We start from the raw sequence: 115343 nt of genomic DNA on the forward strand, positions 1-115343 counted from the left end.
TGGAGTTAGTATAGTTTCATGGACACAATTTTATTAAGTCCTTACAATTATTTTTGAGAGGATGTGTCCGAATTGAAACGTAAACCTACAGGTAAAAAGTATAATGACGATTTTAAGAAAATCATTGTGGATTTATATCATGCTGGAAACTCGGTAAAAGAATTAAGTAGCGAATATGGCGTATCAGAAGTAACAATCTATAAATGGGTGAAAGAATTTACACCTATCAGTTCAGAAAAAGGCTCTCTGACATCGAAAGAGTTAGCTGAGATTCAGAAAGAAAACCTTCGGTTAAAACAAGAACTAGACATTCTAAAAAAGGCTATGGCCATATTCGCGAAAAAGTAACAGAAACAGAGTTAAACCATTTTATTGAAAAACACAAAGGTCAATACTCTGTCCAAAAAATGTGCGAAGTACTAACGATTCCAAGAAGTAGCTACTATAGCTTCTTTAAAAAGACAGTGTCAAAGCGTGAACAGGAAAATCAGGAACTGACGAAAGAAATCCAACGGATTTATCTGAAAAGTAAAGCGCGTTATGGTGCTCCGAAAATTCATAAGACCTTATTAAGCAATGGGTTTTATCTTAGTCTAAAACGTGTTCAACGCTTAATGAGAAAGGCTGGCATCCGTTCCATTACGAAGAAAAAGTATCGTCCCTATCCGTCAAAAGAAAAGGTTGTTCAGCTGAATAATCTTTTAAAGCGAGATTTCTCTACCCAGACAATTAATGAGAAATGGGTGGCAGATATTACGTATATTCCTACCGTAAAAGATGGCTGGTGCTATTTAGCATCCGTATTAGATTTACACTCCAAAAAAATCGTTGGTTATTCTTTTTCACATTCCATGACGTCGGAGCTTGTGATAGAAGCCCTTCAAAACGCTTGCTTTTCCCAAAAGCCCCGTCAGGGCTTAATTCTTCATACCGATCTTGGCTCACAATACACCAGCAGTGAGTTTACTCAGTATGTCCAAGAACACAAAATCAAGCAGTCTTTTAGCCAGAAAGGCTGCCCTTATGACAATGCCTGTATGGAGTCGTTTCATGCCATATTAAAGAAAGAAGAAGTATATCATACACAATACACAAACTATTCAGCTGCAAAGTTAGCCATGTTTCAGTTTATAGAAGGCTGGTATAACCGTAATCGAATCCATAGTAGCCTCGGCTATCAAACTCCTCAAGCTATTGAGGATCAAATTAGAAAAACAGCTTAAGACTTAACTTTTTTGTGTCCAAATTATTGACTCAAATCCAATACCTATTAAAAATCTTTAAGATAATAAGTTATTCGTATTTCTCATACCAAGTAGGGAAACATAAATTTATATTTTCACAAATGGAATCTTATTTGCAACTTTACTTATAACCAAAGTTGTAACCTGTTCTTTTATAAGAATTAGAGTCAAGAAATATACTATCGCCCCTACAATAGAGACAACTATAAAGGAGACATATAAATCATTAATAAAAGTTCTAATAGATAATATTATTATTCCCATAAATATAGATACAATTAAATATGAAATAGTAGACCTGTTAATAAAGTTTAAGCGATTATATCCTAGTGTCCTTCTTATAGTTATGTACCTAGTCACGAATACTACAATTTCCGCAAGAACTAAGGAGATACCTGCACCTATTACTCCTATGCTTGGGATTAGTAATAAGTTTAATATCAAACTAGTAATACTAGCAAAAATTGATGTGCGTAATGCGTAACCTTCATTTCCCGTTGGAACTAATACTTGATAATTCATATATGTTGATAAAGGAGATAAAATAATAGTCATTGATAATACTTTTAATAAGTTTGTTGCTTGTATAAATTCTTCTCCTCCAAGGATGTACATAATATCATATGATAAGATAAAAACTCCAAATGTAATAGGGATAGTGATCCACAAAATGAAATTAGGAACTATTGATAGTAAATTATTAAACTTTGCAATGTCTGTCTTGATATAGTGGGAAGCCCTAGGCATGGCAACATTAGAAATTGAAGTAGAAAATAATGTGGCGGCATCAATTATTGTTTTACCTCGAGTCATAAATGCTACTGCTGTGGGACCAACAATAAAACCTAATAAAGTTCTATCTAAATTAATATATATACTTATAACAATAGAAATTGTAAAAAATATTGAGAGCTTTTTAAGATGTCTAAATGGGGCAAACTCCCTTAATTTAAAAGTCACGAACTTTCTACTATGAATAAAATTAAGCACGCTATTTAAAGTAGTTCCTAACACAATTATTAAACCATAAAGAATGTAATGATCTTGTTCTCTTATGAGTAAAAATATAGAAAGTAGAGAGAGTAATTTTATAATAGCATTACGAATTGTAATAAAGCTATATTCCTCTAACCCCTGATAAAACCAATCAATGTTAAACATATTTAGTATAATATTTAGTGCGAAAATTAAAAGAAGTGTAGAATTTACAGATGTACTAGGGAGATTTAAGACTAACAGAATATAAACTACTGTCATTGCTAAAGATAGAAAACCATTTATAGTCATTAATTCAATAAAAACCTGGCTTCTTTTGTCTCTGTCCTCACGATTTCTAGCTATTTCTCTTACTCCATAAGTTGTGACACCAAAGCTTGCTAATAATAAAAACCAATTAACAATGGATTTTGTGAAATCTACTTGACCAAGGTTTGAAGCTCCTAGTACTCTCGAGACATAAGGCATTGTTATGAGCGGAAATAGTAAGTTTATCCCTGTGTATAAGACATTGTATATAGCATTTCTAATCATTGACTTTTGTTGCAAAATTGTACTTCTCCTTCATCTTATAAAATTTAGTAAATTTAAAGTTTTAGACTAACTATTAACTATATAGCTTCTCTATAATTTTATATCCCTCTAACAAATCAAAGATTTAAGAATAAACTTTACCTATTCATTTATAATATATTTAATAATCTCACACCTCACCAGACGTTCTAATTAGCTTTTCAGATAATCTACTACAGGATCAAAACAAATATCCATATCAAAATGCTCCTCAGCATACCTTCTTATTTCACCAATAACTTCTTTTTCTTCAAGTTGGTATATTTCATCATAGAATTTTATTATTTCTTCAATATTTATAGGAGTTTCATCTGCAGGAACTCTTAGATAGTACTCAAAATCTAATACATCATCTAATTCAGTTCTTACACCTGAGACAACAGGCAAACCCTTAGCTGCATACTCCTTTCCTTTTAGGCTACTATTATAATATACTCCGCTTCTATGTCTGCCCATGGAATCTAATGCCATATTACATTTATTATAGATTTGATCTAACTCTTCACCATGTCTTTTACCATGAAAAATCACTCTATCTTGTAGACTATACTTATTAATAATTTCTCTATACTTATTGAAAACTCCGTCTCCTTCCCCCACTATATGGAGAAAAATATTTCTCTTTCCCCCTTTCTCATAATACCGCCCCATGCCTTCTAAGAAACGGTCATATCCGTGCCAGAAAGAATGCATAGCAACTGCAATTAAATTAATATTGTTTTCTTTCCGTACGAGGGGAATTCTTTGTTTAATAAGTTCTGTATCTACTCCATTAGAAAGTCTTAGAGTTTTTATTCCAAATATCTCTTCATCATCGGAAAATGTAACAATTCTATCTACAAATTTAAATAATTTCTTTCGATTGTAACGGTCTTTAATGATACCTGGGACATGTATTAACTTTGAAATTTCATTATCATAAGGATATGTGGGAATTTCCAAAATAATTTTACATTCAGGGTTTCTCTTCTTTATATTCTTTAATAATCTTAAGAAAGAATAGTCAAATGCCATTTTTCTTATATATATGAAATCTACTGAATTTAATCTTTCATAATACTTATAACTAGATATAAAGAGATTATAAGGTAGTTGTCTCATAACTTTTCTAACTATATTTCTACTAGGTTGGAAACTATATAATTCTGTTGCAAGGCCCTTTTTATTAAGAGATGTAATATGAGATTTTATTTTCTTAGAAACACCTTCGTGCTCTTGGGCTAATACTTCATTAGGAATTGAAACTAAATATAAACCTTCCATTTTACTAGTTAGCTCCTCTGTTAAATTTAAAGTAATTTTCTTCTGATAAATGAGTAAATAGGTGTGAAATGATAACGGACGTTAAATAAATAATTGTAGACCATATTTATTAGAAAAGGACTTTTGGTCCTAATAAGTTTTACAAACAATTTAGAATAAAAATCACTTGGTCTAAAGTTATTCATCTGTTCTATAAACTTTTGATCCCTTAATATTGTATATAGAAAATGTCTCTTCTCCTTATTAGACCAATCACAATCAATATGATAATTATTATAAATACAAGTTTGTATCCCATGTATATAACCATCTGGTAAGTTAGCTGGGTATTCTTTAGACTCAATATTGTAGTATTTGAACAAACTATCAATTTGCTCACTTATTTCTCCAATTGTTTGATATAAATTTGGTGTAAAACCAGAACTTAATGACCCTTCCCCTCTTATACAATAATGATAGTAGGCTTTATTAGATATATGGACTGATTTAATTTTTCTATAAACTTCACATATAAATAATAAATCTTCCATATAGGTCACATCTTTATTAAATTTTAATTTTTCACTTTTTATAAGGTCTGTTCTATAAATTTTGTTTGCAGCATATCCAAATATTCTTGCCTTTTCTAGTAAGATAATACTCTCTCCTATGTCTCTTTTACTTGTAGCATTAATAGTCTCTGAAGATTTACGCACTTGAGAGTTATTTTCATTTAAGTATTCGAATATTATCCCCGTTATAAGAAGATCTGATTCTGTTTTTTCGAGTATCCTCACGTTTTCTTCTAACATGTTAGGTTCTATCCAATCATCAGAATCAACAAAGGTTAGGAACTTTCCAGTTACACAATCAATGCCTGTATTTCTAGCTACACTAACGCCTTCATTCTCCTTATGAATAACTCTAATTCTACTATCCTTCATAGCATATTCATCACAAATCTCACCACATCTATCTGGTGATCCATCATTTATGAGAATAATTTCAAAATCACTAAAGGTTTGATTAAGTATGGAATCAATACATTGATTTAAAAATAACTCAGCTTTGTACACCGGTATTACTATACTTATAGTAGGTCTTTGCATAATTTCCCACCCTTTTAACTATATTTCTTACTACTATCTAATTAAAAGTTAATCTATTGAAAAAAGAAGGAATATGGTGTTACTTGATACCATTCGGGCCTCAAAGTCAGTATTACAATATTATATATTAGTGATATTAATACAACCGCAATAGTTACTCTCATAGCTACCCGTTTATTATTAATATTTTGAATGACATTAGGGAGATAAACTACAGAAACTATAGTAAAATAATCGGCTAATCTTTCTAATATACTCATTCGAATAGATAATAAGGATAATATAACTGCCGTAAGTAAAGTGAATGTATATAACCTTCTGCTATGAATTTCTATAAAATCATTATTTTTTCTTATCGAGTTCACCTTACTGGTCATGGGCTCCCTTGAATTAGACATATTATTATAAGCAAATAATATACCTGTGAGAAATATTAAAAAGTAAACTCCTGTTTTTAATATATTACCAAGATTATTGCTACCAAAGTATCTTGAAATATACACTTGGTATTGTATAAATCTACCTGTTATTAAATCAATTAATGGAAACAAAAAATAGAAAAAAGCAACACTACAAAGACTGATTATTACAAGGCTTTTATAACTAACTTTTAATTTAGGAAATATATATACTATGATAAAAAATATAGCTGAAGTATGAATAAAGGAAGCTAATATAACAAGAATCAAAAAAGGCACTAATTTTCTTTTCACTACAAATCCTAAACTGCTAAGTACTATCGCCATAGCTAAGTACTGTCTCAGTACATTCATAGAATTATAATAAAACATAAGTGTAATAAAAAGGTAAACACTGAGCCATACATTTGCTGAGTGCCTATATATAAATAAAAATATTAGGCCTATAGTTATAAAGCTTGTTACTATCAATATAGCTTGGCTACTATCTGTGATTGAGCTAATTATTGTATTTAGAAAAATAAAACCTTTCTCATAATAAATATTTGCCTTCGTAAAATATAAAAAATCTTGGTGAGAAACTGAATTGAAAAGGTTCAAGTAAGAATGAGTATCATTTCCAATAAAAGGTCCTCTAAAAGCGGAAATAATAAATACAGGTAAAAACATCCATATTAGGTAAATTTTTTTATTTTTGTTATTAGTACCTTTGAAAAAAATAAATGAATTAAGAACTATAATAAATAATAATAATATATAGAAAAACATAAAAATGATTTATCCTTTCAATTCTCTTTTCATTTTCCTGCTATCATTCTGTAATTATCTAGAGATTTCTTAGCAATAGACTCCCAAGAAAAGTTTTCGTGTGACAATCTAATGGCATTCTTTGAATATAATGACCAATTGTCCTTTGAATCGTGGGCTTCTAGAATTTTCTTAGCAATACTTTCTGGTGAGAAATCTGCTTTCCAACCACTTTTATATTCACTTACCTCTTCAGCTATGTTAGTACCTGGAGTCAAGAGCGCTGGGATACCATAAGATAATGCCTCCATTACCGCTAATGGTTGACCTTCAAAACGAGACGTTAGGATAAAAACATCCGTATTGTTAAGAACTTCCTTTTTCTCTTCCTCATATACCGCTCCATGTACACTTACAAGATCATTAAGATTATACTTACTTATAAGAGAAAGCACCTTAATTTCTCCTCCATTATCATCAGGACCGTATATAGCTAATTTAATATCTCGTTTTCTCATTTCACTAGAAATAAGAGAACAAGCCTCTAATAAAATATCAATGCCTTTATGATATGGTTCCAGTCTTCCTATAAAAGTGAATTGACAACCACGATTGTTGGTAAAATCAGTTTCCTTTACCCTAGAGGGTTCTTTTGATATAGTCATACCATTTCCACAAACAAATGAAGAAGACCCCCATTTTGTTGACATTTGTTGTTCTTGACTTGTTAGATACTGTATAGCTGAGGAGCATTTGATAAAAGAATTAAAAAACAATGTATTACCAAGTAGTTTTTTAATATACTTCTTCTTCTGAGCATATGTTGTCAAACTGCCATGTGGAACTATCACGTATGGGACATTATTTTTAACCAAATGCCTAGTGACTTCAATAAAATAGTAATAATATATACCATGGAATATCACAATATCAGGATTATTAAATGGCGGGGGTAATTTTGATATATCCCCTCTAGAGATATCATCCGGTGAAAAGATTTCAAAACTTTTATTTGTTTTTTCTATATCTAGTTTAATGTTAGAACAGTTTAACAACGCTACTTCTTCAATATAACTCTGATTTTCTAAATGCTCTGGTACAACATTGGATACTCCATTTGCTTTATTATTGTCTAACCAGGCAATATGTAAAATTACCATTTTTTCACCTCTTTATATATTACCTTTCAAAATAAACAATCTAATAGAAATTCATCACAAAAGGCTATTAATAGTTCACCTTGCTAAGATGAATTTGAAAGGTGAAATTATTATTAATAGCCTTTGATTTAATCTTTATAAATTGTTATTATATACTCTTTTTTTTCATTAGGGAGATTCCTATTTTAAAAACTTCTGTAGGAGATGCCCATAATGCAGCTAATATGTTTTTTATACTAGACCCTATCTTTTTACCTTTTAAAGAAACATAGGCTAATACAGCATAATGCCTAAACTGAATATACTTAATCTCAGCTTTACTTAATTTATTGAAGTAGTTCTTTTTAAATTCATAAAGCATGTTCTCCCCCAGAACTTTATTATCCCCTGTAGATAATCCCTCTTGAAATCCATGAACATAGGCAATTGTATCATTGCTAGGAAGATATCCTATTTTCTCTCCACTATTAATAGTTTTAACCATTAAATAAAATTCATCACCTATGTCTATAGAGTCAAACCCACCGATAGCATGCAAAAACTCTCTTGTGTACATAAATGTATCGGTGCCTGTAATATGGTACATTAAGTGACATTTAAGTAAAGTTTCCCTATCATAACTAGTAAGATAATTTCTTTTCCTTATGTCAACAATTTTTCCCTCTTTGTTCTTCAAAACCAAATCTGTAAAACACATCTGTAGCTTATTATCTTCCATAAATCTTACCTGTTTCGCTATCTTTTCTGGTAGATATATATCGTCATCATCCAAGAAAGTTATATACTTACCTGTTGCTTTAAATATACCTCTATTTCGAGTTTTCGAAGAACCTAAATTCCTCTCATTCTTAATGTGTATTAATTCTTTATTACATTGAGAGTATTTAGAGATTATTTCCTTTACTTCTCTATCATAGTCTGAGGATTCACCATTATCATCAATTACTATAATTTCCACATTAGGATATGTCTGTTCCATTAAAGAATTAATAGCTCTATCTAATGAGACCTTCCGTTTATAAGTTGGTACTATCACACTTACTTTGCTATCCATATTATATTTCCTCACCATATTACAAATTTCTCTTCTCTGACTGTTCTACAGGTTCTCCCTCTCTAACGCCCTCACTTCTAAGAATACTAAATATTGTCTTAAAGAATACTTTACAATCGAACAGTAAACTCATTTTTTGTACATACTCACCATCTAATTTAGCTTTAACAAAAATAGGAAGTTCATCTCTACCATTTATCTGAGCCCAACCAGTTAACCCTGGATATATACTATGCACGTTATACTTATCCCTCTCATCAATCAGATCATATTGATTTTGCAAACTAGGTCTTGGTCCAATAAGGCTCATATCTCCTCTTAATATATTTATTAGCTGAGGAAGTTCATCAAGGCTTGTCTTCCTTAAAAACTTTCCAATTCGCGTTATAAATAGGGTTGAATCTTTTAGCATGTGTGTTGGTGTATTCTTAGGAGCATCAGTAACCATAGTTCGGAATTTTAATATATAAAAGACCTTTTTATCCTTGCCTACTCGCTCTTGTTTAAAAAGGATTGGCCCTCTTGAGTCAATTTTTATTAAAATAGCTAAGATTAAGAATAAAGGAGAAAGTATAACTACAGCAATACAAGAGAGTAAAAAATCTATAATTCGTTTAACTTGAAAATATGTTCTCATTTAAACACTCTTTCATTTTAGAATTTATTAATTAGGTAATATTTTTTTCTTACTTGATAGCCCAAAGTTACCTTATTGAATTAGATAGACTCTCAAGTTCCTCACTTTTTCTATTTATTTCTTTTCTTCCAATTGAGTAATACTCTATATCATTTTCTAATGCACCCTTTAAATCAAAGCAATTCCTTCCATCAACAACAATAGGCTGATTCATCAATTGCTTAAACAGTGATAGGTCTATTTCTTTAAATTCATCCCATTCAGTAAGAATAAGTACTGCATCACTCTTATATAAAGTTTCATCTACTGAAGTTGCATAATTCACTCCAGGTTCTAAGACCTTCTTAGCGCTCTCTATAGCTATAGGGTCATATACTTTGACTATAGCTCCCTTATTTAATAATTCTTTAATTATAACGATAGAGGGTGCCTCCCTCATATCATCTGTATTCGGTTTAAAAGCAAGACCTAGTACTCCTATTACCTTGTTTCCCAGTTCTCCAAATCTCTGTTCTAACTTTTCTATTAGTATCCTCTGTTGTTTTTGGTTTACCTTTACGACTCCCTTTAAAAGCTCAAATTCGTAATCAACATTCCCAGCTATTTGAATGAGTGCTTTTGTATCTTTTGGAAAACATGAGCCTCCATAACCAATCCCTGCATTCAAAAATTGGCTTCCTATTCTGTTGTCTAGCCCCATTCCTTGAGCTACTCCTTCAATGTCAGCTCCTAATCTTTCACATATATTTGAAATCTCATTTATAAAACTTATCTTTGTTGCCAAAAAAGCGTTTGATGCATATTTTATCATTTCTGCACTCTTAATATCTGTTTTAAATACCGGGATTCCATAGTTATTATTGACTTCCTCAATTATCTGGGCTGCCTTGTTATTATCTGCTCCTATAACAATTCTATCTCCATTAAAAGCATCGAAAACAGCAGACCCTTCGCGTAGGAATTCAGGGTTAGATACTATATCAAATTTAATATCATTAACTAAGTTTTGTTTAATAATTTTTTCTATATGATAATTAGTACCAACAGGGACTGTACTCTTAGTAACTACTATTACATTTCTATTAATATTTTGTGCAATATTTATTGCTACCTCTTCAATAAAGGAAAGATCTGCAGACCCATCTTTTTTTTCTGGAGTACCTACAGCTATATAGATAACCTCAGCATCCTTGAATCCTTCTCTATGATTAGTAGTAAAAAATAGATTATTTTCCCTAATATTTCTTTTCATTAACTCTTCTAAACCAGGCTCATATATAGGGGAAATCCCCTTTTTCATCTTCTCTACTTTTGTTTGATCAATATCAATACACGTAACACAATGACCAATTTCCGACAATGTAACTCCGGTAACCAAGCCTACATACCCTGTCCCTACAACAGCAATCTTCATTATTAACCTCTCCACCTATCTATTTCATACATTTAAATTAAAGATTCTTTCTTAATTATAGTTGAAATTCAGATTTAACCTTATTTAATGTTATTTATACGTCCTATATATTTAACCCAGTGTACGTTATGAAAAACTATTTCTTATAAGCCTATATTTTACCAATCATTTGTCTTCTTACTCTTCAATCACATAGAGCACGTTATACTAAAGTAACACTCTTAAGAGGAGAATCCATGCTATTATTAGCTAACGCTAATACATATTGACTTACATAAGTTGCTTCATAAACTTCAAAGTTATTAATTAATGTAGTAACGCGAGAAAAATCAACATCTACGGATTTCCCAATAAAAATCTTAGGAAAAATGGCTTCATCATGAACTTCCTCTTTTCCAAGAAGCTCCTCAAACATCTTCTCTCCAGGACGAATTCCTGCGTATTTAATCCCAATCTCTTCTTCTGTATAACCGGAAAGCTTGATTAAATTCTTTGCTAAATCAACAATCTTAACAGGTTCACCCATATCAAGCACAAAGATTTCTCCGCCATAAGCTAATGCTCCGGCCTGCATGACAAGTCGTGATGCTTCTGGAATTGTCATAAAATAACGTGTCATATCTGGATGTGTGACAGTGACTGGACCCCCAGCACGAATTTGCTTTTTGAAGAGTGGAATCACGCTGCCGCGACTTCCGAGCACATTACCAAAACGCACTGCAACAAACTTCGTTTCACTACGCTTATCAAGCTCTTGAATAACCATTTCAGCGATACGCTTTGTTGAACCCATTACATTTGTTGGATTGACTGCTTTATCCGATGAAATAAGTACGAATGTTTTTACACCAGCCATATCTGCAGATTCCGCTACGTTTTTTGTACCAATTACATTGTTTTTGACTGCTTCTTTAGGGTTATACTCCATCAAGGGAACATGTTTATGAGCCGCTGCATGATAGACAACATCTGGACAATGATCTTGCATCACTTGCATAATACGCTCACGATCTTGTATGTCGGCAATAACCGGAATAATGTCAAATTCTTTGTCGTGTTTATTTCGTAATTCCATATCAATTGCGTAAATGGAGTTCTCACCATGACCAAGAAGTAGAAGTTTTTTCGGTCCGAACTTAGAAACTTGTCTACAAATTTCTGAACCAATAGAGCCACCAGCACCAGTGACAAGAATCGTTCTACCTTTAATTTTTTTCGAAATACTATTAATATCAAGCTCAACAGGATCTCGTCCTAGTAAGTCCTCTACTTGGACATCACGGAACTGATTAACAGAGACTTTGCCTGTAATAATATCTTCAATCATTGGCATAACTTTTGTTTTGGCGTTTGTTTTGCTGCATTCTTGATATATCTTTTGAACCTTACTTTTCCCTAAAGAAGGAATCGCAAGAACAATATGTTTAATATCGTTTTTCTCAACAATTGCTGGAATATCTTCTGTTGTCCCTGCAACAGGCACTCCGTAAATATCTAGCTTTTGCTTTGCTAGATCATCATCAACAAAGGCAACTGGATGCAGTTCACTTTCTGAATTTTTTAACAATTGGCGAACAAGCATTGTCCCTGCTGCTCCTGCTCCAACGATTAGTGCCCTTTCCTGTAGTGCATTTGCTTTAATAAGACGATGTCTTGTAACGCGCCAAGAAAGTCGTGACCCCCCGATAAGACAAATATGTAATAACCACGTGATGAATAAAACACGAACATAAATATTTCCATTCACTACAAGCTGTACAACTGCTGCTGTTGCAACAGATAACGTTACAGATTTAAAAATTGTCATTACTTCTCCAATGCTCGCATATTCCCATACTTTATGATATAAGCGGTAAATAAAAGCAAAAACATGGTGACTAATGAGAAGTGCTAAAGAACTGACAAGTAATACTTTTAACGTAAAAATGCTAAAATAAGGATTTAAAATATAATAGCCAATGTAAATCGAAAACAACACAATTAAGGAATCTAATCCAATTAATAGCGCCAGTCTTTTTGAATAACTCAATGTATCCCCCTCTTTTCCTTTCATTCAACTAACTTTGTTTTTCTGCTAATCTCTTTTGAATCACATCATTGATCATTTTTTGAATTTCTACTAGTTTATCTACTGACGCGTCTTGATGGAGATAACGTATCGTTTTTTTTATTGTTTTTGGTAAACTATGAAAGTCTGACATCACTTTCCTCCATATCACTACAGTAATATTAGTATTAGAATAATCGTGAAAATTGTTCCCTAATTAACTTTCACACTTTCTCTCTCAACAACTTGCGTTAAATAATTTAATAATTCACTTCTTAAATCTTCATGCTGTAGAGCAAACTCAACTGACGTCTGAATAAACCCTAGTTTTTCTCCAACATCATATCGCTTTCCTTCAAAATCATACGCAAATACACGTTGAATAGCATTTAGCTTTTGAATTGCATCTGTTAACTGAATTTCTCCGCCTGCCCCAACCTCTTGTTCTTCTAAGAACTTAAAAATTTCAGGAGTAAATACATAACGTCCCATAATAGCTAAGTTAGAAGGAGCTGTACCTCGTGCTGGCTTCTCTACAAAATTATTAACTTCGTAACGTCTACCTTTATTGTGAGCTGGATCTACAATCCCATAACGATGAGTTTGATCATCTCTTACCGTCTGAACTCCGATTACTGAAGATAGTGTTTCTTCATATTGTTCAATTAGTTGGCGTAAAGAAGGGGTTTCAGCTTCCACAATGTCATCACCAAGTAATACCGCAAATGGCTCATTCCCAATAAAATTGCGCGCACACCACACAGCATGTCCTAAGCCTTTTGGTTCTTTTTGACGAATATAATGGATATCTACATTAGAGGATTGACGTACTTTATCAAGAATATCCATCTTTCCTTTTTCAAGCAGGTTTTGTTCTAACTCTGGTGCATAGTCAAAGTGGTCTTCAATAGCTCGTTTTCCTTTACCTGTTACAATAATAATGTCTTCGATGCCAGATGCTACTGCTTCTTCCACGATATATTGAATTGTTGGCTTATCAACGATAGGAAGCATTTCTTTTGGCATAGCTTTCGTTGCTGGTAAAAATCTTGTCCCTAATCCTGCTGCAGGAATAATAGCTTTTTTTATAGTTTTCATTAATTAACCCCTTTTCTTCTTATCCTCCAAACGTAATATATGAACGTTTTATATAGATCACTTAGATTTAAACTTTCTAGACAAGATATCTATAAATTTAAAAAAGCATGAACAACTTTTTCCCTGTATAAACGTTTATTCATTGTAGTGATATATAAATATAAAATGTAACTAGAAAGCTTTAAACCTAAATCATAAAAGATTTATCATTCAAAGAATCGAGAATAATTGTGCTTCTCCATATACTTCATATTCTAAAGTTAATAGATACTTTTCTTAAAATATCCCTAAAAACCTCTTTCTCTTAATCTCCCTCGGCTCATCCCCATACACGGTTTTCCCTTCTAATAAAAGCTCTGTATTTTCTCTAAAAAAATAAAGAAGGTCATGACTAAATTCCCTCTCAATCACATCTAGTGATTCTTGTAATCGGAAGGATCTTGTTGTTGTGTTATGGGCATCAGAAGCAATGAAGTGTGTTAAGTTTGCTTCTATTAAACTCTTAGAAAATTTCTGAATCTTTTTACCAAAATGACCTGTAATGCTTCCTGCTGTAACTTGGGTTAATGTACCCTTTTTCACAAGGTTATGTAATAAATTTGGGTTCTCGATGATCTCTGCATTCCGTTCTGGGTGAACAATAATCGGAGTAAAGCCTTTAACTTGAATATCAAATAATAACTTTTCCGTATACCGAGGAACATGACTAGATGGTAGTTCAATAAAAAGATATTTTCCTTCATTTAAAGGAAGAATCTCATCTTTTTCAATATCTTCAAGTATTTCACCATAAATGCGGGTTTCTTGTCCTGGTAAGATTATTAGAGGAACCTCTTCTTGTTGAAGTAAATGGTTTAGTTTCTTTACTTTTAAAAGTATGTCTTCTTTGTGATTATCATATCTTCCATTTTTGTGATGTGGAGTTGCGATGATTTTCGTGATGCCTTCACAAACGGCTTCTCGTGCCATTTCGAGTGATGCCGCTTCGCTTTCTGCTCCATCGTCAACGCCGTGTAAAATGTGACAATGAATATCTAACAATAATCTCACTCCTCTGGCGTTTTTTAACATAAAAAAGGAATTTTTATACCGTCATTTCCAACTTTAATCATTATAGCACTACAAAATCCCCAGATAAAGAGGGAATTTTTGTCGAAAATTCACCTCTTTTTCTGGAGTAGTTCTTTTAATCTATTCTATTTTTTAAAAAGATTTATTTCTCTTCTCTTTTATATAATTTTTATTAACTTTTATGTATAGCGCTTTCTTTTCCTATATAGATAGGGTTACAGACCTTTTTTGTTACTAAAAATAACTAGTGCATAATATGTCGAAAAACATTCGTATAGTTCTTATCGACTATAACCTTTCATTTTCCACAGACTTTTAAAACTTTTTTATTTTGTTTCACTTTTTTTAATTATAAATTTTAAAAGGTATCTTTTTTCTTATAGAAAGCGTACATTTCTTTTATAAAAGACTCATACTTTACTACTTTTAGTTTCAATCTATCTATAAAAAAAAGGAAGACTCTCTCCGAAGTCTTCCGTCACATTTTCTACTTTTATACACTATTCTACACTCACTTCATTCCTACTATGCTACACTTACTAAAAAGAACCGTTTTAAGGTGAAAAGTATCCAGAATCGTTCTCCCGTTCTGTGAAAAAGTTCAAACAGGTTTGTGCCCGCTCGAACTGCTGCCGAAGCACGATGTATGAATTTGGCACGGAAATGTAGACGCCGCTTTTTAACTGAATGGCTGGATGATTTGTTCCTTCATAATTGTTAATAATTTTAGCAATATGTAAAACCGAGAACCAGGAACAGTCCATAAATCGTTCAGGAGCTCCTGTTGGCATTAAGCATATTCTTCGGTGCGGACAAACAAGGATTGGTGTTTTGCGTTGATACCCTAACAATTTGGTTGCCGCGATTCTCCTCCCCGCATACGTTGATCCTGCAAAAAGACAGGCATCTTCAATAATCTTCTTCGGCGTATCATGACATTTATACGCTTCACCTCCTTCATATACGATAGACTGATACGACGAATTTGCGTAAGGCAGTATCGCTTGGGTATTTTGATTCACAAAACTATCAATCTTGTTAAAAACCATTCTTTAATTCCTCCTTTTAATTAACATTTCAAGGAAATTATACCTAATTAACTGGTAATTTAAAAGTTAAGTTTCCTCGGAGGATTTTTACAATACTTTAACAAGAATCTGTTGAAGTTACACGTTCCTTATGTTATTTATGGCTCTCTAAGAGATAGCCCCTTCCGTTAGAAAAAGTACGAGAGCAACGACAAGTCCGCCTCCATTTAATACTGCCCCGCTCACTACAGACGGCCACTTTTGCGAAAGAACAGCAAACACAAGACCAAGCACCGAAAGCGCTCCAAACATCCCCACAACAAGACCTATGTTTGCACCTGGACCGCGCAGTAGAAGAAATAATAAGATATTAAAAAGGGCGACGGCGATTGAAGCGACTCCAAGCTTATTCATCTTTTCCCCTCCTTTCTTTTTTTGCTTTACCCTTCTTTTCCCTTCACAGAAAGTTAACAATCGTCTTTTGGAAATTCCATTTTAAGAATTAGGTAAAATGGCGCATAGACATGTTGTTAATAAAAAAGAAGCTTTCACTCAACTAAGAGTAAAAGCTTCTTTTTTATTTAAGGAAGAGAAATACGAAGTTCGGTTTCCGCGTCAAAGAAATGGGCTTTGTTCATGTCTAGAGCTAATTTGATAGATTGCCCATGTTTCACTTCTGTCCGAGCATCAACACGCGCTACGAACTTTTGCTCATCGATGTGTGAATAGACCATTGTTTCCGCTCCCATCAATTCTGCTACTTCTACTGTGCTATGAACAACTGTACCTTGTGAGGATTCGATGAAGAGAGGCTCGTCATGAAAATCTTCTGGACGTACGCCTAAAATCATTTCCTTTCCAACATACCCTTTTTCACGCAACGTTTTCATTTTTCCTTCTGTTACTCCAATACGGGTTGTGCCAATCTGAAAGACGCTTTCTTCTAACATACCTGTAAAAAAGTTCATAGCAGGAGAACCGATAAATCCTCCTACAAAAACATTAGCGGGATTCTCGTATACTTCTTTCGGTGCCCCAACTTGCTGAATAATACCATCTTTCATTACAACAAGACGAGTTGCCATTGTCATTGCTTCCGTTTGATCATGTGTTACATAAATAGTTGTTGTTTGTAAGCGCTGATGCAGTTTAGCAATTTCAGAGCGCATTTGAACACGGAGCTTGGCATCTAAGTTTGATAACGGTTCGTCCATTAGAAAGACTTTAGCATCTCTCACAATTGCACGCCCTAACGCAACTCGCTGCCGCTGTCCTCCTGATAATGCTTTTGGTTTGCGGTCTAAGTATTCTTCTAATCCAAGAATGCGAGCTGCTTCCTTTACACGACGATCAATCTCTGTTTTGGAGAACTTACGCAGTTTTAAACCAAACGCCATATTGCCGTAAACACTCATATGTGGATATAAGGCATAGTTTTGGAAAACCATCGCAATATCACGGTCTTTTGGTGCTACGTCGTTGACACGCTTGCCATCAATATAAAAATCGCCTTTTGAAATTTCTTCAAGTCCTGCGATCATGCGAAGCGTTGTCGATTTCCCGCATCCCGATGGGCCAACAAAGACAATAAACTCTTTGTCTCCGATTTCAAGATTGAAGTCCTCTACTGCTGTAATGTTTTTATCGTACATTTTATAAATATGATTCAAACTTAACTTAGCCATACTTTTCTCCTTCCTAAATCAAGATCGTTCCTTTTACTTTACCGCTCCTCTTGTGACACCATTGATAATCCATTTTTGAGCAACTAAATAGACAATCAACATCGGCAAGAGCGCTAATAAATAGGAAGCAAAAGCTAAATTGTAATTTGTACTGAATTCAGACTGAAAGATATATTGAGCGAGAGGAAGTGTCGCATCGCTTGGGTCGGATAATATCACGAGCGGCAACATAAAATCGTTCCACGCCGCTAAACAAGTTAAAATCGCGACTGTGGCATTCATTGGCGCTAATAGGGGAAAAACGACTTTCCAAAAGACGCCCCATGAACTTGCTCCATCGATAATTGCTGCTTCTTCTAACGCAATCGGAATAGACTTGATATACCCAACATACAAGAAAACGTTGAATGAAAGCTGATAAACAATATAAAGAAAGATTAAACCAACTAAGTTATCCATATTCCAAAGCGCCGTTTGTCTTACAATCGGGAGCATGATGATTGGAAATGGAACAAACATCGCGCTAATAAAGTAATAGAAAAGCGCTTTGAAATACTTTTTATGCATGTTTCGGGCAATCGCATAAGAAACAAGTGAGTTTGTTAGAACTGTAAAAACGACAACGAAAAAGGTGACAAGAAAACTGTTTTTAAAGGCTTGAAAAAAGTTCGTTGCTTCTATAGCATCAGCGAAATTTTGAAATCGCCATTCTTGTGGCAGAGATAGTAATGGGTTAGACATCTCTCCTGGTGACTTCAAGGCAATATTAATTGTTAAATACAGAGGTAGAAAGATAGCAAATGTTCCCATAATAAGAAGTATCGTAACCAACACATTTTTCTTTTTCTTAATCACTACAAGTCAACCTCCCTTTTCTGAAGGACACGTAGTTGGAAAACAGATATTGCAACAATAATAATGAAGTAAATCACCGCATTTGCTGACTGATAGGCAAACTCGCCTCCGCCAAATCCCCCTTTGTATATAAGTAGCGATATCGATTCTGTTGATTGCCCAGGTCCTCCTCCTGTTAACGCGACAATATGATCAAACACCATTAGAAATCCTTTCATGGAAAGAACCATATTAATGGTAAAGAAAGGAGCGATTAATGGAAAAGTGATGCTAAAAAACCTTCTCCACGGACCTGTTCCATCAATTGCTGCTGCTTCATAAATATCGCCTGGTACCGTTTGTAAACCAGCTAGATATAAGATGGTATTAAAAGCTGTTGCTTGCCAAACAGCCATAAAGACAATCCCAAGCCATGCTGTAGTTGGATTTCCTAAGATGCTCTGTGATAGAGACTCGATTCCTGTAAACGTGGCAATCTGGGGTAAAAATTGTGTAAAGATAAACTTAAAGATAAAACCGACAATAAGAATGCTTAAAATGTTAGGAATAAAGTAGATGGCTCTAAGCGTTTTTTGAAAATACACATTTGCATTAAGACCTAGTGCAATAATGAGACTTAAGATATTCACTAAAATTGTACCCACAATAGCAAATTGAAAAGTGAAGCCGTAGGCGTGGAGGGCACGAAAGTCTTGGAAGACGTTGAAGTAATTTTTCAAACCAACAAACTCCCATTCTCCATATCCTCTCCAGTTTGTAAAGCTATAAAAGATTCCTTGAAGTGCTGGGTACGTATGGAATACGAAAAACAGTAGCACGGCTGGTATTGTCATAAAGTAAAAAATGCGGCCTCGATGGAGCATAACTCTCCCTCCCCCTTATCGTCTACGTTCAATTTTGTCCCATTCATCGTCCATTTTCTTTAGAAAGGCCTCGACATTTTTGCGGTAATAAAACTCCTGAATTAAATTCTCAGCACCCATTCCTACTGGATAATAGTGATCTGGGAAGCTTGTAATCTTTCCACTTTCAAAGTTTTCTCGAAAACCCTCTAGCATAGGATCGCTAGGATATAGTCCCTCGAGTACTGAAAAAGCAAATTGCTCTTCCATGTATTGTTTTGATTGAGCTTCTTCTGTCATAAATTCAAGGAACATCTCTGCTTCTTTCGAATGCTTTGAGTCTTTTAATGTTGAAAGAAGGACATCAACCCCTGAAACAAGTTCATTTTCTTCCGGATTGTTGCTTACTGGAAGAGGGAACACACCTAGATTTGCTTCGGGATTTACTTTGAGCAACTCAGGAATCGCCCAGTTCCCTTGCAGATAAAATAGACCTTGCTCATTTGCGAAAGCATTATTCCCCTCGTTATAAGCCATTCCGTACATGTGCTTATGGCCGTAGTTTAATAGTTGCTTCGTCTTCTGAGCTATTTCTTCATAATCGCTTTCAAAACTTACTTCTCCTTTAGACTTTTTCTCTGCGAAAGAATCAGGTTGTAAGTTTCCGCCAACAGCATTCCATGGAATTAACCCTGTCCACGCATCTTTTAACGTGAAGTAAATGGGGATTTCTCCCGCGTCTTGCGCTTTTTCTAACAGGGCGATAAATTCATCCCATGTTTCGGGCACTTCTGCACCTAGCTCTTTCATTTTATCCTTGTTATAAATAACCGCATTTGCGTTTGCCGCATATGGAATACCGTGAATTCCTTTTGTTTCTGATCCTTCCAACTCTTCTAGCATCTCAATGTAGGCTGGCTGAATTCCGTTTAGTAAAGAACTATTTTCATAGTTTGTCAAAATACCAGCTTGAGCTAATTCACTATAAAGAGCATTACCACCTAGAGAGACAATGTCTGGCAGATCATTTTTAACAAGACGCGTTCTCAAAACAGTCTCAGCCTCTGGGGGAGCATAAAGAGAGACATCAATATTCGGATGCTCCTTTTCAAACTTCTCAATCATCTCTTCATATGTACCAATGCTTTCTGATTTGTTTGAAAAGAACTCTAAGTGTACGACATCGTCTTCCTTCGCCCCACTACTGCCGCACCCTGCTAAAAGAAAGGTGCAAATCAAAGCTGACATTCCTACTAGAACTCGCTTCATCTGTCGTTCCTCCTTTCGCACTTTAATGGAGCCATAGGGGAATGTTCCCCTATGCCCACCACATTTCAGAAGGTGTTTCTTCAATCAAGACGCTTTGTAAGTTTGTAACAGCTCGTTTAAATCCTTCTTCAACAGACATAATCGGATCTTCATGTTCAATGCTCACAACATAATCATATCCATACGTCCGTAAGGCACTCATCATATCTGACCATTCTTTTACATCATGCCCACACCCAACAGATCTGAACGTCCAAGCTCGTGTCTGAACTTCACCATATGGCTGCATGTCTGTTAAGCCATACATATTGATGTTATCTTGATCTAAATACGTGTCTTTAGCGTGGAAATGGTGGATCGCATTTTCTTTTGCGAGAATTTTAATCGCCGCTATAGGATCAATTCCTTGCCACCAAAGGTGACTAGGATCCAAGTTGGCTCCAATCGCTTTGTTCGTTTCCTCACGTAACTTTAGTAATGTATATGGAGTATGAACTAAAAACCCGCCGTGAAGCTCTAAGCCAATTTTCACTCCATGTTCTTCAGCATATGCTCCAACTTCTTTCCAGTATGGAATCAGCTTGTTTTCCCATTGCCACTTTAAGACGTCTCCATATTCATTTGGCCAAGGCGTAACAGGCCAGTTCGGATATTTCGCTTCTTCATGGTCGCCCGCCGTTCCCGAAAAGCAGTTAACAACTGGAACATCTAGTAAAGATGCTAGTTTAATAGTTTTACGAAGCGTTTCATCGGACTCTTGTGCAAATTCTTTCTCTGGTGAAATCGGGTTGCCATGACAGCTGAACGCACTGATGATAAGATTACGCTCTCTTACTTTTTCAAGATAGTCTCTTCTTTTCGCTTCATCTTCGAGCAGTTCATCTAATGGACAATGATGATTTCCCGGATAATTTCCTGTTCCAATCTCAACAGCATGAAGTCCCGCTTCTTTTACTTTATCAAGCATCTCTTCGAATGAGAGATGAGCAAACAGTACCGTAAATACGCCAAGCTTCATGTTATCTTACCTCCACTGTGCTTTTTTGATAGATTTCATCAATAATCGCTGAGACTTGTAGAGCTTCTTCGGGTTTCACTACGAGCTCTGCTTCTCCCCTGCATGCCTCAATGAAATTTTTAGCCTGACTCAAGCTATGATCGTCTTCTCCTTGGATCCAAGGAGAAGTGCTGTTTAGTAACATTCCGTTTTTAGAGGTGTAGAGTTCAAATGGAAACACGTTTAATCCTCCATCAACCCCTGAGATGCTAACATGTTCTTCATCATTTTTAATATTTGCTGCCCATGACGCCTCTAAAAGCAGTGAAGCGCCGTTCTCAAACTTAAGGTAAGCTGTAACATGATCATCAACATCAAATGTTTGATGATCAAACGTTCCCCACTCATTTAGCCCATTTGGTGTTTTACTAAGCTCATTGTATACGCTTCCATTAACAGCCGTATGCTTTGGATTTCCCATAAGCCAAAGAGCTAAATCAAGTAGATGGCAGCCATAATCAATTAAGCTTCCTCCTCCTTGCAAGTCCTTGTTCGTAAATACGCCCCACCCTGGAACTTTGCGACGGCGCATTGCTCGGACGCGGGCTACAAGCGGAGTTCCTACTTCTGACATCATCTTCTTCGCTGCCTGCGCTTCTTTCATAAAGCGGTAATGATAAGCAATGGCAAGCTTCTTTCCTGACTTTTTGGATGCTCCGATCATGTCTTCACACTGTTTTTGAGAGAGAGCCATTGGCTTTTCACAAAGCACATGAACACCGCTATTTAATGCTTCAATCGCAAATTCGGCATGAAACTTATTTGGTGTACAAATACAGACAGCATCAACTTCTTTTAATAAATCTCTGTAATCGATAAAGACGTGAGGGATGTTATGCTCGTTTGCTACTTCTGTAGCTCTTTCACTGTTAATGTCAGTTAGTCCCCAAATTGTACATTTATCACCTAGCGCTTTAAATGCCGGAATATGCCTATTAACCGCAATTCCTCCTGCACCAATTATGCCTATTTTCAAACCCTTCACCTCTTATATCTCTGTAATCTTCTTTGTTCGACTTGATTTTAGGGCAGCGAGAACAACAGAAAGTGACTTTAATCCTTCTTCTCCTGGAACAGGTGATACCACATCTTCTACAATACAATGAATAAATTCGTCAATAACGCCAGTATTACGTTGGCCGCCTTCATCGTTTGTCTGGATTTTTCCTAACTGGTAATTGACAACTTCTCCATTTGCATATTGAACAATTAGGGAGTATGTTGGGTCTTCTTCTAGGCGTAGAATGGCTTTTTCACCGTAAATAATCGTTGAGTTGTCTTCTTTCCCCATGTAAGCCCAGCTTGCAGCGAGCGTGCCAATAATGCCGCTCTTTGTTTTTAATACACATACAGCATTATCATCTGTATCTCCATAGTCCTTTGCATTCTCTTCAACAAATGCTCCAACTTCTGTGAATTCTTCATCTAAAAGATAGCGAAGCAAATCTGTTTTATGAACGCCGAGATCACCCATCGCTCCAATGATAGCTTCCTCTTTTTTAAAGAACCAACTTTCTTTTCCCTCTACGCTCCATTGAGCTGGGCCACCGTGTCCAAATGTTGTTCGAAAACTATAAACGCGCCCAATTTCACCATTTTTAATAAGCTCGCGCGCTTTTTGATGAGAAGAAACAAAGCGCTGATTATGACCAATCATCAGTTTTTTACCGCTTCTTTTCCCTGCTTCGATCATTTCTTCTGCTTCTTCTACAGAAGTTGCCATCGGTTTTTCGCATAGAACATGAAGACCTTGATTTAAAGCATATATTGAGATTTCTGCGTGTAAATAGTTTGGTGTACAAACGCTTACAGCATCAACAGTTCCGCTTTCAATTAGCTCTTTGTAATCCGTATAGGATTTCGCTCCATATTCATTTGCAACTCTAACGGCACGCTCTTCATTTTTGTCACAGACAGCTACAATCTCTACTCTTTTGTTCATCCCATATTCAGGTAAATGACGGTGCTGAGCAATACTTCCACATCCGATAACGCCTACTCTTATTTTTTCCATAATTTTAGTCCCCTTTCATCTTCCTTATTTTTTGATTGCGATACGTTCAAGCGGTTTTGCGTTCCCATATACTGGTCTTTTTCGGTCAACTGGCTTTGCCCACTGGACAGCGTTTTTAATCACACGCTGAATTTCTTTATTGTAGTAAGTTGGGTATGTTTCGTGTCCTGGTCTAAAGTAAAACACTTTTCCATTCCCGCGTTTATATGTACATCCGCTTCTAAATACTTCTCCACCTTCAAACCAGCTTGTGAAAATAAGCTCATCTGGTGCTGGAATATCAAAATGTTCTCCATACATTTCTTCACGCTCGAGCTCAATAAATTCAGAGATTCCTTCTGCAATCGGATGGCTAGGCTCTACTACCCATAAGCGCTCTTTGTCATCCTCTTCACGCCATTTTAAGTCGCAGCTTGTGCCCATTAATGTTTTAAAGATTTTAGAGAAATGACCTGAATGGAGAACAATGAGTCCCATTCCATCTAGTACACGCTCTTTTACTTTTTCAACGATTTCATCTTTCACTTCATCATGTGCTAGATGTCCCCACCATACTAAAACATCCGTTTCCTGTAAGACTTCCTCTGTGAGACCGTGTTCCTCTTGGTCTAATGTTGCTGTTCTAGTAGGGAATCCCCCTTCTTCTAAAAACGCTGCAATTGTGCCATGAATTCCTTCAGGATAAATTTCCTTTACAACCGGATTTTTCTGTTCATGGCGATTTTCATTCCATACTGTAACTCTCACCATTACGACAACCCCTCTCTTATTGATTTGTCATTAGTATAAAAAAAATCAGCATAGAAAAATATGCTGAATCTGGCTCTCTTTATATTCAAAAGTGCTATTGTGTTTCTTTCCTCAATGGAATCTAACGTAAAATGGTTGTTCCATCCCTCTCCAAATGTGTTATATTCTAAAAAAGGAGGGGTTAGCGTGTCTCTAGTAAAAAGTAATGATGTTCAGGATTTAGAAGCGGTTAATGAGGAAGTTGTGTATCAAAATCCGCTGCTTTATTTAAAAATATGGGAAATTTATAATCGAACAAGAGATACGAGAACTTTAGAAGAGCACTGCTGGCATTATCATAAAGAAGTTGAACTGCTCGCTATTATAGAAGGCTATTTAGGCATTCAAAGTAAAGACCATTATACTGTGCTTGGTCCTGGGGATGTTAGAATTTTTGGAGCCTCTCAACTGCATCGCACCCACCAGCTTCATACTGATAAATTGCGTTACATCGTTTTCCAAATTGACCTACAGAAACACTTTGATCAAAGTACAATGCCTTATCTCTACTGCTTCTCTGAACTTACTCAGCCTTTAGATGTAATGAATTATATTTTTGAAGAAAAAGAGCTGGTAAAAGATGAGTTTCATACTTTAATAACGGAAATTTTCACAGAATCTCAGTCAAAGTTGGACGGTTATGAAATCGCTATCAGTTCAATGATTAAACAAATTATGCTCTTACTTCTTAGACATGATACACGCAATCTTTTAAGTTATACAGAAAAGGCTGCCTTACATCGCTTACAGCCTGTACTCTCCTATATAGATCACAACTTAGAAAACAAGATTACCGTGGAAGAAGCATGTTCACTATTAAACTTAAGCTATCACTATTTCATCAAGTACTTTAAGAAAACGATGGGAAAATCATTTATTGATTATGTAAATTACAAGCGCATTAAAAAAGCAGAACGTTTACTTATGACAAGTGATCTTAGCATTGAAAATATCGGCTATGACGTTGGTATTCCTAATATGGCTCAATTTTATAAATTGTTCAAAAGATACAATAACTGTTCACCGAAAGAGTTTAAAGAGAGAATGAGAAATGAAGGATAAAAGATTGTAAATACGTACAAGAACAGACAAATCTGCCTGTTCTCGTGCGTATTTAACATCTAATTTATTAACAGAAAAAGCCGCCGCCACCACAGCTGCCGCCGTAGCCACCACCGCCGTAGCCGCCGCCATTTCCACCCCCATAGCTACCGCCAACATAAGCAGTACCTACAATGATGAGTAGAATGAATAGAACAACAACTAAAGCAAAGCCTTTTCCAGATCCACCTGAGCTCATTACCTCCACCACCTTCTGTGTTAATCTATGATATCTTATGAAAGTACTAGTAAAAGTGGACTAGACGATGGCCTTTTCTACAGTTTATTTAATTTCAAAGAATAATATCTTTTAACAAAATAAAAAAAGCTGTCCTTGGACAGCTTAACCTTTTTTCTATGATATGTGATGCATTATAGAAATTGAAAATACCGTAGATGTAGGATTAATCGTTCAAAACAGCTTATGCTTAACTTTCTGTTGTCTTTAATCCGCGCTCTTTTAACGGTCCTTCGACTGCTTCAAAAATCTTATTCGCGATTACTTCCATTCCGTTATCATTTGGATAAAGATTGTCGCTAACTCCGTTATACGTTTGAACACCTTTTCTGCCTACATTTGAACTGTCTCCCCAAACTTCAGAAAGATCAACAACAGGAAAATCATGCTCTTCCCCGACTGTTTTTACAGCCTCATCAAAAGCTTGGCAGCGTTCTCCAGCACTCCATGTTGTCAGAAGTACAACTTGAGGTTTTGAAGTTCCTTCTCCTGTTAAATCATTAACAAGAAGGTCTAGCTGCTTTTGAAAAGTATCGAGGGGAATATTGTTTTTTGCACTGCAGTCGCTTGTCCCAAATTCGATTGAAACAAGATCAGGCTCTTGCTTATTAATCTCTGGAACAGCATCAAGCCCGTGCATAAGCAATGCTTCATGTGCACTATGTCCTTCTAGTGATACTTTGTAGTTCATCTCTTCTTGGATATAATTGCTTAACACACTTGCAAACTTTTTGTTTTCTTTTGAAGCATAGTAGCCTGCTGTTAAGCTAGAACCAAGCGGTGAGTATGTAAATTCTTCTCCTTTAAAATCCACTTTCTCATTTTTGTAAGGCTGCTCAGTTACGGTATCCTGACCTTGATCAGTGGCTACTGTCGTTACATTTTCAATTCTTGCTTGCCCATTGCGCTCACTTGTTTCTCTCAAGTCATTTTGTTCTTTCTTTTGTCCTGCTATCATTACTCCGATAAAAGCCAACAAAAGAACAAAAATTAAAAGATTTCCTTTTAATCTTTTCAACATAGCATCCTCCATTTTTCATAAAATTAAGTTTAATTATACACTATTTTCATAATAATGGATGTTTTTCTCTTATTTTGGAATGAGAGAATTTTAATATAGCAAGGATCATTCTAGCAATTGATATAGCAAGAAAATTAGTATAGTGGTAATATCTTACTTAGCATTCATGACCAAAAGAAAGTAAATAGAGAATTCATAGATTGGAGTGAAAAACAATAGTTGAAGATATAAAAGCAAAAAAACGAAACCGGTTCGTTTTCCCTCTACTTTTTATCATCGTTGCAGCACTACTGCTCGTTTTCTTATGGTATCAAGGGATCTTCATTCCTAACGCTCGTGGTGCAAAAGATTATCCTGTGAGGGGCGTTGATGTCTCCGCTTACCAAGGAGAGATCGACTGGAAGACATTAGCGAAGCAGGACGTGGACTTCGCTTTCATTAAGTCGACTGAAGGAAGCAGTCATGTTGATCAATATTTTGAAGATAATTGGAAAGAAGCGAAAGGAACATCATTACGAACTGGCGCTTACCACTTTTTCAGCTTTGACAGTCCTGGTGTAACCCAAGCTCAAAACTTTATTAAAACAGTTCCTCGTGAGGAAGGGCCCTTGCCTCCTGTTATTGATGTTGAGTTTTATGGGGACAAAAAAAAGAATCCTCCAAATCGCAGTAAAGTCGAAAAAGAACTTCAAACAATGGTAAAAAAACTCGAGGCGCATTATAAACAGCACGTTATTCTTTATACAACAAAAGAGGCTTATGATTTGTATATTAAGGGTAGTTTCAAACAGTGTGATATATGGATAAGAGATGTTTTTACAAAACCTTCGTTATCTGATAAGAGAACGTGGACGTTTTGGCAATATACAGATCGAGAAAAGTTAGAGGGATATGACGGGGAAGAAAAGTTTATTGATGTTAATGTTTTCAATGGTAGTGAAAAAGAGTTTGAGAAATACGGATTAATAAAATAAAAAAGGACACTGACGAATAAGTATCCTTTAATATTAGAAGCTTTATTTAGACAGCTGATTGATCTTCTCATGTAAATCTTGAATTTGCTTTTCTAACGCCTTTAACCGATCATCTTGTTGACCTGTTTCTTGTTGTTGTGTAACTTGGGCTTCTATTTCCTCGTCAATAGCAAGTTTGGCTGCATATGTGGCAAGTGCATCTCCTACAGTTACAAGGATACCTGCTAGTAATGTTATTTTAAGGCTAGAAGCTAGTTTAATTTCTTCCCCCTCTAGCGTAGAATTTTTAAACTGCTCATTATTTATCATACAAACCTACCCCATTTATAAATTATTAACGATTACTCCTAATGTATTCTAAATGAAGGCAATTGGTTAACTTTCACTTCTACTGGATAACTTACTCTTGTTCCCATAGAAAAAACACCTTTTCGCTATAGTTCGGTCATTTTTATCCAATTTTTAACGAAAAGGTGTTTTTTATTTATCTCACGTCATGGGGCCAAGTCCCACTCTTCATATCAAGGGGTTCTATTACTTAAGGCCAACCTTTAAAGCTTCATTCTCACTTACTTCTTCTGTTGAAACTTCTCTATTTGAAGTTTCCTATATTTCCCCTTATAAGATGAGATCTGCTCCTAAGTATTCACCTTCATAACCTAGCCAGCCATTTGCATCAGAACCGTACAAACAATATAAACTTTCCCTGTTTCATCAGTAATTGAAAAAATATACAATTTCATATGTTGTATCTATAAATAAAAATAGCATGTTAACCCATTACAGGGGACTCTCTTATAGGAATAGCGGAAAATTAGAGGAGGCAAAAATAACTTCACCCCCTTGGTTAATAAAGGAATGCAGATAGATTTGATATTAATCCAAGAAATCAGGCTGTTCCTTTTGAAGTTTCTCCCAAAGAGGTTGAAAGCTTAGCCATCCTTCATATTCGGTTCCCGTCTGTTCAGCGGTTAACGTTGCATGTTTTTTGTCAATGGGAATTGGTTTTCCAGCCGCTTCAGCCATTAACTGTGCCTGGCACGAACGTTCCATGGTAATAAACCACCAAGCAGCGGAGTCCACGGATTGTCCTACTGTTAATAATCCATGGTTACGCAAAATAACCGCTTTATAATGACCGAGAGCTTTTGCGATCCGTTGTCCCTCTTCAGTCGCATAAACTACACCCGTAAAATCATCGAATAACCCATGGTCATTATAAAATTGACAAGCATCCTGGGTAATCGGATCGAGTAATCGACCTAATGTAGACCATGTTTTTCCGTATACCGAATGAGCATGTGCCGCTGCCACTACATCCGGTCGAGCATTATGGATTTCTGAATGAATAGCAAAGGCAGCTCCATTAAGAGGCTGATCGCCTTCTACAATTTCTCCTTTATGGTTGACAAGCAAAAGGTCGGATACGCGAACTTGACTGAAATGTTTTCCGTACGGATTGACCCAGAAATGATCTGTATATTCTGGATCCCGTACCGTAATATGACCTGCTATCCCCTCATCGAAACTGAATTTGGAAAAGAGACGGAAAGCAGCAACCAGCCGTTCCTTGCGATGCCTGCGCTCTTCCGCTACTGTTTCAAACGTTGGGATCTTTAAATAAGTTGTATTATTCATTATTTTTCTCCTCCTAGAAATAAGTAAAATTTCCATTAGGTGAAGTGCCTGAAGGTTCGTTGAATCAATTGGGCGTTTACCGGTCGTTGGAACGGGATAGTTGACCAGTGGAATACTGCGATATTCCGTCCTGCTGTAAGTGCTCGTTTCTTTTCTTTAAAGCAATCAACGTAATCATTTCATAAATAATTGAAGATGCGGCAATAGCGGTAATTTCGCCGCTGTCGTAAGAAGGTAGAACTTCGACTAAATCAAAACCAACCAAGTTAAGGCCATCTAACCCTCTTACAAACTCTAATCCTTCATAACTAGTAGGACCTCCAACTTCCGGTGTCCCCGTACCCGGAGCATAAGCGGGGTCGAGAAAATCAATATCGTATGAGACAAACACCGGTTTGTCCCCTACCCTTTCGTGAATTCGCTTCATCACATTGTCGAAACCGATTTTCCTTACTTCTTTCATCGTAATCACTTCAAATCCAAGATCTTTTGCATCTTCAATGTCTTCTGGTCCATAAAGAGGTCCCCGCATCCCTACCTGGATCGAATGAGCTACATCAAGCAGTCCTTCTTCAACAGCTCTGCGAAACGGCGTCCCGTGCATATATTTTTCCCCATAATAGTTGTCCCACGTATCACCATGAGAATCAAAGTGAACAAGGGCAACAGGGCCATACTTTTTAGCAAATGCTCTCAAATGACCGAGCGATATTGAATGATCGCCGCCCATTAAAATTGGTGTAATCCTTTTTTCAAGAATTTTGTCTAGTTCCGATTCAATGTTTTCATAGGTTCTATGAATATTGCCAGGAATGACATCAATATCACCGTAGTCGACTCCCGAACAATAATCGAAGATATTGATATCCTGATCAGGATTGTACGGGCGTAGCAATACTGAAAAATTTCGGATATGCTGCGGTCCAAGACGCTGACCAGTCCTATTAGAGGCTGCGGTATCGAATGGTACTCCCGCAACAATAAAATCAACATCTTCAGTTGTTCTTATTGGTTCTAATCTCATAAATGTACGTGTGCCACAAAAACGCGGTGATTTAGATGAATCTTTAGGTTTATACATGGTTGTCCTCCTTATGAATATAATTGACTATTAATCATGCATGTTCTGTAACAATATCTGTGTTTCACCTTGAACTAAAAATTTGTAGAGCATCATTTATTTACTTGCTGATAAGATTTTTTATTCACTGTCACAAATGTAAAGCCAACAATTACGATAATGCTGCTAACCATGCCATATATAATCGGGTTTTTAGATGAAAGACCTTCTATTATTAGCCCTGACATGACGACAATAGTGCTGACGATAATGGCATAAAACCCTGATTTTGGTGTGACATTTTTCAAAAATAGCGCCGCTACAAAGGGTACAAAAAGGGCTCCCGATAGAATCGCATAGGCGACATCCAGTGCTACTAATACGTCTTGTATCCAAATAGCAAGCGTAATGGCTACCACACCAACGCATAAAGTCGTAATCCTAGAAATAAATAAAATTTCCTTTTCTGATTTATTTTTATATACAACTTTAATAAAATCATTCGTAATAAGAGTTGAAGATGCAAGCAAGGTTCCGGATGCGGTTGACATCAAAGCTGAACAAACACTTGCAAGAACGAACCCTAATACCCCTGGAGGAAGTACTTCGATAGCGAAATTTGCAAAGGTGTTTTGAGTATTTCCCATGTTTGGTAATAAAACCATGGCACACATTCCGATAATGCTTCCAGCAATTGCATAAATAATACTGTAAAGTCCAGCATAGACCGATCCTTTCCTAGCGATGGAGGGAGAACGAGCAGTAAAGATGCGTTGCCATATATCCTGAGAGACTACCATTCCTAACGTAAATAGTAAAAAGTATTGAAAGATATCTCCAATCCCGATAGATAATAAATTAAAATGTGAGGCTGGAAGTTCCGAAAAAAGCTTTCCCATCCCTCCAGCTTCCGAAAGGCTGATTGGTAACATAAAAACGAATATTCCGATTGTCATAACAACAAATTGAATAATGTCCGTCAATGTGACACTCCACATGCCTCCAAGTATGGTATAAAGCAAAACAATGCTGCCCCCAACAAGCATAGAAAGAATAAAATTCCAATCCAACAATACACTGATGATGGACCCAATACCAATCACTTGAGTTACGGTTATCATTAAGGTGTAAATTGTAGCAATTAAGGCACTGACATATCTAGTTTCTTTATTGTACTTTTTTCCTAGCAGTTCACTTATGGTCGTAACTTTTATTGAGGAAATCCGTTTGTTGAAAATTGTTCCTAAAGCAATAATACCCAAACCGATCATCGCTACGAACCAAATACCTGAAATTCCGTGTTCATATCCGAGTTGAGCTGTTCCGATGGTCGAAGCTCCTCCAAGAATAACTGCAGATAAACATCCCAGATACATAAACATTCCTAAATTTCTTCCTGCAAGCATAAAGTCTTCCGAAGATTTCGCCTTAATGGAGCCAATAAATCCAGCGATAATCAAAACCGCAAAATACATGAGCATAACCGTCGTATCCAATAAATTCATAATTTGCCCCCTTCCATTTAACTTAATGACATCCATTCACATTTTAAAAGCACTCACAAACTATCGCTGCCAACGTTCGTTCGTGATTTTAGTTTCACTGCTGGCATACGAGTAGAATCCCAACTTGTTAACGCTTCAAGAGTTTGTAGGTTGAATGTGCGCCGTTTTTCCGACTTCTATTATGGCCTCATTCAACACTTGGATACCTGTATCCATTTCCTTTTTCGTTACTGTTAATGGGGGAATCATACGAATGACCTCTCCGCTGTTGCCACATAAATAGAATAAAACTCCTTTTTCCAAGCATTTGTTAAGAATCTCCAACAGTGTATGTCCATCTGGTTCTCCTGTATCTGGATCAACGATTTCAATACCAATCATAAGACCAACTGAACGAATACTGCCTATTATAGGATGCTGAGCTTTTAATTCGGTAAGCTTCCTAGTTGCATAATCGCCCATCATTTTGGAGTTAGCGATCAGGTTTTCTTCTTTTAACACTTCAATCGTAGCTAGTGCAGCTGAACAAGCAATTGGGTTTCCGCCAAAGGTTGTTCCATGGCTCCCAATTGGCCACTTTTCCATAAGTTCCTTGGAGGCAACAGTTGCGCTTAGTGGCAGCCCCGATGCTATTCCTTTTGCAATGGCCATAATATCAGGGGTTACACCAAATGTTTGAGATGCAAACCAATCCCCAGTTCTTCCAAATCCCGTTTGGACCTCATCAAAGATTAACAATATGCCATGCTGATCACAAACTTCCCGGATTTTTTCCAACCACCCTTTTGGAGGGATGATATATCCCCCTTCTCCAAGTACAGGTTCAATAATCATGCAGGCGACTTCTTCTGGGGTGACTTGGTGATTAAAAAGTATGTCAAAGTCATTTTCTAGTTTTTTCTTGAAGTATTCTGCCGGATCTTCATGAACTGGACATGCCGTCGGATTGGCATAAGGAACTTGATAAACAAGCCCTGTAGGCTGCAAAAATTTGCGATATTTACTTTTCGAAGTTGTCACGCTCAATGCACCTAGTGAGCGACCGTGAAAACAACCCATGAATGAAACAACATAAGGTCTTTTCGTCACATGTTTTGCTAATTTAATGGCGCCTTCGATCGCTTCTGTTCCGCTATTAGCAAAGAAAAAGCAGTCAAGACCTTTAGGGAGTATCGTTTTTAATTCTTCTGCCAATCTAAGGATGGACTCATACATAATCACTCCAGACGGCCCGTGCATCAAATGATCAGCCGCCTCTTTAATCGCATGTATCACTTTGGGGTGTCGGTGGCCTGTGTTTGCTGTTGCGATACCCGAAGTAAAATCTAAATATTTTCTTCCGTCCAATCCGTAATAATAGCAACCTTCCGCTTTAACAACTGGGAGATTTGGATGATCCTTTGCCATACTTGGAGCAAGCAGATCGGATAAATGATCCATTAAGTGATTCCATGGGTCAGTCATAAAAGGCCTCCTTAAACAAATGTAGGGTAGGTGAATTTTTAAAAAAACACCTACCCTTCCTAATGCAAGATTCATGCCAAAGAGGAGTTATTAAATGTTGTATTTTTTTAATTTTCTTACAACTGAAGGCTGACTGATCCCTAAAGCATTTGCAATTTCAATCGTGGTTCTATTTTGCTTTTTTGCTTTTAATAACATTTCTTTTTCCACATATTCTAACGCATCCTTAAGCATTAGACCGTCTGCTGGTTGAAAGATTCCTTGTGTCTCTTGATTTCTTATCGATTGCGGCAAGTGTTCTGCAGTAACTAACGAGGTAGGAGAAGTTACCACTAAACGTTCAATCATATTAATTAATTCCCGGATGTTTCCTTTCCATTCATGTGTCAATAAGCTATGAGTAACAGCTTCATCAAGCTCTTTTGTTCTGTTGTACTTTTTTTCGAATTGCTGAAGAAAATGGGTAATGATAGGGAAAATGTCTTCTGGCCGCTCGCGCAATGGAGGGATTGTGATTGGAACGACACTTAAACGAAAATAAAGGTCTTCCCTAAACTCTTTTTCCCTCACGCCTTTTTCCAAGTCTTTGTTCGTTGCTGCGATAAGCCGGCAATCAACCTTTCTCAACTTTCTACCTCCGACTCGGTAAAATTGTTTCTCCTGAATGAATTTTAATACTTTCACTTGATGTGTGAGAGAAAGTTCCCCTATTTCATCTAAAAATAATGTTCCCCTATCAGCTAGCTCTACCAACCCGACTTTTCCATTACGCGAAGCGCCTGTAAAAGCCCCTGCTTCATAGCCGAAAAATTCAGCTTCAAACAAATGATCGGGAATAGCCCCACAGTTGACTTCTATAAAAGCTCCGTTGTTTCTGGGACTCTTATTATGTATAAATTTAGCTAAATGAGACTTTCCAACCCCAGATTCACCAAGGAGGAGCACATTTACATCAACATTTGAAACTTGTACAGCTGTCGAAAGAACGTTTTGCATTTTTTCACTTTTTGCCACTAGTCCTTCTGTCAGCAGATGTTTGTTTCTGAGCATTTCCAATTCCGTTTTTACGCGTCCCATTTCATCTTCCATGGAATCTAAATATTTCTTAACTTCTATTAACTCCGTAATATCGTGGGAATAGCTGACGACTCGTACGATTTCTCCTTTTGAATCTTTGACAGGGATTCCGGTGACTAATAATTTCTTCCCTTGTTTGGTCGTTTGCACCAATGTTACTTTCTTTTTATCCCGCAAAATAATCGACGTAACATTGGGCGTGAATAAGCCTTGTAATTCTAACTCATAAACCGACTTACCTAATAGTTTTTCCGAATTAACATTATAAATATCACCTGAACCTTTACTGGCTCTTACAATGATTCCATCCCGATTTGTTACGAGCAAATCATCTTTTAAAGAATTAAGAATTAATTCATTTTCGTTCCAGTCTGTTTGTTTCATGTTCAACACCTTTTCAAATTGATTATTGTAATTATTCATTTTTGAAATATATCCCCTCCAATGCTTATAAACAGTGGGAATTCAAAAATAAATAATTATTTATTTTTGAATAATATTAGCATGCCTATATGACCTCAACAAGTATTTCTTCAAATAGCTCGAATTATGACTCGTTACAGACTGACTTTTCCTTTATCTCCATTCCGTTTGTCTCATATTTAACACCTTTTCGTTAAAGGGTCAGGAATTTATGTACATTGATAGTAATGTTAAGCATACATTTACGTTTACACCTTCATTTTCTTTATTTATTACATGTGATTCAGAAGAAGAAATTAATCGACTTTATGAGAATTTAACGGATGCGGTGGAGTCCTAATGCCGTTAGCTAATCATGGATTTAGTAAAAAGTTTGGCGTTTCTTGGCAACTTAATCTACCAAATTAAAATGATGATACACGTTTCTTTTTGTATAGGAGCATTTTCTTGAATGAAATAAAAGGTATTATTTGTTAGGTGATCGAAGTTAATGCAGAAGATGTTATTTTATTTAGCGTTGGAACGTACTACTCCGTATTAAGAAGAAAAAAATTATAAAGAAAGTGGGAGATCAATTGGATACAAAAGAGATATTGAAGCGATTCGAACAGGTGGTTACATACTATATTGAAGAGTTAAGTAACTATTCGCTAGATGAGTTTACGAGGAAGCCTTCTGAGGATGAATGGTCATTAGGACAAATGTACAATCATTTAATAAAGTGCACTCTTGATCTTCATTTGAAAGCAATTGAGCAATGTGCTAATGGCAATGCTTCCGATGGCGGTAAAAAAACAGAAATAGGCGAATCAATTTTCAAAGAAGGAACGTTTCCTCCAATCAGAGTAAAAGGTCCAGATACACCAGATTTCACACCGCCAAATCCTACGGGAAAAGAAGAAGTAAAGGAAGGACTTCTTCAAACCAATGAGAAAATGCGGGAGATCGAAAGAAAGCTCTCTGATATCCCGGCCAGCCAAAAAGTTCAGCACCGGGCAATGGGATATTTAAATGCAGAGGAATATTTTCAGCTAATTGACATGCATTTCCGGCACCACTTACGGCAAAAAGAGCGTATCGATCAGTTTCTTTCAAAAGTAAGTATGTAATGTATATAAGGTGTCATTACACATTGAGCAATCCATAAAAGAAGCCCTTGATACTCTTCGTATCAAGGGCTTCTATCACTTTATTAATCTCTTAATAAAGCGTCATATATTGGTCACGTTCCCATGGATGTACTTGCGTACGGAACATATCCCACTCGATTTCTTTCGCTTCGATGAAGTGTTCGAATAGATGTTTTCCTAGGGCATTAACCATTACTTCGTTTGATTTAAGCTCTTCAAGCGCTGCAGCAAGTGTTGCTGGAAGGTCTGAGATGCCTTCTTGTTCACGCTCTGGCTTGTTCATAACGTAGATGTTGCGGTCGATTGGTTTTGGCGGAGTTAGTTTGTTTTTAATTCCGTCAAGACCTGCTGCAAGCATAACAGCGATTGCTAAGTATGGGTTTGCTGCAGGGTCAACGCTACGTACTTCAACACGTGTGCTAAGACCGCGTGATGCTGGGATACGGATTAACGGGCTGCGGTTTTGTGCAGACCAAGCAACATAACATGGTGCTTCATATCCAGGTACAAGACGTTTGTATGAGTTAACTGTTGGGTTTGTTACAGCTGTAAAGCTTGTTGCGTGCTTCACAATTCCTGCGATAAACTGACGAGCTGTTTCGCTTAGCTGAAGGTCAGCGTCTTTATCGAAGAATGAGTTTTCTCCATTGTTAAATAGAGATAAGTTGCAGTGCATACCAGATCCGTTAACACCGAAAAGTGGTTTTGGCATGAATGTTGCATGAAGTCCGTGTTTGCGTGCGATTGTTTTGACAACAAGCTTGAACGTTTGGATGTCATCGCATGCTCTTAGGGCATTTGCATATTTGAAGTCGATTTCGTGCTGACCAGGAGCAACCTCATGGTGAGATGCTTCAACCTCAAAGCCCATTTCTTCAAGCTCAAGCACGATATCACGACGGCAGTTTTCACCTAAGTCTGTTGGTGCTAGGTCAAAATATCCGCCTTTATCGTTTAGTTCAAGAGTTGGCTCTCCCTTTTCATCTAACTTGAATAAGAAGAATTCTGGCTCAGGTCCAAGATTGAAATCTGTGAAGCCTAGTTCTTCCATCTCTTTTAAGATGCGCTTCAAGTTGTTACGAGGGTCCCCTTCGAATGGAGTGCCGTCTGGATTGTAGATGTCACAAATAAGACGAGCTACTTTTCCTTTTTCAGACGTCCATGGGAAAACTACCCATGTGTCAAGATCCGGATATAAGTACATATCAGATTCTTCAATACGAACAAATCCTTCAATTGAAGATCCGTCGAACATCATTTTGTTATCAAGTGCTTTTTCAAGCTGACTTGAAGGAATTTCAACGTTTTTGATCGTTCCTAGGATATCCGTAAACTGCAAGCGGATATATTTTACGTTCTCTTCGTTCGCCATTTTGAAAATGTCTTCTTTTGTGTACTTTGCCATCATTTATCCTCCCCTGAATAACTAAAACTAGTAATTTATTTAGAATACTTCAAAATGAAGTAACCCTTACATTATTAATGGAAAAAGCGTGACATATCCCCTTGATTTAACGCTGTGCGGTTTTGTCTTCCCGCTTGATGCGTAATTTCAGAACGCCATAGTTTGCGAAGTTCTTCTTCGCTCATCTCTTGGTCTGGCGTCTTTACTTCTGTTTTTGTATACTTGCCTTTTTCCTTTTGAACTTCGAAAATTTGCTTGATTCCAGCTAAATTGACGCCTCTTTCAATTAGTTCCTTGATTTCAAGAAGCTTATCAACGTCGTTAAATGTGAAAAGACGTCGATTTCCTTCTGTTCTCGCAGGAGCAATAAGATCGTGTTCCTCATAGTAACGAACTTGCCTTGCTGAAAGTTCTGTCAATTTCATAACGATACTCATTGGAAATAAAGGCATGTTTCGACGAATGTTATCACCCATATTTCGTTCCTCCTTTACTTAACTACCCTTATTGTAGAACATGTGAATTCCTGTGTCAATTATATGTTAGTTTTTCTAACATTATTTTTTATGAATTTTCAGACGAGCTATTATTCCCCTTTGTTCTAGAGCCCTAGAGCCGCTAAGAACAAAGGGTCTTCATAAGCAATGCACGTTATTTTTCTTTTGGATATGTTGACTAAATCTTTTTTATGAAAGCGTTACAGAGCTAACAATTCTTTTTCGATTAACGACGTTACAGCGGAGAGAATCGCAATCTTGACGTGCTCATATGTTAGTCCGCCTTGTACATATGCTACAAATGGAGGACGAATCGGTCCGTCCGCCGTTAATTCAAGGCTTGCTCCTTGGATGAACGTACCTGCTGCCATAATCACGTCATCTTCATAGCCAGGCATATAGCTTGGGTACGGGGTAACGTGTGAATTAATTGGTGAAGCATATTGAATGGCTTGGCAAAAGGCAACCATTTTATCTCGCTCATCAAACTGAACAGATTGAATAAGATCTGTGCGGCTTTCATGCCATTTTGGGCTTGTATTCATGCCAAGACGTTCTAGAAGTGCAGATGTAAAAATCGCTCCTTTTAATGCTTGCGCAACAGTGTGCGGTGCCATAAAGAAGCCTTGATACATTTCTTGAAGGCTGTATAGGGATGCCCCTGCTTCACTGCCAAGTCCTGGTGCTGTCATACGGTATGAGCAAAGCTCAACAAGGTCACCACGACCTGCAATATAGCCGCCGATTTTCGCCAAACCTCCGCCAGGGTTTTTAATAAGCGAGCCTGCCATAAGATCTGCTCCAACGTGTGAAGGCTCCATTGTTTCAACAAATTCGCCGTAACAGTTATCAACAAAAACAATAACGTCTGGATTAATGCTTTTGACGAAAGTAATCATTTCCCGAATTTGGTCAACAGTAAACGATGGACGAATGCCATACCCTTTTGAACGCTGAATGCCGATCATTTTCGTATGTTCATTCATGCTTTCTTTTACAGCTTCAAAATCTACATTTCCGTCTTCCCCTATCGGAACGGCATGATAACCAATGTTAAAGTCTTTTAACGAACCAATGCCTTCTTTGCCTCTGATGCCAACAATTTCTTCAAGCGTATCATACGGCTTTCCTGTGATATATAAAAGCTCGTCCCCTGGGCGAAGCACGCCAAATAGTGCCGTTGAAATGGCGTGCGTCCCTGAAATGATTTGCGGACGTACAAGAGATGCATCTGTTCCGAACACGTCAGCATAAACGCGTTCAAGCGCATCTCTTCCAATATCGTCATAGCCATATCCTGTTGATGGCGTAAAGTGCACGTCGCCAATTTGGTGCTCACGGAAACTTTTTAACACGCGATGCTGGTTGTATTGAGCAACTAGATCTACTTCCTCGTGTCTTTCCTTAATGAGTGATTCTACTTCTTCTGCAATGCGTGCTAATTTTGTTCCGTACAACTTTTCTAACATATTACTTTTCTCGCTCCCTCAATGATTCATACAGCGGATGTGTTTTTGCGATATAGCCGCTGCATTCATATACTTCTTTTTCTTCATTAAAATGAAAACCTTCCAAAATGCTGTCGCGTTTTAGGGTTGACAGCCACTCCCCTTCGCTTGGCGAAAGCTCTACATTGTAGTGCTCCATTGAGGATTTGATAAGATCGCTTGTTTTTACTTTAAGCTCTTCAATATCCTTAGCATCAAGCGCTGAGATTAATAAGGACTCTGTTGTAGACGGGATAAATTCTGGATCCACTTCATCCTTCTTATTATAAACGGTTAACATCGGTACGTCTGTAACATTTAATTCTTCAAGCAGCTTATGTACCGTTTTTTCGTGTGTTGTGTAATCCGGATTTGAGCTGTCAACAACATGTAAGATAAAATCGGCTTCTGTTACTTCTTCAAGCGTGGAACGGAAAGCAGCAACAAGCGTTGTTGGCAAGTCTTGAATAAATCCAACTGTATCTGTTAATAAAATATCAAGCCCTGATGGAAGCTGCGTTTTGCGCGTTAGCGGATCAAGCGTTGCAAAAAGCTGGTTCTCCTCAAATGTCCCTGCATTTGTCAACTTGTTAAAAAGCGTTGACTTCCCTGCGTTTGTATAGCCAACAAGCGACACTTGAATCGACTGATTTTCCTTACGACGCGCTCTGTAGCGTTTGCGGTGTTCTACAACTGTTTTCAGCTGCTGTTTTAAATCATGAATTCTGCCGCGAATGTGACGGCGGTCTGTTTCAAGCTTTGTTTCCCCAGGTCCGCGCGTTCCGATTCCGGCTCCAAGACGAGATAAATTCACGCCTTGCCCTGACAAGCGAGGTAATAAATAGTTGAGCTGTGCAAGCTCAACTTGCAGGTGTCCTTCTTTCGTTGCGGCGCGCTGTGCAAAGATATCTAAAATAAGCTGCGTTCTGTCAATAATCCGAACGCTGAGCATGTCTGTTAAGTTACGAAGCTGACTTGGTGAAAGCTCATCATTGAATACAACAAGCTCAGGCTCTGTTTCTTCAACAGCTGCGAGCAGTTCTTCAAGCTTTCCTTTTCCAATATATGTAGCAGGATGGATTCGTTCACGCTTTTGCGTTAGTGTCAAAATCACTTCTCCACCAGCCGTTTCTGTTAACGACTCGAGCTCATCTAACGAATGGCCGAAGCGAACTTCGTCATCTCCTGGAAGCTGACAACCAACAAGTACTGTTTTTTCCTTTTCATTTCGTTGTAAAGTATGCAAACTTTTTCCTACTTTCTTCTCATATATTCACCTAATTGCTAAATCAATCCTATCATAGCAAAAAGGTGTGGAGGTTTACAAAATTTTTAAAGGTTTTATTTTAAATTACCCGATATCCTCTTGAATAAATAGAGAAATCGGCATACAATTTGAATGATTTCGTATTTATGGGGGTTGAGTTTGGCGTGACGTGGGAAGTGTTAAGCATCATTGGAACAATTGCGTTTGCAATCAGCGGCGCGATTATCGCCATGGAAGAAGAATATGATATTTTAGGTGTTTATATTTTAGGGATTGTCACTGCATTTGGTGGAGGTGCCATCCGAAACGTGCTAATCGGCGTTCCGGTTTCCGCTCTTTGGGATCAAAGCATGTATTTCCACATTGCGCTTATTTCAATTACACTGGTCTTTTTATTTCCTAATCATTTATTAAAGCACTGGCGCAAGTGGGGAAACTTAACGGACGCGATTGGGCTTGCGGCATTTGCCATTCAAGGCGCGCTTTATGCAACAGAGATGAACCACCCTCTTAGCGCCGTTATCGTAGCAGCTGTTTTAACAGGCTGTGGCGGCGGACTTGTGCGTGACTTGCTTGCAAGACGAAAGCCGCTTGTACTGCACGATGAGATTTATGCGGTGTGGGCTGTGATGGCCGCGCTTTTCATCGGGCTTAACATTGCAACAACGCCCATCAGCCTCTATGTTCTTCTTGTGGGAATTGTTGGGCTTCGGATGTGCTCTCTTTTTTATAAATGGCGCTTGCCTTTCAGATCACTTCGCCAAGAAAGAGGAACAGAAATGTAAAGAAGGTGTCGTCTCAAAACGACACCTTTTCTCCGTCTGCTAAAATTAAATCAATGCTTTTTAACGTCATCAGTTCTTCACGATCGAACTTGTTTGCAGAGAGAAGCCGCATTGCTTGTGAACGGATTGACTTCTCAATCACGTTCCTTACATAGCGTCCGTTGCTGAAAGCTTGAAGGCTTGACTGTCCTGTTATGTCGTTTAAATGCTGACGAAGTTTATACAGCGCTTCTTTTGTCAGCTCGTATTGACGTTCTTTTAACATTTTATCCGCAATTTGCAAAAGCTCACTTACTGTATAATCTTTAAAATCAATCACAAGTGGAAATCTCGATTTTAAGCCTGGATTCAGCATTAAGAAGTTATCCATCTCGCGGGAATATCCCGCTAAGATCAGCACAAACTCTTGGTGCCTATCTTCCATATGTTTTACAAGCGTGTCGATCGCTTCTTTTCCAAAGTCTTTCTCTCCGCCTCGGCCAAGTGAATAAGCTTCATCAATAAATAAAATGCCGCCCATCGCTTTTTTTATGAGATCACGCGTCTTTTGCGCCGTATGTCCGATATATTCCCCAACTAAATCTGCCCGCTCTGCTTCAATTAAATGCCCTTTTGAGAGCACCTTCATTTCAAGAAACAGTTTGGCTAGAAGTCTCGCAACTGTTGTTTTCCCTGTGCCTGGATTTCCTTTAAACATCATATGAAGCGCCTGTTTTTCAGCTTTCAAACCGATTTCTTCGCGCCTTTTGCTAACGTAAAGCCATGCGTACACTTCTTTCACAATCCGCTTCATTTCGTCCATACCAACAAGCTTTCCCATCTCTCTTTCAATATCGCGAAGTGCTTCATGTTTGACCTCTTGCTTTACAACAGGGATAAAGGAGGAAGTTTGAGTTCCATGTGTTTTTTGTGTTTCATTATTTAAAACGATGTTAATTTGACCGTTATTTTTTAGCGTAACTGGTCTCTCCAAGAACGTTCACCTCTTTACTTCTTGTGCTGATTCTCACATCTTCAAAAAACCTCTCTTTCTTTCACTTTATGTTAAAAGAAAAAAATCCATGTTAAAAATCTAAGGTTGTTTAGAAATTTGTTAATGTGGGAATAACCTTTTTAGAGAAAATGCTTTCAAGGTGTGAAAGGAATGTCAAATATGAATAAAGTGAAACAAAAAGCGGCAGAAGACCGCAAAAATCAACTGATTACAAAACTATTAAACGTTGGATTATATAAAAAGTATGGAAAACATCTTTACGAGTTTTCTCTTCAAGAACTTGAAAAAGAGTATCTCAAACAAACAAAACAAAAAATAATCTCTCGCACATAAATAGAAAAAGAGGCAACCTCAGGGTGAGGTTGCCTCTTTTATGTAAAACACAGGCATGAACGCCTTGTATTTATTCAAATTCCATTGAAACAGGTTTGTTTGGCGCAAACGTCGAGATCGCATGCTTATAGATAAGCTGCTGTTTGCCTTCCGTTTCTAATAAAACGGTAAAATTATCGAACCCTTTCACAAGGCCGCGAAGTTGAAAACCGTTTAGTAGGAATACTGTTACAAATACGTTGTCTTTGCGAAGCTGATTCAAAAATTGATCTTGAATGTTGATTGACTGTTTCATGATATTGCCTCCTCTTTATCTCTATAAGCTAACTATTTCTCGATTATATCCTATTTTCCTTCTATATAAGCAAAAATTTCAGCAAACTTTTCAGAAGGACGAGCATCTGTCATGTCAAACCACTGAATAGGCAAGCGATTGCGGAACCATGTGAGCTGACGTTTCGCATACCGTCTTGAATTACGCTTTAAGAGCTCAACAGCTTCATCTAAGCTTGTGCGCCCTTCCGCAAAATCGTACAGCTCTTTATAGCCGATTGCTTGAACAGACTGCGCCTCCTTATTAATTCCTCTTCCAATTAAATCTGAAACCTCTTTTAAAAGTCCCTTACTCATCATCCTATCAACGCGCTCGTTGATTCTCGCATATAGCTTCTCTCTCTCCATCGTAAGTCCAATAAAGACTGCATCATAAAGAAGCTCATGCTTTTCTTCGTCAACATGCTCACTAAACGGCGTTCCTGTTGTTTCGTATACTTCAAGCGCGCGAATCACCCGTCTTGTGTTATTCATATGAATGCGCTCTGCACTTAGTGGATCCACTTTTTGGAGCTCATTGTGAAGCACTTCTGCTCCATCAAGTTCTAGGCGCTCCTCTAGACGCGTACGAACCGTACTATTTGCTTTTTCTTTTGTAAACTCGTAGTCGTAAAGTGCCGCTTGAATGTAAAGCCCTGTTCCGCCTACAATCATCGGCAGCTTTCCTCTACTTGTAATATCGCACATTTTTTCGCGCACAAGCTTTTGGAACTCGGCAACAGAGAAACTTTCGTCCGGATCCTTAATGTCAATAAGATGATGCACAACACCATCCATCTCTGCTTCCGTAATTTTCGCTGTGCCAATATCCATTCCTCGGTAAATTTGCATCGAGTCTCCTGATATAATCTCAGCGTTCAGCTTTTTTGCGAGCTTTATGCTTAGCTCGGTTTTTCCAACGGCCGTTGGACCGATAATTACGACCACTTTTTCTTTCGTTGTCAAACTCTCACCACTTTTCTGTTCTTCAACCCTTATATCCAATATGACAAGATTTATACGTATATTCACGTTTTTTGTCTCATTTTGTATTCTACGCGGAACGCTCCCCTATATTCAAGAGCCGTTTAGTCCTAAGAGCTAAAAATTGCCGTCTCTAAGCTTTATCGCTTCCTTCATAAGCGATGGACCGAATTCTTCTTCATATTTCTTATAAAGAGGAGATAGCGCTTTAAGCCACTCTTTGCGCTCTTTTTTCGTTAAGGTATGAATGTTCATTGACGAGTTTTCGCGAATATACTGAAGCTGCTCTTTGTTTTTTTCAAGCGCCTGCTTTTCATTCCATTCTGTCGCTTCTTTCATGGCTTCTAAAATAATGTTCTTCGTTTCCTCATCTTGTTCATCCCAAAATGAACGATTAATCATCACTGCGTAAGCAAGATAGCCGTGATTCGTGATTGTCATGTTTTGCTGAACATTATAAAATCCTTTGGAATAAATGTTAGACACCGTATTTTCTTCCCCATCAATTTCCTTCCTATCAAGTAAAGAATAGGTATCATTGAACTGGTGCTGAATACCGTCCGCCCGAAGCATTGTAAACTGAGCATCTAAGACAGGACTTTGCATAATCCGAAACTTTTGTCCGCTCACATCTTCAGGTTTTTTAATGACTTTCTCATTTGTTGTAAGCTGCTTAAAGCCGTTAGACCATAGAGCAAGCCCTTTAATATCTGTTCCATCTAATGTTTGTAACAACTCTCTTCCAATTGGACCTTCAAGTCCATATCGGGCGGCTTCCTGATTCGGAAAAATGAACGGCAAGTCAAGCACGCCCCATTTTGGTGACAGCATTTGGAGCTTTGAAGTTGCCGGTGCAATCATTTGTACTTTTCCTTCTTCTAATGCTGATACTTCTTCAATATCTGAATAAAGACTTCCATTTGGAAAAACAGCCACTTTAATTTTACCGTCTGACTTTTCTTCTACAAGTCTAGCAAACCTGTCTACTGCGAGCCCTTTTGGCGTATTTTCGGCAACAACGTGGCTGAACTTAATTAAAACTTGATCTTTTAATCCTTCCTGATCATCGTCATAAGGAAGTTCCTTAAAAGGAAAAAGATGATGGAATCCAAACCCGATAGCGGTTACAATACCAGTAAACAAAAAAAGGATAAGCAGAATTGTTTTTTTCACATCATCCCTACCTTTCTTTTTAAAGCTTTTTCATACTATTATAGGATAAGTTTGCTTACAAAACATATTTATTTTCTACTTGAGAGGATCCTGCCATGCTCAAAAAACTATCAATAAGCTGGAAAATTACAACTCTATCATATGCAATTGTTCTTTTTTCACTTTTAATTGCCGGGATTTTTTTAGTCGGGATTGTTGGCCAAACAAAAGAACAGGAAATTGGGATGCGCTCAATGAACACAGCGAGAACAGTCGCAGAGCTCACAGAGGTCGAGGAAATGCTTCGGGAAAAAGAAGGCTGGAAGAAACTGAACCCAATTATTGAACGGCTCAGAATCATTAACGGAGCAGACTATATCATTGTGATGGATATGGATCATACCCGCTACTCTCATCCGTCAAATGAGTTGCTAGGAAAAGTATCAAAGGGACGAGATGAAGATGCTTCGTTTGCTGAACATATTTATCTATCAAAAGCACGAGGAGAGTTAGGAACGTCCTTGAGAGCTTTTGTTCCTATTAAAGACGAGGAGCTTAATCAAATTGGCGTTGTCCTTGTTGGCAAAACCCTCCCTAGCACATGGGATATTTTAATGAACTTAAAAAAAGAGATTTTCATTGTTTTATTTATTACGCTCCTCTTTGGCGTCATTGGTTCTTTTATGCTTGCACGACATATTAAAAATCAAATGTTCAAGCTTGAGCCACATGAAATTGTCCGCATTCTTGAAGAGCGAACAGCCACATTTCATGCGTTGAATGAAGGCGTAATTGCGATTGATAATAAGGAAGAGATTACGATTTTTAATGAGAAAGCGCGCTCCATTTTCAATGTACAAGACGAGGTAATCGGAAAGCCGATTCGTTCGGTATTAAAAGACACTCACCTTCCTGAGATTCTTTATTCAAATCGTCATGTGCATAATCAGGAAATTCAAATGAGTGGCAAGCGAATTTTTAGCAATCGCTTTCCGATTAAAGTAAAAGATGAGCGCATTGGAGCTGTGGCGATTTTTCAAGACCGCACAGAAGTAGCCGCGCTTGCTGAAGAATTAACAGGTGTAAAGAATTTCGTCGATGCCTTGCGCGTTCAAAATCACGAGCATATGAATAAGCTTCATAGCATTGCAGGCCTTATTCAACTTGGACGTACAGCAGAAGCTCTTCAGTTTGTTTTTCAAATTTCAAAAGAGCAGGAAAAGCTCACAAACTTCCTTAATGAGCATATCCACCATCCTGCTGTGTCAGGGCTGCTCTTAAGCAAAGTAAGCCGCGGCAAAGAGCTTGATATTGACGTTGTGATTGATCCAAACTCATCGCTTACAGATTTTCCGCCAGGCCTTGATTATCACGATTTTGTTATTCTGCTTGGCAACTTAATTGAAAACGCGTTTGATGCCCTTGAAAAAAGCTCACACACTGAGAAGCGAATTGACGTAAGCATTGATGAATCAGAAGGAGTATGCGCGATTCTTGTTGAGGATAATGGAATTGGCATTGAATATGATGATGTGCCGCTTCTTTTTGACCGACATTTTACAAAAGGAAAAGAAAGCGGTCAAGGCATTGGCTTATATCTTGTAAAACAAGTTGTTGATAAAGGGGACGGAGAGATTACCGTTACGTCAGATGTTGGCTATGGTACAACCTTTTTAATTACCTTTCCACTCTAGGATGGAGGAACAGTAATGACTAAAAATGATGTTTCAGTTCTTATTATTGAAGATGATCCAATGGTACAAGAACTCAATAAAACATTTATTAATAAAGTGCAAGGATTTACAGTCGTTGGAACGGCAAGCAATGGCGAGGAAGGTCTAGAAAAGCTAAAGGAACTGGATCCAGAGCTTGCCCTTCTTGATATTTTTATGCCCAAGCTAAACGGTGTTGCAACACTACAAAAACTGCGGAACGAAAATTTCACAACAGATACTATCGTGGTTTCTGCTGCAAAAGATGGCGAAACGATCAAAAAAGTGCTCCAAAACGGAGCCATTGATTATATTATGAAGCCATTCACGTTTGAACGCCTTCAGCAAGCGCTTGAAAAATATCGAAACTATCAAAAGCGAATAAACACAGAAAGCACGTTATCGCAAGAACAGCTTGACTCTATTTTATATTCACCATCCAAACCGGAAAACTTTTCTTCCCTTTTGCCAAAAGGACTTAATGAATTTACGCTCACTGTTATTGTCGATTATTTAAAAGAACAAAAGGAGCCGCACTCAGCTGAAGAAGTTGCCAATAGCGTCGGTATTGCCCGGGTAACAGCCCGCCGCTACTTAGATTATTTAGAGAAAACAAAAGCTGTTAAAATTGATATTCAGTACGGAGGCGTTGGTCGCCCTATTAACCGCTACCTTTATGATGAAAATCATTACTAGGGTAGGGAAAAGAGCCTCAGATGCTGAGGCTCTTTTTGTTCACCTCAACATCATATCTGTTAGCTTATCTCTCAACATTTTTTGGGGATAGTTCCTTCTGTTATCCATTCTTCGACCATTCGAAACAAAGGGCTTTTTTTCTCTTTTTGCTTTTTTAAGTTTTAAAAGAGAAAGTTGAGACCAAAAAGACCAAAATGTCCGATAAGTTCATAAAATGTTCAAAATTCTTTGAAAGCGATATCATTTATTTATAGAGTTGTTGATTAAGGGGACAAAGGGGATGAACTACGATGAAGAAACTTTTTAAAAATTTAACGTTTCAAGTGCTAACAGCCATCGCGCTGGGGGTGCTTGTTGGGCTTATTTGGCCAAACATCGGAAAAGAACTAAAGCCGCTTGGCGACACGTTCATTAATGCTGTTAAAATGGTTATTGCTCCCATTATCTTTTTAACGATTGTGCTTGGTATCGCGAAAATGGGCGATATGAAGAAAGTTGGAAAAGTGGGCGGAAAAGCATTCATTTATTTTGAAGTTGTCACAACGCTCGCACTTGTAATTGGACTTCTTGTGGTAAACCTTGTAAAGCCTGGAGCAGGTCTTGATTATGATTCACTTGATAAAGGAGACGTTTCAGCCTACACAACAGAAAGTGGAGAAGCAAAAGGCATCGACTGGATTGAATTTGTGACTCATATTGTTCCTTCTAATATGGTTGATGCATTTGCAAAAGGTGACATTTTACAAGTTCTTTTCTTCTCTATTCTATTTGGCGTAGGCTTAGCATCACTTGGAGATAAAGGAAAAGGCATTATTGACTCATTAGATAAACTTTCACTCGTATTCTTCAAAATTATTGGTTATGTTATGCGCGCTGCCCCAATTGGAGCGTTTGGAGCTATTGGTTATACGATCGGGCATTTCGGATTAACGTCCCTTCTGCCACTTGCAAAGCTTATGCTCTCTGTTTACATTACAATGTTCATATTCATCTTCGTTGTTCTTAATATCATTTGTAAAATGTACGGCTTTAGCTTATGGAACTACTTACGCTTCATTAAAGACGAAATTTTAATCGTACTTGGCACAAGCTCTTCTGAATCGGTTCTTCCTCGTATGATGAACAAAATGGAGCGCTATGGCTGTTCAAAGTCTGTCGTTGGGCTTGTTATTCCAACAGGGTATTCTTTTAACCTTGACGGAACATCGATTTATCTTTCAATGGCCGTTGTCTTTTTAGCTCAAGTGTTTGGTGTTGACTTAACACTTGGTCAACAGGTTATGATTATCCTTGTTCTGATGCTAACGTCAAAAGGCGCTGCAGGAGTAACAGGAAGCGGATTTATCGTGTTGGCCTCAACGCTTGCAGCACTGCAAGTTATCCCACTTGAGGGTCTTGCTCTTCTTTTAGGCGTTGACCGCTTTATGAGTGAAGGACGCGCAATTGTAAACTTAATCGGAAACGGAATTGCAACAATTGTAGTAGCGAAAAGCGAGAATGAGTTTGATCGTGAGAAAAATGTTGAAGCTATTAAAGAAATCGGTAATAAAATTAAGCCAGCAAGCTAAAAAAAATCCCCGTTGCTCTTAAAAGCGACGGGGATTTTTTAGCTGCTATAGCTTCCGCTACGGTAGCGACCTTTATAATAGCGATGGCCATATTTTGAATGTCCTCTTTTATAATCACTGCTTGAGTACGAACGTCCTCTGTAGCGATCACTGCTTGAATAACGTCGACTTGGTCTACGGTGACGACGATCGCTGCTTGAATAGCGGCGGTCGCTTCCCATTATATTTTTCAAAAACTTTTTAAACATGCTTTAGCCCCCATTTGTATGAGATTGTATACCATCATATGCGAAATTCTCTAAATGAACAAGGGGTTTACACGTTAAATTTTTGTAAAGATTATTTCAATTTTCTTATAAACAAAAAACTTTAGCTTTTTAAGCTTGATACTTACGAACAAATTGGTGAAAAAATAAGCCAAAGAACACAAGAATAATAAGAGAACCAAGCGCAACTCGGCTTGCTAGATTTCCGTAATCCGCTAACAGAAGCGTAATTGTTCCATATAAAAATGGACCAACAACAGACGATACTTTTCCTGAAAAAGCGAAAAGACCAAAAAACTGACCGCGTTTCTCTTGAGGCGTGAGTTCAATAATAAACGTGCGCGTTGTTACCCATAGTGAACCAAGTGACACCCCAAAAAGACTTCCTGCCACCCAAAATAGCGCAGAATTTGTTGCAACAACCGCAAAGGAAAGAGCCACTATTAAAATGATGCCAACCGCTACAATTGACTTCCATGCTCCCCACTTTTTGCAAATAAATCCGAAGATAAACGAGCCGATAATACTAGCAACTGTTGAAACAAGATAAAGCAAAATAAATTCCCCTGCTCCAAAACCAACAATTGCTGTTGAGTAGACGGACATCATTGCAACAGCAGTCGCAATGGCATCATTTAAAAAGAAGTACGCAATCATAAAATAAAAGATCGCTTTATAACTTTTCATTTCTTTAAATGTTGCGATGATATCACGGTATCCGCTCCAAAATGAAGCCTTTTCTACCTTTTTCTCCACTTCTTTTTCTTTTGTAAAAAAGATAAAGGGAAGAGAAAACAGTAAAAATAAGAGCGCTGTCGGAATGAACGCTTCATGATAATTCCCGCTGCTCACAAATGGATAAATGGATAAGCCAACGAGTGTACCAATATAGCCAACAGCGGTTCCAAATCCGGAAACAACCGCCATGTTTTCTTTTGTACTAATATCGGCTAAAATCGGGTCGTAAAACACAAGGCTTGAGTTATAAAAGAATTTGGCAATCACAAAACAAATGATCACAAGGATTAATGAAAGCGGCAGTCCCCCAACTGTTCCTCCTCCATCTTCCATAGCTAAAAACCCCATCATCATCGTAAAAAAGACGGAAATAAGCGTAAATGCCGTCACATACTTTTTCTTTTTGCCGGTTCTGTCAATAAGCACTCCGAAAAGCGGAGCGAAAATAACAAGAAAAAAACTAGACACTGCATTTGCATAAGAAATGAACGTGCTTGCAATCTGGTTCATTCGTTCACTGTCTCCGACAACTTCCTGAAGATAAAATGGAAAGAAAATGGTTGTAATATTGGAAGAGAAGATCGTGTTTGCAAAATCGTAAAGCGCCCATGAGAGAATCGGCAGCATCATAAAAAGCTTGAAGTTGCTTTTTGGCATCATTTCACTTCGCTTTTTTTCTTCTTGTAGCATACTTCTACCTCTTTCGATTTTTTATAATATATTCGAATTTCTCCCCTTAATTCCCCTTTAGATGTAGATTACTTTTACAATGCTCAACGCAAAAAACTGCTGAGAACATATGCCTCAACAGCCAATAGCTGAAAAAAAACCTAATATATGTATTATAGCTTAAATATTCCAAAATGAATATTTAAGTTTCAATTTAGAACATATAGACCTATTTGTTATAAGTCATCTAGTTCTTTAGCCTATACCTTCCAACTGTCGGGATAAAGTATATAACAGTGTTTGTTCTATGGAAAATATGAGAGAGGATAACGTGTGGATTGTTTTTTATAAAAGAGGCGTTAATCAATGGATTTTTGTTTCTTGTTTGTCTCTTACTCCTTTTACATACCGTAACTATTGTATTTTCATTCAGCTTAACGAAAGCTTCTCTCCTCCTTCTGATGGGAAATAGATAGGAAACATACTAGATTACTTTATGTTGTTCACAGTCAGCGCAAATCCCTTCAATTGTAAGACTAAGGTTTAATGGTGTAAAACCGGCAAACATGTCAGCACATTTCGCAAACATTTCTTCTTCTTTGCTGCTAAAATCAAGGGTAATGCCGCACCTTATACAAGATATTCCATAGCGATACAATTTCCTCGTTACAATCTCATAGCGGGACTGATAAGCATCTTCTGTGATTTCCCTTACAACGCTAACGTCCTTTAACAGAGCTAAATTAGTATTAATCGTTTTTTTCGTCACATTCGGAAACTTTACGGCCATATTTTGAAAAAGGCGCTCTGCTGTTATCGGCAGTTTTGTCTGTAACAAATGCCTGATGATGGCTGCTCGCTGAGGTGTTAGTTTGATTCCTTTTTCCTTTAGCTTGTTTTTGTAGAAATCCAGTTCTCCGTTCATTTTCTTCATCATCTCCTTTTTTTAGAGAGGCAAGTAAGGAGATCCCCCTACTTGCCTCCCTTTCTATTTTTAGTGCATAGACGTTAAGACCCACACACTTCCAACTACAATAATAATGGCAATGAGACCTGATGCAATCATTTTCCCAATTTGCCAAAGCTTGTGCTCTCCTTCTGAAATATGCATAAACATAAACAATTGAATGGCTGCTTGAATAAAAGCAAGCAGGAACACGAGTGCAACAATGGTCTGGATTGATAAATTGGTGTACAACCCAACCCAAACTGCTAGAAACGTTAGTGCAATCGATAATAGAAAACCTAATACATGTGACCACGGAAAGTGACTATGTTTTTCTGTTTTTTGTTCCATTATTTCACCATCCCTAATAGATAAACGCTTGTGAAAACGAAAATCCATACAAAGTCTAAGAAATGCCAGTACAAGCTTGAAACAAATACTTTTTTCGCTGTATGCGGTGTTAGCCCTCGCTTCATCACTTCAGCGATGATCAGGATCATCCACCCAATTCCAAGCGTTACGTGAAGCCCGTGCGTTCCTGTTAAAACATAAAAGGAAGACCAGTAGGCATTTGTCCCAATTGTCGCGCCTTCATGAACAAGATGGATAAACTCCATCACTTCCATGTATAAAAATCCTCCACCAAACAGAAGCGTCACAAGGAGCCAAATGAGCATTCCCTTCCTATTCCCTTTACGCATCTCATGAATCGCTAATCCACATGTGAAACTGCTCGTTAATAGAATAAGAGTCATAGCGATTGTATTATTAAGATCAAAAAGGTCGCTAGGCAGAGGTCCGCCTGCTGTTCCACCTTCTAACACAAAATAGGCGGAAAAAATTGTAGCAAAAAGCGCAACTTCTGCTCCTAAAAAGATCCAAAATCCAAATATATTTAATCTCCCAATCCCCGATTTATATTCTAAAGGAACGTTTTCTTCCCCAGCGTTACTAACCTGTGCCATTTTCTCACCCTTCCTTATGGAACGGCTGTTCCGCTTCCGTAATTTCTTCAACACTTACATAGTAGCCTTTATCTTCTTCAAAGGAACGAACCGAGCGAACGAGCATACAACATAGTATCCCCACTGCGCCTAATATCGCCATCCACCATAGTTCAAAAACAAGGGCAAAACCAGCGACAAAGAAGAATGCACACATAACAGGAGCTGTTCCTGTATTGCTTGGCATATGAATAGGTTCATAGTTTCCTTCTTCTTTTTGCCCTTTCTTTGTTTGCTTTTTCGCTCTTTGCTTCATATCCCAGAACGTATCAATATTTTGAACGTGAGGGATCTTCGCAAAGTTGTAGTGAGGCGGAATAGACGTTGTTGTTGCCCATTCAAGCGTTCTTCCATCCCATACGTCTCCTTCTGTTTCTCTAATCGCATAGCGGTGGCTGTAATAAATGTTGTATACAAACACAACGAATCCAAGTCCCATCGCAGCGGCCCCAACGCTTGATGCAACGTTTAGGCCTGTCCAACCATCTTCAGGAGCGTACGTATACACACGGCGCGGCATGCCATCAAACCCTAAAATAAACTGCGGAAGGAAACATACGTTAAAGCCGATTGTAAACAACCAAAACGCCCATTTTCCAATTCTTTCGTTCATTTTGTAGCCAACCATTTTTGGATACCAGTAAATTAGACCAGCAAAACAAGCAAAGGCAACACCCGCAATTAGCGTGTAGTGGAAATGTGCAACAAGGAAGTATGAGTTATGATACTGAAAATCCGCTGCTGCCATGCCAAGCATAACGCCTGTTACCCCTCCGATTACAAACGTTGGAATAAACGCAAGTGACCAAAGCATTGGTGTTGTAAACTCGATCTTACTTTTATAAAGCGTTCCAAGCCAGTTAAACAGCTTAATTCCGGTTGGAATCGCAATGGCCATCGTTGTAATAGAGAAAATATTGTTAACAGCTGCGCTTCCTCCCATTGTGAAGAAGTGATGCACCCATACAATAAAGCTTAAAAACGAGATGACTACAAGCGAGACAATCATCGTTTTATATCCAAAGAGCGTTTTACGCGCGAACGTCGCAATAATCTCTGAGAAAATCCCGAATGCAGGCAACACAACAATGTATACTTCAGGATGTCCCCACATCCAGAACATGTTTGACCAAAGCATCGGATTTCCGCCGTCTGTTAAGGTGAAAAAGTGCGTACCAAACAGGCGGTCAAACGTCATCAATGCAAGCGTAACCGTTAGAATCGGGAATGCAAACACGATAATAAATGACGTAATTAACGTTGTCCATGTAAACATCGGCATGCGAAGCAGCGTCATGCCAGGAGCACGCATTTTAATGATCGTTACGACAAAGTTAATTCCCGTTAAAAGCGTACCAATTCCTGAAACTTGCAGACCGAGTAAGTAATAGTTAATACCAGGTCCTGGACTTCCTTCAATTGCTAGTGGCGCATAGTTTGTCCATCCAGCATCAGGAGAACCTCCAAAAACAAAGGAAATGTTAAACAAAATCGCTCCGCTAAAGAAAGACCAGAAGCTTAAGTTATTCAAAAACGGAAAGGCAACGTCTCTTGCCCCGATTTGTAGCGGAACAGCAAAGTTCATTAACCCAAGTAAAAAAGGCATTGCCATAAATAAAATCATAATAGTTCCATGAGTTGTAAAAATCTCATTGTAGTGGTGAGATGATAAAAAATCATTGTTTGGAACTGTAAGCTGCGCTCTCATTAATAAAGCGTCAACTCCGCCGCGGAAAAACATAAGTAAAGCGGCTAAAATGTACATAATTCCGATTCGTTTATGATCAACGGTTGTAATCCATTCTGTCCAAAGCCACTTCCATTTTTTAAAGTATGTAAGGACAAACAAAATCCCAATTGTGGTAAGCGCAATCGAAATGTTCGCTCCAAGAATGAGCGGATCATCAAGAATTAAGTGCTCTTTAATAAAATCAAACATCATATGTTCCTCCTTTCCTAGTGGTGAGCGTGCGATCCATGATTCGAATGCTCATTTTCGTGTGAACCTTCTTCCCTGTCTTCAATCGGTTCTTCAATAAGTCCGTGATCCGCTCTTACTTTCAACGCATATGTTGAGTTAAGACCATGATCAACAAACTCTAAGTGCGTTGATGAAAAAGTTGTTTGCTCTGCTGTATCTGGAAGCATGAGCTTTTGATATGTTTCCTCAGTCAGCTTTGGAGCCGTTTCTTTTGTTTCCTCCACCCAACTGCTATACTCTTCTTCATTCAGCGCCACAAAGTCGAACTGCTGATGAGCCATACCCTCTCCCGTAAAGTTCGAGTTTCGGCCTTCATATGTACCAACTTCGTCAGCTTGTAGATAAAGTTCATTGACCATGCCAGGCATTCCGTACACTTGCCCACCAATTTGCGGCACCCAGAAAGAAGCCATTGAATCAGCTGCCGTTATTTTGAATAAAACCGGATGATTTTCAGGTACGTTCACGTAATTGATTGTTTCAATTTCTTCTTCTGGATAGCTAAAAATCCACTTCCAGTCAACGGCCGTTGCATGGATAACAATCGGCTCTTTATGCGCTGTAGATTTCGGTGCTTCTTTTAAATCATAAAGAGCTTTCGCATTTGGAATCGAAAGAGCAATAACAATTAAAAGAGGAATAAGGGTCCAAATGATTTCAAGCTTCGTGCTGCCGTGCAAATTTGGATCATAATCGCGGTCATTGAAGTTTTTTCGATTACGATACTTTATAATTACAAAAGTAAATACAGCAAAAATGATGACAACAATAGCAAGCATAAAATAAAGGGAAAAGATAATAAGATCTTTTTGAATTTCCCCAACCGGTCCCTTAGGATCTAACACGATAAGATCACTGCGAACTCCAAGTACAGTAATAATAACGAGTGAGATTAAACTACTTATTACGATCAACCATGCTTTACGATTTTTGAACATGGAATTTCACCTTCCTTTCTAATGTCTCGAATGAAACAAGCTCGGATTCCATCAAATTGTATAAAAAAAGAAAAGTAAGTGATAGCGATTAAAAGGTCTTTTTTCACTTTTCAATAATTCGACAAACTTCATTCATAAATCAGTAACAACTCTGGGTTTAACCCCCATTTAAAATCCCTCTAGAGGGGGATTTTCTTTTCATCTTTGCTCTTAAAAATACCTATAAAATGAACTATAAATTTAATTTATCTTTCACTTTATAAACTAAAAAAACTATGCTTTTTTCATAAAAAAAGATGCCTCTTAAAAAGGCATCTTTTTGGTTTCTCTCCATTCTTTTAAACTCATCATTTTAAAGTTCTCTTCCATATTGTGACTTAACGGAGCAATAAGTTCTATCGAATTTCCATCAGGATCACTAAAGTAAAGAGCAGCATGTGCTTGCGGACTATTCGGTAAAACGAGCGGTTGTCTGTCTGACCCAAATCCAAACGCCGTTCTTACTTCAATTCCTCGTTCTTTCAGCCAATCTTTAGCGGAATCCATATCTTTCTGATCAATGTGAAGAGCAATATGGCGAAGGGAAGCATGATACGGAATATGAACTTGCTCTGTTTCCCAAAGCCCAAGCCAGCTTTCTCCTTTTTTAATCCAAAAGAAGGCCAGTTTCTCCTCGCGAAAGGCAATCTCTAAATCTAGCTTTTGATAAAATTCAATCGATTTTTCAAGATTTGAAACAGGTAAATGCGCTTCATACAATCCTTTAATCATTCAAAACTCCTCCTTTTCATAAAATAAACAGCAAGATTAGCAATACTTAGCACAGAGATGACTAAGAAAAGAAAAAAAGAGAAAGGATCTCCTGCCCTGTTTAGTTCATCAGCCAATACTCCCATTCTATACATAAGAAGAGCAGATATTGTGATAGAGAGAACGGAAAAAACGACAACTAAAAAGCCGCTAACACGAGGAGAACGCTTAATCAAAATAAGAAAAAAGAGTACTCCAACTAGCGCAATGAGGAGGAAAATCAAAAGGGGACGAAAGAGCGTAATTGTTTCAAATTCAATTATCATAAAGCACCTCACTTTTTCAATACGTTAACACAAATTGAAAATTATTACTTTTGAAACCCTTAAAAAAAGACCTCCAGTAAAACTAGAGGCTTATCGTGCTAATCCATATCTTTTTCTTTCCTTGAACGCACAGGAAAGAATATTATCTATTTTAAATGTCCGCTTTTCATGGCGAAGCAAACACCAAGCTTTTACTTTTGTTTCATTTATCTCATATACAATGATGGAGCGCTGTGTAATTGAGCCGTTATCCGCCATATAAATAATTTCAAGCGGTTTCTTCGACTCTGAACTTTGTTGTAATAATCGCAGCATAATCTTTCAACTCCTTATGTTCCAATTATACCGAACAAATGTTCTTAAATCAACAAAGAGACTTTTTCTCACATAGCAGACGAGCCAACTGATAGTTAACCTCTTTATACCAAATACTTATTCATTTTAATAAGATGCGAATGGTTTTATTGCACGATAAAACTCATTTAACCTCCCTGATCATTTTCATAAAAAAAGAAAAGAAGAACTGTGATAAAAATACAGCCGTTCTTTTCCTTAAAGCATAAATCTTGAGCATAATGACACCTGTATTTCGACCCCAATTCCTTATGTATATTATCAATGTTTATTTATTTATAGGATTTCTTACTCCCATAAATAAATATGAAAGACAGCTTTTGTACTGTTATTGAATTATTCATTACCAAATTTACATATTTGTTACATTAACGAAAACGAAAATCATTCTCAATTATGCTATTATATTTTTATTCATTTACTTTTGGTTAGGAGGAAACGCATGATTATTGAGTTTTTAAGACGGCATAAAAGTGTTGCTATTCTTTTAGGGTTGCTGCGTGTGTATATCGGATACACGTGGTTTATGGCTGGGCTCGGCAAAATTACAGGTGGACAGTTTGATACAGCTGGATTTTTACAAGGAGCATTAGCTAAAACAACTGGAGAACAGGCGACTGTTCAAGCATGGTGGGGAACGTTCCTCGAACACGTTGCTCTTCCAAACATCGAGATGTTTAATGTTCTCGTTCCATGGGGTGAACTGTTAGTAGGATTGGGTCTATTGCTTGGCTGCTTTACAAAAACAGCCGTATTTTTTGGAATGGCAATGAACTTCTCTTATATGTTTAGCGGCGCTACAAGCACAAATCCGCAGCTTGTTCTTTTATCAATCTTCATTTTAATTTCCGCTACAAATGCAGGAAGATATGGTGTCGATGGTGTAATTAGTCCTCTTATTAAGGACAAGCTTACGACGAATAAAGTAAAAAGCATGCAAGACATTGCTTAGTTTTTAGAGTACGAGAGCACTAGAATAAGATAGAAAAGCAGAGCGAGATGATAGTATCTCGCTCTGCTTTTTCTCTTATTTTAGAAAGTGTTCTTTAAAAAAGTTCAGTTGATAATCTAATGTGATAGGATCATTAAACATAAACGCATTTGCATCAGCTTCAAACACGTGATTATTTTTCACAGCTGGAATTTCTTTATAAAGCGATGTATCTTGATAAGAGTTATCTTGATCTTTATATTTACTAATGACTAAATAGTCTCCAACATATTGAGGCAGAAGTTCAGTAGAAAGCATATAGTAACCTTGTTTCTCTGTCATTTCCTTCACTTTATCCGGCATCTTTAAGTTCAGTGCTTGATAAAGGACTTCTGTTCCTCTTCCCCAGTTATCCCCGAATATCCCGATTTCTTTATTGTAGCTTTCTAATACAGTAACCGTAACATCATCACCAAGCTTTTTCTTAATCTCTTCTCCTGTAGCTTTAGCACGTACCTTAAAGTCGTCAATCCAGCTTTGTGCTTCTTTTTCTTTGTTTACAAGCTTACCAATTTCTAAATGTTGAGTTAGATAATCCACTTTACCATATGTATAGGTAACCGTTGGCGCAATTTTCTTAAACTTGTTTAAGTTTTTATTTGTATCTGCTCCTATAATTAGATCAGGCTCTAGCTCTATAATCTTCTCAATATCTTCATCAGATACAACAGGCACATCTTTTAATTCTTTTTCGAATAGCGGACTTTGTTTCGCCCATTCCTCTACCCCTACTATATTGACATCTAGTGAAAGTAAATCTCCTACATAACTCCCTAACACAACAACTCGTTTAGGATGTGCAGGTACTTTTATAGGCCCATTTTCTGACTGATATGTGATTGTTTCTTCCTTTTCATCCTTACCCTGTTCCCCTGACGCCTGTTCCGCCAATTTATTGCCACAAGCACTTATTATAAGAATCATAATAAGTATGATAGGTAAAAGTAGTTTCTTCATGCTTGTTTCCCCTTTCAATAACCAAATGGTAATGATAATCAATTTCATTAAGGTAAATCATATTATCCTTTTAAAATTCTGTCAATATATTCTTTTTTATTCCATAGACAAAAAACAAATTGTGCCTTCCCTTATTGCATTCCTTTACTAAAAAAACAAAAGCGCTGTTTTAAAAAACGGCGCTTTTGTTTTTTAACTTTATGAATCTTTCTCATCGCTTTCATACTAATTACTAGTAACTTATCGCAAGTAGGATTATCATTGCGGTGTAACATTTGGCTGTGTAAAAGCTCCCCTATATTTTGCACTAGGATGACGCCTGCTCAGACGGTCTTTTCCAAAAAGCTTAGAGCGTAAGGTTTCAGGCTGTACTTGTTGCTCACGAGCTAGCCCTCTTTTACGAAGAACGGGCATCACAGAACTGATAAATTCCTCGTATGAGCCTGGAATGGTTGCATTGATAACATTCACTCCATCTACTCCTGCTTCTTGCCAAAGCTCAAGCTGATTTGCAATCGTTTCTGGAGTTCCGACGATGCGAGAATTTCGACTCCGTAACTTGGCTAAGTCTCTTACAGTAGGCGTCCGCCCTTGTGTACTTTGCTTGAGCCATTGAAATGTACTTTGAACTCCTTCTGTTTTCACATTTTCAAGAGGTGTATCTAAACTAACGTTTCCTAAATCAATGCCCATTCCGCCTGCCATATGAGCAATCATCATGTCAAAGTCTATCTTTTGTTCTAATTCAATTTCTTTTTGTTGTGCTTCTTCTTCGGTTTCTCCAATAACAAAAGATAGGCCCTGATAGAAGCGAATATCATTAGGATCACGACCATACCGAACGGCAAGGCTTCGTGTCTGGTCAATTAGCTTGCGCGCATTGTCAGGATCAGGTGAGACGATGAAAACAGCTTCTGCATGACGAGCTGCAAAATTTCGGCCCGCTGCTGAAGATCCCGCTTGAAAAAGAACGGGCGTGCGCTGTGGCGATGGTGAAACAAGATGTGGACCTTCTACTTTATAACGTTCGCTAACATGATTAATTTTATGAATTTTCTGTGGATCAGCATGAATGCCACTTTCTCTATCTTGTAAGAGGGCATCTTCCTCCCAGGACCCTTCCCATAGCTTATACAGAACATCTACATATTCATCGGCCCATTGATAGCGGTCATCGTGTGAAACCAATCCATCATATCCAAAATTTCGAAAGGCGTTTTCAAGCGAACTTGTGACGATATTCCACGCAATTCTTCCTTTTGAAATATGATCAAGGGTAGAAACACGCCTCGCAAAGTTAAATGGAGGCTCTTGAAGCGGTGCTGCAGTGAAAGCTAGGCCAATCTTTTTCGTATTCACAGCCAAAGCAGATAAAAGAACCATTGGATCGTTGCTTGGAATTTGCAAACCGTTGCTTGCATGGTATTCCCACCCTCCTCGGTGATTCCCATATAATCCAACAACATCTGCAAAAAAGATGGCATCAAATCCACCGGCTTCTAGCTTTTGAGCTAGTGAAACCCATAGTTCTACATCATTAAAGTTTAATTGATGACCTTCCTTATCCCGCCATAAGCCGTGAATAATATGAGAGGCCGTATTCATCACAAAGGCAGAAAACGAAAGTGGTTTAGACATTATCTATCATCTCCATTGTTTAACTTATCGATTTATTTTGGAATAATACGCTTTACAGAGCTGCGAATACTCTCCTCTGTTAGTTCACCTGAAGACTTTTCAATAATTTTTCCCTCTTCGTTAATGAAGAAGGTTACCGGAATATTTAGAATATCGTACTGCTCAACAACAGAACCCGTTCGGTCTAGCAAAATAGGAAAATCTAATCCGTATTCCTGAACAAAAGGTCTAATAATGACTCTTGGTTCAGTTGCGTTAACAGCAATCACTTCCATTCCCTTATCCTTGTACTCTTCGTAAATGCTATTTAAATGAGGCATTTCCTTTTTACAAGGAGGACAGTATGTTGCCCAAAAGTTAAGGATAATCCCTTTCCCTCTAAAATCTGAAAGGCTCACTTCGTTACCGTGCAGATCTTGAAGTGTAAAATCAAAAGCTATGTCATTAAGATCCGCACCTTTAGCAACGTTTTTTTCATTCTTAAAGAAATTAACATACACTGTGTAACCTAGCCCTAGTAATAAAACTAAAATCACCAGACCTGTGAGGAGAGAACTACTGAACTTTTTCGTTCTATACTTTAAGATGTTTCTCCCTCCTCTCCATTTGTAACGGATAAAAATATCCCTTTCATTTCATGCTGTTCTTTATAATCCACATGTACAATCACTTGTTTTTTTCCCGATTCTAAAAACTTAGTGTCTAACACATACTTTCCTTCCTCTAGAACCTTTGGGGAAACCATCCCCAAAGACGTGCCGTTTTCAATAATTTCAAACTGTACATGGGCATCATCAATTTTTTCAGCTCCGTATGTGACAGAGGCTGTTAAACTAGCGGTACTATTAATTGTTAGGTTTGTAGTATCACTACTTAAAGAAACCTTTAGTGCTGGAGTCTCTACTGAACGGTGAGCGATACTAGACTGAGAGCAGCCTGCTAATAATAGTGAAATAAAGAGGATTAGAGTTGTTTTCACATCATAACTCCTTGTCTAACGTACTTTTTCGCTTAAGATAGTTACCTGTTTATCCTGCTTCATTTTTTAAATTCGTCCAAAATAGAATACGTTTCTTAATTCGTTCAAACGTAATCATAATGATTAAAATAACAAGACTATTAAAAATCAGTCCTGATATAACTAAATCATACTGAGTGAAATCTGTATAATACTGAATAAAATACCCCATACCTGCTTTTGCACCAAACATTTCGGCCGTCATTAAAACTAAAAAACATAAGCTGAGTGACTGCCCGATGCCATTTAAAATGAGCGGTGAACTTGCTGGGATAATAACTTTAAAAATTAGATCTCGTTTTTCTAAACCAATTGTCTTAGCATTGTCCCAATAGTGATGATCGATTAATAACACACCTTGAATCGTTCCTAAAAAGATGGGCCAAAAGGCAGCTATGAATAATATGGACATAGAAGCCAGTTCAAACGTCGGTAATAATGCAATCGCATAAGGAATAAATAAAGTGAGCGGTAGTGGACTGAACGCATTGAAAAAAGGCGTTAAAATTTTTCTCGGTTTTGGACGCATCCCAAAAAACAAGCCTCCACCGATGCCTAACACTAGAGCTAATAAAACACTTGGTACTAATAGCTTCATCGAACTTAAAAACCCTTGAAAAAGTTCAAATATTGCTCTAAAAAAAGCAGCGGCCACAAGATGAGGAGATGGAAAAATAAGTGGACTTAGCCAATCTGTAAAATTGGTGATATAAATCCATAACCCTATTAAAGCGAAAGCAATGGCTATCGAGTAACTATACGTACTTAAAAACTTTCTCATAGAATGCCTCCTTTAAATTAAGACTGTACATTCTGCTTATTAAACCGTTTAAGAACCTTTTTATAATAATCATCATTAGGGTTTTCTTTAATAAGTTCATCTATAGCTTCTTCATACATAGACAAATTAAAGTGATCATCTAAATCAATGTTATCTACGTCTTTTATATAGCCAATGTCTTGCATTTTCCCCCACGTATTCACAACTTCCTTCTTATTCGGATCTGCTGAGTTGATCAAATGCTTCTCATTGACAATTTCGTTCACTCTTTCTTCAGGTAGCTGTTTAAACGTCGGCTTTGATGCTTCTAAGTTTTTCTTTGGATTTTCTAACTTTACACGCTCTGCTTTTATAAGAGCTTTCATAAACTTTTTGTATGCTACGGCTTTATCACTTGAAATATTTCCTCTTACCGTAACGCGGCAACAAAGGTCATTTTGACTTAAATCATTGCTCCAAAAAATAGGTTTCAACCCGATTTGTTCTGTTTTAGTCAAATGTCCTGTATTGGAAAGACCAACATCTACTTTTCCAGATTGCACGGCCTCAAGTACATCTGCTACGCTTTTCACTTCAACAAAATCTACATCTTTCTGAATATCAATTCCGGCATCATCAAGCGCTGATTTGAAGATGACATCAAGAGTCCCTAGTCTAACCGTTGCTATTTTCTTTCCTTTGAAATCTTCTAATGTTTTATATTTGTTGGCATTTTCTTCTTTCGTTACAACAGGTTGTCCACCTTCCATATGTCCTCCAATGAATGTAAAATCTGCCCCTTGAGCAATGTAGTTCAGCGGTCCTGCTGTACCAAAAGTTAAGGCAATATCGATTTTGTCAGAGTTTAGAGCATCTAACCCTCCACTTGTAAAAGAAATCATTTCAACTTCTAAATTTTCATCTTCAAAAAACCCTTCAGCTCGAGCAATGTCTGCTAGAGGCGCTCCGTATAGCTGACCGTATCCGACTCTTAGTGTAGAACTTTCCTTACCTGACGCTGCATTTTTTTCTCCGCACGCCGCTAAAGCTAAAACAGAAATCATCAAAAACCCTATCATCCAACGTCTGCTTCGCAATCCCTTACCTCCCCTTCTCCTCCTCATTTAAATTCCTGCTCCATACGGCTGAACCGTCTCGTTTTGTTCGAGTTTCTTAAATATTCCATTGTTCATTACACGTAAAATTTCATTTCTAAATTTAATAAATTCCTGGCTTTCGATTAACATCTTTCGGTCTCTTGGCTTCTTAAAAGGAACGTCAATAATTTCTGCTATTTTGCCCGGAGGACCAGGCGTAAACATAACGATGCGATCCGCTAAAATGATGGCTTCTTCTGCGTCATGTGTAACAAACACTACAGTACGCTGCTGATCGCGATTTACTTGAAGAATAATATCTTGTAATTGAATTCTCGTTACGGGATCTAATGCACCAAATGGTTCATCCATAAACATTAAATCTGCTCCTAATGATAAAGCCCTTGCAATTGCTGCTCTTTGTCTCATCCCTCCTGACATCTCACCAGGATATTTTTTCACGGCATGCCCTAACTGTACTAATTCAAGGTATTGCCCAGCTAAGTGTGCCAGTTCTTTTTTAGATTTGGATTTTTTCATCGTTCTTTTCATTGCAAGAATAATATTTTCTTCTGCTGTTAACCAAGGAAATAGGGAGTAGTCTTGAAATACAACTGCACTATCTGGTAAAGCTTTTTTAGTTGATACAGAATCAACTAAAACTTCACCACTCTTCGGCTGTGCTAATCCTGTTAACAATCGAAGCAGAGTACTCTTCCCAGAACCACTAGGACCCATTAACGTAATAAACTCTCCTTTTTTAATAGTGAGATTAATATCTTGTAAAATCTCAACTCCTTCATAACTAAAAGAAAGAGATTTAGCTTCAATTTTGGTTTGAAATGCATTCTGTTTTTCTCTTACCTTGTAAACTTCTTGGATTACTTTTGCCATATTCATCCTCCAACCTTTTTTTATATTTCATGTCATAAAAAAGAACCAGGAACATTACTCTGCACAGCAATGTTTCTGGTTGACCAGTCAACAAAATACTATAACCCTATCAAAATAGTAAGTTTAATATCATTGATTCTGCTTTGCTTACATTAATCTAATGATCATTTCCCTTCTTCCCAAAGCTCTAGAGGCAAACTTAGCAACTCTTTTCCAATTTGCTCTCGAGCAACATTATTAGAAGGTGCCATAGGAATTCCTCCGCGTGCATCTCGGTAAATGCGTTCGAAAATTCCTTCTACATATCCAAAGCCTCCTGCGACATCCATCGCAACTCGTGCTGCAAAATCCGCTAATTCTGTTGCTTGTACTTTTTGCTCTTTTATTTCAGAAGCAAGGGGAAGGGAAGACTCATTTAACGCACGTAATTCATCCAATCTCCTCGCCAAATCCAATTGCCATGCTCTCAAACCTGTAATACGAATTTTCACTTCAGCTAATTTTTGCCGAATGACTCCATAATCAGCTAAACTCTTGTTGAAATCTCGATGAACAGTTCTCGTTGTGTGGGCAACTGCAGCGTCAAGCGCTCCTTGAGCTACACCTAGCCATACCGCATTTAATCCTATTGCTACTCCTGTCCCATTTAGCACATCTAGTCCATCTGCTGGCAATAGATCTTGGTAACTTACTCTTACGTTCTCAAACGTTAATGGACCACTATGGTTTCCTCTTACACCAAGTGCTTTCCATGGCTTTGCTATAATTCCGTCCTTGTGGCCATCTACAATGAATGAGCTATGTTCCTTAGGATCACGGCTACCTGCAGTACGGGTTTGCACAATATAAAAATCTGCCTGTCCTCCACTTGTTGTAAAAGATTTTTGAGCGTTAATAATATACTCTGTTCCATCGTTTTTCGCTTGGCTCCTGTTATACCAAACATGACCTCCTGTTGCTTTTTCACTAATGGACAGAGTACCTAAATACCCTTCTCGGACTTTTGGTAACCATCGCTCTTTTTGACTTTGACTACCAAAAATATGAATAGCTTGAACAGCACCAACATGCATAGCATATACGAGACCTGTTGACGCATCTACTTTTCCTATTTCTTCAGCTGCAACCGATAATCCCACATAGCCAAAATCGAGTCCTCCCCACTCTTTAGGAATAGTTACAGAATTCCACCCTTCACTAGCTAAGTAAAGTAAGTTTTCACGAGGAAATTGACCTGTTTTATCAATCATTTCTGCATTTGGTTTTATTTTTTTTTCAATAATAGGCTTTATCATGGCTCTCATTTTCTCAATCGCTGATTGTGAAGAGACAGGTCTATCTTTTGATATGTTGGTCATTTTTATATCCCTCTGTTTCTATTAGATATTAAAAATACACTTGTTTTATCGGAAGCTCATTACCATTCACTACATAATCGCCGATTGCTCGTGCTTTGTAGGCCGTTGGATTATGAGAAGCAATGGTACGAATATTGCGCCAGTGGCGGTCAAGATTTGCTGACTGTCTTGTTGCAGAGGCTCCTCCAACTTCAAATAGTCTTGTCGCTGCTTGCAAAGCAATATTGTCTATCATTACTTTCGCTTGTGCAGCTTTTACTGAAGCTTCATGACTTAAAGCATAATCTATATCGCCTTCAACAGCTGAAGCTACCGCCTGATCTAAGGCTTCAGCAGCTGTAAGTACAATTGCTGAAGCTCCAAAAGCACTGCTCGCTATTTCCCCAATGATTTGCTGAAGCTGAGGATCCTCTGACGGCGTATTCGCAGCTGCAAAACTGAATGTTCTTTTTCTGTTTTGAACCAAAGCTGCCGCATCTGTCACTACGTTGTGCATAATCCCTGTGATAACCGCATGCAAATACAGCTGTAAATAAGAGTTAAATGGCGTTTTCTTATCGTACGTTCCGGCGATTTCTTCTTGTTTAACTAAAACGTTGTTGAAACGGGTTGTTCCACTTCCCGTGAGTTTTTGACCAATACCGTCCCAATCATCCTCAAGAATGACGCCCTCACGATTTGTTGGAATAACAACAGATAGAGCCGTTTCACCTACAGCCGAAGCTGTAACAAGAACAAAATCAGCATACAGCGTGCCTGTACTAAAATATTTTGTACCGTTTAAACGATAATGATCTCCATCCCGAGATAATTTTGTTTCAAATACTTTTGTTCCTACATTTTTGGAGGAAAGTTCAGTTGTTGCATTTCCAATAATGTGACCGTCAGCTATTTTTTGTAGCCAGTAATCTCGCTGCTCATCTCTAGGAGCGATAAGCAAACTTTCCACAAAGGAATAATGGGCGCGAAGACTATGAGCAACGTCTGAATCAGCTTCTGCTAATTTGATAATCACTGCAAAGAGTTCGCGAATACTCGCCCCTCCTCCACCACGTTCAATCGGTAACCGTAAGGCACCTAATCGTGACTGTCGAATAACATCCCATGCAAGATATGGATGTGCTTCACTGTTAGCACTTCTTCGGTCTTTCGTATCTTGAGCAATTATAGAAATTAACTCATTAAGCGCGGGTGTATGGAATTTAACAGGTTCAGTAAACAGATATGAAGATTTTTCACTACTTTTTCCGGTATCAACACTGACGTTTAAATTTCTATAGTTCGTCATATTTGATTTCTCCCTTAGCTTTGATTTACATAGATAGCATAGCGCTTATTTGAATATGCATTGTTAATGCATATAAAAAAACACCCTTTTCCCCCTATCCATAGCGGGAGAACAGATGCCTTTAGTTGTCTAATCGGACCACTATTTAATTTTAAGTTAAAAACTACCTTTTACGTGCTACTAGCTTCTTAAGCTTACAATTGATAATTCATATTTCTATATTGAGAACCTACATGTTCTTCTGATAAGCGTGCCCTTCCTTTACCAAATAATTTCTCCCTTAATGTTCCTTCTTCATACTCTGTTTTTACTAAACCACGCTCTTGTAACTCTGGAATGACAAGCTCAACGAAATCCGCAAATGACCCAGGCGTCACTGTATAAGCTAAATTAAATCCGTCAATATCTGTTTCATCAATCCATTCTTCAAATATGTCGGCAATTTGTTGAGGTGTTCCAACAGCTACAGGTCCCATTCCACCAATACCAGCAAACTTAGCCAATTCCTGTACAGTCCACGTTTTATTTGAGCTATATTTGGTTAGTGATTCTAACATTGATTGAACGGCTTTTGTTTCAATATACTCAATCTCTTGCTTTGGATCCCATTTTGAAAAATCAACGCCACACCATCCGCTTAATAATGAAAGAGCACCTTCATAACTTATATAGTTTGAAAGTTCTTCGTATTTCTTCCATGCTTCTTCTTCGGTTCTTCCAACAATAACGGTAAACAAGGCAAATACTTTTAGACTTTGCGGATCTCTCCCTTGCAAGCGAGCTTGTAACCTCAAATCTTTTACATAAGCTGCAATTGAGCTTTTTTCAGGACCAGAAATAAACGTGCATTCGGCATGCTTAGCTGCAAATTTACGACCTTTTGATGATCCACCTGCTTGATATAAAACAGGAGTCCTTTGAGAGGATGGCTCACATAAATGGATGCCAGGAACATTAAAATATTTACCGTGATGGTTGATGGCATGGACTTTGTCGGGGTTTGAAAAGACTTTCTTTTCTTTATCTTTGATAACAGCGTTCTCTTCCCAACTGCCTTCCCATAACTTATAGCAAACTTCAACATATTCATCAGCGATGTTATAGCGCTCTTCATGCTGAATTTTATGGCCTGTATCAATGTTTTTCATTCCACTTTCTAAATAAGAGGTCACGATATTCCAAGCAATTCGCCCATTTGTTAAATGATCCAACGTTGTCATTCTTCTTGCAAACGTATAGGGATGCTCAAACGTTGTAGAACAAGTAATGCCAAAGCCCAAATGTTCTGTCGCATGTGCCATTGCAGAGACAAGCATCATTGGATCATTAACAGGAACCTGTGTTGCTTCTCGAACAGTGACCGTTTTATCTGCTCCATATACGTCATATATTCCAATCACATCTGCTATAAACAGGCCATCAAAACGTCCCTTCTCTAATAATTGTGCTAGTTCGATCCAATAATTAATATCGTTATATCGATGCGATTGATCATCAGGATGTGTCCATAAACCAGGAGATTGGTGAACAACACAATTCATATCAAAAGCATTTAAATATATTCTACTTTTTTTCATACTCCGACTCCTTTTCGAATATTCAGTGTATTCAACAAGTAGAAGCATTTCAACTATGTAAAACGCTCCTCTATATACTCGAATTCTTCTATTTACTCATATTTGTTGTTTGTTTCTCAAAGCTTTCCTTATTTGCAGCCACTCCACCAAATGGACTTATAAAGGTACGTTCATTTTCATCATGATGATGATTTAGAGGTAACCTTGGGAAGAGTAGCTCTGCCGTACGATAAGCTTCTTCTAAATGCGGATATCCTGACAAAATAAACGTATCAATCCCTAAATCGGCATATTCTTTCATTCTTTCAGCAACTGTCTCAGCATCTCCTACTAGAGCTGTACCTGCTCCTCCTCTCACTAGACCCACTCCTGCCCATAAGTTAGGGCTTACTTCAAGGTCAGAACGATCTCCTTTATGAAGTTCAATCATCCGTTTTTGACCTTCTGAATCCATCTTCGCGAATGCCTTTTGTGCAGACTGAATGGTTTCTTCATCTACATGTTCAATGAGCTCTTCAGCAGATTTCCACGCTTCTTCTTCTGTTTTTCTTACAATCACGTGTAGGCGAATGCCAAATCGCAATGTTCTTCCCTTTTTGGCTGCTTTGTTTTTCATCGTTTCAATTTTTTCTTTTACTTTCTCAGGAGATTCTCCCCACGTTAAATAGACATCTACATGATTAGAGGCAACATTCATTGCAGCGGAAGAAGATCCTCCAAAGTAAAGAGGCGGATATGGCTTTTGTACTGGAGGATATAGGACTTCCCCGCCTTTTACATTAAGGTAGTTTCCATCAAAATCTACATCTGATCCATTTAACGCTTCTCTCCAAATTGATAAAAATTCATCTGTTAATTCATAGCGATCATCATGATTTAAAAACAGTCCATCTCCAGCTAGTTCAACAGGGTCTCCTCCTGCGACAACATTAACTAGCAATCTTCCCTTTGAGAAGCGATCAAATGTAGCAGCCATTCGGGCAGATAAAGTAGGCGATGTTAAGCCTGGACGAACGGCAACAAGAAACTTCAGTTTTTCAGTGACAGGTGCCAGCATTGATGCTGCAATCCATGCATCTTCACATGATTTTCCTGTTGGTAATAGCACCCCGCTGTATCCTAACGTATCTGCAGCTTGGGCAATCTGTTTGCAGTATGAATAGTTGACTGGACGCGTTCCCTCAGATGTGCCTAGATAACGCCCATCTCCGTGTGTTGGAATGAACCAAAAAATCTCCATTTTCCTCTTCCTTTCTTCTATTAATTTAAGAAATTAGTATGTAAAAAACAAAAGAGGCTCACCAAGCGAACGATATGTTCTTCGCTTAATGAGCCTCTGGATGACCAGACGGAATATTTGTATTAAAGGTTATGACCATGATAAGCTAATTATTCCCATTTGTAAAGTATGAATTGAAACTAAATTTTCTTTATCACTCTTCACTCAGGTTGATAAAGATCCTTTCCACCATCAAGAACTTTTCGCTTCATTTTCTAGTTCTTTCACTCGTTTTTCAAGCTTCTTCACTTTAGACTGAAGTTCTGTAACAAATATAAAGGCTGCGATGGCAAGTGCAAAACCTGCATACTCCATTTCTATTCCTCCTTTAACCTCTATACTTAGTACTATTTACGGGTAAGAAAAGAAAGGGTTTCAAAATATCCCTTTCCGTCCATCCCTTTGATATCTAAAATCTGTTATACTATCTTATAAAATAATACTGCGAAAGAGAGGTTACGAGGTTGGACTTATTATCTTTACTTTCATTTCTAGGCGTTGCTGTGCTTCTTACTCTTATGCCTGGGCCTGATAACTTATTTGTGCTTGCTCAAAGCATTGCGAAAGGGAAAAATGCCGGCATTTTTACAACGCTTGGTCTTTGCACAGGACTGCTCGTTCATATTACGGCCGCAACGATTGGACTTTCAGCACTTGTTTATCAATCTTCTCTTGCTTTTTCAATTGTAAAATACGCAGGAGCCGCTTATTTACTTTATCTAGCTTATAAATCGTTCCGTGACAAAAGCACGCATGTAACAATGAAAAGCGACGATTCATTAGAAAACAAATCGCTCTACAAAAAAGGCATTATTATGAACGTTTTGAACCCAAAAGTATCGCTTTTCTTCTTAGCGCTTTTTCCACAGTTCATTAACTACAATAGTTCTGTTACACTGCAAATGCTTCTGTACGGCTTTACGTTTTTAGTTCAAGCATTCGTGATTTTTACACTTGTTAGCTTTTTTGCTGAAGGAGTGGGACGCTTTTTACGTAAAAGCCCGAAAATTTCTCAGAAAATTAATGCTTTGCAAGGAACGTTGTTTACAATCATTGGAGTGAAAATAGCATTTACTGAGAAATAACCTTTTATTAAAAAGCGCCATTCGTTTGTACGAACGGCGCTTTTTATAATCTGCAACATGCTATTATTATTTCATCTTATTTAATAGATCAATAGCGATAATTTCCTTCGTATTTTTCTTATCTTTAATAATAAGTGATGCGTGATTTTCGTCTTGCCAATAGACGTTAAAAGTCTCCGGCTTTACGTTTTTTCCTTCATAATCTATTTTTATACGAAATGAATAGCGAGGATTCCCTTCTTTCTCATAGTAAACTTTAATACCTTGCTCACCACATAACGAGAGTAGTTTTCCTTCTTGCACAATTTCCACCTTGCTCATATTCATCAGAGATTGACTTATAATAACTGATTTCTCTTTTATATAACGAGGATACACAAATGCAATAAAGGGAATTGAAAGAACGAGAACAATTGTCAGCGTCACAGTAAAGATTTTGTCTCTCTTTCCTTTTTTGATGGCTCGCTCAAGAGGTAAGTCTTCTTTTTTAAGAAAATCAAACTCTTTCTTTTCTTTACTCCTTCTATGTAAAAAAGCACTCCACCAATACATTAAATAGAGATAGCCTATCAAAAGAAATGCAGCGGCGAAAGATCCCTCATGCAGTCTTTCAATAAGATTTTCTATGTTTTGTCCATTTCCATTCATATGATAAAGTATAAAAACAGCGATGATAAGAGCAATAAACGAGCGTTTCCTACTTTTTCTTCTGGCGAAACTTGCCATAATACCTAAAAATGTAAGAAACGGTAAGTAGGTTGTAAGCAAGATAACGAATATCCATAAAAAAGTGATGTAGGTCATGACGTGTCCTTTCTCTTAAATTATGTAAATAGAAACCTGTTTTCTTAGGAATTCATTCTTATCTTGCCACACTTTATTCTTATAAAACAAGGCGTGAATTTCATAGGAAATTCACGCCTTCGTTCTACACAAATGAACGAAGTGTAAGCTGAGCAATAAGATAAAGCATTTCTTGCTGTGACACATCGCCATTTTCAAGCTTTTCTTCCCATACTTCTGGCTTTTGAAGAGGGAGTTTATCTTTTACTTGTTGAAATGTTATATACAAGTTTTGAATTTGATAGTCTTGAAAATCTCCTGCTCTTTTAGCCATCACCATTGCATCTTGACGTTTTGCCTCATCTTGTGGACGTGCTCCGTTGGTAATTCCACGTTCAATGGCTCCATTCACTTCTTCTCTTGCAGCAGGATCTGCTGGTAACTTACTTTTATCCACTTTTGGTTCCTCCTTTGCCGGGTCTTGTGCTAGCGGTGTTGTTGGATTTGGCGTCGGTTTCGGTGCCGGTGTTGGAGTTGGTGTGGGAGTTGGAGTTGGCTTTTGAGAAACTTTATATACTTCATCAAGCTTTGCTAATGTAAGTGCTCCTGCAATACCGTCAGCTGTTAAGCCGTATTTTCTTTGAAATGCTTTTACAGCTTGTTCCGTTCCCTCTCCATAATCTCCGTCAATCCCACCTGAACCAACACTAAATCCAAGTGCCTGCAGTTTTCCTTGCAACCCCTTTACGAGCGTCCCGCTATCTCCTCTTTCAAAATAGTTTTTCGGAAGCGGTTGTGAAGGAGCCACAGCTCCACCTGATGGAGGTCTTCTTCCTGCTTGAAGCTGTGAAAGGGTTAGTCCAAAGGTATACTGAAAGTGTGGCAGATCTTTAAAAGATCGCCATGCTCCTCCCCATTCAAGTCCAAGCTGCTGACCTAATTTTCCGACTCTATTATAGTCATTTCCTGTCCATACCGCGTTTTGCTCATCATCAAAAACAGCAATATCAAAAGCTAATCCATAGTTATGGATCGACTGACCTCCTCTTGCATTGGTGACGATTTTCCCTGGCTTTGTACGTCCTTGTTCATATAGGGCGTTTTGTTCTGCAAAAGTACGAAGTCCTTGTGTAACAGCAATATTAATTCCGTTTCTATATGCAAGTTTGATAAGCTCAATGGCTTTTGCTGCCACTATAGCATTTACCCCTACTAGCCGCTTTTCCGAGCGCTCTAGCAGATATTCCAAAGTAGTGGCTGGCATATGATTCACTCCCTAGTTGTTTGACAATGTTGCCTTCTCTCTTTCATCCTTAAAAAAGAAAGAAGGAAATAGAGCTTTCTATAGCTCTATTCTAGTGTCTATTACTACATCCTATTCAAAAATGAGAGAGTCGTGTTACCTAATTATGGAATGATATTCTGTAAGAAGAAGGAAGAAAATACTATAGGGATAAAAGATTTATAGACTATAAATAAAAATTCCTTTCAAATTTGTCGAAAAAGAAGTCTTTAGAATGAGGAAAGTGGATATTTGTAAGGAAAATGTAAAGAGGATACGCTATAATAAGTTTATTGAAAGGAGGACGGCACAACATTTATCAAATGGATGGGAAATCAGAAAGGTATAGATAAATACTATTTCTCACTATATACCATACATACCTTTACAACTACATAATAGAGAGCTCTTCACATCTGATAGATTTACAAAACTTAAAATTTTAGACTATTCAAAATTGTTATTCCTTTTGCTTAAAACCAACCATTTTACCTAGAAGATGTAAAAATTGTCATCTTTCAATATCGATTATGATAATGGTATAATATCTTATTGCAGCCATTGATAACTTAATGAGAAAATGGGTGAAATGCACACTAAAAAAAGCCAGTAAAAAAGAATCGAACGAATGTGATTAAGATTACGGCGTGCTGACATGGTCAACTTTACGGTCACACGCTATGATGTTACGAGAAAGAGGGGAAACATATGCAAGAACAGAAACTGGCGAGAGGTTTAAAAAACCGACACGTACAATTAATAGCAATTGGTGGAGCGATTGGAACAGGGCTTTTCCTTGGAGCTGGAAAGTCCATTCACCTTGCAGGCCCATCAATTTTATTTGCCTATATTATTACAGGAATGATCTGCTTTTTAATTATGCGCTCGCTTGGAGAATTACTTTTAACAAATTTAGAGTATCACTCTTTTGTTGATTTTGTACAAGACTATTTAGGAAATATGGCTGCCTTTATTACCGGTTGGACCTACTGGTTTTGCTGGATTTCCATTGCAATGGCAGACTTAACAGCAATCGGCCTTTATACACAATATTGGTTCCCGAGCGTTCCGCAATGGGTTCCAGGATTGATTGCTCTCGTGATTTTATTAATTATGAACCTTGCCACTGTCAAACTTTTCGGTGAAATGGAGTTTTGGTTTGCTTTAATTAAAGTTATTGCAATTTTAGCTCTTATTGTGATTGGTCTTTTCATGATTTTAAAAGGCTTCTCTACTGACTCAGGGCCAGCTACATTTGCAAACTTATGGAACCACGGCGGCATGTTCCCTAATGGAATAAACGGCTTTATTCTTTCTTTCCAAATGGTTGTCTTTGCCTTCGTTGGAATTGAGCTTGTTGGTCTTACAGCAGGTGAAACAGAAAACCCGGAAAAAGTTCTTCCAAAAGCCATTAATAATATCCCGCTTCGTATATTAATTTTCTATATTGGAGCACTTCTTGTGATTATGAGTATTTATCCGTGGAATGCTATTAATCCAGCGGAAAGTCCATTCGTACAAGTTTTCGTTGCCGTTGGAATTGGAGCAGCTGCAACCATTATTAACTTTGTTGTGTTAACATCTGCTGCTTCTGCATGTAACAGTGCTGTCTTTAGTACAAGCCGTATGATGTACTCGCTTGCTAAAGATAAAAATGCACCAGAAGCATTGGCAAAACTTACAGCAAATAAAGTTCCTTCAAATGCGCTGTTTTTCTCAGCCGTTGTTGTTTTAATTGGCGTTGTTTTGAACTATACAATGCCTGAAGGTGTCTTTACGCTTATTACAAGTATTTCAACTGTTTGCTTTATTTTCATTTGGGGAATTACGGTTATCTGTCATTTGAAATATCGCAAAACACGACCAGATTTAGCGAAAGTGAATAAATTTAAACTTCCGCTTTACCCGTTTTCTAACTATTTAATTCTTGCTTTTCTTGCCTTTATTATTGTCGTATTGGCACTCGCGGAGGATACAAGAGTTTCGTTATTTGTAACACCTGTTTGGTTTATTTTGCTTATTGTAATTTACAAAGTTCAAGCAGCAAAAATAAAGAAAGATGTAGCAGCGAAAAAATAAAAAAAGGCGTAACCTACCAGAGGAGGTTACGCCTTTTTCTTTTACATCACCCGTTTAAACATTTTCTCCATCTCATATGTTGAATAATGAACAATAATCGGACGACCATGCGGACATGTGAATGGATCACTTGATGCTCTTAAAGACTGTAAAAGCGCAAAAATCTCATCATGACGAAGATGATGATTTGCTTTAATAGATCCTTTACAGCTCATCATAATTGCTGCTTCTTCACGGAGCTTGATGATATCCACTTTTCGCATTGAAAGTACTTGTTCAATCATTTCTTCAATAGTTTCTTTTTCTTCTCCCTTTGGAAACCACTGCGGATGTGAGCGAACGATAAAGCTGTTGTGACCAAACGACTCAATAAAAACGCCAACGCTAGCTAGCGCTTCCCGGTGCTCCTCAATTACAATGGCTTCATTCGCTGAATACTCAAGCGTAATCGGAACAAGCATTTCCTGTACTTCTGGCTCTACTTCACCAAGCTTGTCACGAAAGTATTCGTATTTGATTCGCTCTTGTGCCGCATGCTGGTCAATAATATAAAGACCGTTCTCATTTTGAGCTAAAATATACGTTCCATGCATTTGACCAATTGGATAAAGCGTTGGAACACGAGAAGATGATTCTTCTTCCTCTGTGCTTTCTTCCTCTACACGCTCTTTTTCCTCAACAAAATTCTCTTGCTGTGGCTTGAGTGCTTCATTAAACTTTCTTTCTTCCTCCTGTTCAAGCTCATTTAGCCATGATAAATCTTCTTTTACAGGCTCTTCGGCTGGAGGTGGCTCTGGTGCTTTTTCGTACGTTACTACCCTCTCTTCTTTTACAGAAGGCGACTCGCTGTAGTCAAACGACATGACACTTTGCTCACTTTGCGGTTTTGCTTTTGTAACAGGCGCTTTTGTCGCCACTTCTGGGATAAGCTGCTCTTTTTTAAATGCTTTTTTAATGCTCCCCTCAACAAGAGAAAATAGCTCGTCTTCTTTACTTAAGCGAACTTCAAGCTTTGTTGGGTGTACGTTAACATCCACTAAAAGCGGGTCCATTTTAATATTTAAAAATACAATCGGATAGCGACCAATTGGCAAAAGCGTATGATATCCAGCCGTTATGGCTTTTAACAAACCAAAATTTTTAATATGTCGGCCGTTAATAACCGTCGACATATATGCTCTTGAAGCTCTTGTCACTTCAGGAAGTGCAATATAGCCGTCAACTTCATAATCAAGTGAAGAAGCTTTAATGGGAATCATGTTTTTGGCAATTCGAATTCCGTAAATCGAAGCAAGCACTTGACGCACGTCTCCATTTCCATTTGTATGAAGCAGTTTACGCTCATGATGCATAAGCTTAAATGAAATGTGTGGATTCGCAAGAGCAAGACGGTTCATAATATCCGTAATATTGCCAAGCTCTGTGTTAATGGTTTTCATATATTTTAAACGTGCTGGTGTATTAAAAAAGAGATTTGTAATTGTAATATCTGTTCCTTTGCGACTTGAATAGAGCTCATGTGTCACAACTTCCCCACCTCTTAAGTAAAGGTGAGTACCAGCTTCATCTCCACAGCTTGTTTTTAAATCCACTTCCGAAACAGAAGCGATACTTGGTAATGCTTCACCGCGAAAGCCGAGCGTTCTAATTCGAAAAAGATCTCCTTCATTTTTAATTTTGCTTGTTGCGTGACGGCGAAAAGCAGTTAAGCAATCTTCATTTTCAATGCCATCTCCGTTATCCACAATCCGAATTTTCGTTAATCCTGCTTCAACAAGCTCCACTTCAATGACAGTGCTGTTAGCATCAATGGCATTTTCCACAAGCTCTTTTACAACCGACGCTGGCCGTTCGACAACTTCTCCTGCGGCAATTTTATTTGATAGCTCATCAGAGAGCTGCACAATTCGTGCCATCTTTCTCCCTCCTATATAGAAAAAGAGAGGAAAAGCCCTCTCTTATTTTTTCTTCAGCTGCTTTTGCAGACTATATACCGTATTTAGCGCCTGAAGCGGCGTCATTTCTAGAATATCAAGGTCTTTTAGCTTTCTCAAAATATCTTGCTCTTTTTTCGAAAGTTTTTCTTCTGGCGCACTTGCTTTTTCTTCTTGGAAAAATGAAAGCTGTGACACTTCTTCTTTAATTTCTTCTTGAATTTCTTCTATTTCTACTTCTTCTCTTCCTGCACTCACTTCTTTATGTGCAGGTTGTGTATCTTCTATGCTTTTTACTGGTGCTTTTGGAACTTCAAAGCTGCCTTCTTCAAGATCTTTTAAAATAACTCGAGCTCTGTCTAACAATGGTGCTGGAAGTTCAGCAAGCTCAGCAACGTGAATGCCATAACTTTGATCAGCAGCTCCGTCTTTGATTTTATGAAGGAAAACAACTTTTCCGTCCTGTTCAATTGCGCTTACATGTACATTATAAAGCTTTTTCAGTTCGTCTTCTAGAACTGTGAGCTCGTGGTAGTGTGTTGAAAACAGCGTTGTCGCGCCAATATATTCGTGAATATATTCAACAATCGCTTGAGCGAGCGCCATTCCGTCATATGTAGACGTTCCGCGCCCAATTTCATCAAGCAAAATCAAGCTGTTTTGCGTTGCATTTACGAGCGCATTGCGAGCTTCAAGCATCTCCACCATAAATGTACTTTGACCTGAGATTAAGTCATCTGCTGCCCCAATTCTTGTGAACACTTGGTCAAAGATTGGTAATACTGCTTTATTCGCTGGTACAAAGCAGCCAATTTGAGCCAAAATAGATGTCAACGCGATTTGACGCATATACGTACTTTTACCAGACATGTTTGGTCCTGTAATAAGTAAAATAGAGCGGTCATCAGACATATTGCAGCTGTTTGGTACATATTCTTGAGAGTTCATCACTTTTTCGACAACAGGATGACGACCATTTTCAAGCTCTAATGATTGCGAATCAGAAAATGATGGCTGTACATAATGACGTTCTTCACTCACCTTCGCAAAAGCTTGTAAAACATCAAGTTCACTCAGCGCTTTCGCAAGCTTTTGCAAGCGTGGAATATATTCCTTTACACGCTCACGAATCTCAAGAAACAGCGTATATTCCAGTTCAACGCTCTTCTCCTGCGCTTCTAGAATTAATGTTTCTTTTTCTTTTAGTTCAGGTGTAATAAAGCGCTCTGCATTTGTTAATGTTTGTTTGCGCTCGTACTGCCCTTCTTTTAAAAGATGCAGATTTGCACGCGTTACTTCAATATAATAACCAAAAACGCGGTTATAGCCGATTTTTAGCGACTTGATGCCTGTTTTTTCACGCTCTCTTCGTTCAAGCGCTGCAATCCATGACTTTCCGTTTTTGCTTGCATCTCGGTACTGATCAAGATCAGCGTTGTAACCGTCACAAATAATATCTCCGTCTTTAATGGAAAGAGGCGGTTGCTCGACAATGCTTTCTTCGAGCAGAGAAGCTAAATCTTCACAGCGATCTAAGCCGTTTAACAGCTCTTCTGCATATGGCTGATCAAGGCGTTTTATCACCTCTTCAATTGCTGGAACGTTGTTTAACGATTTTTTTAGCTGCACGAGATCCCGAGCATTAACGTTTCCAAAGGCAACTCGTCCTGCTAAACGTTCAAGATCGTAAACGTCTTTTAGCAAATCACGAAGTTCTTCTTTTTCGAAAAACTGTTCTATAAGCGTTGCAACCATTGTATGACGGCGCTCAATGTCTGCTTTTTTTAGAAGCGGTCTGTCAATCCACTGTTTTAATAAGCGCCCTCCCATTGCTGTTACTGTTTCATCTAAAAGCCATAGAAGTGAACCTTTCTTACCTTTAGAACGAATTGTCTCTGTTAGCTCTAAGTTGCGCTTAGAGTAAAAGTCAATTTTCATAAACTGATCAATTTGGTAAAAGAGTGGACGCTGTAAGTGATCAAGTGATCTATTTTGTGTTTTACGCAAGTAGTGGAAAAGACGTGCGCTCGTTTTTACAAGCTTGTCTTGTTGAAGGTGTGATGTTAGTTTCTCGATTTCTTCGTCTGATTCTGTGTCTTCCCAGTAGGAAATCGTCATTGTCATACTTTCTTTCAGACGTGCTAAAACACTGCCTGAAAAGCTTTCAGACACGACAATTTCACGAACCATTCTCGTATAAAGTTCACCAACAACCGCATCAACATCTTTTGATAAAAGAGTGACATAGCTTTCACCTGTTGATAAATCTGCAAACGAAAGACCAAACGTCCCGTCCTCAAATTCTGTTAAGCTTCCAATATAATTGTTTTCTTTCTCACGCAATCCGCTCTCATTCATAAGCGTTCCTGGTGAAATCACTTGTACCACTTCTCGTTTTACAACGCCTTTAGCTGTTTTAGGATCTTCCACTTGTTCACAAATAGCTACTTTATAGCCTTTTTCAATAAGTCTTTCAATATAGCCGTTTGCAGAATGATATGGAATACCACACATTGGAATGCGTTCGCTTCCGCCTCCATCGCGGCTTGTTAACGTAATTTCAAGTTCACGAGACGCAGTGAGCGCGTCATTGAAGAACATTTCATAAAAATCTCCAAGTCGAAAAAATAAAAAGGCATCTTCATGCTCTGCCTTGATTTTCAAATATTGCTGTATCATTGGCGTATACCCTGCCATTGTTATCCCCACATTTCATCTCTTCATTTATTATTATCAAGCCGTATTATAACATAAAAAGCTGAACTTTTTAAAAAGGTATAAACTCCCTAGAATCTATAGAAAGAGACATAACGTTACTTTGTCCCTGCATACAATCTCATGTAGTGCTTTTTTGCTTTTTCTAAAAAAGTTAGCAAAAGCGCTTCATACAGCGCATAAGCTAGAATGAAAATAGTTGAGGAGGGTTCGCTGAATATGGCAAACTACAGAGAGATTATTACAAAAGCTGTTACAGGCAAAGGCCGCAAGTTTACGCAATCATCTCATACGTTAACACCACCGAATAGACCTACAAGTATTCTCGGTTGCTGGGTTATCAATCACCAATATAAAGCAATTAAACGTGGAAACCTGGTAGAAGTTGATGGAACATATGATATTAACACATGGTACTCTTATGATGACAATACAAAAACAGAAGTTGTTACAGAAGAAACGTCGTATAAAGATACAATTCGTCTTCGCTACCGAGATGCTGAACAAATTAATGATGGAGAGTACGATGTAATTGTGCGCGTACTTCAACAGCCAAACTGCCTTGAAGCAACAATCTCAGCAAAAGGCAATAAAGTGCTTGTCCAAGTAGAAAGAGAGCTGTTAGCTGAAGTTGTTGGAGAAACAAAGCTCGTGGTTGCCGTGAACCCGGACGGCCTTGAAGATGACGACTTTGATTTAGATGTTGATGATGAAGAGTTTGAAGATTTAGATCCAGATTTCATCCTAGGTGATGAAGAGTAAAAGGCAAAAAAAGAGCCCGCACATTGCGAGCTCTTTTTTTATTAAGGGGAAATTTTTAGTTCCTTAAACACGAGACATCTAAACAAAGCGGTCAAAAAAGTAAAGATAATGTTTTAGATAATTTGAATCCAGTCTCTTTGTCTTTTGCTAGCTATTTTTCTTCATCCATTCATGAATAAAATAAACTATTTTATTTACAGATGGTGTTTGGGCACACCTCTTTGTATTCATTAAAATTCCAATTTGTCTAAAAACCTTGTTCTTTAATGGTTTAATGACTATATCTGTAGAACACCTGCTTAATAGTAAATCCGGAAGGAGACTGATTCCCAAATTACTACGTACCATTGAAATGATGGTTTCATCTCCTCTAATTTGATAAGCAACATTAGGATTGATTTGTTCCTTTTTAAATATATTATGTACTTCAAAGAGGGAATCTGAATATGGAAGAATAAATTCTACGGATTCTATTTCTTCTAGAGAGATGAAGTCCACTTTCGCTAATTCGTGATGTGCATTCATAATGACCATAATGGGATCTTCAAATAAAGCTTGAAACTCCCATTTATGATTATGAACCGTACCAATTCCAAAATCGATTTGATCTTCTTCTAGCCAGTGATCTAGTTCAGATGCATTACCTTCATAGACTTGAATCTCTATAAATGGATATTGCCTTTTAAATTCCTTCAATATGTCAGGCAACCAGTTTGTAGTAATGCTTGTATAGGCTCCTATACGAATTTTCCCTGTTTCTAATCCGTTGATCTGGTTCACCGTTTCTGATAAAGACTTATAGCCTCTCTGAATTTCTCGCATTCCATGTAGTACGGCTAATCCATTTTTAGTAGGTTTAACGCCATTTTTTTGCCTTAACAGTAAAGGAAAACCGTACTCTTCTTCTAGACTATTAATCATTTGGCTAATGTTAGGTTGTGTATAGTTCAATATCTCTGCTGCTTTTGTTAAACTTCCCGTCTCAACAACTGTAATATAAGCAATATATTTTTTTAAACTCATTACTCCTTCTCCATATCATAATTTTTTCTTATATTTATTATCACATATATTTAGTTTACTTATATCTTATAAGAAAATAAAATGAGAAACGTACATCATTTCAAAAATAACAGATTACTCAATTGACGTATGGATGGTAAGGAGAGAATATGATGGGGTATATTTTACAATTTCTTTTAGGTGGAACAATTATGGTCTGTGCCTCCCTTTTAAGCAAATCCAAATATTTATTTTTGTCAGGGATTATCACATTACTGCCTATCATGACATTAGTTAATATTCATTTACAAATGAAAAATATGAATATCATGAATTTTAGAATCACACAAAAAAATGCCATCTTTGGCTCCTTTGGTGCGGTTATATTAATTAGTGTTATTTTTATCTTAACAAATTGGATTAAACCTTTATATGCGGTAATCGGGGCATTTATTATCTATATTTTATACATGCTTGGATGTAAGTATTTTCTATCTTAAAGGTAAAAACTTAAATTTAATGACAACAGTCATATTAGAGGCTATGAGCTTTTTTGCAGCTATCTACCTTACTCCTCTAGATCGTTATGATCCATTATTTAACCGTCGTTATTATATCGTCCCATTAACTATTAGCGTAGTATTTATAGCTATTACATACTTAAATTTAATGAGAATCAGAAAAATATATGTATAATCTCAAAATATGTCGTAAAGAAAGCTCTCCTCATAGAAGGAGAGCTTTTTGTGTAATTTTCATTTCTAACCGTGGATTGCTTCATGTTTATCCAGAAATTCAAATTATGTTAATTTGTGCTTAACTTCTCTGCTACAGCTTTTTCTGAAGGATTGTTAGATTCTACTTCAGAGGCCTGTTTCACTTTTTTAATAAAGAAGGACATTATTAGACCAATAATACCAATCCCAATGATCACAAGATAAGCGTCATTCACCCCTTGTATAGAAGCTTCTGTAATAAGTTCGCTTTCAGTCAAACCTTTAGCAACAACTGTAGGCATCATATCCTGTAGATGTGACTCTGTACGGGTTGTCATCACTGTCACAAGAAGTGAAGTACCAACAGCACCGGCAACTTGACGAATTGTATTGCTTACTGCTGTTCCATGAGCATTTAATTGTTGGGGAAGCTGATTTAGACCAGCAGTTTGTATCGGCATCATCATTAAGGCCATTCCAATACGACGCCCTGTTGACATGAGGATCAAATAGGTATAACTAGTTGAATCCGTTAAGTTGATAAAACCAAGAGTTGTCACAATGGTCACAATCATGCCGATAATAGCTAACCATTTCGCCCCAAAGCGATCGAACAGCTTTCCAGTCACTGGCATAAGGAAGCCCATTACAAGCGCACCTGGAAGAAGAAGAAGACCAGACTCAACGGCTGTGTAACCACGCATATCCTGTAGATATAGTGGAAGTAACATCATATCTGCATACATAATCATCGTAACTGCAATATTAATGATGGTTGTTAAGGAGAACATATTGTATTTGAATACACGCAAGTCAAGCAATGGATTTTGAGATCTTAATTCCTTCCATGAAAAGAGGACAAGAGACAAAATTCCGACCGTCATTGTACTTAGTACTTCTATATGTGACCATCCAAGACTTCCAGCTTGGCTAAACCCATAAAGCAAGGCCCCAAAACCTATTGTAGAAAGAGCAACACTTAAGATATCAAATTTTGTTTTAATTCGATCAGATACATTACGGAGATAAATAAATCCTAATACAATAACAACAACAGCAAACGGAATCATTCCATAAAACATTGTTTCCCATTTGTAGTTTTCAATAATATATCCGGCAATGGTTGGTCCAATTGCTGGGGCAAAAATAACAGCAAGCCCGACCATTCCCATGGCTGCTCCTCTCTTTTCGCGAGGAAAGATCGTCAAAATAACATGTGTAAGCAATGGCATGATGATTCCTGCACCTGCTGCTTGAATCATACGTCCCGTTAACAAGACAGAAAATCCTGGTGCTAAAGCTGAAACAATTGTCCCAGATAGAAAGATGAACATGGAAGCTTGAAAAAGCTCACGTGTTGTAAACCGCTGCATTAAGTAAGCAGTAATAGGAATCAAGACACCATTTATCAACATATAACCTGTTGTTAACCACTGAGCTGTTGTAGCTGAAATGTTGAATTCAACCATTAGTTCAGGAGTAGCGACGCTCATAAGTGTTTGGTTTAAGGTTGCAAGAAAAGCACCTAAAACCATAATAAACATAATAGGTCCTTTTTTTATCGAATCGGAAACTATTTTCGTTTGATTATTCAATCCTATCTTATCCTTTCTCATTTTAAAGTAGACTTTTTTTACAAAGTGTTGAATAATTTACACTGTATAAATTACATTATGAAAAGTAACTATGACAACAGACAATTTTTCAAGAACTGTATATTAGTTATCAGTTCTTTCGCTTTGTGTTAATAAAACCGAGAATAATAGACAGAACTTAGCTAAATGTAAATTTCCATTTAATAGAAAAAGGTGATTATTGATGAAAGACCATTCAAAAACTCGGATAGATCCCCGAGTTATTCGTACACGTCAGTTAATAAAGGATGCTTTAATTGATCTTCTACAGGAGATGGAAGTTAGCAAAATTAGTGTGAATCGACTTGCAGAACGCGCAACAATTAATCGTGTTACGTTTTATCTACATTATCGTGATATTCAGGACATGTTGGAGAAGATGGCACAGGAGATGGTAGAGGATATTGAGGAAATCATGAGTAGTACTGAAAGCTCTCCAGATGACTCTAAAGAAATAGAAGAGTTGAAGCTCCTAGATTTACTAGAGTATATTGCTGACAATGCTAAATTTTATAAAGTCGTTCTTGGTTCTAGACGAACACCGATTTTTACAGAACGTTTGTTAAATACCCTTTCAGATATAATAACAAAGCGAACGGAAAATGCTTCCTTCCTTGCTACTAAAGACATTCCTGTAGATATTGCGATTTGGTACAGTTCTTCAGCTCTAATTGGAACCATTGTAAAATGGTTGCATCGAGATATGCCTTATACACCGCAGTTTCTTGCTAAAAAGTTGTATATGCTTTTTAAATTAAGAATGGATGAAATTTGAATAAAAGTTGGTGAGGCAACAAGTGAATTGAAAATCAATCCTAATATGGATGAGATAAAAAAGGTTTTAGATATTAAAAAAAGAGCTCGCACTTAAGTGCACGAGCTCTTTTCACTGTACTTTGAAACTTCACTTTCCTCCTATTTTAGAAGCAAGGTTTCTCATTATGAAGATTTGTCATGAAGCTTGCGCTGACCAGTTTCACTATGTCCTGTTGGCTTAATAATTAAGCAAATAATGAAAGCAATAAGGGCTGCAACACCTAGAGGAATCACAAAGTATAAATAGGTTCCTCCTCCTTGGCTTAATGTCTCATTGTTTGAATAAAAGCGAATTGTAATAATAGCGGAGCCTATCAAGCAAACCCCTGGTAACAGCAAGCGTGAAAAGAACATCTTAAATGGGTTTAGTCGTGCTAGAATATATGAAACAACAATCAAAATAATCCCGCTAACAATTCCTGAAATTAAAAAAGTAAGTGCTGATCCACTCATGGCGCCTCCTCCTTTATCTTTTCGTCGTTTTATTTCTTTTAAAAATCTAGTTAGACAAGTGCTATGGTTATCTATTCCACCGTTCTATCAAAGTGAAACTTTTTAAGACATAAATAAATAAAGGAGGGAACTTCCCTCCTTTTTTAAGACGTTTTTAAAAGCTCTTGAACGACTTTATTTTCTTCTTCATTCAGTAAGTTTTTCTCAATCATCTCATCTATTTTCTTGTTCATATTTCCTTCAATTGTTTTTGCAATCTCCTTATCTCCTACAAGAAGAATGGAAGTCCATTTATTGTCTGCAGCAATTTTGTCGAGTTTGCTTCCCATGCTCTTCCAGAAACGTTTGTGGTTGGCGGTAACACGCTCTTGAAACTCGTCCTTCTGGCTCGCTATATTGGCTCCTCCACCCATGTTTATATCTGCTTTTGAAGGTCCTTCATGTAGACGCCAATCATCTATATCAAGATCATAGTGATAATGCTTGACTCCTTGAACTTTAGAAAGCTTTGTATCAATAATTTTCACTTCTATTTGCTGAAGCAGTACAATTCCTGTATTTGGGTATGTTTCATAAAGACGCTGAAGCGGCTCTAGGACAGGATATTCTTCCCAATAAAAGTTTGTTTCGACAGGAATCTGAAGAGACAGAACCTCCCAAATTTCACTGTCGCATGATGCAAAAATCACAAAACTGCGCGGCATTTTCCGTTCCTGATCTCTTATATATCCTTCTACTTTCTCACGAAGAGCACACACTCTTTTTTGCTCTTCTTCATCACTTCTTTTCATGTACTCTTCTAGTCTTTTAAATCCTGTTTTAAGCGCTATTTTATATTCGCCACCTTGCTGGTCTTGATCACGCCGATCTGTGTTAATATACAGCGTGAGGATTTTGTCTGGTGCCTGAGTTTTCACGTGCTCTAGCTTATTAAAAACCTTGTTTAGACTCATCTATCAAAAAACCTCCTTTAATTCAAGACTTAGTATATATATTGCTTTTTTATTAGATAGCTAAACGTAAAAAAAGGAAATCTTAGCGTGAGAAAAGCCCTGATTTTACTCACACTAAATTTCCCTTTTTCATTTAAACTAGACCTGTTAGCATATAAACCGCAATAATTAAGAACGCAGCAAGTGTTTTAATAACTGTAATCACAAAAATGTCTCCATATGACTGTTTGTGTGTCATTCCTGTTACAGCCAAAAGCGTAATAATCGCTCCGTTGTGTGGAAGAGTATCCATCCCGCCGGAAGCCATTGAGATAACTCTGTGCATAACTTCTAAATCAATATTAGCAGCTTGGGCAACTTGATAATATTTCTCCCCCATAACGCCAAGAACAATACTCATCCCACCTGAGGCGGAGCCTGTAACCCCTGCTAAAACGTTTGTTGTTACAGCGCTGTTTACAAGCGGATTTGTGAATGCTTGTGAAATGCCGTCACGGATAACTAAAAAGCCAGGAAGAGCAGCAATAACAGCCCCAAATCCATATTCAGAAGCTGTGTTCATTACAGCTAAAAGCGAGCCGCTAATTCCTTCTGTAAGGCCTTTTTTCATATTTTGGACAACAGGCGTCCAGTTTAGCGCAATTGTTGCAATAATCCCAAGCGCTAAAGCAATTTCTACTGACCAAATGCCGGTTACTTTTGATAAATCTACTTCGTTATAAGTAGGAAGTCCAATTTTTGAGAAGTCAAAACCCCCGCTATACCATTTTGGAATCATTTCCGTAAAAAACTTGTTCGATACTCCAACAAGGACAAGAGGTAAAAAAGCTAAAATCTTCTTTGCCGTTGTAACAGACTCAACACTTACTTTGCTTTCTTCTTTTGCAAGCTCAGAAGATGCTGCAAGCTGCTCTTCTGTCAGAGACCCTGAATAGCCCTCTCCACGCTTTGCAGCTTGCTTGCGGCGCCATTCAAGATAAAATAGAGTTGTGAACAAAACGAAAGCGGTTCCAATAAACCCTAAAATAGGAGCAGCATAAATATCTGTTTTGAAGAAGGTTGTTGGAATAACGTTTTGAATTTGCGGTGTTCCAGGGAGCGCGTCCATTGTAAATGTAACGGCTCCAAGCGCAATTGCCGCTGGCAGAAGGCGCTTCGGAATATTCGCTTCTCTGAACATGTTGTTTGCAAATGGATAAACAGCAAACACAACTACAAACAAGCTAACGCCGCTGTAAGTAAGAATAGCTCCAAGAAGAACTGTTGCTAAAATGGCTCGCTTTGCTCCAACAAGACTTATAATCGTTTGAGCAATAATGCGCGCAAGCCCAGACATTTCAACTACTTTTCCAAATACGGCTCCAAGTAAGAATACAGGAAAATACTGCTTAATAAAGTCCACCATCTTGACCATAAATACTTCACTAAAAAACGGGAGCACGTAAGTTGGGTTTGTTAAGGCTACTGCTAAAAGAGCAGCAATAGGAGCAAATAAAATAACGCTATACCCCTTATAAGCCATAAACATGAGCAACCCGAGTGAAAATAGAATGATAACGACATCCATCTCTTTCCCTCCAATACTTTAGAATCTATTATATGAGAGCCGGCAGAGAACACCTCTGCCGGCTCTTTTCACCCTTTTAAACTGGAACAGGTCCTTTATAAACAGACTGTGGTCGATAAATTCTATTTGATGCCGACTGTTCGAGAATATGTGCTGTCCATCCAACAAATCGGCTTGCTGTAAACGTTGGAGTAAAAAGAGAAGAATGTAGGTCAATGGACTTCATAACAGCTGCTGCAAAGTATTCAACATTTGTGTAAATACCGCGTCCTGGCTTATATTCCTCTAAAAGAGCAATCGTTGTTTTTTCAACTTCAAGCACAAGATCAAACCAGTTATTTTTACTTGCAACGCTTTGAAGAACTGTTTTCAAAGCTTCAGAACGAGGATCTCTTGTTCTGTAGACGCGGTGACCAAATCCCATAATTTTTTCACCTTTATCTAAGCGTGCTCTCACCCATGGTTCAATTTCTTCTTTGCTTGAAATTTCGTCAAGCATTGAAATAACGCCAGAAGGAGCTCCGCCGTGAAGCGGTCCTTTCATTGCACCAATAGCTGCGCAAAGAGCTGAAACCATATCAGACTCTGTTGATGTAACAACCCGACTTGAGAACGTTGAGGCATTCATCCCATGCTCAATTGTAAGGATAAAGTAAGCGCTCAATGCTTTAACAAGGTCCTCACGCGGCTTTTCTCCTTTAATCATATAAAGATAGTTCGCTACATGATCAAGTTCGTTGTTCGGATTGATGATTGATAAGTTGTTTTGCTTGCGATACCAGTACGCAATAATTGTTGGCGTAATGGCCGTTAGCTTCACTGCCTGATCAATTTTTGGAGGCCACGCATAGTCTTTTGTGCCAAGCGCTGAAATACACGTTCTTAGCACGCTCATAATCTCCGTTTCTTTTGGTAATACTCGTAAAATATTTAAAACGTAATCTGGAATACTTCGATTCTCTTTTAACGCCTTTTTAAATTCGTGCAACTCTTTTTCATTTGGAAGTGCGTCATTCCAAACAAGGTAAGCTACCTCTTCAAACGAGTAGTTTACAGCTAAATCCTTAGCCATATAGCCTCTGTAGATCAGTTTGCCATTTTCTCCATCAACATGACCAACATATGTTTCAGCTGCTACTACGCCTTCTAATCCCTTTGAATAACTCATGCTTTCATCCCCCTTATATATCAACAAAAGAACTTCCCCATAAAATTCTCTTGTTTTAATAAGCATCAAGTTTTACATCATCACTAACTGTTAAGCGGCCTTCTGTGGAATTCACAACCTCTTCAACTGTGTAGCCTTTTGCTACTTCAACGAGTAAAAGCCCAGAGTCTACAACATCAATAACGGCTCTTTCTGTGATAATGCGATCTACAACGCCTTCCCCTGTTAACGGTAGCTCACATTGAGACAAAATTTTTGATTCACCGGCTTTATTGACGTGATCCATAATAACAATTGTTTTACGGGCACCGTGCACAAGATCCATTGCACCTCCCATGCCTTTAATCATTTTCCCTGGAATCATCCAGTTAGCAAGATCTCCTGTTTCAGATACTTCCATACCTCCTAGAATCGCTACGTCAATATGACCACCGCGAATCATGGCAAACGATTCAGCGCTGTTAAAATAAGAAGAACCTGGTATAGCTGTAACCGTTTCTTTACCCGCATTAATCAAATCTGCGTCAACTTCTTCTTCTAAAGGATATGGGCCAATACCTAAAAGGCCGTTTTCAGACTGAAGCACAACTTGTTTGTTATCGCTAATATAATTCGCTACGAGCGTTGGCATACCAATTCCCAGGTTTACATAAGAGCCATCTGCAATTTCTTTTTCAGCGCGTCTCGCAATTTTCTCACGGACTGCTTTTTTATCTTGAATTCCTTTGCTCATTTAGTTCACCCCCGCTTCGCGTTTTGTTAAGCGTTCAATGCGTTTTTCTTGCTTGCCTTGGATAAGTCCTTGAACATAAATGCTCGGTGTATGAATAAAGTTTGGATTTAAAGAGCCCACTTCGCTTAATTTCTCAACTTCAGCAATGGTAACTTTCCCTGCTGCTGCCATTATTGGACTAAAATTTTGAGCTGTTTTGTTATACACAAGATTTCCCCACTTGTCGCCTTGCTCTGCTCTGACTAAAGTAAAATCTGCTGTGAGAGCTTCTTCAAGCACGTACTTTTTGCCGTTAAACTCACGTATTTCTTTTCCTTCTGCAATTGGAGTACCAACGCCAGCTGGTGTGAAGAAAGCTGGAATACCTGCCCCACCTGCCCGAATCTTTTCAGCAAGCGTTCCTTGCGGCGTTAACTCTACTTCAAGCTCTCCTTGAAGAACTTGCCGCTCAAATTCTTTGTTTTCTCCAACATATGAACTAATCATCTTTTTAATTTGTTTATTTTTTAAAAGAACTCCAAGACCATAGTCATCAACACCACAGTTATTTGAAATAACGGTCAAATCTTTCGCTCCTGTTTCAGCAAGAGCTAATATTAGATTTTCTGGAATACCACATAATCCAAATCCGCCCACCATCAGAGTGTCTCCATCTTTGATGTCAGAAACGGCTTCTATAAAGGATGAGTAAATCGTTTTCATCGCAATCGTTCCTTTCTATAATCTTTTCATATTCAACATTTTGGTAGCGCATACATATTTATTTTTTATGGCAGAGAACTCTCAACTTCTTCTTTGTCCAATATAGGAAATTTTACCTTTCCTTATGTAAGAGTTTACAATTTTCTGATTAATAAGTAAAATAAATAAATGGAATGAATAGTATGAAAATAAAGAATAGAGAGGATGATGGCCGTGGATATCCGCCAGCTGGAATACTTTGTAGCGGTTGCTGAGCAGGAAAGTTTCACAAAAGCTGCTGCAAACGTACACCTTTCACAGCCTGCTTTAAGTAAAATTGTCAAAAATCTTGAAGAAGAGCTCAAAGTCGAGCTTTTTGATCGCTCAACCCGCAAGCTTAAACTTACAGATGCAGGAGAAATTGTCTATCAAGAAGCGCTCAAACTAACAGCTTCCCTCACAGATTTAACGCTTCGTCTTGATAACCTCATGAATTCCCCAACAGGCACAATCCGCATCGGTATTCCTCCTTTGATTGGCACTCTTTTCTTTCCATCAATCGCAAGGAGCTTTCATAACCAATATCCGAAGATTTCACTTGAACTTGTCGAATTTGGAGCGAAAAAACTTGTCGAATTTGTAGAAGAAGAGAAAGTGGATATTGCCATCATTGTGTTGCCTGTGAACAATCCGAAATTTGAAGTCTATCCTTTTATCCAAGAAGAGTTTGCTTTCTTTTGTGCTAAAACACACAAATTTGCTAATAGAACATCTCTCTCTGTAAAGGAACTATCAGAAGAAAAATTTATTTTGTTCAGCAAACAGTTTACGCTTCATGACCGCATCATATGGGAATGTGTGAATGCAGGTTTCACACCAAGTGTTCCATATGAAAGCTCACAGTGGGATTTAATTAGCGAACTTGTGGCAGAAGAGTTTGGAATTGCCATTCTTCCGCAGTCTATCTACAGTAAGATGAATCATGACAAAATCACGATGGTTCCACTTGTTCACCCCACTCCGCTATGGGAACTTGGTTTTGCTGTAAAAAAGAACAGCTACATTTCGTTTGCTAATCGAAAGCTCATTGATTTTCTTGTAAGTTATTCGGAAGATCATAAGCTTATCAAAAAAAACCAGCCCACATAAAGTGGGCTGATTTTTTAATGTACAAATAAACCAACAACCATTGCTGTAAGACAAGAAACAAGAATACCTGCTAAAAGTAAACGCCATGTATATTTCGCAACATATGCTGATTTTTCAGAACCAAATAAAGCTTGTACGCTTCCTAGAATGATTCCGATTGTTGAGAAGTTACAGAATGACACAAGGAACGTTGAAATAACGGCTTGTGAATGCGGTTTTAATGTACCTAATACGTCTTTTAAGTTTGTCATTGCTACAAATTCGTTTGTTGCTAGTTTCTCTCCCATAAAGCGAGCGATTTTCAATGCTTCCGTCCATTCTACTCCCATTAAGAAAGCAAGTGGAGCAAAGATGAGTGAGAATAAATATTCAAGTGTAAGACTATCATTGAAAATACCTAAAATTCCGTTGATGCAGGCAATAAGAGCTGTAAAACCAACGAGCATTGCTGCGATGATTAACGCCATCTTTCCACCTGTTAGCATACTAGTTGAGATCACATCAAAGAAGTTTTTGCGCTCTGCTTTTGAAGGCTTGTACACAACGTCTTCTTCTTTTGAAACCGTATATGGTACAATTAGGGATGACATGATAAGAGCACCCAGCGCGTTAAGCGGGATTGCAGTTAATACATATTTCGGATCAAGAAGCGTCATATACGCTCCAAGAACACTTGCACTAACACAAGACATTCCCATCATACACATAGATAGGAGACGCTTGTCACTCATTTTGCTAATTTGGTCACGTGTAACAGCAAGCGCTTCATTGTTGCCCAAGAACATAACTTGTGCAGCGAAAAAGCTTTCAAAACGAGGCGTTCCTGTTAGCTTAGATAGAATCCAACCAATAACATTAATAAGAAGTGGCATAATTCCGAAATACGTTAGAATATCGAAAAATGCAACAATAAAGATAATAGGAAGCAATACACCAATAAAGAACATTGTTCCCGAGCCATCTTGTGGCACAAGATCAGGCACAATGAAAGCTACGCCTTCTAGAGCGGAGTCAATAAGGAAAACGAAGAAAGCTGCGACTCCTTTAATGATTGTTCCTCCAATTGTTGTTGTAAGCATAAGCCATGTTACGATGAACTGTAATACAACCATAACGGCAATTGGCCATAGTTTAATCTTTTTACGATCAAGGGAACTAACGTAAGCAAGTGCAAGTACAACTAAAATCCCAATGATGTTAATAAGAACATACATGTTTTTCACTCCTACCTATTTCCTAACGCTGAGACGCGCTATATTTCACATACCCTCTAATAGTAACTAATATCGATTAATTTCGCCATACTAAATTCGTGATATTTCAACTTTTTTCTCTTAATTAGTCTTAATTAGCTATTCTTATTCTTCCATTCTTTCTTAATATGTTTTTTATTCCTTTTTTTATGAATAAAAAAAGAAGAGGAAACGCTCTCCTCTTCTTTTTTGTGTCTTATTTTTCATTTAACTTTGAATTACGGCGTGAATATGCAAAGTAAATGACAACTCCGATTGCAAGCCAGATTAAGAAACGAATGAACGTTTGAGATCCAAGCTGAGAAATTAAGAATCCGCAGAATAGGATAGCTAAAATTGGCACTAAAGGAACAGCAGGGCAGCGGAATCCTCTTGGCATATCTGGACGTGTTTTGCGTAATACAAGAACAGCGATAGAAATTAGGATAAAGGCTGCTAACGTTCCGATATTTACAAGTTTTGCAAGTTCGTCAAGCGGAATAAGAGCACCAACTAAAGCAGCAACTGTTCCAAAAAACCAAGTTCCGAAAAATGGTGTTTTATATTTCGGATGAACTTTAGATAATTTGGCTGGCATAAGGCCATCTCTTGACATGGAGAACATAACGCGCGTTTGACCATAAAGCATAACAAGCATAACGGTTGTCATTCCAAGAACAGCTCCAACGTCGATAATCCCTGCTACCCAGTTTTGTCCTGACATTTGCAGCACAAGTGAGATAGGATGATCAATTGCACCTTCAAATTTCATAAACGGTACAACGCCTGTCATAATCGCTGTTACGATAACGTAAAGGATTGTACAAACGAAAAGTGACGCCATAATGCCGCGTGGTAAGTTTTTCTTTGGGTTCTTTGTTTCTTCTGCTGCAGATGCTACAGCATCAAATCCGATAAAAGCAAAGAAAACAAGTGCTGCTGCTTGGAAAATACCGCTAAAACCAAATGGCGCAAATGGCGTCCAGTTTGATGGTTTTACATAGAAGCAAGCAACTGCGATAAATAAGATAACAACTAATACTTTTAGGATTACCATAATGTTGTTAACACGTTTTGATTCTTTTACACCAAGTGAAATTAACAAAGTAATTGCCATAATGATAATAAAAGCAGGAAGATTAAAAAATGTTGTTGCTCCTTCAACAGAGCCAGGTGCTGCTGTTAAAGCAGTCGGTAAATCAATCCCAATTCCACTTAAAAATGATTGAAAGTAGCCTGACCAACCAACAGAAACGGCACTAACCGCAAGCAAATATTCCAAAATTAAGTCCCAACCAATAATAAAGGCTAAAAATTCCCCTAATGTTGCATAAGTGTATGTGTATACAGACCCTGATACAGGCACTGTTGACGCAAATTCTGCATATGCTAAAGCAGCAAACAAACATGCAAGTCCCGCAATAACGAACGAAAGCATAAGTCCTGGTCCTGCTGTAAGAGCTCCTGTTCCTGTTAAAACAAAAATTCCTGTTCCAATAATAGCTCCGATTCCAAGCATCGTAAGGTCAAATGCGCCAAGCTCACGCTTTAATCCTTTTCCACTACTCGATGCAGCAATCATATCTTCTATATTCTTTTTTCTTGCTAAACCATTGCTCATCTTTTTTCCCCCTTCTGTTCTCTACAAATGATGAATTCTAATTATTCTATATTTTCTGTAAATTCTGACTCCTTTCGTTTCACCTATCCAAATGGATAGGTCTGAGTAGATTTTAAAATATTTTTTGGGAAAAGTCTATAATTTTCTGAAAAATACTTTTTAAGATTATCTCTTTTTCACATCTTTTTCTCTATTTTTGTAAGATACTCTTACACATTTTTTGATTCTTTTTGACAAAAACAAAGGACTCAAGACCTATAAAGGCTTGAGTCCTTCTATTTTAATGACACGTTCCTTTTGAAGATTTCACTTGTGAACCTGTTTCACCACTAAGTAAATTGCCGTCTGTAGAAATAATGATTTCGTCTGTTACCTTTTTAGAAATCGTTGTCGCAACAAGTTGAAGAAGATCGTTTACATCTCCTTGAGAATCTTTAAACTGCTGAATGATCGGCAAGTTATCAAGTTCTTCTTGAAGTGCATCAATTTTAGCTTCTGTTTTGCGCAATGCTTCTGTTTTTCCGTAGTGCTGGAAATTGACAGCCTGCTTTTGAAGTTGCTTAATTTCGTTAATGGTAAGACGAACTTTCTCATTTTCATTGAGTTTCGCTTCCGCTCGCTTGAAAAAATCTACTTCTTCCGTTTCGGAAATCATTCCAGCAAGCTCGCGCGCACGCAAAAGAATGTCTTCTTTTGAATACTTTTTCATCTTATTTCACCTCAACAATCTCCTCTGCCATCACACCGTCAAGAGACCAAGTTTTAGCTTTTGTAATTTCTACTTTTACAATGCTACCAATCGCTGACTTTGGTCCTTTAAAGTTAACAAGCTTACTTTTCTCTGTGTAACCAGCCAGAATTTCAGGGTTATTTTTACTTTCCCCTTCTACTAATACTTCGACAACCTTGCCTTCATATTCCTTCATTTTTGCTGCAGAAGTTTCATTTACAAGCGCATTTAGACGCTGCAAACGCTCCTTTTTCACACGCATTGGTACGTTATCTTTCATTTTCGCTGCTGGAGTGCCTTCACGTGGTGAGTAGATAAATGTATAAGCACTATCAAAGCCTACTTCACGATAAAGAGACATTGTTTCTTCAAACTGCTCGTCTGTTTCATTTGGGAAACCAACAATAATGTCTGTTGTAAGCGATGCGTTTGGCATTGCTTCTTTAATTTTGCGAACAAGCTCCAAATAGCGTTCGCGGTCGTATTTACGTGCCATTAATTTCAGTACGGCACTGCTTCCAGACTGTACAGGAAGGTGAATATGATCTAAGAGGTTGCCGCCTTTGCCAAGTACTTCGATTAAATAGTCATCAAAGTCACGTGGATGACTTGTTGTAAAACGGATACGTGGGATATCAATTTTGCGAAGCTCATCCATCAAATGTCCTAAGCCGTATGTGATATCTTCAAAGTCTTTTCCATATGCATTTACATTTTGACCAAGAAGCGTAATTTCTTTATACCCTTGAGCTGCTAACTGACGTACTTCTGCAATAATTTCTTCTGGACGACGACTGCGCTCTTTTCCTCGCGTATATGGCACAATACAGTACGTACAGAACTTATCACAGCCGTACATGATGTTTACCCAACCTTTAATTTGGCCTTTGCGCACGCGTGGAAGATTTTCAATTACGTCCCCTTCTTTCGACCATACTTCGACAACCATTGCTTTTGACATATATGCTTCTTTTAAAAGCTGTGGAAGGCGGTGAATATTGTGCGTTCCGAAAATAAGGTCCATGTGTGGGAACGTTTTTAGAATTTTATTTACAACAGATTCTTCTTGTGACATACAGCCACAAACGCCAAGAATAAGATCTGGGTTTTGGCGCTTCAGATGCTTCAAGTGACCGATCTCACCGAACACTTTGTTTTCTGCGTTTTCACGAATTGCACAGGTGTTCAGCAAAATAACATCTGCATCTCCTTGTTCTTCTGTTGGCTCATAGCCTAAAGCCATGAAAATCCCAGCCATTACTTCTGTATCATGTTCGTTCATTTGACAGCCGTACGTGCGGATGTAAAATTTACGTCCCTCACCCATGCCTCTAAATTCTTCTTCAATTTTAAAGTCGTTCTCATATTTAATTTCTTCTTTTCCGCGTTTTTTTGCATCTTTTAAAGATGGCGGAGCATAAACAGATTCAAAGTATTTTGCAAAGTCTGCCGACGTTTTTTCCTTTACGGATTTTTTGTCCGCTGGCGTCGCTTGTTTTCCTTCAAGACGTTGTTGTTCGTTCATACGTATTCTCCTTTCAAGATAAAGCACGCATCCCTTATAGACACGCGAAAAAGAGAGGCTTCCCTCTCTTTTAAGAAACATGAAAAAATGGTTAAATTCCTAACATGCTATTAAAAAAGATACCATATTTCATAGGTGTTTACAAAATTTCTTTCTTAGAAAGGACATTTTCCGTTTGCCTAATGGGGAAGATGATCGAAGAAATTTTGATACAAAAAGCGATGAACATGTTCTTCTTTATAATAACGTAAAAGCGTATTTGCGAGATGATCATACTTTCCTGCTCTGCTGAGGCCTTCTACCGTTTCATCAATACCGTCAAAGTCAGAACCAAATCCAACGTTCCGTTCTCCTCCTAAACTGCACACATAATCAAGATGACGGAGCACATCGCTTACTGTTGCCCTCCCTCCTTGGCGCAAAAAATCGGGAACAAACGTGATGCCGATCATACTGTTTTTTGAAATAAGTGCTCTAATTTGACTATCATCTAAATTTCGCGGATGTTTGCAAAGCGAATAGGCATTAGAATGGGAAGCAATGGGATATGAAGAAAGCTCCATCACGTCCCAAAATCCTTTTTTAGAAAGATGTGATACGTCTGTCCATACTTTGTTTTCGTCAAGAAGATTTACAATACGGTGACCAAATGATGATAAACCTGCCCCACGCTCTTCTAGAACGCCATCTGCAACGGCATTTGAATGGTTCCACGTTAAGCCAACAGAAGAAACGCCAAGCCTCAGCAATGTTTTTAGATGTGTTTCTTCCCTTCCAATCGCATCACATCCTTCAAGCGTTAGCATTGCTCCTATTTCGCCTTCTTTTAAAGCTTCAATATCCCGCTTGTTTCGCACCATTTTCATCCTTTCATGAGTCAAAACTCGCTCATGAAAGATTTCGACCATCTTAAGAGCTATTGTGAAGCGAGCAGAGGGCGCGACTCGCTCAGGGATGTAAATCGCAAAAAGCTGCACTTTTACTCCACCTTGCCTCAGCTCTTTTACTGTAACGTGCAGACTTTTTTCATCTTGGAAAAAAGAAATTTTTTCGTCGCTCCAGAGTTTTAATAAAGCATCGCAATGTGCGTCAAAAACGAGCATCTTATCACTTCCTTTTTCAACTAGAATAACCTGTTGAATATTCAACAGGTTATTTTATATTCCATTATCTATGTTATGGAATGAACGTTTATGAAAAAAATCCATTGTTTTAGCGAGGTTCCACAATAAGCTTAATGGCTGTCCGTTCTTCGCCATCGATTAGAATATCAGTGAATGCCGGAATACAGATGAGATCAACGCCACTTGGTGCTACAAATCCTCTCGCGATCGCCACAGCTTTTACGGCTTGATTGAGCGCTCCTGCACCAATTGCTTGAATCTCGGCTCCGCCTCGTTCACGCAAAACGCCAGCAAGTGCTCCTGCCACTGAGTTTGGATTTGATTTTGCTGATACTTTTAAGATTTCCATCTTTGAATCCTCCTCATCTTTTACAGTGTATATTGAAGGTTTAGTAGAAAAACTTTAATTTCATTGATACTATATTCACGGTAGCGCATACATATTCCTGCCTATTTCTTTATTTTTTCTAAAAATTTCGAAAACAGTTAATGTAAAAAAGCCACAGAAATTCTGCGACTCTTCTTCTATACGAAAAATGGATGATCATCGTTAATTAAAATGCGCTCAATCTTTTTCGCTTTACCTGTTTTATCTTCAATATCAATCAGAACCGCGCTAAGCTGTTTGCGACCTTCCTCTACTTCAAAGCGAACTGGTAAAGCTGTTTGAAAACGGCGTAGAACAGCTTCACGGCTCATTCCTAAAATCCCGTCATATGGACCTGTCATTCCAACATCTGAAATATAGGCCGTTCCTTTTGGAAGAACACGGTTATCTGCTGTTTGAACGTGTGTATGTGTGCCAACAACAGCTGAAACACGACCATCTACGTACCAACCAAGCGCTTGCTTTTCACTTGTTGCTTCTCCATGAAAATCAACAAAAATAAGGGACGTACGCTTGCGAGCTTCTTCGATAAGTTCATCGATTTTTTTAAATGGACAATCAATTGGAGGCAAGAACGTGCGACCTTGCAAGTTAATAACCGCGACTTCTGTATTTCGATATGGATAGAAAACAAGCCCTTTTCCTGGCGTTCCTTCTGGAAAGTTTGCAGGACGAACAAGCTGTTTTGCATTGTCAATGAAATCAAAAATCTCGCGCTTGTCCCATGCATGGTTTCCTAGTGTAACAACGTGTGCTCCGCTATTTAGAAAGCCTCGGTAAATTTTCTCTGTAATTCCTTTACCATGTGCAGCATTTTCTCCGTTTACAATCATAATATTTGGAGAAAACTTTTGCTTTAAGCGTGGCAAATAGTCTTCTATCATTTCTCTTCCTGGAGAGCCTACAACATCTCCGACAAATAAAATCTTCATAATTAAATCCCTTCTACGTTCAAATTCTCATTTTAAGCTGATAGAAATAAGATAGTCTCGGAAACGATGTTTCCGAGACTATCTGGCGTTATTTATTTTGCATATTCAACGGCTCTTGTTTCACGAATAACTGTGACTTTAATGTGGCCAGGGTAATCGAGCTCCTCTTCAATTCGTTTGCGAATATCTCGAGCTAAACGATGCGCCTGTAGGTCATCAATCGTATCTGGTTTCACCATGATTCGAACTTCACGACCTGCTTGAATTGCAAATGATTTTTCGACGCCTTCGTAACCTTCTGAAATCTCTTCAAGTCTTTCTAAGCGACGAATATAGTTTTCAAGCGTTTCACTTCTTGCTCCAGGGCGTGCAGCCGAAAGCGCATCAGCAGCTGCTACAAGCACAGCGATAATGGATGTTGGTTCAGCGTCACCGTGGTGAGAAGCGATGGCATTAATGACAACAGGGTGCTCTTTATATTTCGTTGCGAGCTCAACCCCAATCTCAACGTGGCTTCCTTCTACTTCATGGTCAATTGCTTTTCCGATATCATGAAGCAACCCTGCACGGCGTGCAAGAACGGCATCTTCCCCAAGCTCTGCTGCCATAAGACCTGCGAGGAAAGCCACTTCCATCGAGTGTTTTAAGACGTTTTGACCGTAACTTGTACGGAACTTCAAACGTCCTAAAATTTTAATTAAATCTGGATGGAGTCCGTGAACACCAACTTCAAATGTTGTTTGTTCCCCAACTTCTCGAATGTACTCATCAACCTCACGACGAGATTTTTCGACCATTTCTTCAATACGTGCTGGATGGATACGTCCATCTTGAACAAGTTTATCAAGTGCAATTCTTGCTGTTTCACGACGAATAGGATCAAAACCTGATAAAATGACTGCTTCTGGTGTATCATCAATAATAAGATCAATACCTGTTAATGTTTCTAGTGTTCGAATGTTTCGGCCTTCACGTCCGATAATTCGTCCTTTCATTTCGTCGTTTGGCAAGTTAACAACTGATACCGTTGTTTCAGCAACGTGGTCTGCTGCACATCTTTGGAGAGCAAGCGACAGGATTTCTTTTGCTTTCTTGTCCGCTTCTTCTTTTGCTCGATGTTCACTTTCTTTAATCATCACGGCCGCATCATGTGAGAGTTCATTCTCTACGCGGTCAAGAATAATTTGCTTCGCTTCTTCACGCGTTAAGCCTGAAATTCGTTCAAGCTCTGTTTGGTGAGCGGCTAGCATTTCTTCCGCTTTGCTTTCCATTTCTTCTATTTGTTGTTGTCTCTGTGTAAGAGAATGTTCTTTCCCTTCAAGTGCCGTTTCACGCTTATCTAGCGTTTCGTCTTTTCGGTCAAGGTTCTCTTCTTTTTGCATTAAGCGATTATCTTGTTTTTGAAGCTCTGTTCGGCGAGTTCGAATTTCTTGCTCAGCTTCTGTACGAAGCTTGTGAATTTCGTCTTTCGCTTCTAGCAATGCTTCTTTTTTCAAGGATTCTGCTTCGCGTTTTCCTTCGTCCACAATCTGTTCCGCAGCGCTTTTCGCGCCTGCGATCTTCGCCTCTGCAATAGATCTGCGAATAAAATACCCAACAACAATACCGACGATTAAGGTAAGCAAAGCGGAGATGATTGTAATAGTTTCCATCCTTTTCACCTCCTCTTGCTATAAGTAAATTGTCTTGTCGGCATGTACATTTTTCATGTTTCCATATACATACAAAGGCTTGTAAAAAAAGCCGTCGCTATAAAAAAAGCGACCCGATTTTTGAGTCTTATATCAAAGCAAGCCGAACGGTAAGCAAAGCTTTTGACTCATGTTAACACATGCTCATTGAGCACGTGTCCGTTCTCCTATTCCATTGTAACATCAATTCGCTTTTTTACATAGCAACTGATTCATTACATTAATATAAGATATACATATTAATTGTAAAGGTGGCAAAATTTATTGTCAAGCCTTCCAATTTGTTCAAATTCTTTTCTTTGAAGGGATGAGAGTAATTTTCCACCTAGTTCCATTTTCTCCATTACTCTCACTTTTTATGCTTAAAAGCTTTTCTACTCTATGTATATCAATATTTTATTATAAAAAAAAGGCTGAAAAAATCAGCCTTTTATTCTGGAACTTCTACTTTTTCTTGCTCTTCTGCCTGTGGTACTATCTCTTCATCTAAACCATGATGAAGACGAATCTGATTACGAATCTCAGCAGCAATCTCTTTATTTTCTTTCAAGAACTGTTTCGCATTCTCGCGACCTTGGCCAACACGTTCTCCCTTGTATGAATACCAAGCACCGCTCTTTTGGACAATATCAAGATCAGAGCCGATATCTACTAGCTCGCCTTCTTTTGAAACACCTTCTCCATACATAATATCTACTTCAGCTGTACGGAATGGTGGCGCTACTTTATTTTTTACAACTTTAACTCTTGTTTTATTTCCGACAACCTCGTTACCTTGTTTAAGCTGTTCTGCACGACGAATTTCAAGACGAACAGAAGAATAGAATTTAAGCGCGCGTCCACCAGGAGTTGTTTCTGGGTTACCGAACATTACGCCCACTTTTTCACGAATTTGGTTGATGAACAAAGCAATTGTGTTAGACTTGTTGATTGCACCTGAAAGCTTACGAAGAGCTTGTGACATAAGACGTGCTTGTAAACCAACGTGTGAGTCACCCATTTCCCCTTCAATCTCTGCTTTTGGTACAAGAGCTGCAACAGAGTCGACAACAACAATATCAACAGCACCGCTTCGTACAAGAGCTTCTGCGATTTCTAACGCTTGCTCACCTGTATCTGGCTGTGATAAAAGAAGTTCATCTACTTTTACACCTAGGTTTCTTGCATAAACTGGATCAAGAGCATGCTCTGCATCGATAAATGCTGCTTGTCCACCTTGTGCTTGCACTTCTGCAATTGCATGTAGCGCAAACGTTGTTTTACCAGAGCTCTCTGGGCCGTATACTTCTACAATACGTCCGCGTGGATATCCACCTATTCCAAGCGCAACATCCAGCGTAAGTGATCCACTTGGAACGCTGGAAATCTTACGTTCAGTGTCTTCTCCTAATTTCATAATAGAACCTTTACCAAACTGTTTCTCAATTTGCTTTAAAGCCATATCTAATGCAGCTTGACGATCGCTCAATTGATTTCCTCCTTTAGCGCTTTAAACGCACAATGTATTAAAACTATTGCTAGTATAATAGTCTGTTTTAAAAGCAAGTATCTCCTCTCCCACACGTTATTTTTCAGTGGGAGCTTCTATTACTACTATACATCTTTTTGAGTCATTTGCCAAGGAAAAAGTCGAACATTCATTCGATTTTTTCTCTGTAAAAAAACAGCAAGCTTTTATAGCTCACTGTCTTCTTTTAATAAGTAATATGCGCCATAGTTGACGGTTCTTTTACGAATCCCTTCTCTTGTTCCTTGAAGGTTCAGTTCGTGAACAACCGTTTCTTTCCCTTCAATGGCAAGTCCAACAAAAACATGTCCAACAGGATGTCCTTCAGCTGTGCTTGGACCCGCAACTCCTGTGAAACTAATTCCTACTGATGTATTAAACTTTTCTTTTATTTTCTCAGCCATTTGTCGCGCACATTGTTCACTAATTGCGCCATGTTTTTGAAGAACGTCAGAGTCCACTCCTAAAACGTGTTCTTTAATATTATCATGATATGTGACAATGCTACCTCTCATATGCTCACCAGAACCTGAGATACTTGTCATTCTTTCACTAAACAAGCCGCCTGTTAAGCTTTCAGCACTTGCTAATGTCCAGTTCTTCTCACCAAGCTTTTTGAGCGCTTCAGAAAACAAGGTTGTTTGGTCATATCCATAGAAGTATTCGCCAACGCGCTCTTGAATTTTATCTTCAATTTCTTTTAGTAAAGTTAATGCCCCTTCTTCTGTCTCATGCTTAGCTGTTAAGCGAAGCGTAACTTCCCCATCTCCTGCAAGCGGTGCAATTGTTGGATTACTTTGAGCTTCTAGAAGATCTTCAATTTCCGTCTCGAGCTGTGATTCGCCAATCGCAAAAAAGCGCAGCACGCGAGAAATAATTTGATCTTTTACACCAAGGCGGTCTAAGATATGAGGTTTTGCATAGTTTTCAAACATCGGCTTCATTTCTTTTGGCGGTCCTGGAAGCATAATGTACGTTTTACCGTCAGCTTCAATGTACATTCCAGGCGCCATACCATGATCATTTAATAACACATCTGAGCCTTCTACAACGAGCGCCTGCTTTTCATTATTCGGCGTCATCACTCGCTTTGTTTTTACAAAATAGTCTTTGATAGAGGCTAGTGACTCCTCGTGTGATACAAGCGATCTTCCCAGTGATTTTGCAACGGTTTCTTTTGTTAAGTCGTCTTTTGTAGGCCCTAATCCTCCTGTGAAAACAAGAAGATCTGCGCGTTCCTTAGCTGCTTCAATCGCGGTTTCTAGACGTTTTGGATTATCTCCTACAACCGTGTGATAATACACATTTACACCTAGTGATGCAAGCTGTTTTGATAAAAATTGGGCGTTTGTGTTTGCGATTTGTCCAAGCAAAAGCTCAGACCCTACACCAATAATTTCTGCATTCATCAAAATCGTCTCCTTTAAATATACGTAAAAGGGATTTTAAACAAATTGTCTAAAATCCCTTTTCCTCTTATTTAGAGTTAATAAACACGTGCTTTCCTTTTACAAAGTAGTCCCACCCTGAAATAACGGTAAAAATGACCGCTATCCAAAGGGCAATCTCTCCAAACGGAATAGAAAGAAGAGAAAACGGTACATTGTGTAAAAGAAGCGCAGCAATTGCTACAATTTGAGCCCATGTTTTAATTTTGCCAAGCTGTCCAGCAGCAGATACTTCTCCTTCACCTGCTAGTAAAAGACGAAGACCTGTTACAGCAAATTCTCGGCTAATGATAACAATAACCATCCACGCTGGAGCAAGCTCAATATCTACAAGAACAATAAGAGCCGCTGAAACGAGGAGTTTATCTGCTAACGGATCTAGAAATTTCCCTAAGTTTGTGACCATATTAAGCTTACGGGCATAGTAGCCGTCAATCCAATCCGTTGTTGAAGCAATGATAAAAATAATGGCTCCAACAAGATCTACAACAGGTAAGCTTGTATCCCCAACATGTAGCGTGCCCCAATCAAAGCCTGCTAACATAATAATAAGAAAAATAGGGATTAAAAATATTCGTGCTACAGTAATCTTATTTGGTAAATTCACAGTTGATTCCTCCAGTTATTCGGTACATACCAAGCTCGTGTAGAAACGATTATGATTCGCTATTCGCTTCAGATCCGTCATATTGAATGAAAACGTTCTGCGTTACGTTTTGCTTCGGATCGCTTGGATATTGAACAACTTCACCATTTACTTTCACTTCAACGCCAGGAGCAAAACCAACTCGGATCTTCACGTCTTGCTCATTCGTTAAATCAATGGTTTCTGTTTTGCCTTTTTGAAGCATACTGCTAAAGAAAGAGTTGCCTTTGCCATTTGTTACGCCTACCCATGAAGGAGTTGTAGCCGTAGCCGTTAATTCAAGCTTAAACTCGTCTGCTCCTTCAAGCTTGTATGTGCCTGGATTTGCTGCACCTTCTACAGTTGTAAGCTTGGATTTAGATTCATCTTTATCCGACTCTTTTTCCTCTTCTTTTTTAGCAGCCTCTTTCTTTTCTGCTTCTTTCTTTTCTGCTTCTTTCTTTTCTGCTTCCTTATTCTCATCCGTTTTCGTTGATGCTTGCTCACTGTCATCGTTACTATCTTCTTTTTGTGCATCTGATGACTGCTCTGACTGTGATTCAACTTGCGAATCGGTGCTGTTTGCCTGCTCTTTATCGTCTTTGTTGATGTAAAGAGCAATCACCCATCCTAAAACAAGGACACCAACTACAACAGCCGCAATGATGGCTTTTGGCAAGGCATCAAGCACTTTTGAATTTTTAGGAGCTACTTCCTTTGTTCTTGTTTTCACACGAGAAAGCTCTTCTGGAGCAACTTGGTGCTGTGCGGACGGTATGTCAGCCTGATACTGTTCAAACGTCTGTTCAACGTTTAACCCAACAGCTTCACAATACTGCTTAATAAACGCGCGCACGTAAAATTTCCCTGGCATTAAATCATAATTTCCTTCTTCAATTCCTGCCAAGTAACGCTTTTGGATTTTTGTTTCCTTTTGTAAATCTTCAAGCGATAAGCCTTTTTCAATACGTGCTTCTTTTAACCTTTTTCCTAACTCTGTCAATGCTAACACCTACCAATTATGCTAAAAATCAAACATAGAAAAACCATTCCCATCAATGAGGGATGGACCTTCAACGGGTTCGTATGTAATTTCCTCTTCTGGAGAGTTGCGTAATTCAATAATATAGGAAAAATCATCGAGTGTATACTCACTATTTTGCACAAAAATATCTGGATGCTCGATAATTTTTGTCGCATCAAGTCTCATCACTTCTCGCACAAGCTGCCAATGTTTTTCACTTGCCCGTTTTGTTGAAACAATACCATCTAAAATAAACAAGTTATTCGGACTGTATTCATCTTCAATAAGCTGACTTCGAATCGTTTGTTTTAAAAGAGTTGAGGAAACAAAAAGCCATCTCTTGTTCGCACAAACACTTGCAGCTACAATAGATTCTGTTTTCCCTACCCTAGGCATGCCTCTAATTCCAATAAGCTTATGACCTTCTTTTTTGAAAAGCTCTGCCATAAAATCAACAAGCAAACCAAGCTCATCACGCACAAACCGAAACGTTTTCTTATCGTCCGCATCGCGCTGAATATAGCGACCATGACGGACAGCAAGTCTATCGCGAAGCTTTGGCTCACGAAGCTTTGTTACCACTATATTATCCATCGTCTTTAAAATAGATTCAAGTCTTTTAATTTGGTCATTAGAATCACAGCGAAGCAAAAGACCACGGCGTTGATCGTCTACTCCGTTTATCGTCACGATATTAATCGCTAACATTCCTAAAAGAGAGGAAATGTCTCCGAGTAAACCAGGACGGTTCTTTTGGATCTGATATTCTAAATACCATTCAATCTTTTCCATTGTCCGTGCTCCTATCTCCATTAATTCTTTCCATTCCTGCCTGTTTCTTTTCTACGTTTATGTATTCTAATATAAATGATTTTGCGGAAATAATAAACCATGAGTATGAATTTATGAACAATATTTTCAAAAATACACAAAAAAAGAGAGGATTACTCCTCTCTTATTTTTGTGACCCGTTATTTTGCACAAGTTTTACCATCATGTTAGCAATTGCGTGTTGTTCATCTTTAGAAGCCACGCTCCAAAGATCTGCTAAAATCTTTTCTTGCTCTGTTTTTGCTTCTACTTGGTTTGCTAAGTAATCGCCAATTTTGTAAGCAAATTCTGAGACAATTTCATTATCCATACCTTGGTTTTGAGCATGGTGAAGACGATCTCCTAAAAAGTTTTTCCACGTATCCCAGTTTTCTAAAACAGACATGAGGAACCCTCCTTGTTTGTAGTTTCGTTCCTTAGTTTGTCTGTTTTCTTGGCTTTTATGTATACCATCCACCATTTGCCGAAATAATTTGTCCTGTAATATAGGACGCTTTATCTGACAATAAAAACTCAGCAACATTTGCCACTTCATCTGGACGGCCCATTCTGCCAAGAGGAATTTCTTCTTCCATCATTCTTTTTTCTTCTTCGTTAAAGTCAGCAACCATTGGCGTATCAATCACACCAGGAGCGATAGCATTAACGCGAATGCCGCTTAGCCCTACTTCTTTTGCTAACGCCTTTACAAATGCATTCTGAGCTCCTTTTACAGTAGAATAAACAGTTTCACATGAAGCACCTGTTAATCCCCAAATAGATGAAACAAGCACAATAGATCCTTCACGCTTACGAACCATAGAAGGCAGAAGCTCTCGCACGAGACGAAGGGGAGACTGAACGTGAAGCATAAGCATATCGCTTAGTTCTTCATTACTAACGTCTGTTAATAAACCATACTGACTTTTCCCGCAGTTGTAGATAAGCGCATCAACTGGAACAACAATTTGTTGTAAAATCTCTGTTACGCCGTCTTCTTTACTTAAGTCTCCACTCACAACAAACACTTCTGTTTGATTTTCAAGTTCTAAAGCTAGGGCTCGTACGCTTTCTTCATTGCGATGATAGTGAAGGACAAGCCGATAATGACTAGCAAGCGTACGCGCTATTTCTTTCCCTATTCCTCCACTTGCTCCTGTGATAAGTACTGTTTTCACTTTTCTCCTCTTCCTTTCTATTTGACCTATGAAAGCCCCCATTGATACTCAATGGGGGCCGTTTTTATCCTTTTAGGCGAGTAGACTCCCACTTCAAATTTCATTAGAAATTAAGTGGTGGGTAGTTCAAGAAGGAACAACTTGACAAACGGTAAAGCACTTTTCATCAATTAAGTCTTCCGCTACCTTTGTCATATCTTCTGTTGTTAATGCTTCAAGCGTCTCCACAACACGGAATAAATCCATATCGTTAAAAGCATAGCGTGTGAACTGATTTGCAATAAATTCAGGTGAATTGAGTGCCTGAAGAAATCCACCAATCTTTTTCTTACAAATGCGCTCAAACTGTTTTTTATCTATTTCTTCATTTTTAAAGGAAAGCAAAACACTTTGAATTTCTTCAGTCAAGCGATCAGGATCTTCTGTATCTCCGCCAATAATCGCAAACCCAAATCCGCCTTCTTCTGTGTAGTCGTACGAGAAAGTTTCATCGATAAGACCTTCATCATACATTTTCTCATAGTGTGAAGAACTCTTTCCAAAAAGATAATCAAGAAGCACATTTACGCTTAGTTCATATTTTAAAAGCTCTTCTCCACTTCTATGCGGATTTTTCGCTTTGATTCCAACGAGACATTTAGAAGACTGAACAGACATTTTTAACACTTGTTTCTTCTCTGCTACCTCTTCTGGCTCATTGTCAAAATAACGTTTGATTTCATCTTGATCTTGATAATCTTTTTTTGCTTGATTTTCCCGAACAAACTCTATCACTTTCTCCGGATCTTGCGGACCTACAACAAAAAGAAGCATGTTGCTTGGGTGATAGAACGTATTGTAGCACGTATAAAGGTCATCCTTTGTTATATGGCTAATCGATTCAATTGTTCCTGCGATATCAATTTTCACAGGATGGTTATGATACATGTTTTGGATAACGCCAAAATATGCACGCCAGTCTGGGTTGTCATCATACATTGTAATTTCTTGTCCAATGATTCCTTTTTCTTTCTCAACCGTTTTTTCCGTAAAGTATGGTTCTTGCACAAAATCAATTAATGTTTCAAAATTTTCCTCAAAATTATTTGTGCTTGAAAACAAATAAGCTGTTCTTGTGAATGATGTAAATGCGTTCGCTGAAGCTCCTTGTTTACTAAAGTTCTGGAAAACGTCTCCATCTTCTTTTTCAAAAAGTTTGTGCTCTAGAAAATGGGCAATTCCGTCCGGCACTGTAGTTTTTTCGCTCTCTCCGAGCGGTACAAATGTATTGTCAATTGACCCGTATTTTGTTGTAAACGTTGCAAACGTTTTGTTGAACCCTTCTTTTGGGAGAACATACACATCTAACCCGCTATCCATTTTTTCGTAGTAAAGTTTTTCATTTAAATTTTCGAATGTAATTTCCTTCATTTTATTCACCACCCTCTCCTTTTAAGAAATAAATTGTATCAAGCTGAACTTTTTGGGCAACAGCCACAACTTCCTCTTTAGTAACAGCTTCAATTCTTTTTAAATATTCATCAATACTAACCTTATTTTCGGTAAGCTCGTTATGATACATAACTTCAACAAGACCTCTTGCTGTATCAACTGTTTCTAGGAGCTGATTGCGAATCACAGCTTTTGTTTGACTTAATGTGTTTTCATCAAAGTCGCCATTTTTCATTGCTTCACTTTGCTCTTTAATAATAGAAACCGCTTTGTCATAGTTTTTCATATCAATTCCTGACATGACCATTAAAAGTCCTTTATGACTTTCAACACGAGATGCTGCATAGTAAGCAAGACTTTCTTTTTCCCTTACGTTTGCAAAAAGTTTGGAATGAGAAAAGCCGCCGTAAATACCGTTGTATACTTGCAACGCAAAATAGTCATCGTCTCCATAAACGATATTTGTTCGATATCCCATGTTCAATTTCCCTTGTTTAACAGGCTGCTTCTCTTCTACAACATTTTCTTTTTCTACAGACATTTGAGCTGGAGGTGAAATTTTACTCACTCCTCTTTTTTCAAATGAAAAAATATCTTTTGTATACTGAACAACTTCGTCTTCCTGAATATCTCCAATCACATAAAGATCTGCGCTATTTTCAGTTAGCATTTTTTTATAGTAGTCGTAAAGACTTTGAGCCGTAATCCCCTCAATATCTTCAAGTCTGCCGTTTACATGAAGATGATATGGTTCATTTTTGCACATTTCTTCTACGAGACGCAGATTAGCATAGCGCATTTTATCATCAAAAACGGCTTGAATACGCTGTTTCAAAGCACGCTTTTCTTTTGCTACGATATCCTCTTTAAATACTCCATTTTCTAAAAGAGGGTCTGTAAGTACATCTCCTAGTAAACGCAGCGATTTTTCAAGCAATGGTGTTTGATCTCTTAAATATTTTTCATTTGCTACATCAACGCGAAATGTCATAACATGATGTTCGCCTTTTTTCATCAAATCTACCTGTAAAGAAGCTCCGTACAAGTCTTCTAGATATCCTTGAAGCTCTTTTGAAGATGAAAGGCTAGCTGTTGCACTTTGAAGTACATATGGAAGCAATGCGCGATGTGTGACCGTTTCTTCTTCAAGGGGTGCACTCAGCTTTAAAAGAATTGTATTTGTTTTATATTTTTCAGTTTTGATTGTATGTAACACTAAGCCGTCAAGCTCATGTTTATTTTCTGATAAAATTTTCAAATTGTATCCTCCTTCAAAATAAGCAGTCTTTTTTGCTATAGTTCTATTGTGCATCTTGTTTGCCTTTTTTAATCTTCCTTTTAATATAGCGAAAAGAAGACCCCTTTTTCAAGAAAAAAAGCCCTTCCTACCCAAATGTAGGAAGAGCTTCTATTTATGTTATGCTATACACGTTTTCGCAAAACATGAAAATCAAATTGATCTGCTTTGAAATAGTTGACAGAGTATAAAATCGGCTCGTCATTTTGATCATAATGCATTTGTTTTAAAACAAGCAGCGCCGTTTCTGGATCACACTGCAAAATAGGTGACACTTTGTCGTGATAGCCAAGCGGGACAATTTTAGTAACCGCATAGGAAATAAATTTCCCTGCTCTTTCATGAAGCGCATCTAGCAGCGATTCTCTATTATATACAAACGGCTCTTTGAAATGTTTTTGAAGCACTTTATCAATACAGTAAATAACAGGCTGTCCATCTGCTGTACGAACACGTTCAACTTGAAGAACTTCTTCATCTTCCTCGCAGTTGAACCGCTTCATATCATTGTCAGTTAATGCTTGAGTTGTTGAGGAAATAAAAATCGTCCCTGGCGTCATGCCTCCTTGAAGAATCATGTCTGTTACGCTTGAAAGTTGCTCAATTCCAGCGCTAAAAGCTGGTTTTGTATTTACAAACGTTCCAACGCCGTGTCGTCTTGTAATTACGTTTTCTTCCTCTAAAATACGGAGTGCTTCACGAAGCGTTGCTCGGCTTACTCCGAGCTTTTTTGCCAAACTAAACTCTGAAGGAAGCTTTTCTCTCTCTCTATATGTGCCATCTTCAATTTGGTTTTTTAACTGCTCAATCACTTGCAGATATAGATGCTGACCTTCCGTCTTTATCGACATACTGACGTTCCCCCACTATGTTTACTAAAGAGTGCATGAGTAATTTCCATAACTATAACATTTTTCGACAAAATTATGAATACTTTTTATCCTAATTCTTCGTCTTGCTCTTTTGAAATAAGAACAGAGCGGGGTTTGCTTCCCTCATAAGGTCCTACAACGCCTCTCACTTCCATTTCATCAATAAGCCTTGCTGCCCTGTTATAGCCAATGCGGAAGCGACGCTGAAGCATTGAAACAGAAGCAGTTTGCATTTGAGCCACAAGATCGACGGCTTCTGCATAGAGCTCATCTGATGCTTCTTCTTTTACTTCTGCTTCATCACTTGGAATCATTTCTTCCTGATACTGTGCTTTTTGCTGTTCAATCACAAAGTTCACAACAGATTCAACTTCACTATCAGATAAAAAGGCGCCTTGAACACGTACAGGTTTGGAAGCCCCAACAGGTAAGAATAGCATATCGCCTCGTCCAAGCAATTTCTCAGCTCCGCCTCCATCTAGAATTGTGCGTGAGTCTGTTTGAGAAGAAACGCTAAAAGCAATACGAGATGGGATATTTGCTTTAATAACTCCTGTAATAACGTCAACGGACGGACGCTGTGTTGCAATAATAAGATGAATACCAGCAGCACGCGCCATTTGAGCAAGACGTGTAATCGCATCTTCTACATCTGAAGAAGCGACCATCATTAAGTCGGCAAGCTCGTCTACAATAACAACGATATATGGCAGTGTTGGTTGTTTTCCATCTTCTTCATTATGACGAAGGATGTGCTCATTATATCCTTCAATATTACGTGTTCCTGTATGAGAGAAAAGCTCATATCTTCTTTCCATTTCACTTACGACCCGTTTCAAAGCTTGAGAAGCTTTCTTAGGATCTGTTACAACTGGTGCTAATAAGTGTGGAATTCCGTTGTATACATTAAGCTCTACCATTTTTGGATCAATCATCATCATTTTCACTTCATGTGGTTTTGTACGCATAAGCAAGCTAATGATAATGCCATTGATACACACACTTTTTCCGCTTCCTGTTGCACCTGCTACAAGTAAGTGAGGCATTTTATTCAGCTCTGCTAGCATTGCTTCACCTGAAATATCACGACCAAGCGCAATCAGCAGCTTAGCTTTTTCATTTTGGTCTGTTGCTTGCAGTACTTCACGAAGAGAAACCATTGAAATTTCATCGTTTGGTACCTCAATACCGACTGCTGATTTTCCTGGAATTGGAGCCTCAATTCGGATGTCTTTTGCTGCTAATGCAAGCGCTAAGTCATCACTTAAGTTCACAATTTTACTTACTTTCACCCCAACATCTGGATAAACTTCATAGCGCGTTACCGCTGGCCCAAGATGAACTTTTGCCACTTTTGCTTTTACTCCAAAGCTTTGGAAAGTTTCCTCAAGCTTACGCGCATTTTTGTAAATTCCTTTATGCTCTTTCTTCTGGCTGCTGTTTTTCGGCATTGTAAGTAAATTGATAGAAGGAAGCTTATAATCTTCATTTTCAACTTCTGTAAACGTCATTGGCACAGGAGCTGAGTTTCCTTCTGATTTTTCTTCCTTTTCCTCCCGCTGCTGACCGACGGGTTGTGTTGGTTGTGCTTGTTTTTCTTCTTGTTGTTCTGCTACAGACTGTGCCTGATGATCAAAGTGAGCAATAATTGGGGTTGTTTCTTCCTCAACAGTCGCTGCCTCATTACTTTCAGACTCCTCATCCTCTTCTTTTTCCTTTTTCTTTGCACGAGACGAGCGCGGTCCTTGTGAAGACACCTTTTTCTTCTTGGGACGCTTTAACCAATCTTTGAAATCTTCCACCATTTCCTTGCATTCGCGTACAACAAACGCCAAAAGTGGATGAAAGATTTTAAACAATGTTTCTTGAAGCGACTTTCCTGTAATTAAAATAATACTTGCTAAAATCATAATAATCGCAAAAAGCTCTGTTCCTAAGTCATCGAACAGAAAATGCGTGATAGCAAACATAATGGCTCCAGCCATCCCGCCGCCAAGGTCACTTGTTCCTTCATTCCCACTTGCTTCTAGCATAAAAAGTTGCCATGTATTCAGTAAAACAGATGGATTTGCAAATCGTCCATCTCGCGTTAAATTTTCAAAAAGCGTAACATGACTGAATAAAAGAAGCGCCAATAACAGTAAATAAACGCCAAAAAGCTGACGATTTATAAGAATTGGCCACCTTCTCTTCCAAATTAAATATCCAGCGACAATAATTAAGCCGAGAAGAAGAACCATATACCATTCTCCTGCTACAAAACGAACGAGTAAAACAAGAGAACGACCTACAATGCCAAGCTTCGCCATGGCAAGCAGAGCAAGCGCAATGAGCGCAATTCCAATAAGCTCACTTTTAATAACATGCTTCCAATCCGCTTTTTTGGTCTTTCCTCGCTTTTTTTGTTTAGCCATTTTGTCACTCCAATCTTGTCCTTCATTTTCTTCTATCTTTAAACACGCTTCTCGCTATTGATGAAAAAGGCCTTCATATGTATTGTCAGAACAACGTTGCACAAAAAAGCAGCCAATATGGCTGCTTTTCTATGGCTATGCTCCTCATTATACCATAATCATGTTTTAATAGCGGAACAATTTTATTGTAATGTGGGGATAATAGCTCCTGGAGTATAGCGCGAATCAAGGTAGTGGCTCGGGTCTGTACTTAGATTGCGAACAACCTCATAATCACTGTTAGCATTTTTTGATACAACAAGTGGACATCCGTTTACATTTATCATTTGTTGTGTTGCAAGTGTGCTATTTTCTCCTCCAAAAACAAGTTCATTAGGAAGCATTGTATAATGAATCATTGTAGAAGCTGTTGATTCTCCTTTCCTCTTGCGTCAATAAGCTCGTTTAACTTATTCATCGCATGTCCAACTCCGCCTACTTCGTCAATGAGTCCGTATTCAACCGCGTCACGCCCAACAACGTTTGTTCCAATATCTCGGGTTAGGTTTCCTTTTGACATCATAAGCTCTTTAAATTTTTCTTCTGAGATGTTTGAATTTTTGGTTACAAACTGAACAACTCTGTCCTGCATCTTATCCAAATATTCAAATGTTTGAGGCACACCAATAACAAGCCCTGTTAACCGTACAGGATGAATTGTCATTGTAGCTGTTTCTGTGATGAATGAATAATCTGTTGCAACGGCAATCGGTACACCGATAGAATGCCCCCCACCAAGTACAATCGAAACGGTTGGTTTAGAAAGGGAAGAAAGCATTTCAGAAATAGCAAGACCTGCTTCAACATCCCCTCCTACCGTGTTCAAAATAATTAAAAGCCCTTCAATATTTGGGTTTTGCTCAATTGCTACGATTTGAGGAATAACGTGTTCATACTTTGTTGTTTTATTTTGGGGTGGAAGCTGCATATGCCCTTCAATTTGACCAACAATCGTCAAACAGTGAATTTTTGAATCAGGAGCTTGTGGTACATTTGTTTGGCCAAGCTGCTGAATTTTCTCCAATAACTCACTTTTTTGTTCTTGTCCTCCCTGTTCATTCTCCATTGCAGGCTGTTGATTTTGATCGGTCATGATGAAACTCCTTTCACACTCAGTAATACTGTTATTATGAACATTTCCTCTAAATTCATGCTTGTTCATCTCAAAAAATGAGCAAACAAAAAGCTCTACGCCTTATAGACGTAGAGCTTTTTACTATTCAATGCTTTCTAATGTTTTTGTTAAAAACACGCGCTCTTGCTCTGTTAGAGGAACAAGTGGTAAGCGTACGCCACCTACATCAAGTCCTTTAACTTGAAGAGCTGTTTTCACTGCCGTTGGGTTTGGAGCCATGAAAAGGGCTTTCATAACAGGCAGCAGACGCTGATGAAGAAGAGCCGCTTTTTGCGGATGTCCTTCTTGAAGCGACGTGATCATTTCTTGCATTTCACTGCCGATGATATGAGAAGCAACGGAAACAACTCCATCTCCACCAATAGAAACCGTTGGTAAAGTTAAGCCGTCATCTCCTGTGTAAAGTTTGAAATCGTCCGGCGTGTTGGCAATGATTGCTGTCATTGCATCAAGATCACCGCTTGCTTCTTTAACAGCTACAATGTTTGGAAGCTGCGCAAGCTTAACAATAAGCGGAACGCTCATATTAATAACAGAGCGGCCTGGAATATTATAAAGCATAACCGGAAGTTTTGTACTTTCAGCAATTGTTTTAAAATGCTGATACATACCTTCTTCGTTTGGTTTGTTGTAGTAAGGCGCAACAAGCATAATTCCATCTACGCCTTCTTCTTCTGCTTTTTCTGTTAGTTCTAATGAACCGTGTGTACTGTTACTTCCTGTTCCCGCAATAACTGGAACTCGCTTGTCTACTACTTTTACAACGTGACGGAACAATGCAATTTTCTCTTCTTTTGAAAGAGTTG

The 115343-nt window shown here is 37.9% G+C and carries 110 protein-coding genes and 1 pseudogene (1 of these 111 running past the window's edge); 17 read left to right on the forward strand and 94 right to left on the reverse strand.

Annotated features, from left to right (window positions below; all coding sequences use genetic code 11):
- The first annotated feature begins 72 nt into the window (after nucleotides 1–72).
- Nucleotides 73–1223 (forward strand): IS3 family transposase gene (locus tag BM012_RS00010; protein ID WP_139210290.1). Its coding sequence is split into 2 segments (ribosomal slippage): nucleotides 73–313 and nucleotides 313–1223, totalling 1152 coding nucleotides; the frame shifts between segments, so codons are not numbered across the junction.
- Between the two features lie 108 nt (nucleotides 1224–1331).
- Here BM012_RS00010 and BM012_RS00015 read toward each other — a convergent pair.
- The 22 genes from BM012_RS00015 to BM012_RS00115 all read right to left on the reverse strand — a co-directional run bounded on the left by BM012_RS00015 (nucleotide 1332) and on the right by BM012_RS00115 (nucleotide 24311).
- Nucleotides 1332–2789: a flippase gene (locus BM012_RS00015; protein ID WP_019391970.1), complete on the reverse strand. Its 1458-nt coding sequence runs from the start codon at nucleotides 2787–2789 to the stop codon at nucleotides 1332–1334.
- 177 nt (nucleotides 2790–2966) lie between these two features.
- The gene (locus BM012_RS00020) at nucleotides 2967–4076 is read right to left on the reverse strand and encodes a glycosyltransferase (protein ID WP_061801587.1); all 1110 of its coding nucleotides are present in this window, start codon (nucleotides 4074–4076) and stop codon (nucleotides 2967–2969) included.
- A 26-nt stretch (nucleotides 4077–4102) separates the two neighbouring features.
- Nucleotides 4103–5164 (reverse strand): glycosyltransferase family 2 protein, encoded by a 1062-nt coding sequence (locus BM012_RS00025; protein ID WP_061801588.1) that lies wholly within the window; start codon nucleotides 5162–5164, stop codon nucleotides 4103–4105.
- A 53-nt stretch (nucleotides 5165–5217) separates the two neighbouring features.
- On the reverse strand, nucleotides 5218–6351 hold the full coding sequence (locus BM012_RS00030) for an EpsG family protein (protein ID WP_061801589.1): 1134 nt from the start codon (nucleotides 6349–6351) through the stop codon (nucleotides 5218–5220).
- Nucleotides 6352–6380: 29 nt separating this feature from the next.
- The gene (locus tag BM012_RS00035) at nucleotides 6381–7490 is read right to left on the reverse strand and encodes a glycosyltransferase (RefSeq protein WP_061801590.1); all 1110 of its coding nucleotides are present in this window, start codon (nucleotides 7488–7490) and stop codon (nucleotides 6381–6383) included.
- Between the two features lie 148 nt (nucleotides 7491–7638).
- Entirely contained in the window at nucleotides 7639–8544 is a 906-nt protein-coding gene (locus BM012_RS00040) for a glycosyltransferase family 2 protein (protein ID WP_161939265.1), read from the reverse strand.
- 19 nt (nucleotides 8545–8563) lie between these two features.
- Nucleotides 8564–9181 carry a sugar transferase gene (locus tag BM012_RS00045; protein WP_061801592.1) on the reverse strand — a complete coding sequence of 206 codons (618 nt, stop codon included), beginning with the start codon at nucleotides 9179–9181 and terminating at the stop codon, nucleotides 8564–8566.
- A 67-nt stretch (nucleotides 9182–9248) separates the two neighbouring features.
- On the reverse strand, nucleotides 9249–10595 hold the full coding sequence (locus tag BM012_RS00050) for a UDP-glucose dehydrogenase family protein (protein ID WP_061801593.1): 1347 nt from the start codon (nucleotides 10593–10595) through the stop codon (nucleotides 9249–9251).
- A gap of 202 nt (nucleotides 10596–10797) precedes the next feature.
- Nucleotides 10798–12624 carry a polysaccharide biosynthesis protein gene (locus tag BM012_RS00055; protein ID WP_061802307.1) on the reverse strand — a complete coding sequence of 609 codons (1827 nt, stop codon included), beginning with the start codon at nucleotides 12622–12624 and terminating at the stop codon, nucleotides 10798–10800.
- A gap of 28 nt (nucleotides 12625–12652) precedes the next feature.
- On the reverse strand, nucleotides 12653–12796 hold the full coding sequence (locus BM012_RS26235; protein ID WP_019391961.1) for a hypothetical protein: 144 nt from the start codon (nucleotides 12794–12796) through the stop codon (nucleotides 12653–12655).
- A 59-nt stretch (nucleotides 12797–12855) separates the two neighbouring features.
- Nucleotides 12856–13740 (reverse strand): UTP--glucose-1-phosphate uridylyltransferase GalU, encoded by an 885-nt coding sequence (gene galU / locus BM012_RS00060; RefSeq protein ID WP_061801594.1) that lies wholly within the window; start codon nucleotides 13738–13740, stop codon nucleotides 12856–12858.
- 276 nt (nucleotides 13741–14016) lie between these two features.
- Nucleotides 14017–14781, reverse strand: a complete 765-nt coding sequence (locus BM012_RS00065) for a tyrosine-protein phosphatase (protein WP_061801595.1) — start codon at nucleotides 14779–14781, stop codon at nucleotides 14017–14019.
- 584 nt (nucleotides 14782–15365) lie between these two features.
- Nucleotides 15366–15860 carry a competence protein ComK gene (locus tag BM012_RS00070; protein WP_061801596.1) on the reverse strand — a complete coding sequence of 165 codons (495 nt, stop codon included), beginning with the start codon at nucleotides 15858–15860 and terminating at the stop codon, nucleotides 15366–15368.
- A gap of 147 nt (nucleotides 15861–16007) precedes the next feature.
- Nucleotides 16008–16253 (reverse strand): hypothetical protein, encoded by a 246-nt coding sequence (locus tag BM012_RS00075; protein ID WP_061801597.1) that lies wholly within the window; start codon nucleotides 16251–16253, stop codon nucleotides 16008–16010.
- Between the two features lie 167 nt (nucleotides 16254–16420).
- A complete protein-coding gene (locus tag BM012_RS00080; RefSeq protein ID WP_061801598.1) occupies nucleotides 16421–17524 on the reverse strand; it encodes an ABC transporter ATP-binding protein in 1104 nt (367 codons plus the stop codon).
- Nucleotides 17525–17557: 33 nt separating this feature from the next.
- On the reverse strand, nucleotides 17558–18376 hold the full coding sequence (locus BM012_RS00085) for a carbohydrate ABC transporter permease (RefSeq protein ID WP_201030237.1): 819 nt from the start codon (nucleotides 18374–18376) through the stop codon (nucleotides 17558–17560).
- A 2-nt stretch (nucleotides 18377–18378) separates the two neighbouring features.
- Nucleotides 18379–19242, reverse strand: coding sequence for a carbohydrate ABC transporter permease (locus BM012_RS00090; RefSeq protein ID WP_061801600.1), 864 nt, complete (start codon nucleotides 19240–19242; stop codon nucleotides 18379–18381).
- 15 nt (nucleotides 19243–19257) lie between these two features.
- A complete protein-coding gene (locus BM012_RS00095) occupies nucleotides 19258–20490 on the reverse strand; it encodes an ABC transporter substrate-binding protein (protein ID WP_061801601.1) in 1233 nt (410 codons plus the stop codon).
- A gap of 49 nt (nucleotides 20491–20539) precedes the next feature.
- Nucleotides 20540–21508: a sugar phosphate isomerase/epimerase family protein gene (locus BM012_RS00100; RefSeq protein WP_061801602.1), complete on the reverse strand. Its 969-nt coding sequence runs from the start codon at nucleotides 21506–21508 to the stop codon at nucleotides 20540–20542.
- A gap of 1 nt (nucleotide 21509) precedes the next feature.
- Entirely contained in the window at nucleotides 21510–22523 is a 1014-nt protein-coding gene (locus BM012_RS00105; protein ID WP_061801603.1) for a Gfo/Idh/MocA family protein, read from the reverse strand.
- Between the two features lie 12 nt (nucleotides 22524–22535).
- Nucleotides 22536–23561, reverse strand: a complete 1026-nt coding sequence (locus BM012_RS00110) for a Gfo/Idh/MocA family protein (RefSeq protein WP_061801604.1) — start codon at nucleotides 23559–23561, stop codon at nucleotides 22536–22538.
- A gap of 24 nt (nucleotides 23562–23585) precedes the next feature.
- A complete protein-coding gene (locus BM012_RS00115; RefSeq protein ID WP_061801605.1) occupies nucleotides 23586–24311 on the reverse strand; it encodes a ThuA domain-containing protein in 726 nt (241 codons plus the stop codon).
- 186 nt (nucleotides 24312–24497) lie between these two features.
- Between BM012_RS00115 and BM012_RS00120 the strand changes: the two genes are divergently transcribed.
- Nucleotides 24498–25412: a helix-turn-helix domain-containing protein gene (locus BM012_RS00120; protein WP_061801606.1), complete on the forward strand. Its 915-nt coding sequence runs from the start codon at nucleotides 24498–24500 to the stop codon at nucleotides 25410–25412.
- A gap of 67 nt (nucleotides 25413–25479) precedes the next feature.
- Here the strand turns inward: BM012_RS00120 and BM012_RS00125 are convergent, their stop codons facing one another.
- Both BM012_RS00125 and BM012_RS00130 read right to left on the reverse strand, forming a co-directional pair.
- Nucleotides 25480–25650: a YjcZ family sporulation protein gene (locus BM012_RS00125; protein ID WP_074842745.1), complete on the reverse strand. Its 171-nt coding sequence runs from the start codon at nucleotides 25648–25650 to the stop codon at nucleotides 25480–25482.
- 229 nt (nucleotides 25651–25879) lie between these two features.
- On the reverse strand, nucleotides 25880–26707 hold the full coding sequence (locus BM012_RS00130) for an SGNH/GDSL hydrolase family protein (protein ID WP_161939266.1): 828 nt from the start codon (nucleotides 26705–26707) through the stop codon (nucleotides 25880–25882).
- Between the two features lie 275 nt (nucleotides 26708–26982).
- Here BM012_RS00130 and BM012_RS00135 point away from each other — a divergent pair, with 275 nt between their 5' ends.
- Nucleotides 26983–27684 (forward strand): glycoside hydrolase family 25 protein, encoded by a 702-nt coding sequence (locus BM012_RS00135; protein WP_061801608.1) that lies wholly within the window; start codon nucleotides 26983–26985, stop codon nucleotides 27682–27684.
- Between the two features lie 42 nt (nucleotides 27685–27726).
- On the opposite strand, the gene BM012_RS00140 is transcribed toward BM012_RS00135, so the two are convergent.
- The 6 genes from BM012_RS00140 to BM012_RS00165 all read right to left on the reverse strand — a co-directional run bounded on the left by BM012_RS00140 (nucleotide 27727) and on the right by BM012_RS00165 (nucleotide 34851).
- The gene (locus BM012_RS00140; RefSeq protein WP_061801609.1) at nucleotides 27727–27993 is read right to left on the reverse strand and encodes a hypothetical protein; all 267 of its coding nucleotides are present in this window, start codon (nucleotides 27991–27993) and stop codon (nucleotides 27727–27729) included.
- A gap of 567 nt (nucleotides 27994–28560) precedes the next feature.
- Complete coding sequence (locus BM012_RS00145; protein WP_321169996.1) at nucleotides 28561–29358, reverse strand: class II aldolase/adducin family protein; 798 nt, start codon at nucleotides 29356–29358, stop codon at nucleotides 28561–28563.
- A 40-nt stretch (nucleotides 29359–29398) separates the two neighbouring features.
- Nucleotides 29399–30403 carry an agmatinase gene (gene speB / locus BM012_RS00150; RefSeq protein ID WP_061801611.1) on the reverse strand — a complete coding sequence of 335 codons (1005 nt, stop codon included), beginning with the start codon at nucleotides 30401–30403 and terminating at the stop codon, nucleotides 29399–29401.
- 92 nt (nucleotides 30404–30495) lie between these two features.
- Entirely contained in the window at nucleotides 30496–31887 is a 1392-nt protein-coding gene (locus BM012_RS00155; RefSeq protein WP_082802452.1) for a sodium:solute symporter family protein, read from the reverse strand.
- A gap of 135 nt (nucleotides 31888–32022) precedes the next feature.
- A complete protein-coding gene (locus BM012_RS00160; RefSeq protein ID WP_061801613.1) occupies nucleotides 32023–33351 on the reverse strand; it encodes an aspartate aminotransferase family protein in 1329 nt (442 codons plus the stop codon).
- A gap of 90 nt (nucleotides 33352–33441) precedes the next feature.
- Complete coding sequence (locus BM012_RS00165; protein ID WP_407719599.1) at nucleotides 33442–34851, reverse strand: sigma-54 interaction domain-containing protein; 1410 nt, start codon at nucleotides 34849–34851, stop codon at nucleotides 33442–33444.
- Nucleotides 34852–35035: 184 nt separating this feature from the next.
- On the opposite strand from BM012_RS00165, the pseudogene BM012_RS00170 reads away from it, so the two are divergent.
- Both BM012_RS00170 and BM012_RS00175 read left to right on the forward strand, forming a co-directional pair.
- Nucleotides 35036–35259: pseudogene (locus BM012_RS00170) on the forward strand (VOC family protein); the annotation flags it as partial.
- A gap of 167 nt (nucleotides 35260–35426) precedes the next feature.
- Entirely contained in the window at nucleotides 35427–35960 is a 534-nt protein-coding gene (locus tag BM012_RS00175) for a DinB family protein (RefSeq protein WP_061801614.1), read from the forward strand.
- A 91-nt stretch (nucleotides 35961–36051) separates the two neighbouring features.
- Here BM012_RS00175 and glnA read toward each other — a convergent pair whose 3' ends face one another.
- The 4 genes from glnA to hflX all read right to left on the reverse strand — a co-directional run bounded on the left by glnA (nucleotide 36052) and on the right by hflX (nucleotide 40616).
- Entirely contained in the window at nucleotides 36052–37386 is a 1335-nt protein-coding gene (gene glnA / locus BM012_RS00180) for a type I glutamate--ammonia ligase (protein WP_061801615.1), read from the reverse strand.
- Nucleotides 37387–37460: 74 nt separating this feature from the next.
- Nucleotides 37461–37862: a MerR family transcriptional regulator gene (locus BM012_RS00185; RefSeq protein WP_019391935.1), complete on the reverse strand. Its 402-nt coding sequence runs from the start codon at nucleotides 37860–37862 to the stop codon at nucleotides 37461–37463.
- Between the two features lie 221 nt (nucleotides 37863–38083).
- Nucleotides 38084–39352 (reverse strand): methionine gamma-lyase family protein, encoded by a 1269-nt coding sequence (locus tag BM012_RS00190; protein ID WP_061801616.1) that lies wholly within the window; start codon nucleotides 39350–39352, stop codon nucleotides 38084–38086.
- Between the two features lies 1 nt (nucleotide 39353).
- Complete coding sequence (gene hflX, locus BM012_RS00195) at nucleotides 39354–40616, reverse strand: GTPase HflX (protein WP_061801617.1); 1263 nt, start codon at nucleotides 40614–40616, stop codon at nucleotides 39354–39356.
- A gap of 185 nt (nucleotides 40617–40801) precedes the next feature.
- Between hflX and BM012_RS00200 the strand changes: the two genes are divergently transcribed.
- A complete protein-coding gene (locus BM012_RS00200) occupies nucleotides 40802–41422 on the forward strand; it encodes a trimeric intracellular cation channel family protein (RefSeq protein ID WP_061801618.1) in 621 nt (206 codons plus the stop codon).
- Between the two features lie 13 nt (nucleotides 41423–41435).
- On the opposite strand, the gene spoVK is transcribed toward BM012_RS00200, so the two are convergent.
- The gene (gene spoVK, locus BM012_RS00205; RefSeq protein ID WP_061801619.1) at nucleotides 41436–42395 is read right to left on the reverse strand and encodes a stage V sporulation protein K; all 960 of its coding nucleotides are present in this window, start codon (nucleotides 42393–42395) and stop codon (nucleotides 41436–41438) included.
- Nucleotides 42396–42566: 171 nt separating this feature from the next.
- Between spoVK and BM012_RS00210 the strand changes: the two genes are divergently transcribed.
- Complete coding sequence (locus BM012_RS00210; protein ID WP_061801620.1) at nucleotides 42567–42749, forward strand: Fur-regulated basic protein FbpA; 183 nt, start codon at nucleotides 42567–42569, stop codon at nucleotides 42747–42749.
- Between the two features lie 70 nt (nucleotides 42750–42819).
- Here BM012_RS00210 and hfq read toward each other — a convergent pair whose 3' ends face one another.
- The 3 genes from hfq to BM012_RS00225 form a co-directional block, all read right to left on the reverse strand.
- On the reverse strand, nucleotides 42820–43044 hold the full coding sequence (gene hfq / locus BM012_RS00215) for an RNA chaperone Hfq (RefSeq protein WP_019391929.1): 225 nt from the start codon (nucleotides 43042–43044) through the stop codon (nucleotides 42820–42822).
- Between the two features lie 50 nt (nucleotides 43045–43094).
- Nucleotides 43095–44027, reverse strand: a complete 933-nt coding sequence (gene miaA / locus BM012_RS00220; protein WP_061801621.1) for a tRNA (adenosine(37)-N6)-dimethylallyltransferase MiaA — start codon at nucleotides 44025–44027, stop codon at nucleotides 43095–43097.
- A gap of 135 nt (nucleotides 44028–44162) precedes the next feature.
- Nucleotides 44163–45218, reverse strand: coding sequence for a DctP family TRAP transporter solute-binding subunit (locus tag BM012_RS00225; RefSeq protein WP_061801622.1), 1056 nt, complete (start codon nucleotides 45216–45218; stop codon nucleotides 44163–44165).
- Nucleotides 45219–45313: 95 nt separating this feature from the next.
- Here BM012_RS00225 and BM012_RS00230 point away from each other — a divergent pair, with 95 nt between their 5' ends.
- The 3 genes from BM012_RS00230 (at nucleotide 45314) to dctP (ending at nucleotide 49173) form a co-directional block, all read left to right on the forward strand.
- Nucleotides 45314–46891 carry an ATP-binding protein gene (locus BM012_RS00230; protein ID WP_061801623.1) on the forward strand — a complete coding sequence of 526 codons (1578 nt, stop codon included), beginning with the start codon at nucleotides 45314–45316 and terminating at the stop codon, nucleotides 46889–46891.
- 15 nt (nucleotides 46892–46906) lie between these two features.
- Nucleotides 46907–47605 carry a response regulator gene (locus tag BM012_RS00235; protein WP_061801624.1) on the forward strand — a complete coding sequence of 233 codons (699 nt, stop codon included), beginning with the start codon at nucleotides 46907–46909 and terminating at the stop codon, nucleotides 47603–47605.
- Nucleotides 47606–47895: 290 nt separating this feature from the next.
- The gene (gene dctP, locus BM012_RS00240) at nucleotides 47896–49173 is read left to right on the forward strand and encodes a C4-dicarboxylate transporter DctP (RefSeq protein ID WP_061801625.1); all 1278 of its coding nucleotides are present in this window, start codon (nucleotides 47896–47898) and stop codon (nucleotides 49171–49173) included.
- A 38-nt stretch (nucleotides 49174–49211) separates the two neighbouring features.
- Here the strand turns inward: dctP and BM012_RS00245 are convergent, their stop codons facing one another.
- From BM012_RS00245 to BM012_RS00290, 10 genes are all read right to left on the reverse strand, one after another.
- On the reverse strand, nucleotides 49212–49421 hold the full coding sequence (locus tag BM012_RS00245) for a hypothetical protein (protein ID WP_074842748.1): 210 nt from the start codon (nucleotides 49419–49421) through the stop codon (nucleotides 49212–49214).
- Nucleotides 49422–49550: 129 nt separating this feature from the next.
- A complete protein-coding gene (locus BM012_RS00250) occupies nucleotides 49551–50867 on the reverse strand; it encodes an MFS transporter (RefSeq protein ID WP_061801626.1) in 1317 nt (438 codons plus the stop codon).
- A 463-nt stretch (nucleotides 50868–51330) separates the two neighbouring features.
- Nucleotides 51331–51771, reverse strand: coding sequence for a Fur family transcriptional regulator (locus BM012_RS00255; protein ID WP_161939267.1), 441 nt, complete (start codon nucleotides 51769–51771; stop codon nucleotides 51331–51333).
- Between the two features lie 69 nt (nucleotides 51772–51840).
- Nucleotides 51841–52143: a cytochrome aa3 quinol oxidase subunit IV gene (gene qoxD / locus BM012_RS00260; protein WP_061801628.1), complete on the reverse strand. Its 303-nt coding sequence runs from the start codon at nucleotides 52141–52143 to the stop codon at nucleotides 51841–51843.
- Entirely contained in the window at nucleotides 52143–52757 is a 615-nt protein-coding gene (gene qoxC, locus BM012_RS00265; protein WP_061801629.1) for a cytochrome aa3 quinol oxidase subunit III, read from the reverse strand. The genes qoxD and qoxC overlap by 1 nt, the downstream gene beginning before the upstream one ends.
- A gap of 4 nt (nucleotides 52758–52761) precedes the next feature.
- Nucleotides 52762–54735, reverse strand: coding sequence for a cytochrome aa3 quinol oxidase subunit I (gene qoxB / locus BM012_RS00270; protein ID WP_139210291.1), 1974 nt, complete (start codon nucleotides 54733–54735; stop codon nucleotides 52762–52764).
- Nucleotides 54736–54752: 17 nt separating this feature from the next.
- On the reverse strand, nucleotides 54753–55715 hold the full coding sequence (gene qoxA, locus BM012_RS00275) for a cytochrome aa3 quinol oxidase subunit II (protein ID WP_061801631.1): 963 nt from the start codon (nucleotides 55713–55715) through the stop codon (nucleotides 54753–54755).
- A gap of 303 nt (nucleotides 55716–56018) precedes the next feature.
- Nucleotides 56019–56486, reverse strand: a complete 468-nt coding sequence (locus tag BM012_RS00280) for a VOC family protein (protein WP_061801632.1) — start codon at nucleotides 56484–56486, stop codon at nucleotides 56019–56021.
- Entirely contained in the window at nucleotides 56483–56791 is a 309-nt protein-coding gene (locus BM012_RS00285) for a hypothetical protein (RefSeq protein ID WP_061801633.1), read from the reverse strand. Before BM012_RS00285 ends, BM012_RS00280 begins: the two co-directional genes overlap by 4 nt.
- Before the next feature lie 90 nt (nucleotides 56792–56881).
- Nucleotides 56882–57106 carry a hypothetical protein gene (locus tag BM012_RS00290; protein WP_061801634.1) on the reverse strand — a complete coding sequence of 75 codons (225 nt, stop codon included), beginning with the start codon at nucleotides 57104–57106 and terminating at the stop codon, nucleotides 56882–56884.
- Between the two features lie 481 nt (nucleotides 57107–57587).
- Between BM012_RS00290 and BM012_RS00295 the strand changes: the two genes are divergently transcribed.
- Nucleotides 57588–58097 carry a DoxX family membrane protein gene (locus BM012_RS00295; RefSeq protein ID WP_061801635.1) on the forward strand — a complete coding sequence of 170 codons (510 nt, stop codon included), beginning with the start codon at nucleotides 57588–57590 and terminating at the stop codon, nucleotides 58095–58097.
- A gap of 75 nt (nucleotides 58098–58172) precedes the next feature.
- Here BM012_RS00295 and BM012_RS00300 read toward each other — a convergent pair whose 3' ends face one another.
- The 12 genes from BM012_RS00300 to BM012_RS27000 all read right to left on the reverse strand — a co-directional run bounded on the left by BM012_RS00300 (nucleotide 58173) and on the right by BM012_RS27000 (nucleotide 70317).
- The gene (locus BM012_RS00300; protein ID WP_061801636.1) at nucleotides 58173–59093 is read right to left on the reverse strand and encodes an iron-hydroxamate ABC transporter substrate-binding protein; all 921 of its coding nucleotides are present in this window, start codon (nucleotides 59091–59093) and stop codon (nucleotides 58173–58175) included.
- 258 nt (nucleotides 59094–59351) lie between these two features.
- Nucleotides 59352–60731, reverse strand: a complete 1380-nt coding sequence (locus BM012_RS00305) for an LLM class flavin-dependent oxidoreductase (RefSeq protein WP_061801637.1) — start codon at nucleotides 60729–60731, stop codon at nucleotides 59352–59354.
- Nucleotides 60732–60763: 32 nt separating this feature from the next.
- Nucleotides 60764–61318 carry a thiol-disulfide oxidoreductase ResA gene (gene resA / locus BM012_RS00310; protein WP_064504921.1) on the reverse strand — a complete coding sequence of 185 codons (555 nt, stop codon included), beginning with the start codon at nucleotides 61316–61318 and terminating at the stop codon, nucleotides 60764–60766.
- The gene (locus BM012_RS00315; RefSeq protein ID WP_061801639.1) at nucleotides 61312–61710 is read right to left on the reverse strand and encodes a FixH family protein; all 399 of its coding nucleotides are present in this window, start codon (nucleotides 61708–61710) and stop codon (nucleotides 61312–61314) included. Before BM012_RS00315 ends, resA begins: the two co-directional genes overlap by 7 nt.
- A 49-nt stretch (nucleotides 61711–61759) precedes the next feature.
- Nucleotides 61760–62530 (reverse strand): ABC transporter permease, encoded by a 771-nt coding sequence (locus BM012_RS00320; protein ID WP_061801640.1) that lies wholly within the window; start codon nucleotides 62528–62530, stop codon nucleotides 61760–61762.
- 17 nt (nucleotides 62531–62547) lie between these two features.
- Nucleotides 62548–63606, reverse strand: a complete 1059-nt coding sequence (locus tag BM012_RS00325; RefSeq protein WP_161939268.1) for an ABC transporter substrate-binding protein — start codon at nucleotides 63604–63606, stop codon at nucleotides 62548–62550.
- Between the two features lie 27 nt (nucleotides 63607–63633).
- Nucleotides 63634–64500, reverse strand: coding sequence for an ABC transporter ATP-binding protein (locus BM012_RS00330; RefSeq protein WP_061801642.1), 867 nt, complete (start codon nucleotides 64498–64500; stop codon nucleotides 63634–63636).
- Nucleotides 64501–64664: 164 nt separating this feature from the next.
- Nucleotides 64665–65858: an acyl-CoA dehydrogenase family protein gene (locus BM012_RS00335; RefSeq protein WP_061801643.1), complete on the reverse strand. Its 1194-nt coding sequence runs from the start codon at nucleotides 65856–65858 to the stop codon at nucleotides 64665–64667.
- A 28-nt stretch (nucleotides 65859–65886) separates the two neighbouring features.
- Nucleotides 65887–67146 (reverse strand): acyl-CoA dehydrogenase family protein, encoded by a 1260-nt coding sequence (locus tag BM012_RS00340; RefSeq protein WP_061801644.1) that lies wholly within the window; start codon nucleotides 67144–67146, stop codon nucleotides 65887–65889.
- 194 nt (nucleotides 67147–67340) lie between these two features.
- Entirely contained in the window at nucleotides 67341–68723 is a 1383-nt protein-coding gene (locus BM012_RS00345; RefSeq protein WP_061801645.1) for an LLM class flavin-dependent oxidoreductase, read from the reverse strand.
- An 88-nt stretch (nucleotides 68724–68811) separates the two neighbouring features.
- Nucleotides 68812–69963, reverse strand: a complete 1152-nt coding sequence (ssuD, locus tag BM012_RS00350; protein ID WP_061801646.1) for an FMNH2-dependent alkanesulfonate monooxygenase — start codon at nucleotides 69961–69963, stop codon at nucleotides 68812–68814.
- Nucleotides 69964–70194: 231 nt separating this feature from the next.
- Entirely contained in the window at nucleotides 70195–70317 is a 123-nt protein-coding gene (locus tag BM012_RS27000; RefSeq protein ID WP_264158235.1) for a hypothetical protein, read from the reverse strand.
- A gap of 149 nt (nucleotides 70318–70466) precedes the next feature.
- On the opposite strand from BM012_RS27000, the gene BM012_RS00355 reads away from it, so the two are divergent.
- Entirely contained in the window at nucleotides 70467–71087 is a 621-nt protein-coding gene (locus BM012_RS00355) for a LysE family translocator (RefSeq protein WP_061801647.1), read from the forward strand.
- A gap of 66 nt (nucleotides 71088–71153) precedes the next feature.
- Here the strand turns inward: BM012_RS00355 and BM012_RS00360 are convergent, their stop codons facing one another.
- Together BM012_RS00360 and BM012_RS00365 are read right to left on the reverse strand one after the other, a co-directional pair.
- Nucleotides 71154–71891: a hypothetical protein gene (locus BM012_RS00360; RefSeq protein ID WP_061801648.1), complete on the reverse strand. Its 738-nt coding sequence runs from the start codon at nucleotides 71889–71891 to the stop codon at nucleotides 71154–71156.
- A 124-nt stretch (nucleotides 71892–72015) separates the two neighbouring features.
- Complete coding sequence (locus BM012_RS00365) at nucleotides 72016–73134, reverse strand: peptidoglycan-binding protein (protein ID WP_064504922.1); 1119 nt, start codon at nucleotides 73132–73134, stop codon at nucleotides 72016–72018.
- A gap of 726 nt (nucleotides 73135–73860) precedes the next feature.
- Here BM012_RS00365 and BM012_RS00370 point away from each other — a divergent pair.
- On the forward strand, nucleotides 73861–75231 hold the full coding sequence (locus tag BM012_RS00370; protein WP_061801649.1) for an amino acid permease: 1371 nt from the start codon (nucleotides 73861–73863) through the stop codon (nucleotides 75229–75231).
- Nucleotides 75232–75272: 41 nt separating this feature from the next.
- Here BM012_RS00370 and mutL read toward each other — a convergent pair whose 3' ends face one another.
- A complete protein-coding gene (mutL, locus tag BM012_RS00375) occupies nucleotides 75273–77147 on the reverse strand; it encodes a DNA mismatch repair endonuclease MutL (RefSeq protein ID WP_061801650.1) in 1875 nt (624 codons plus the stop codon).
- Nucleotides 77148–77189: 42 nt separating this feature from the next.
- On the reverse strand, nucleotides 77190–79862 hold the full coding sequence (mutS, locus tag BM012_RS00380; protein WP_061801651.1) for a DNA mismatch repair protein MutS: 2673 nt from the start codon (nucleotides 79860–79862) through the stop codon (nucleotides 77190–77192).
- A 237-nt stretch (nucleotides 79863–80099) separates the two neighbouring features.
- Between mutS and BM012_RS00385 the strand changes: the two genes are divergently transcribed.
- Complete coding sequence (locus tag BM012_RS00385; RefSeq protein ID WP_061801652.1) at nucleotides 80100–80642, forward strand: outer spore coat protein CotE; 543 nt, start codon at nucleotides 80100–80102, stop codon at nucleotides 80640–80642.
- A gap of 147 nt (nucleotides 80643–80789) precedes the next feature.
- Here the strand turns inward: BM012_RS00385 and BM012_RS00390 are convergent, their stop codons facing one another.
- The gene (locus tag BM012_RS00390; protein WP_061801653.1) at nucleotides 80790–81665 is read right to left on the reverse strand and encodes a LysR family transcriptional regulator; all 876 of its coding nucleotides are present in this window, start codon (nucleotides 81663–81665) and stop codon (nucleotides 80790–80792) included.
- A gap of 152 nt (nucleotides 81666–81817) precedes the next feature.
- On the opposite strand from BM012_RS00390, the gene BM012_RS00395 reads away from it, so the two are divergent.
- Complete coding sequence (locus BM012_RS00395) at nucleotides 81818–82144, forward strand: GlpM family protein (RefSeq protein ID WP_061801654.1); 327 nt, start codon at nucleotides 81818–81820, stop codon at nucleotides 82142–82144.
- 305 nt (nucleotides 82145–82449) lie between these two features.
- Here BM012_RS00395 and BM012_RS00400 read toward each other — a convergent pair whose 3' ends face one another.
- On the reverse strand, nucleotides 82450–83955 hold the full coding sequence (locus tag BM012_RS00400) for a DHA2 family efflux MFS transporter permease subunit (RefSeq protein WP_082802454.1): 1506 nt from the start codon (nucleotides 83953–83955) through the stop codon (nucleotides 82450–82452).
- 223 nt (nucleotides 83956–84178) lie between these two features.
- Between BM012_RS00400 and BM012_RS00405 the strand changes: the two genes are divergently transcribed.
- Nucleotides 84179–84769 (forward strand): TetR/AcrR family transcriptional regulator, encoded by a 591-nt coding sequence (locus tag BM012_RS00405; protein ID WP_061801656.1) that lies wholly within the window; start codon nucleotides 84179–84181, stop codon nucleotides 84767–84769.
- 164 nt (nucleotides 84770–84933) lie between these two features.
- Here the strand turns inward: BM012_RS00405 and BM012_RS00410 are convergent, their stop codons facing one another.
- The 6 genes from BM012_RS00410 to BM012_RS00435 all read right to left on the reverse strand — a co-directional run bounded on the left by BM012_RS00410 (nucleotide 84934) and on the right by BM012_RS00435 (nucleotide 90386).
- Nucleotides 84934–85263 carry a hypothetical protein gene (locus BM012_RS00410; RefSeq protein ID WP_019391898.1) on the reverse strand — a complete coding sequence of 110 codons (330 nt, stop codon included), beginning with the start codon at nucleotides 85261–85263 and terminating at the stop codon, nucleotides 84934–84936.
- Between the two features lie 143 nt (nucleotides 85264–85406).
- The gene (locus BM012_RS00415) at nucleotides 85407–86216 is read right to left on the reverse strand and encodes a VLRF1 family aeRF1-type release factor (RefSeq protein ID WP_061801657.1); all 810 of its coding nucleotides are present in this window, start codon (nucleotides 86214–86216) and stop codon (nucleotides 85407–85409) included.
- Between the two features lie 133 nt (nucleotides 86217–86349).
- Nucleotides 86350–87783: a GntP family permease gene (locus BM012_RS00420; RefSeq protein WP_061801658.1), complete on the reverse strand. Its 1434-nt coding sequence runs from the start codon at nucleotides 87781–87783 to the stop codon at nucleotides 86350–86352.
- Nucleotides 87784–87859: 76 nt separating this feature from the next.
- On the reverse strand, nucleotides 87860–88951 hold the full coding sequence (locus BM012_RS00425; protein WP_061802309.1) for a citrate synthase/methylcitrate synthase: 1092 nt from the start codon (nucleotides 88949–88951) through the stop codon (nucleotides 87860–87862).
- Nucleotides 88952–89006: 55 nt separating this feature from the next.
- Nucleotides 89007–89684, reverse strand: coding sequence for a 3-oxoacid CoA-transferase subunit B (locus tag BM012_RS00430; RefSeq protein WP_061801659.1), 678 nt, complete (start codon nucleotides 89682–89684; stop codon nucleotides 89007–89009).
- Nucleotides 89685–90386, reverse strand: coding sequence for a CoA transferase subunit A (locus BM012_RS00435; RefSeq protein WP_061801660.1), 702 nt, complete (start codon nucleotides 90384–90386; stop codon nucleotides 89685–89687).
- Between the two features lie 213 nt (nucleotides 90387–90599).
- On the opposite strand from BM012_RS00435, the gene BM012_RS00440 reads away from it, so the two are divergent.
- Nucleotides 90600–91514, forward strand: coding sequence for a LysR family transcriptional regulator (locus BM012_RS00440; RefSeq protein WP_061801661.1), 915 nt, complete (start codon nucleotides 90600–90602; stop codon nucleotides 91512–91514).
- Between the two features lie 14 nt (nucleotides 91515–91528).
- Here BM012_RS00440 and BM012_RS00445 read toward each other — a convergent pair whose 3' ends face one another.
- The 22 genes from BM012_RS00445 to dapA all read right to left on the reverse strand — a co-directional run.
- On the reverse strand, nucleotides 91529–92728 hold the full coding sequence (locus BM012_RS00445) for a NupC/NupG family nucleoside CNT transporter (RefSeq protein WP_061801662.1): 1200 nt from the start codon (nucleotides 92726–92728) through the stop codon (nucleotides 91529–91531).
- Nucleotides 92729–92963: 235 nt separating this feature from the next.
- Entirely contained in the window at nucleotides 92964–94367 is a 1404-nt protein-coding gene (locus BM012_RS00450; protein ID WP_061801663.1) for a branched-chain amino acid transporter BcaP, read from the reverse strand.
- A gap of 280 nt (nucleotides 94368–94647) precedes the next feature.
- A complete protein-coding gene (locus BM012_RS00455) occupies nucleotides 94648–95076 on the reverse strand; it encodes a YlbF/YmcA family competence regulator (protein ID WP_040056629.1) in 429 nt (142 codons plus the stop codon).
- Nucleotide 95077: 1 nt separating this feature from the next.
- Nucleotides 95078–96622 (reverse strand): tRNA (N6-isopentenyl adenosine(37)-C2)-methylthiotransferase MiaB, encoded by a 1545-nt coding sequence (gene miaB, locus BM012_RS00460; protein WP_061801664.1) that lies wholly within the window; start codon nucleotides 96620–96622, stop codon nucleotides 95078–95080.
- Between the two features lie 179 nt (nucleotides 96623–96801).
- Nucleotides 96802–97725 carry a dipeptidase gene (locus tag BM012_RS00465; RefSeq protein WP_061801665.1) on the reverse strand — a complete coding sequence of 308 codons (924 nt, stop codon included), beginning with the start codon at nucleotides 97723–97725 and terminating at the stop codon, nucleotides 96802–96804.
- Between the two features lie 109 nt (nucleotides 97726–97834).
- Nucleotides 97835–98095, reverse strand: a complete 261-nt coding sequence (gene spoVS, locus BM012_RS00470; protein ID WP_010193268.1) for a stage V sporulation protein SpoVS — start codon at nucleotides 98093–98095, stop codon at nucleotides 97835–97837.
- A 176-nt stretch (nucleotides 98096–98271) separates the two neighbouring features.
- Nucleotides 98272–99066, reverse strand: a complete 795-nt coding sequence (locus BM012_RS00475) for a TIGR00282 family metallophosphoesterase (RefSeq protein WP_061801666.1) — start codon at nucleotides 99064–99066, stop codon at nucleotides 98272–98274.
- 92 nt (nucleotides 99067–99158) lie between these two features.
- On the reverse strand, nucleotides 99159–100718 hold the full coding sequence (gene rny / locus BM012_RS00480) for a ribonuclease Y (protein ID WP_061801667.1): 1560 nt from the start codon (nucleotides 100716–100718) through the stop codon (nucleotides 99159–99161).
- Between the two features lie 469 nt (nucleotides 100719–101187).
- Nucleotides 101188–102225 (reverse strand): recombinase RecA, encoded by a 1038-nt coding sequence (gene recA / locus BM012_RS00485; RefSeq protein ID WP_061801668.1) that lies wholly within the window; start codon nucleotides 102223–102225, stop codon nucleotides 101188–101190.
- A 206-nt stretch (nucleotides 102226–102431) separates the two neighbouring features.
- On the reverse strand, nucleotides 102432–103673 hold the full coding sequence (locus tag BM012_RS00490) for a competence/damage-inducible protein A (RefSeq protein WP_061801669.1): 1242 nt from the start codon (nucleotides 103671–103673) through the stop codon (nucleotides 102432–102434).
- 67 nt (nucleotides 103674–103740) lie between these two features.
- Nucleotides 103741–104319 carry a CDP-diacylglycerol--glycerol-3-phosphate 3-phosphatidyltransferase gene (pgsA, locus tag BM012_RS00495; protein ID WP_061801670.1) on the reverse strand — a complete coding sequence of 193 codons (579 nt, stop codon included), beginning with the start codon at nucleotides 104317–104319 and terminating at the stop codon, nucleotides 103741–103743.
- Between the two features lie 49 nt (nucleotides 104320–104368).
- Nucleotides 104369–105349, reverse strand: a complete 981-nt coding sequence (locus BM012_RS00500; protein WP_061801671.1) for a helix-turn-helix domain-containing protein — start codon at nucleotides 105347–105349, stop codon at nucleotides 104369–104371.
- A 12-nt stretch (nucleotides 105350–105361) separates the two neighbouring features.
- Complete coding sequence (locus BM012_RS00505) at nucleotides 105362–106153, reverse strand: YmfK family protein (protein ID WP_019391878.1); 792 nt, start codon at nucleotides 106151–106153, stop codon at nucleotides 105362–105364.
- Nucleotides 106154–106316: 163 nt separating this feature from the next.
- Nucleotides 106317–106577 (reverse strand): DUF3243 domain-containing protein, encoded by a 261-nt coding sequence (locus BM012_RS00510; RefSeq protein ID WP_040056634.1) that lies wholly within the window; start codon nucleotides 106575–106577, stop codon nucleotides 106317–106319.
- A gap of 55 nt (nucleotides 106578–106632) precedes the next feature.
- Nucleotides 106633–107349, reverse strand: coding sequence for an elongation factor P 5-aminopentanone reductase (gene ymfI, locus BM012_RS00515; protein WP_082802456.1), 717 nt, complete (start codon nucleotides 107347–107349; stop codon nucleotides 106633–106635).
- 126 nt (nucleotides 107350–107475) lie between these two features.
- Nucleotides 107476–108759 carry an EF-P 5-aminopentanol modification-associated protein YfmH gene (gene yfmH, locus BM012_RS00520; protein ID WP_061802310.1) on the reverse strand — a complete coding sequence of 428 codons (1284 nt, stop codon included), beginning with the start codon at nucleotides 108757–108759 and terminating at the stop codon, nucleotides 107476–107478.
- Nucleotide 108760: 1 nt separating this feature from the next.
- A complete protein-coding gene (gene yfmF, locus BM012_RS00525; RefSeq protein ID WP_372440001.1) occupies nucleotides 108761–110032 on the reverse strand; it encodes an EF-P 5-aminopentanol modification-associated protein YfmF in 1272 nt (423 codons plus the stop codon).
- Nucleotides 110033–110202: 170 nt separating this feature from the next.
- On the reverse strand, nucleotides 110203–110928 hold the full coding sequence (locus BM012_RS00530; protein ID WP_061801674.1) for a GntR family transcriptional regulator: 726 nt from the start codon (nucleotides 110926–110928) through the stop codon (nucleotides 110203–110205).
- Between the two features lie 86 nt (nucleotides 110929–111014).
- On the reverse strand, nucleotides 111015–113363 hold the full coding sequence (locus BM012_RS00535) for a DNA translocase FtsK (protein WP_061801675.1): 2349 nt from the start codon (nucleotides 113361–113363) through the stop codon (nucleotides 111015–111017).
- 182 nt (nucleotides 113364–113545) lie between these two features.
- A complete protein-coding gene (locus BM012_RS00540; RefSeq protein WP_061801676.1) occupies nucleotides 113546–113761 on the reverse strand; it encodes a YlzJ-like family protein in 216 nt (71 codons plus the stop codon).
- Nucleotides 113758–114468, reverse strand: a complete 711-nt coding sequence (locus tag BM012_RS00545; RefSeq protein WP_172463396.1) for a ClpP family protease — start codon at nucleotides 114466–114468, stop codon at nucleotides 113758–113760. The genes BM012_RS00540 and BM012_RS00545 overlap by 4 nt, the downstream gene beginning before the upstream one ends.
- A gap of 150 nt (nucleotides 114469–114618) precedes the next feature.
- Nucleotides 114619–115343, reverse strand: partial view of a 4-hydroxy-tetrahydrodipicolinate synthase gene (gene dapA, locus BM012_RS00550; protein WP_061801678.1) — the 3' portion only. 151 nt of this gene lie beyond the right edge of the window; 725 of the gene's 876 nt are visible here — the last part of the coding sequence; its start codon lies beyond the right edge, outside the window — the gene reads right to left on this strand; the stop codon is at nucleotides 114619–114621.

It is taken from the genome of Priestia endophytica DSM 13796, assembly GCF_900115845.1.
Lineage (GTDB): Bacteria > Bacillota > Bacilli > Bacillales > Bacillaceae_H > Bacillus_I > Bacillus_I endophytica.

Bases quoted from the DNA above. Each gene is read 5' to 3' on its own strand.
- BM012_RS00405 (WP_061801656.1), top strand. From the start codon at position 84,179: ATGAAAGACCATTCAAAAACTCGGATAGATCCCCGAGTTATTCGTACA.
- BM012_RS00020 (WP_061801587.1), bottom strand. From the start codon at position 4,076: ATGGAAGGTTTATATTTAGTTTCAATTCCTAATGAAGTATTAGCCCAA.
- BM012_RS00090 (WP_061801600.1), bottom strand. From the start codon at position 19,242: ATGCTCCATCGAGGCCGCATTTTTTACTTTATGACAATACCAGCCGTG.
- rny (WP_061801667.1), bottom strand. From the start codon at position 100,718: ATGGAAACTATTACAATCATCTCCGCTTTGCTTACCTTAATCGTCGGT.
- BM012_RS00080 (WP_061801598.1), bottom strand. From the start codon at position 17,524: ATGGCTAAGTTAAGTTTGAATCATATTTATAAAATGTACGATAAAAAC.
- ssuD (WP_061801646.1), bottom strand. From the start codon at position 69,963: ATGGAGATTTTTTGGTTCATTCCAACACACGGAGATGGGCGTTATCTA.
- BM012_RS00435 (WP_061801660.1), bottom strand. From the start codon at position 90,386: ATGAAAACGATTTACTCATCCTTTATAGAAGCCGTTTCTGACATCAAA.
- BM012_RS00545 (WP_172463396.1), bottom strand. From the start codon at position 114,468: ATGGAGAATGAACAGGGAGGACAAGAACAAAAAAGTGAGTTATTGGAG.
- BM012_RS00340 (WP_061801644.1), bottom strand. From the start codon at position 67,146: ATGACGAACTATAGAAATTTAAACGTCAGTGTTGATACCGGAAAAAGT.
- BM012_RS00025 (WP_061801588.1), bottom strand. From the start codon at position 5,164: ATGCAAAGACCTACTATAAGTATAGTAATACCGGTGTACAAAGCTGAG.
- BM012_RS27000 (WP_264158235.1), bottom strand. From the start codon at position 70,317: ATGGAGTATGCAGGTTTTGCACTTGCCATCGCAGCCTTTATATTTGTT.
- BM012_RS00295 (WP_061801635.1), top strand. From the start codon at position 57,588: ATGATTATTGAGTTTTTAAGACGGCATAAAAGTGTTGCTATTCTTTTA.
- BM012_RS00110 (WP_061801604.1), bottom strand. From the start codon at position 23,561: ATGGAAAAAATAAGAGTAGGCGTTATCGGATGTGGAAGTATTGCTCAG.
- BM012_RS00210 (WP_061801620.1), top strand. From the start codon at position 42,567: ATGTCAAATATGAATAAAGTGAAACAAAAAGCGGCAGAAGACCGCAAA.
- BM012_RS00305 (WP_061801637.1), bottom strand. From the start codon at position 60,731: ATGTCTAAACCACTTTCGTTTTCTGCCTTTGTGATGAATACGGCCTCT.
- BM012_RS00505 (WP_019391878.1), bottom strand. From the start codon at position 106,153: ATGGAAAAGATTGAATGGTATTTAGAATATCAGATCCAAAAGAACCGT.
- miaB (WP_061801664.1), bottom strand. From the start codon at position 96,622: ATGAACGAACAACAACGTCTTGAAGGAAAACAAGCGACGCCAGCGGAC.
- BM012_RS00235 (WP_061801624.1), top strand. From the start codon at position 46,907: ATGACTAAAAATGATGTTTCAGTTCTTATTATTGAAGATGATCCAATG.
- BM012_RS00255 (WP_161939267.1), bottom strand. From the start codon at position 51,771: ATGAACGGAGAACTGGATTTCTACAAAAACAAGCTAAAGGAAAAAGGA.
- BM012_RS00425 (WP_061802309.1), bottom strand. From the start codon at position 88,951: ATGAGTTATTCAAAGGGATTAGAAGGCGTAGTAGCAGCTGAAACATAT.
- qoxD (WP_061801628.1), bottom strand. From the start codon at position 52,143: ATGGAACAAAAAACAGAAAAACATAGTCACTTTCCGTGGTCACATGTA.
- BM012_RS00445 (WP_061801662.1), bottom strand. From the start codon at position 92,728: ATGTATGTTCTTATTAACATCATTGGGATTTTAGTTGTACTTGCACTT.
- galU (WP_061801594.1), bottom strand. From the start codon at position 13,740: ATGAAAACTATAAAAAAAGCTATTATTCCTGCAGCAGGATTAGGGACA.
- glnA (WP_061801615.1), bottom strand. From the start codon at position 37,386: ATGGCAAAGTACACAAAAGAAGACATTTTCAAAATGGCGAACGAAGAG.
- BM012_RS00280 (WP_061801632.1), bottom strand. From the start codon at position 56,486: ATGATTAAAGGATTGTATGAAGCGCATTTACCTGTTTCAAATCTTGAA.
- BM012_RS00290 (WP_061801634.1), bottom strand. From the start codon at position 57,106: ATGCTGCGATTATTACAACAAAGTTCAGAGTCGAAGAAACCGCTTGAA.
- qoxA (WP_061801631.1), bottom strand. From the start codon at position 55,715: ATGTTCAAAAATCGTAAAGCATGGTTGATCGTAATAAGTAGTTTAATC.
- BM012_RS00490 (WP_061801669.1), bottom strand. From the start codon at position 103,673: ATGAATGCAGAAATTATTGGTGTAGGGTCTGAGCTTTTGCTTGGACAA.
- BM012_RS00540 (WP_061801676.1), bottom strand. From the start codon at position 113,761: ATGATTCATTATACAATGCTTCCTAATGAACTTGTTTTTGGAGGAGAA.
- BM012_RS00320 (WP_061801640.1), bottom strand. From the start codon at position 62,530: ATGAGAAAGTTTTTAAGTACGTATAGTTACTCGATAGCCATTGCTTTC.
- BM012_RS00045 (WP_061801592.1), bottom strand. From the start codon at position 9,181: ATGAGAACATATTTTCAAGTTAAACGAATTATAGATTTTTTACTCTCT.
- BM012_RS00390 (WP_061801653.1), bottom strand. From the start codon at position 81,665: ATGAGTTTAAAAAAATATATTGCTTATATTACAGTTGTTGAGACGGGA.
- BM012_RS00245 (WP_074842748.1), bottom strand. From the start codon at position 49,421: ATGTTTAAAAAGTTTTTGAAAAATATAATGGGAAGCGACCGCCGCTAT.
- BM012_RS00335 (WP_061801643.1), bottom strand. From the start codon at position 65,858: ATGACCAACATATCAAAAGATAGACCTGTCTCTTCACAATCAGCGATT.
- BM012_RS00095 (WP_061801601.1), bottom strand. From the start codon at position 20,490: ATGAAGCGAGTTCTAGTAGGAATGTCAGCTTTGATTTGCACCTTTCTT.
- BM012_RS00420 (WP_061801658.1), bottom strand. From the start codon at position 87,783: ATGGATGTCGTTATCATTCTATTTTCACTCGGGTTGCTCATGTTTATG.
- BM012_RS00330 (WP_061801642.1), bottom strand. From the start codon at position 64,500: ATGGCAAAAGTAATCCAAGAAGTTTACAAGGTAAGAGAAAAACAGAAT.
- mutL (WP_061801650.1), bottom strand. From the start codon at position 77,147: ATGGCACGAATTGTGCAGCTCTCTGATGAGCTATCAAATAAAATTGCC.
- BM012_RS00030 (WP_061801589.1), bottom strand. From the start codon at position 6,351: ATGTTTTTCTATATATTATTATTATTTATTATAGTTCTTAATTCATTT.
- BM012_RS00370 (WP_061801649.1), top strand. From the start codon at position 73,861: ATGCAAGAACAGAAACTGGCGAGAGGTTTAAAAAACCGACACGTACAA.
- BM012_RS00410 (WP_019391898.1), bottom strand. From the start codon at position 85,263: ATGAGTGGATCAGCACTTACTTTTTTAATTTCAGGAATTGTTAGCGGG.
- BM012_RS00165 (WP_407719599.1), bottom strand. From the start codon at position 34,851: ATGAATAATTACAATAATCAATTTGAAAAGGTGTTGAACATGAAACAA.
- BM012_RS00475 (WP_061801666.1), bottom strand. From the start codon at position 99,066: ATGAAGATTTTATTTGTCGGAGATGTTGTAGGCTCTCCAGGAAGAGAA.
- BM012_RS00145 (WP_321169996.1), bottom strand. From the start codon at position 29,358: ATGGAAATTTTACTTATTTCTAGGAGGAGAAAAATAATGAATAATACA.
- BM012_RS00185 (WP_019391935.1), bottom strand. From the start codon at position 37,862: ATGGGTGATAACATTCGTCGAAACATGCCTTTATTTCCAATGAGTATC.
- BM012_RS00465 (WP_061801665.1), bottom strand. From the start codon at position 97,725: ATGCTCGTTTTTGACGCACATTGCGATGCTTTATTAAAACTCTGGAGC.
- BM012_RS00160 (WP_061801613.1), bottom strand. From the start codon at position 33,351: ATGACTGACCCATGGAATCACTTAATGGATCATTTATCCGATCTGCTT.
- BM012_RS00365 (WP_064504922.1), bottom strand. From the start codon at position 73,134: ATGCCAGCCACTACTTTGGAATATCTGCTAGAGCGCTCGGAAAAGCGG.
- BM012_RS00125 (WP_074842745.1), bottom strand. From the start codon at position 25,650: ATGAGCTCAGGTGGATCTGGAAAAGGCTTTGCTTTAGTTGTTGTTCTA.
- BM012_RS00345 (WP_061801645.1), bottom strand. From the start codon at position 68,723: ATGAAAAAAAGTAGAATATATTTAAATGCTTTTGATATGAATTGTGTT.
- BM012_RS00300 (WP_061801636.1), bottom strand. From the start codon at position 59,093: ATGAAGAAACTACTTTTACCTATCATACTTATTATGATTCTTATAATA.
- qoxC (WP_061801629.1), bottom strand. From the start codon at position 52,757: ATGGCACAGGTTAGTAACGCTGGGGAAGAAAACGTTCCTTTAGAATAT.
- yfmH (WP_061802310.1), bottom strand. From the start codon at position 108,759: ATGAAGGAAATTACATTCGAAAATTTAAATGAAAAACTTTACTACGAA.
- BM012_RS26235 (WP_019391961.1), bottom strand. From the start codon at position 12,796: ATGTCAGACTTTCATAGTTTACCAAAAACAATAAAAAAAACGATACGT.
- BM012_RS00285 (WP_061801633.1), bottom strand. From the start codon at position 56,791: ATGATAATTGAATTTGAAACAATTACGCTCTTTCGTCCCCTTTTGATT.
- speB (WP_061801611.1), bottom strand. From the start codon at position 30,403: ATGTATAAACCTAAAGATTCATCTAAATCACCGCGTTTTTGTGGCACA.
- BM012_RS00075 (WP_061801597.1), bottom strand. From the start codon at position 16,253: ATGAATAAGCTTGGAGTCGCTTCAATCGCCGTCGCCCTTTTTAATATC.
- BM012_RS00535 (WP_061801675.1), bottom strand. From the start codon at position 113,363: ATGGCTAAACAAAAAAAGCGAGGAAAGACCAAAAAAGCGGATTGGAAG.
- spoVS (WP_010193268.1), bottom strand. From the start codon at position 98,095: ATGGAAATCTTAAAAGTATCAGCAAAATCAAATCCAAACTCAGTGGCA.
- BM012_RS00070 (WP_061801596.1), bottom strand. From the start codon at position 15,860: ATGGTTTTTAACAAGATTGATAGTTTTGTGAATCAAAATACCCAAGCG.
- BM012_RS00360 (WP_061801648.1), bottom strand. From the start codon at position 71,891: ATGACCTACATCACTTTTTTATGGATATTCGTTATCTTGCTTACAACC.
- BM012_RS00530 (WP_061801674.1), bottom strand. From the start codon at position 110,928: ATGTCGATAAAGACGGAAGGTCAGCATCTATATCTGCAAGTGATTGAG.
- dctP (WP_061801625.1), top strand. From the start codon at position 47,896: ATGAAGAAACTTTTTAAAAATTTAACGTTTCAAGTGCTAACAGCCATC.
- qoxB (WP_139210291.1), bottom strand. From the start codon at position 54,735: ATGTTTGATTTTATTAAAGAGCACTTAATTCTTGATGATCCGCTCATT.
- BM012_RS00040 (WP_161939265.1), bottom strand. From the start codon at position 8,544: ATGGATAGCAAAGTAAGTGTGATAGTACCAACTTATAAACGGAAGGTC.
- BM012_RS00385 (WP_061801652.1), top strand. From the start codon at position 80,100: ATGGCAAACTACAGAGAGATTATTACAAAAGCTGTTACAGGCAAAGGC.
- BM012_RS00430 (WP_061801659.1), bottom strand. From the start codon at position 89,684: ATGAGCAAAGGAATTCAAGATAAAAAAGCAGTCCGTGAGAAAATTGCG.
- BM012_RS00115 (WP_061801605.1), bottom strand. From the start codon at position 24,311: ATGGTGAGAGTTACAGTATGGAATGAAAATCGCCATGAACAGAAAAAT.
- hfq (WP_019391929.1), bottom strand. From the start codon at position 43,044: ATGAAACAGTCAATCAACATTCAAGATCAATTTTTGAATCAGCTTCGC.
- BM012_RS00415 (WP_061801657.1), bottom strand. From the start codon at position 86,216: ATGAGTCTAAACAAGGTTTTTAATAAGCTAGAGCACGTGAAAACTCAG.
- BM012_RS00190 (WP_061801616.1), bottom strand. From the start codon at position 39,352: ATGTTAGAAAAGTTGTACGGAACAAAATTAGCACGCATTGCAGAAGAA.
- BM012_RS00230 (WP_061801623.1), top strand. From the start codon at position 45,314: ATGCTCAAAAAACTATCAATAAGCTGGAAAATTACAACTCTATCATAT.
- BM012_RS00450 (WP_061801663.1), bottom strand. From the start codon at position 94,367: ATGAGCAATGGTTTAGCAAGAAAAAAGAATATAGAAGATATGATTGCT.
- mutS (WP_061801651.1), bottom strand. From the start codon at position 79,862: ATGGCAGGGTATACGCCAATGATACAGCAATATTTGAAAATCAAGGCA.
- BM012_RS00155 (WP_082802452.1), bottom strand. From the start codon at position 31,887: ATGAATTTATTGGATACGACGGTTATGCTCATGTATTTTGCGGTTTTG.
- BM012_RS00050 (WP_061801593.1), bottom strand. From the start codon at position 10,595: ATGAAGATTGCTGTTGTAGGGACAGGGTATGTAGGCTTGGTTACCGGA.
- BM012_RS00455 (WP_040056629.1), bottom strand. From the start codon at position 95,076: ATGAAAAAGTATTCAAAAGAAGACATTCTTTTGCGTGCGCGCGAGCTT.
- BM012_RS00100 (WP_061801602.1), bottom strand. From the start codon at position 21,508: ATGAAGCTTGGCGTATTTACGGTACTGTTTGCTCATCTCTCATTCGAA.
- BM012_RS00140 (WP_061801609.1), bottom strand. From the start codon at position 27,993: ATGATAAATAATGAGCAGTTTAAAAATTCTACGCTAGAGGGGGAAGAA.
- BM012_RS00395 (WP_061801654.1), top strand. From the start codon at position 81,818: ATGGGGTATATTTTACAATTTCTTTTAGGTGGAACAATTATGGTCTGT.
- BM012_RS00510 (WP_040056634.1), bottom strand. From the start codon at position 106,577: ATGTCTGTTTTAGAAAACTGGGATACGTGGAAAAACTTTTTAGGAGAT.
- BM012_RS00035 (WP_061801590.1), bottom strand. From the start codon at position 7,490: ATGGTAATTTTACATATTGCCTGGTTAGACAATAATAAAGCAAATGGA.
- BM012_RS00250 (WP_061801626.1), bottom strand. From the start codon at position 50,867: ATGCTACAAGAAGAAAAAAAGCGAAGTGAAATGATGCCAAAAAGCAAC.